General features: G+C 71.1%; 111 protein-coding genes and 3 pseudogenes (1 of these 114 only partly in view). 60 read left to right on the forward strand and 54 right to left on the reverse strand.

The window, feature by feature from the left end; all coding sequences use genetic code 11:
• Positions 1-8 precede the first annotated feature (8 nt).
• The 15 genes from ACH34S_RS34515 to ACH34S_RS34585 all read left to right on the forward strand — a co-directional run bounded on the left by ACH34S_RS34515 (position 9) and on the right by ACH34S_RS34585 (position 16606).
• Entirely contained in the window at positions 9-611 is a 603-nt protein-coding gene (locus ACH34S_RS34515; RefSeq protein ID WP_395957079.1) for a TetR/AcrR family transcriptional regulator, read from the forward strand.
• Between the two features lie 179 nt (positions 612-790).
• Positions 791-880 (forward strand): K(+)-transporting ATPase subunit F, encoded by a 90-nt coding sequence (gene kdpF / locus ACH34S_RS34520; RefSeq protein ID WP_395957080.1) that lies wholly within the window; start codon positions 791-793, stop codon positions 878-880.
• Positions 881-2542, forward strand: a complete 1662-nt coding sequence (gene kdpA / locus ACH34S_RS34525) for a potassium-transporting ATPase subunit KdpA (protein ID WP_395957081.1) — start codon at positions 881-883, stop codon at positions 2540-2542. It abuts the gene before it with no gap.
• The gene (gene kdpB / locus ACH34S_RS34530; RefSeq protein ID WP_395957082.1) at positions 2542-4596 is read left to right on the forward strand and encodes a potassium-transporting ATPase subunit KdpB; all 2055 of its coding nucleotides are present in this window, start codon (positions 2542-2544) and stop codon (positions 4594-4596) included. The genes kdpA and kdpB overlap by 1 nt, the downstream gene beginning before the upstream one ends.
• Positions 4596-5438, forward strand: a complete 843-nt coding sequence (locus tag ACH34S_RS34535) for a potassium-transporting ATPase subunit C (protein WP_395957083.1) — start codon at positions 4596-4598, stop codon at positions 5436-5438. Before kdpB ends, ACH34S_RS34535 begins: the two co-directional genes overlap by 1 nt.
• A 13-nt stretch (positions 5439-5451) precedes the next feature.
• Complete coding sequence (locus tag ACH34S_RS34540) at positions 5452-8007, forward strand: DUF4118 domain-containing protein (protein ID WP_395957084.1); 2556 nt, start codon at positions 5452-5454, stop codon at positions 8005-8007.
• Positions 8004-8669: a response regulator gene (locus tag ACH34S_RS34545; protein WP_395957085.1), complete on the forward strand. Its 666-nt coding sequence runs from the start codon at positions 8004-8006 to the stop codon at positions 8667-8669. Before ACH34S_RS34540 ends, ACH34S_RS34545 begins: the two co-directional genes overlap by 4 nt.
• Before the next feature lie 56 nt (positions 8670-8725).
• Complete coding sequence (locus ACH34S_RS34550) at positions 8726-9793, forward strand: S1C family serine protease (RefSeq protein WP_395957086.1); 1068 nt, start codon at positions 8726-8728, stop codon at positions 9791-9793.
• Positions 9794-9895: 102 nt separating this feature from the next.
• Entirely contained in the window at positions 9896-10564 is a 669-nt protein-coding gene (locus tag ACH34S_RS34555; protein WP_395957087.1) for a TetR/AcrR family transcriptional regulator, read from the forward strand.
• Positions 10561-11469 (forward strand): ATP-binding cassette domain-containing protein, encoded by a 909-nt coding sequence (locus ACH34S_RS34560; RefSeq protein ID WP_395957088.1) that lies wholly within the window; start codon positions 10561-10563, stop codon positions 11467-11469. Before ACH34S_RS34555 ends, ACH34S_RS34560 begins: the two co-directional genes overlap by 4 nt.
• Entirely contained in the window at positions 11466-13070 is a 1605-nt protein-coding gene (locus ACH34S_RS34565) for an ABC transporter permease (RefSeq protein ID WP_395957089.1), read from the forward strand. The genes ACH34S_RS34560 and ACH34S_RS34565 overlap by 4 nt, the downstream gene beginning before the upstream one ends.
• Before the next feature lie 60 nt (positions 13071-13130).
• Positions 13131-13733, forward strand: a complete 603-nt coding sequence (locus ACH34S_RS34570; protein WP_395957090.1) for a TIGR00730 family Rossman fold protein — start codon at positions 13131-13133, stop codon at positions 13731-13733.
• 3 nt (positions 13734-13736) lie between these two features.
• Positions 13737-14198: a CBS domain-containing protein gene (locus ACH34S_RS34575; RefSeq protein ID WP_395957091.1), complete on the forward strand. Its 462-nt coding sequence runs from the start codon at positions 13737-13739 to the stop codon at positions 14196-14198.
• Positions 14199-14241: 43 nt separating this feature from the next.
• Positions 14242-15081, forward strand: coding sequence for an inositol monophosphatase family protein (locus ACH34S_RS34580; RefSeq protein WP_395957092.1), 840 nt, complete (start codon positions 14242-14244; stop codon positions 15079-15081).
• 121 nt (positions 15082-15202) lie between these two features.
• Positions 15203-16606 (forward strand): alkaline phosphatase PhoX, encoded by a 1404-nt coding sequence (locus ACH34S_RS34585; protein ID WP_395957093.1) that lies wholly within the window; start codon positions 15203-15205, stop codon positions 16604-16606.
• Between the two features lie 10 nt (positions 16607-16616).
• Here the strand turns inward: ACH34S_RS34585 and ACH34S_RS34590 are convergent, their stop codons facing one another.
• Entirely contained in the window at positions 16617-16934 is a 318-nt protein-coding gene (locus ACH34S_RS34590; protein WP_395957094.1) for a hypothetical protein, read from the reverse strand.
• A 71-nt stretch (positions 16935-17005) separates the two neighbouring features.
• Between ACH34S_RS34590 and ACH34S_RS34595 the strand changes: the two genes are divergently transcribed.
• Genes ACH34S_RS34595 through ACH34S_RS34605 form a run of 3 tightly spaced genes read left to right on the forward strand, consistent with a single transcriptional unit; the run spans position 17006 to position 18455 of the window.
• Positions 17006-17440, forward strand: coding sequence for a hypothetical protein (locus ACH34S_RS34595; RefSeq protein WP_395957095.1), 435 nt, complete (start codon positions 17006-17008; stop codon positions 17438-17440).
• Positions 17437-17883: an SRPBCC family protein gene (locus ACH34S_RS34600; protein WP_395957096.1), complete on the forward strand. Its 447-nt coding sequence runs from the start codon at positions 17437-17439 to the stop codon at positions 17881-17883. The genes ACH34S_RS34595 and ACH34S_RS34600 overlap by 4 nt, the downstream gene beginning before the upstream one ends.
• Positions 17880-18455 (forward strand): DNA-3-methyladenine glycosylase I, encoded by a 576-nt coding sequence (locus ACH34S_RS34605; RefSeq protein WP_395957097.1) that lies wholly within the window; start codon positions 17880-17882, stop codon positions 18453-18455. The genes ACH34S_RS34600 and ACH34S_RS34605 overlap by 4 nt, the downstream gene beginning before the upstream one ends.
• Before the next feature lie 3 nt (positions 18456-18458).
• Here ACH34S_RS34605 and ACH34S_RS34610 read toward each other — a convergent pair whose 3' ends face one another.
• The 3 genes from ACH34S_RS34610 to ACH34S_RS34620 form a co-directional block, all read right to left on the reverse strand.
• Positions 18459-21047, reverse strand: a complete 2589-nt coding sequence (locus ACH34S_RS34610; protein WP_395957098.1) for an FtsX-like permease family protein — start codon at positions 21045-21047, stop codon at positions 18459-18461.
• 7 nt (positions 21048-21054) lie between these two features.
• The gene (locus tag ACH34S_RS34615) at positions 21055-21819 is read right to left on the reverse strand and encodes an ABC transporter ATP-binding protein (protein ID WP_395957099.1); all 765 of its coding nucleotides are present in this window, start codon (positions 21817-21819) and stop codon (positions 21055-21057) included.
• Positions 21820-21925: 106 nt separating this feature from the next.
• Entirely contained in the window at positions 21926-22711 is a 786-nt protein-coding gene (locus tag ACH34S_RS34620; RefSeq protein ID WP_395957100.1) for an enoyl-CoA hydratase-related protein, read from the reverse strand.
• Between the two features lie 179 nt (positions 22712-22890).
• On the opposite strand from ACH34S_RS34620, the gene ACH34S_RS34625 reads away from it, so the two are divergent.
• On the forward strand, positions 22891-23058 hold the full coding sequence (locus tag ACH34S_RS34625) for a DUF3117 domain-containing protein (RefSeq protein ID WP_089314488.1): 168 nt from the start codon (positions 22891-22893) through the stop codon (positions 23056-23058).
• Between the two features lie 128 nt (positions 23059-23186).
• Positions 23187-24653, forward strand: coding sequence for a leucyl aminopeptidase (locus ACH34S_RS34630; RefSeq protein WP_395957101.1), 1467 nt, complete (start codon positions 23187-23189; stop codon positions 24651-24653).
• A 37-nt stretch (positions 24654-24690) separates the two neighbouring features.
• Here ACH34S_RS34630 and ACH34S_RS34635 read toward each other — a convergent pair whose 3' ends face one another.
• Complete coding sequence (locus tag ACH34S_RS34635; RefSeq protein WP_395957102.1) at positions 24691-25302, reverse strand: hypothetical protein; 612 nt, start codon at positions 25300-25302, stop codon at positions 24691-24693.
• A gap of 3 nt (positions 25303-25305) precedes the next feature.
• Entirely contained in the window at positions 25306-25908 is a 603-nt protein-coding gene (locus ACH34S_RS34640; protein WP_395957103.1) for an O-methyltransferase, read from the reverse strand.
• Positions 25909-26159: 251 nt separating this feature from the next.
• Between ACH34S_RS34640 and sigE the strand changes: the two are divergent.
• The 5 genes and pseudogenes from sigE to ACH34S_RS34665 all read left to right on the forward strand — a co-directional run.
• Positions 26160-26768 (forward strand): annotated as a pseudogene (gene sigE / locus ACH34S_RS34645) (RNA polymerase sigma factor SigE); the annotation flags it as partial.
• A 233-nt stretch (positions 26769-27001) separates the two neighbouring features.
• On the forward strand, positions 27002-27655 hold the full coding sequence (locus tag ACH34S_RS34650) for an anti-sigma factor family protein (RefSeq protein WP_395957104.1): 654 nt from the start codon (positions 27002-27004) through the stop codon (positions 27653-27655).
• Complete coding sequence (locus ACH34S_RS34655) at positions 27652-28758, forward strand: sigma-E factor regulatory protein RseB domain-containing protein (RefSeq protein ID WP_395957105.1); 1107 nt, start codon at positions 27652-27654, stop codon at positions 28756-28758. The genes ACH34S_RS34650 and ACH34S_RS34655 overlap by 4 nt, the downstream gene beginning before the upstream one ends.
• Positions 28759-28869: 111 nt before the next feature.
• Complete coding sequence (locus tag ACH34S_RS34660; protein ID WP_395957106.1) at positions 28870-30651, forward strand: S1C family serine protease; 1782 nt, start codon at positions 28870-28872, stop codon at positions 30649-30651.
• A gap of 102 nt (positions 30652-30753) precedes the next feature.
• Positions 30754-31104 carry a sec-independent translocase gene (locus ACH34S_RS34665; RefSeq protein WP_395957107.1) on the forward strand — a complete coding sequence of 117 codons (351 nt, stop codon included), beginning with the start codon at positions 30754-30756 and terminating at the stop codon, positions 31102-31104.
• Between the two features lie 43 nt (positions 31105-31147).
• Here the strand turns inward: ACH34S_RS34665 and ACH34S_RS34670 are convergent, their stop codons facing one another.
• Entirely contained in the window at positions 31148-32284 is a 1137-nt protein-coding gene (locus ACH34S_RS34670; RefSeq protein WP_395957108.1) for an Mrp/NBP35 family ATP-binding protein, read from the reverse strand.
• 85 nt (positions 32285-32369) lie between these two features.
• On the opposite strand from ACH34S_RS34670, the gene ACH34S_RS34675 reads away from it, so the two are divergent.
• Positions 32370-32867, forward strand: a complete 498-nt coding sequence (locus ACH34S_RS34675; protein ID WP_395957109.1) for a MarR family winged helix-turn-helix transcriptional regulator — start codon at positions 32370-32372, stop codon at positions 32865-32867.
• On the opposite strand, the gene ACH34S_RS34680 is transcribed toward ACH34S_RS34675, so the two are convergent.
• Positions 32830-33324, reverse strand: a complete 495-nt coding sequence (locus ACH34S_RS34680; RefSeq protein WP_395957110.1) for a DUF1003 domain-containing protein — start codon at positions 33322-33324, stop codon at positions 32830-32832. The two genes, ACH34S_RS34675 and ACH34S_RS34680, sit on opposite strands and share 38 nt — an antisense overlap.
• Positions 33321-34628 (reverse strand): magnesium transporter MgtE N-terminal domain-containing protein, encoded by a 1308-nt coding sequence (locus ACH34S_RS34685; RefSeq protein ID WP_395957111.1) that lies wholly within the window; start codon positions 34626-34628, stop codon positions 33321-33323. Before ACH34S_RS34685 ends, ACH34S_RS34680 begins: the two co-directional genes overlap by 4 nt.
• A gap of 87 nt (positions 34629-34715) precedes the next feature.
• Between ACH34S_RS34685 and ACH34S_RS34690 the strand changes: the two genes are divergently transcribed.
• Positions 34716-35621, forward strand: a complete 906-nt coding sequence (locus ACH34S_RS34690; RefSeq protein WP_395957112.1) for an RNA polymerase sigma-70 factor — start codon at positions 34716-34718, stop codon at positions 35619-35621.
• 10 nt (positions 35622-35631) lie between these two features.
• Here ACH34S_RS34690 and ACH34S_RS34695 read toward each other — a convergent pair whose 3' ends face one another.
• A complete protein-coding gene (locus tag ACH34S_RS34695; RefSeq protein WP_395957113.1) occupies positions 35632-36147 on the reverse strand; it encodes a hypothetical protein in 516 nt (171 codons plus the stop codon).
• 39 nt (positions 36148-36186) lie between these two features.
• Between ACH34S_RS34695 and ACH34S_RS34700 the strand changes: the two genes are divergently transcribed.
• A complete protein-coding gene (locus tag ACH34S_RS34700) occupies positions 36187-37149 on the forward strand; it encodes an HpcH/HpaI aldolase/citrate lyase family protein (protein WP_395957114.1) in 963 nt (320 codons plus the stop codon).
• 51 nt (positions 37150-37200) lie between these two features.
• Positions 37201-38454: a lysostaphin resistance A-like protein gene (locus ACH34S_RS34705; protein ID WP_395957115.1), complete on the forward strand. Its 1254-nt coding sequence runs from the start codon at positions 37201-37203 to the stop codon at positions 38452-38454.
• 11 nt (positions 38455-38465) lie between these two features.
• On the opposite strand, the gene ACH34S_RS34710 is transcribed toward ACH34S_RS34705, so the two are convergent.
• A complete protein-coding gene (locus ACH34S_RS34710) occupies positions 38466-38855 on the reverse strand; it encodes an NUDIX hydrolase (protein WP_395957116.1) in 390 nt (129 codons plus the stop codon).
• Between the two features lie 83 nt (positions 38856-38938).
• Between ACH34S_RS34710 and ACH34S_RS34715 the strand changes: the two genes are divergently transcribed.
• The 4 genes from ACH34S_RS34715 to ACH34S_RS34730 are packed head-to-tail and all read left to right on the forward strand — an operon-like array spanning position 38939 to position 42119.
• Complete coding sequence (locus tag ACH34S_RS34715; protein WP_395957117.1) at positions 38939-39586, forward strand: DUF6758 family protein; 648 nt, start codon at positions 38939-38941, stop codon at positions 39584-39586.
• Positions 39587-39603: 17 nt separating this feature from the next.
• Positions 39604-40470: a PHP domain-containing protein gene (locus ACH34S_RS34720; RefSeq protein ID WP_395957118.1), complete on the forward strand. Its 867-nt coding sequence runs from the start codon at positions 39604-39606 to the stop codon at positions 40468-40470.
• Positions 40471-40479: 9 nt separating this feature from the next.
• Complete coding sequence (locus ACH34S_RS34725; RefSeq protein ID WP_395957119.1) at positions 40480-41187, forward strand: MBL fold metallo-hydrolase; 708 nt, start codon at positions 40480-40482, stop codon at positions 41185-41187.
• Between the two features lie 26 nt (positions 41188-41213).
• Positions 41214-42119, forward strand: a complete 906-nt coding sequence (locus ACH34S_RS34730) for a RecB family exonuclease (protein ID WP_395957218.1) — start codon at positions 41214-41216, stop codon at positions 42117-42119.
• Between the two features lie 4 nt (positions 42120-42123).
• Here the strand turns inward: ACH34S_RS34730 and ACH34S_RS34735 are convergent, their stop codons facing one another.
• From ACH34S_RS34735 to ACH34S_RS34750, 4 genes are all read right to left on the reverse strand, one after another.
• Positions 42124-43041 (reverse strand): oxygenase MpaB family protein, encoded by a 918-nt coding sequence (locus ACH34S_RS34735; protein WP_395957120.1) that lies wholly within the window; start codon positions 43039-43041, stop codon positions 42124-42126.
• Positions 43042-43119: 78 nt separating this feature from the next.
• Positions 43120-43860 carry a sporulation protein gene (locus tag ACH34S_RS34740; protein WP_395957121.1) on the reverse strand — a complete coding sequence of 247 codons (741 nt, stop codon included), beginning with the start codon at positions 43858-43860 and terminating at the stop codon, positions 43120-43122.
• Positions 43861-43971: 111 nt separating this feature from the next.
• Positions 43972-44793 (reverse strand): alpha/beta fold hydrolase, encoded by an 822-nt coding sequence (locus ACH34S_RS34745; RefSeq protein ID WP_395957122.1) that lies wholly within the window; start codon positions 44791-44793, stop codon positions 43972-43974.
• 246 nt (positions 44794-45039) lie between these two features.
• Positions 45040-45231, reverse strand: a complete 192-nt coding sequence (locus ACH34S_RS34750; protein ID WP_395957123.1) for a DUF1059 domain-containing protein — start codon at positions 45229-45231, stop codon at positions 45040-45042.
• Positions 45232-45398: 167 nt separating this feature from the next.
• On the opposite strand from ACH34S_RS34750, the gene ACH34S_RS34755 reads away from it, so the two are divergent.
• The gene (locus ACH34S_RS34755) at positions 45399-45899 is read left to right on the forward strand and encodes an Imm21 family immunity protein (protein WP_395957124.1); all 501 of its coding nucleotides are present in this window, start codon (positions 45399-45401) and stop codon (positions 45897-45899) included.
• On the opposite strand, the gene ACH34S_RS34760 is transcribed toward ACH34S_RS34755, so the two are convergent.
• The 8 genes from ACH34S_RS34760 to ACH34S_RS34795 form a co-directional block, all read right to left on the reverse strand.
• A complete protein-coding gene (locus ACH34S_RS34760) occupies positions 45888-47414 on the reverse strand; it encodes an MFS transporter (protein ID WP_395957125.1) in 1527 nt (508 codons plus the stop codon). The genes ACH34S_RS34755 and ACH34S_RS34760 overlap by 12 nt on opposite strands.
• Positions 47415-47640: 226 nt before the next feature.
• Positions 47641-48138 (reverse strand): carboxymuconolactone decarboxylase family protein, encoded by a 498-nt coding sequence (locus ACH34S_RS34765; RefSeq protein WP_395957126.1) that lies wholly within the window; start codon positions 48136-48138, stop codon positions 47641-47643.
• A 210-nt stretch (positions 48139-48348) separates the two neighbouring features.
• Positions 48349-49236, reverse strand: coding sequence for a sigma-70 family RNA polymerase sigma factor (locus ACH34S_RS34770; RefSeq protein WP_395957219.1), 888 nt, complete (start codon positions 49234-49236; stop codon positions 48349-48351).
• Between the two features lie 103 nt (positions 49237-49339).
• Entirely contained in the window at positions 49340-50362 is a 1023-nt protein-coding gene (locus tag ACH34S_RS34775; protein WP_395957127.1) for a histone-like nucleoid-structuring protein Lsr2, read from the reverse strand.
• Positions 50363-50451: 89 nt separating this feature from the next.
• Positions 50452-51141: a class I SAM-dependent methyltransferase gene (locus ACH34S_RS34780; protein WP_395957128.1), complete on the reverse strand. Its 690-nt coding sequence runs from the start codon at positions 51139-51141 to the stop codon at positions 50452-50454.
• A 42-nt stretch (positions 51142-51183) separates the two neighbouring features.
• A complete protein-coding gene (locus ACH34S_RS34785) occupies positions 51184-51618 on the reverse strand; it encodes a hypothetical protein (protein ID WP_395957129.1) in 435 nt (144 codons plus the stop codon).
• 82 nt (positions 51619-51700) lie between these two features.
• Positions 51701-52531, reverse strand: a complete 831-nt coding sequence (locus tag ACH34S_RS34790) for an SAM-dependent methyltransferase (RefSeq protein WP_395957130.1) — start codon at positions 52529-52531, stop codon at positions 51701-51703.
• Between the two features lie 93 nt (positions 52532-52624).
• Positions 52625-53650: a DUF5753 domain-containing protein gene (locus tag ACH34S_RS34795; protein ID WP_395957131.1), complete on the reverse strand. Its 1026-nt coding sequence runs from the start codon at positions 53648-53650 to the stop codon at positions 52625-52627.
• A gap of 494 nt (positions 53651-54144) precedes the next feature.
• On the opposite strand from ACH34S_RS34795, the gene ACH34S_RS34800 reads away from it, so the two are divergent.
• The gene (locus ACH34S_RS34800) at positions 54145-54732 is read left to right on the forward strand and encodes a hypothetical protein (protein WP_395957132.1); all 588 of its coding nucleotides are present in this window, start codon (positions 54145-54147) and stop codon (positions 54730-54732) included.
• A gap of 190 nt (positions 54733-54922) precedes the next feature.
• Here the strand turns inward: ACH34S_RS34800 and ACH34S_RS34805 are convergent, their stop codons facing one another.
• Positions 54923-55231 carry a hypothetical protein gene (locus tag ACH34S_RS34805; protein WP_395957133.1) on the reverse strand — a complete coding sequence of 103 codons (309 nt, stop codon included), beginning with the start codon at positions 55229-55231 and terminating at the stop codon, positions 54923-54925.
• A gap of 149 nt (positions 55232-55380) precedes the next feature.
• Between ACH34S_RS34805 and ACH34S_RS34810 the strand changes: the two genes are divergently transcribed.
• A complete protein-coding gene (locus ACH34S_RS34810; RefSeq protein WP_395957134.1) occupies positions 55381-55890 on the forward strand; it encodes a pyridoxamine 5'-phosphate oxidase family protein in 510 nt (169 codons plus the stop codon).
• A 134-nt stretch (positions 55891-56024) separates the two neighbouring features.
• Positions 56025-56090: pseudogene (locus tag ACH34S_RS34815) on the forward strand (hypothetical protein); the annotation flags it as partial.
• A gap of 219 nt (positions 56091-56309) precedes the next feature.
• Here the strand turns inward: ACH34S_RS34815 and ACH34S_RS34820 are convergent.
• Positions 56310-57845: a serine/threonine-protein kinase gene (locus ACH34S_RS34820; protein WP_395957135.1), complete on the reverse strand. Its 1536-nt coding sequence runs from the start codon at positions 57843-57845 to the stop codon at positions 56310-56312.
• A 156-nt stretch (positions 57846-58001) separates the two neighbouring features.
• On the opposite strand from ACH34S_RS34820, the gene ACH34S_RS34825 reads away from it, so the two are divergent.
• Positions 58002-58421: a hypothetical protein gene (locus ACH34S_RS34825; protein ID WP_395957136.1), complete on the forward strand. Its 420-nt coding sequence runs from the start codon at positions 58002-58004 to the stop codon at positions 58419-58421.
• A complete protein-coding gene (locus ACH34S_RS34830; RefSeq protein WP_395957137.1) occupies positions 58418-60889 on the forward strand; it encodes a tetratricopeptide repeat protein in 2472 nt (823 codons plus the stop codon). Before ACH34S_RS34825 ends, ACH34S_RS34830 begins: the two co-directional genes overlap by 4 nt.
• A 90-nt stretch (positions 60890-60979) precedes the next feature.
• On the opposite strand, the gene ACH34S_RS34835 is transcribed toward ACH34S_RS34830, so the two are convergent.
• Positions 60980-61309 (reverse strand): DUF397 domain-containing protein, encoded by a 330-nt coding sequence (locus tag ACH34S_RS34835; protein ID WP_395957138.1) that lies wholly within the window; start codon positions 61307-61309, stop codon positions 60980-60982.
• Between the two features lie 11 nt (positions 61310-61320).
• Positions 61321-62175 (reverse strand): helix-turn-helix domain-containing protein, encoded by an 855-nt coding sequence (locus tag ACH34S_RS34840; protein ID WP_395957139.1) that lies wholly within the window; start codon positions 62173-62175, stop codon positions 61321-61323.
• Positions 62176-62368: 193 nt separating this feature from the next.
• Here ACH34S_RS34840 and ACH34S_RS34845 point away from each other — a divergent pair, with 193 nt between their 5' ends.
• Positions 62369-62539: a hypothetical protein gene (locus ACH34S_RS34845; RefSeq protein WP_395957140.1), complete on the forward strand. Its 171-nt coding sequence runs from the start codon at positions 62369-62371 to the stop codon at positions 62537-62539.
• On the forward strand, positions 62536-63051 hold the full coding sequence (locus ACH34S_RS34850; RefSeq protein ID WP_395957141.1) for an ATP-binding protein: 516 nt from the start codon (positions 62536-62538) through the stop codon (positions 63049-63051). Before ACH34S_RS34845 ends, ACH34S_RS34850 begins: the two co-directional genes overlap by 4 nt.
• Before the next feature lie 183 nt (positions 63052-63234).
• Here the strand turns inward: ACH34S_RS34850 and ACH34S_RS34855 are convergent, their stop codons facing one another.
• Together ACH34S_RS34855 and ACH34S_RS34860 are read right to left on the reverse strand one after the other, a co-directional pair.
• A complete protein-coding gene (locus ACH34S_RS34855) occupies positions 63235-64068 on the reverse strand; it encodes a helix-turn-helix domain-containing protein (RefSeq protein WP_395957142.1) in 834 nt (277 codons plus the stop codon).
• Between the two features lie 115 nt (positions 64069-64183).
• Positions 64184-65062 (reverse strand): alpha/beta fold hydrolase, encoded by an 879-nt coding sequence (locus ACH34S_RS34860; RefSeq protein ID WP_395957143.1) that lies wholly within the window; start codon positions 65060-65062, stop codon positions 64184-64186.
• A gap of 69 nt (positions 65063-65131) precedes the next feature.
• On the opposite strand from ACH34S_RS34860, the gene ACH34S_RS34865 reads away from it, so the two are divergent.
• Entirely contained in the window at positions 65132-65812 is a 681-nt protein-coding gene (locus ACH34S_RS34865; protein WP_395957144.1) for a glycerophosphodiester phosphodiesterase, read from the forward strand.
• Positions 65813-65890: 78 nt separating this feature from the next.
• Here the strand turns inward: ACH34S_RS34865 and ACH34S_RS34870 are convergent, their stop codons facing one another.
• The 8 genes from ACH34S_RS34870 to ligD (ACH34S_RS34905) form a co-directional block, all read right to left on the reverse strand.
• Positions 65891-67378 carry a DEAD/DEAH box helicase gene (locus tag ACH34S_RS34870; protein ID WP_395957220.1) on the reverse strand — a complete coding sequence of 496 codons (1488 nt, stop codon included), beginning with the start codon at positions 67376-67378 and terminating at the stop codon, positions 65891-65893.
• A 524-nt stretch (positions 67379-67902) separates the two neighbouring features.
• On the reverse strand, positions 67903-68226 hold the full coding sequence (locus ACH34S_RS34875) for a GlsB/YeaQ/YmgE family stress response membrane protein (RefSeq protein ID WP_395957145.1): 324 nt from the start codon (positions 68224-68226) through the stop codon (positions 67903-67905).
• Positions 68227-68348: 122 nt separating this feature from the next.
• Positions 68349-68582 carry a DUF3107 domain-containing protein gene (locus tag ACH34S_RS34880; protein WP_395957146.1) on the reverse strand — a complete coding sequence of 78 codons (234 nt, stop codon included), beginning with the start codon at positions 68580-68582 and terminating at the stop codon, positions 68349-68351.
• Between the two features lie 160 nt (positions 68583-68742).
• Positions 68743-69372: a TetR/AcrR family transcriptional regulator gene (locus tag ACH34S_RS34885; RefSeq protein WP_395957147.1), complete on the reverse strand. Its 630-nt coding sequence runs from the start codon at positions 69370-69372 to the stop codon at positions 68743-68745.
• Between the two features lie 216 nt (positions 69373-69588).
• The gene (locus tag ACH34S_RS34890) at positions 69589-69804 is read right to left on the reverse strand and encodes a hypothetical protein (RefSeq protein ID WP_395957148.1); all 216 of its coding nucleotides are present in this window, start codon (positions 69802-69804) and stop codon (positions 69589-69591) included.
• 49 nt (positions 69805-69853) lie between these two features.
• Positions 69854-71176: a dihydrolipoyl dehydrogenase family protein gene (locus ACH34S_RS34895; protein ID WP_395957149.1), complete on the reverse strand. Its 1323-nt coding sequence runs from the start codon at positions 71174-71176 to the stop codon at positions 69854-69856.
• A 107-nt stretch (positions 71177-71283) separates the two neighbouring features.
• A complete protein-coding gene (gene ligD / locus ACH34S_RS34900) occupies positions 71284-72195 on the reverse strand; it encodes a non-homologous end-joining DNA ligase (RefSeq protein WP_395957150.1) in 912 nt (303 codons plus the stop codon).
• A 27-nt stretch (positions 72196-72222) separates the two neighbouring features.
• Positions 72223-73197: a non-homologous end-joining DNA ligase gene (gene ligD / locus ACH34S_RS34905; protein ID WP_395957151.1), complete on the reverse strand. Its 975-nt coding sequence runs from the start codon at positions 73195-73197 to the stop codon at positions 72223-72225.
• Between the two features lie 112 nt (positions 73198-73309).
• Here ligD (ACH34S_RS34905) and ACH34S_RS34910 point away from each other — a divergent pair, with 112 nt between their 5' ends.
• Positions 73310-74224, forward strand: coding sequence for a Ku protein (locus ACH34S_RS34910; protein ID WP_395957152.1), 915 nt, complete (start codon positions 73310-73312; stop codon positions 74222-74224).
• Between the two features lie 164 nt (positions 74225-74388).
• On the opposite strand, the gene ACH34S_RS34915 is transcribed toward ACH34S_RS34910, so the two are convergent.
• The 9 genes from ACH34S_RS34915 to ACH34S_RS34955 form a co-directional block, all read right to left on the reverse strand.
• Positions 74389-74907 (reverse strand): hypothetical protein, encoded by a 519-nt coding sequence (locus tag ACH34S_RS34915; protein ID WP_395957153.1) that lies wholly within the window; start codon positions 74905-74907, stop codon positions 74389-74391.
• Positions 74908-75062: 155 nt separating this feature from the next.
• Positions 75063-75365 (reverse strand): hypothetical protein, encoded by a 303-nt coding sequence (locus tag ACH34S_RS34920; protein WP_395957154.1) that lies wholly within the window; start codon positions 75363-75365, stop codon positions 75063-75065.
• Between the two features lie 134 nt (positions 75366-75499).
• A complete protein-coding gene (locus ACH34S_RS34925; protein WP_395957155.1) occupies positions 75500-76507 on the reverse strand; it encodes a sensor histidine kinase in 1008 nt (335 codons plus the stop codon).
• Positions 76504-77190 carry a response regulator transcription factor gene (locus ACH34S_RS34930; RefSeq protein ID WP_395957156.1) on the reverse strand — a complete coding sequence of 229 codons (687 nt, stop codon included), beginning with the start codon at positions 77188-77190 and terminating at the stop codon, positions 76504-76506. The genes ACH34S_RS34925 and ACH34S_RS34930 overlap by 4 nt, the downstream gene beginning before the upstream one ends.
• Positions 77191-77284: 94 nt before the next feature.
• On the reverse strand, positions 77285-78637 hold the full coding sequence (locus tag ACH34S_RS34935; RefSeq protein WP_395957157.1) for a cation:proton antiporter: 1353 nt from the start codon (positions 78635-78637) through the stop codon (positions 77285-77287).
• A complete protein-coding gene (locus tag ACH34S_RS34940) occupies positions 78609-79997 on the reverse strand; it encodes a cytochrome P450 (protein WP_395957158.1) in 1389 nt (462 codons plus the stop codon). Before ACH34S_RS34940 ends, ACH34S_RS34935 begins: the two co-directional genes overlap by 29 nt.
• Positions 79991-81082: an alpha-hydroxy acid oxidase gene (locus ACH34S_RS34945; RefSeq protein ID WP_395957159.1), complete on the reverse strand. Its 1092-nt coding sequence runs from the start codon at positions 81080-81082 to the stop codon at positions 79991-79993. Before ACH34S_RS34945 ends, ACH34S_RS34940 begins: the two co-directional genes overlap by 7 nt.
• Positions 81083-81084: 2 nt before the next feature.
• Positions 81085-82659, reverse strand: coding sequence for an NAD(P)-binding domain-containing protein (locus ACH34S_RS34950; RefSeq protein ID WP_395957160.1), 1575 nt, complete (start codon positions 82657-82659; stop codon positions 81085-81087).
• Between the two features lie 72 nt (positions 82660-82731).
• Positions 82732-84264 carry a class I adenylate-forming enzyme family protein gene (locus tag ACH34S_RS34955; RefSeq protein ID WP_395957161.1) on the reverse strand — a complete coding sequence of 511 codons (1533 nt, stop codon included), beginning with the start codon at positions 84262-84264 and terminating at the stop codon, positions 82732-82734.
• Positions 84265-84359: 95 nt separating this feature from the next.
• Here ACH34S_RS34955 and ACH34S_RS34960 point away from each other — a divergent pair, with 95 nt between their 5' ends.
• On the forward strand, positions 84360-85046 hold the full coding sequence (locus ACH34S_RS34960) for a sulfotransferase family protein (protein ID WP_395957162.1): 687 nt from the start codon (positions 84360-84362) through the stop codon (positions 85044-85046).
• Between the two features lie 152 nt (positions 85047-85198).
• Complete coding sequence (locus tag ACH34S_RS34965) at positions 85199-85885, forward strand: sulfotransferase family protein (protein ID WP_395957163.1); 687 nt, start codon at positions 85199-85201, stop codon at positions 85883-85885.
• A gap of 9 nt (positions 85886-85894) precedes the next feature.
• Here the strand turns inward: ACH34S_RS34965 and ACH34S_RS34970 are convergent, their stop codons facing one another.
• Together ACH34S_RS34970 and ACH34S_RS34975 are read right to left on the reverse strand one after the other, a co-directional pair.
• Positions 85895-87385, reverse strand: coding sequence for an APC family permease (locus ACH34S_RS34970; protein WP_395957164.1), 1491 nt, complete (start codon positions 87383-87385; stop codon positions 85895-85897).
• A gap of 98 nt (positions 87386-87483) precedes the next feature.
• Positions 87484-88590, reverse strand: coding sequence for an ABC transporter substrate-binding protein (locus ACH34S_RS34975; RefSeq protein WP_395957165.1), 1107 nt, complete (start codon positions 88588-88590; stop codon positions 87484-87486).
• A gap of 52 nt (positions 88591-88642) precedes the next feature.
• On the opposite strand from ACH34S_RS34975, the gene ACH34S_RS34980 reads away from it, so the two are divergent.
• The 7 genes from ACH34S_RS34980 to ACH34S_RS35010 all read left to right on the forward strand — a co-directional run bounded on the left by ACH34S_RS34980 (position 88643) and on the right by ACH34S_RS35010 (position 98198).
• Positions 88643-89092 (forward strand): MarR family winged helix-turn-helix transcriptional regulator, encoded by a 450-nt coding sequence (locus ACH34S_RS34980; RefSeq protein WP_395957166.1) that lies wholly within the window; start codon positions 88643-88645, stop codon positions 89090-89092.
• Positions 89093-89438: 346 nt separating this feature from the next.
• A complete protein-coding gene (locus ACH34S_RS34985; RefSeq protein ID WP_395957167.1) occupies positions 89439-89651 on the forward strand; it encodes a hypothetical protein in 213 nt (70 codons plus the stop codon).
• A 47-nt stretch (positions 89652-89698) separates the two neighbouring features.
• On the forward strand, positions 89699-90502 hold the full coding sequence (locus ACH34S_RS34990; RefSeq protein ID WP_395957168.1) for a hypothetical protein: 804 nt from the start codon (positions 89699-89701) through the stop codon (positions 90500-90502).
• Positions 90503-92220: 1718 nt separating this feature from the next.
• Positions 92221-95910, forward strand: a complete 3690-nt coding sequence (locus tag ACH34S_RS34995) for an RNase A-like domain-containing protein (protein WP_395957221.1) — start codon at positions 92221-92223, stop codon at positions 95908-95910.
• A 65-nt stretch (positions 95911-95975) separates the two neighbouring features.
• Positions 95976-96494, forward strand: coding sequence for a hypothetical protein (locus tag ACH34S_RS35000; RefSeq protein ID WP_395957169.1), 519 nt, complete (start codon positions 95976-95978; stop codon positions 96492-96494).
• A 229-nt stretch (positions 96495-96723) separates the two neighbouring features.
• Positions 96724-97329 (forward strand): hypothetical protein, encoded by a 606-nt coding sequence (locus ACH34S_RS35005; protein ID WP_395957170.1) that lies wholly within the window; start codon positions 96724-96726, stop codon positions 97327-97329.
• Between the two features lie 590 nt (positions 97330-97919).
• A complete protein-coding gene (locus tag ACH34S_RS35010; protein ID WP_395957171.1) occupies positions 97920-98198 on the forward strand; it encodes a hypothetical protein in 279 nt (92 codons plus the stop codon).
• 188 nt (positions 98199-98386) lie between these two features.
• Here the strand turns inward: ACH34S_RS35010 and ACH34S_RS35015 are convergent, their stop codons facing one another.
• A complete protein-coding gene (locus ACH34S_RS35015) occupies positions 98387-98725 on the reverse strand; it encodes a DUF1330 domain-containing protein (RefSeq protein ID WP_395957172.1) in 339 nt (112 codons plus the stop codon).
• A 257-nt stretch (positions 98726-98982) separates the two neighbouring features.
• On the opposite strand from ACH34S_RS35015, the pseudogene ACH34S_RS35020 reads away from it, so the two are divergent.
• Positions 98983-99090: pseudogene (locus tag ACH34S_RS35020) on the forward strand (LysR family transcriptional regulator); the annotation flags it as partial.
• A gap of 18 nt (positions 99091-99108) precedes the next feature.
• Positions 99109-99813 carry a LysR family substrate-binding domain-containing protein gene (locus ACH34S_RS35025; RefSeq protein WP_395957222.1) on the forward strand — a complete coding sequence of 235 codons (705 nt, stop codon included), beginning with the start codon at positions 99109-99111 and terminating at the stop codon, positions 99811-99813.
• A gap of 471 nt (positions 99814-100284) precedes the next feature.
• On the opposite strand, the gene ACH34S_RS35030 is transcribed toward ACH34S_RS35025, so the two are convergent.
• The 5 genes from ACH34S_RS35030 to moeZ form a co-directional block, all read right to left on the reverse strand.
• Positions 100285-101103 (reverse strand): ABC transporter permease, encoded by an 819-nt coding sequence (locus ACH34S_RS35030; RefSeq protein ID WP_395957173.1) that lies wholly within the window; start codon positions 101101-101103, stop codon positions 100285-100287.
• Positions 101100-102107, reverse strand: a complete 1008-nt coding sequence (locus ACH34S_RS35035) for an ATP-binding cassette domain-containing protein (RefSeq protein WP_395957174.1) — start codon at positions 102105-102107, stop codon at positions 101100-101102. The genes ACH34S_RS35030 and ACH34S_RS35035 overlap by 4 nt, the downstream gene beginning before the upstream one ends.
• A 237-nt stretch (positions 102108-102344) precedes the next feature.
• Entirely contained in the window at positions 102345-102596 is a 252-nt protein-coding gene (locus ACH34S_RS35040; RefSeq protein ID WP_395957175.1) for a DUF397 domain-containing protein, read from the reverse strand.
• Positions 102597-102785: 189 nt separating this feature from the next.
• Positions 102786-103181, reverse strand: coding sequence for a nuclear transport factor 2 family protein (locus ACH34S_RS35045; RefSeq protein ID WP_395957176.1), 396 nt, complete (start codon positions 103179-103181; stop codon positions 102786-102788).
• 60 nt (positions 103182-103241) lie between these two features.
• Complete coding sequence (gene moeZ, locus ACH34S_RS35050) at positions 103242-104423, reverse strand: adenylyltransferase/sulfurtransferase MoeZ (RefSeq protein WP_395957177.1); 1182 nt, start codon at positions 104421-104423, stop codon at positions 103242-103244.
• A 323-nt stretch (positions 104424-104746) separates the two neighbouring features.
• Between moeZ and ACH34S_RS35055 the strand changes: the two genes are divergently transcribed.
• The 6 genes from ACH34S_RS35055 to ACH34S_RS35080 all read left to right on the forward strand — a co-directional run.
• Positions 104747-105529, forward strand: coding sequence for a hypothetical protein (locus ACH34S_RS35055; protein ID WP_395957178.1), 783 nt, complete (start codon positions 104747-104749; stop codon positions 105527-105529).
• Between the two features lie 11 nt (positions 105530-105540).
• Positions 105541-107019: a S8 family serine peptidase gene (locus tag ACH34S_RS35060; RefSeq protein WP_395957179.1), complete on the forward strand. Its 1479-nt coding sequence runs from the start codon at positions 105541-105543 to the stop codon at positions 107017-107019.
• A gap of 18 nt (positions 107020-107037) precedes the next feature.
• On the forward strand, positions 107038-107352 hold the full coding sequence (locus tag ACH34S_RS35065) for an MGMT family protein (protein ID WP_395957180.1): 315 nt from the start codon (positions 107038-107040) through the stop codon (positions 107350-107352).
• Positions 107353-107433: 81 nt separating this feature from the next.
• Positions 107434-110607: an ATP-dependent helicase gene (locus tag ACH34S_RS35070; protein ID WP_395957181.1), complete on the forward strand. Its 3174-nt coding sequence runs from the start codon at positions 107434-107436 to the stop codon at positions 110605-110607.
• Between the two features lie 84 nt (positions 110608-110691).
• Entirely contained in the window at positions 110692-114084 is a 3393-nt protein-coding gene (locus ACH34S_RS35075; protein ID WP_395957182.1) for an ATP-dependent helicase, read from the forward strand.
• 80 nt (positions 114085-114164) lie between these two features.
• Positions 114165-114635, forward strand: partial view of a class I SAM-dependent methyltransferase gene (locus tag ACH34S_RS35080; protein ID WP_395957183.1) — the 5' portion only. 309 nt of this gene lie beyond the right edge of the window; only the first 471 of its 780 coding nucleotides appear in the window; its start codon is at positions 114165-114167; its stop codon lies off the right edge, out of view.

A 114635-nucleotide genomic window follows, 5' to 3' on the forward strand; every position in this document is an offset into this window, starting at 1 on the left:
AAGATGCAATGGCCGAAAGTCGTGGGCCGCGGGAGCGGATGGTGTTCAGCGCGGCGCAGCTCATCCGCCGCGACGGCGTCACGGCCACCGGGCTGCGGGAGGTCGCCGAGCACGCCGGGGCGCCGCGCGGTTCGCTGCAGCACTACTTCCCCGGCGGCAAGGAGCAGCTGGTCAACGAGGCCGTGGAGTGGGCGGGCCGGTACGCGAGCAGGCGCGTCGCGCGGTTCATGGCCGCGATGTCGCGCCCGACGCCGGGACGCCTGTTCGAGGCGATGGTCCGGCAGTGGATCGACGAATACCGCACGGCGGGCTTCGCTAAGGGCTGCCCGGTCGCGGCGGCGACGGTCGACTGCGCGGACACCATCGCCTCGACGCGGGCCGCGTCCGCCGCCGCGTTCGCCGACTGGCGGCGGCCGGTCGCGCGGGAGCTGGCCGCGATGGGCGTCCCGGCCCGGAAGGCGGACGCGCTCGCCACGCTGATGATCAGCTCGCTGGAGGGCGCGATCCTGATGGCGCGGGCGGAGCGGAACGTCCGGCCGCTGCGGACCGTGGCGCGCGAGCTCGGCCCCTACCTGGACTCCTGCGTGGAGAGGCCCGTCGAAGGGGACTGACGGCCGTCCGCGTATGGATCGCGTGAAGATGGCGGGGGCGGGCGTAGGGAACGCGTCAAGATCGGCGGAAAGCGTCCGAAACGGGTGTTTTCTTCGGGCATGGCAGACCTTGTTCTTATCCTGCTGACGCTCGCGGTCTTCGCGCTGCTCGGCCTCGTCGTGAAGGGGGCGGGACGGCTGTGAGTCCCGAGAACGCGATCGGGCTGGCCCTCGCCGCCGGGCTGGTCGTTTTCCTGGTCGTGGCGCTGATCCGCCCGGAGAAGTTCTAGATGGGGGCGACGGCGGCCGGGATCCTGTTCATCGGATCCCTCATCCTCGTGCTCGCGGCGGTCCACGTGCCGCTGGGCGACCACATGTACCGGACGTTCACCTCCCGCAGGCACTGGCGGGCGGAGCGGCTGATCTACCGGATCGTCGGCGTCGACCCGGACGCCGAGCAGGTCTGGAGCGTCTACGCGCGGAGCGTGCTGGCGTTCTCGGCCGTGTCCGTGCTGGCCCTCTACGGGCTCCAGCGGCTCCAGGGACACCTGATGCTCAGCCTCGGGTTCGGTGGCGTCGACCCTGACATCGCGTGGAACACGGCGATCAGCTTCGTCACCAACACCAACTGGCAGGCGTACTCCGGCGAGGCCACCATGGGCCACCTGGCGCAGATGGCCGGGCTCGCGGTGCAGAACTTCGTGTCGGCCGCGGTCGGGATCGCCGTCGCGATGGCGTTCGTGCGCGGCCTCGCAAGGCGGAAGACCGGCGAGCTCGGCAACTTCTGGGTGGACCTCACGCGCGCCGTGACGCGCGTCCTGCTGCCGATCGCCGCCGTCGCGGCGGTCGTGCTCGTCGCCGGGGGAGCGATCCAGAACTTCGCCGACCCGCACACCGTGACCACGCTGACCGGCGGAGAGCAGACGATCACCGGCGGGCCGGTGGCGTCCCAGGAGGCGATCAAGGAGCTCGGCACCAACGGCGGCGGGTTCTACAACGCCAACTCGGCGCACCCCTTCGAGAACCCGACCGCCTGGACGAACTGGATCGAGATCCTCCTCATCCTGCTGATCCCGTTCTCGCTGCCCCGGACGTTCGGCCGGATGGTCGGCGACAAGCGGCAGGGCGGCGCGATCGTCGCGGTGATGGGCGTGCTGGCGCTGCTGAGCGTCGTCGCGCTGAACACGGCGCAGCTCGCGCACCACGGAACCGTTCCCGAATCGGTGACGGCGGCGTCGGAGGGCACCGAGGCCCGGTTCGGGATCTCGAACTCGGCGACGTTCGCGGCGGCGACCACGCTGACCTCCACCGGGGCCGTCGACTCCTTCCACGACTCCTACACCAGCCTCGGCGGCGCGGTGACGATGCTGAACATGATGGTCGGGGAGGTCGCGCCCGGCGGCGTCGGGTCCGGCCTGTACGGGATGCTCATCCTGGCGATCATCACTGTGTTCGTCGCCGGGCTGATGGTCGGCCGGACGCCCGAGTACCTCGGCAAGCGGATCGGCGCCCGCGAGATCAAGCTCGCGTCGATGTACTTCCTGGTCACGCCCATGATCGTGCTGGTCGGCACCGGGATCGCGATGGCGTTCGAGACGCCGCGCGCGAGCATGCTGAACGCGGGCCCGCACGGCCTGTCGGAGGTGCTCTACGCGTTCACCTCGGCGGCCAACAACAACGGCTCGGCGTTCGCGGGCCTCACCGCCGCGACCACCTTCTACGACGTCGCGCTCGGCCTGGCCATGGCGTTCGGGCGCTTCCTGCCGATCGTGCTGGCCCTGGCGCTGGCCGGGTCGCTGGCGCGGCAGACGCCGGTGCCGGTGTCGGCGGGCACGCTGCCGACCCACCGTCCGCAGTTCGTCGGCCTGGTCGCCGGCGTGACGCTCATCCTCGTCGCCCTGACGTTCTTTCCCGCGCTCGCCCTCGGGCCGCTTCCAGAGGGGATCCACTGATGCTCGCAGGCATGCTGCTCGCCTCCGCGCCCGCCGCGCTGCGCAAGCTCGACCCGCGCGTCATGTGGCGCAACCCGGTGATGCTCGTGGTCGAGATCGGGGCGGTGTGGACGACCGCGATGGCCGTCCTCGACCCCTCGGTGTTCGCCGTGCTGATCACGGCCTGGCTCTGGCTCACCGTGATCTTCGCGAACCTGGCCGAGGCCGTCGCCGAGGGGCGCGGCAAGGCCCAGGCCGACACGCTCCGCAAGGCGAAGAAGGAGACCACGGCCCGGCGGCTCACCGGTTCCGGGGGAGAGGAGACCGTCGCGGCGGCCGAGCTGCGGCGCGGGGACCTCGTGGTCGTCGAGGCCGGGCAGATCATCCCCGGCGACGGGGACGTGATCGAGGGCATCGCCAGCGTGGACGAGTCGGCCATCACCGGCGAGTCGGCGCCGGTGATCCGCGAGTCCGGCGGCGACCGCAGCGCGGTGACCGGCGGGACGCGGGTGCTCTCCGACCGGATCGTCGTGAAGATCACGCAGCGGCCCGGCGAGTCGTTCGTGGACCGGATGATCGCGCTGGTGGAGGGCGCGTCCCGGCAGAAGACGCCGAACGAGATCGCGCTGAACATCCTGCTGGCCGCGCTGACGATCATCTTCCTGGTCGGGGTCGCGAGCATGCAGCCGCTCGCGATCTACTCCATGGCGAACGCGCCGGGCGCCGACGGCGGCTTCGCGCTCGACGAGCACGGCGTCACCGGGATCGTGCTGGTCTCGCTGGTGGTGTGCCTGATCCCGACGACGATCGGGGCGCTGCTGTCGGCGATCGGCATCGCGGGCATGGACCGGCTCGTCCAGCGCAACGTGCTGGCGATGTCCGGACGCGCCGTCGAGGCCGCCGGGGACGTCAACACCCTGCTGCTCGACAAGACCGGCACGATCACACTCGGCAACCGGCAGGCGTCGGAGTTCGTCCCGGTCGGCGGCACGACGGGCGCCGAGCTGGCCGACGCGGCGCAGCTGTCCTCGCTGGCCGACGAGACGCCCGAGGGGCGGTCCGTCGTCGTCCACGCCAAGGCCGCGTACGGGCTGCGCGAGCGGCACCCGGGCGAGCTGTCGCACGCGGAGTGGGTGCCGTTCACGGCGCAGACCCGGATGTCCGGCGTGGACGTCGACGGGCGGCGGCTCCGCAAGGGTGCGTCCGGCGCGGTCACCGGCTGGGTCCGCGACCAGGGCGGCGAGGTGCCGAACGCGCTCGCCGCAGTCGTGGACGGCATCTCCGCGTCCGGCGGGACTCCGCTGGTGGTCGCGGAGGCGCGCGACGGCAAAGCGCGCGTGCTCGGCGTCATCCACCTGAAGGACGTCGTCAAGGCGGGCATGCGCGAGCGGTTCGACCGGATGCGCGCCATGGGCATCAAAACGATCATGGTGACCGGTGACAACCGGCTCACCGCGCAGGCCATCGCCGACGAGGCGGGCGTGGACGACTTCATCGCCGAGGCGCGCCCCGAGGACAAGATGGCGTTCATCAAGTCCGAGCAGGAGGGCGGGCGGCTCGTCGCGATGACCGGCGACGGCACCAACGACGCGCCCGCGCTCGCGCAGGCCGACGTCGGCGTCGCGATGAACACCGGCACGTCCGCCGCCAAGGAGGCCGGGAACATGGTCGACCTGGACTCCGACCCGACCAAGCTCATCGAGATCGTGGAGATCGGCAAGCAGCTGCTCATCACGCGGGGCGCGCTGACGACGTTCTCCATCGCCAACGACGTCGCCAAGTACTTCGCCATCATCCCGGCGCTGTTCGTCGCGCTGTTCCCGGGCCTGGACGCGCTGAACGTGATGCGGCTGTCCAGCCCGGAGTCGGCGATCCTGTCGGCCGTCGTGTTCAACGCGCTGATCATCGTGGCGCTGATCCCGCTGGCGCTGCGCGGCGTCCGGTACCGGGCGGGCTCGGCGTCCCGGCTGCTGAACCGCAACCTGCTGGTCTACGGGCTCGGCGGGATCGTCGCCCCGTTCGCCGGGATCAAGCTCATCGACCTTCTCGTCCACTTCATACCGGGGATCAACTGATGAACGCGCTACCCGGCTGGCTCCGCCGGCATGTCGCCGCGCTCCGCGCGCTGCTCGTCTTCACCGCCGTCCTGGGCGTCCTGTACCCGCTGGCCATCACGGCCGCAGCGCAGGTGCCCGGCCTGAAGGACCACGCGGACGGCTCCCACGTCAGCGTCGACGGACGGCAGGTCGGCAGCGAGCTGATCGGCCAGCCGTTCACCGGCAAGGACGGGAACCCGCTCAGGCAGTACTTCCAGGGCCGCCCGTCCGCGGCGGGCGACGGCTACGACCCGACCGCCACCTCGGCGAGCAACCTCGGCCCCGAGGACATCATCGACAAGGGCGATGAGCAGAGCCTGCTCAGCATGGTCTGCACCCGCAGCAAGGAGATCGGGGAACTGAACGGAGTGGACGGCTCGCGCCCGTACTGCACCAAGGGCGGGGTCGGTGCCGTCCTGTCCGTCCAGCCCGGAAGGGTGATCAGCGTCAACGAGCCGTGCCCGGCGGCCGCGCCGTTCATCGCCGAGTACAAGGGCGTCAAGGTGGAATGCGCCCCAGCCGGCCTGGATCCCCGCGCCGGGAAGATCGTGCCGGTCCGGGGGAGCGCCCCTGCCGAGCCCGCCGTCCCGGCCGACGCGGTCACCGCGAGCGGCTCCGGACTCGACCCGCACATCTCCGTCGCCTACGCCGAACTACAGGCGAGGCGCGTCGCGGAGATGCGCGGCGTCCCGGTGCGGACGGTGCGGAAGCTCGTCGGCGGCGCGACGACCGGACGCGCGCTCGGGTTCATGGGACAGCCCGTGGTGAACGTCCTCCAGCTCAACATCGCCCTGGACAAGGCCGCCCCCTACCGGGGCTGAGAGGATGGAGCCCATGGCCAGGGGGCAGCTCCGCATCTACCTGGGCGCCGCACCAGGGGTCGGGAAGACCTACGCCATGCTGTCGGAGGCGCGGCGGCGGCAGGACCGCGGCACCGACGTCGTCGTCGGCTACGTCGAGACGCACGGACGCGCCCGCACCGCCGCGCTCCTCGACGGCCTGGAGGTCCTGCCGCGCGCGACCGTGACACATCGGGGCGCCGAGTTCACCGAGCTGGACGTGCCCGCCGTGCTGCGCCGCGCCCCCGAGGTCGTGCTGGTGGACGAGCTCGCCCACACCAACGTCCCCGGCTCCCGGCACGACAAGCGCTGGCGGGACGTCGAGGAGATCCTCGACGCCGGGATCGACGTGATCACGACCGTGAACGTCCAGCACCTGGAGTCGGTCAACGACGTCGTGGAGAACATCACCGGGGTGCCGCAGCGCGAGACCGTCCCGGACGAGGTGGTCCGCGGCGCCGGGCAGGTCGAGCTGGTCGACATGGCACCGGAGGCGCTGCGCCGCCGGATGGCGCACGGCAACGTCTACACGCCCGAGAGGATCGACGCGGCCCTGTCCAACTACTTCCGCGTCGGGAACCTCACGGCGCTGCGGGAGCTGGCGCTGCTGTGGCTCGCGGGCAAGGTGGACGAGCAGCTCGACCGGTACCGCGCCGACCACGGCATCGGCGGCACCTGGGAGGCGCGGGAGCGGATCGTCGTCGCGCTCACCGGCGGGCCCGAGGGAGAGACGCTGCTGCGCCGCGCGACCCGCATCGCCGCCCGCTCCAAGGGCGCCGACCTGCTCGCCGTGCACGTGGCGCGCGGCGACGGGCTGGGCGGCGGTGGCGCCCGGCCGCGCGAGCTGGCCCGGCAGCGGGAGATCGTGGAGGGGCTCGGCGGCACGTTCCACCAGGTCGTCGGGGACGACATCCCGCGCGCCCTGCTGGAGTTCGCGCGCGCCGTCAACGCGACGCAGCTCGTCCTCGGCATCTCCCGGCGGGGACGGCTCGCGCAGCTGCTCCGGCCGGGGATCGGCGTGACGACGACGGCGCTGTCCGGGACGATCGACGTCCACATGGTCACCCACGACCAGGCCAGGCAGGGCATCCGCGGGCCGGTCCGCGACCAGGGCCTGTCGGCCCGCCGCCGCGCCGCCGGGTTCCTGGCCGCCGCGGCCGGGCTGCCGCTGCTGACGTTCGGGCTGGCGGAGGCGCGGCCCGCGCTGTCGCTGCCGTCCGACATCCTGTTCTTCCTCGCCGCCGTCGTCGCGATCGCGCTGGTCGGCGGGATGTGGCCCGCGCTGTTCACCGCCGTCGCCGGGTTCCTGCTGCTCAACTGGTACTTCACCCCGCCGATCCACCGGTTCACCGTCGCCGAGCAGGAGAACCTCATCGCGCTCGCGGTGTTCGTGCTGGTCGGCGTCGGCGTCAGCATGGTCGTCGACCACGCGGCGCGGCGGTCGCGGGAGGCGGCGAAGCTCGGGAGCGAGGCCGGGCTGCTGTCCACGCTCGCCGGGAACGTGCTGCGCGGCGAGCGCGCCCTCGACACCCTGCTCGGACGGATGCGCGAGACGTTCGGCCTGACCTCCGTGACCCTGCTGGAGCGGCCGGTGCCCGCCACGCCCGACAGCCACGGCGACCCGGCCGACTGGCGGATCGTCGCGACGGTCGGCGGCCGCCCGTGCACCTCGCCGGGCGAGGGCGACACCGAGATCCCGGCGGGCGACGGCCTCACGCTGGCGATCCGCGGCCGTCCGCTCCCGGCGGGGGACCGGCGGGTGCTGGAGGCGTTCGCCGTCCAGGCCGCGGGCGCGCTGCGCCAGCAGCGGCTGGAGGCGGAGGCGGAACGGGCCCGGCCCCTGGAGGCGGCCGACAAGATGCGGACCGCGCTGCTCAACGCCGTCAGCCACGACCTGCGCACCCCGCTGGCCTCGGCGAAGGCCGCCGTCGACAGCCTCGGCACCAGCTCCGTCGACTGGACGCCCGAGGAGCGCGCCGAACTGCTCGACACCGCCGCCCAGTCCCTCGACCGGCTCGACCGGCTGGTCGCCAACCTCCTCGACATGAGCCGCCTGCAGGCCGGGGTCCTCGGCATCGCGGCGCAGCCCATCGCGCTGGAGGAGATCATGCCCCGCGCCCTGGACGACCTCGGCGGCTCCGGCGGGGACGTCACCGTCCGGCTCGACCCGCTGCTGCCGGAGGTGACCGCCGACCCGGCGCTGCTGGAACGCGTCCTGGTCAACCTGATCGCGAACGCGCTGCGGCACAGCCCGCCGGGCGAGCCCGTCCTGATCACCGCAGGCGCGATCAAGGACCGGGTGGAGCTGCGGATCGCCGACCGCGGCCCCGGCGTCCCGCCCGCCGACCGGGAACGGATCTTCCTGCCGTTCCAGCGGCTCGGCGACCGCGACAACCACACCGGCGTCGGGCTCGGCCTCGCGCTGGCGCGCGGGCTCACCGAGGCGATGGGCGGCGAGCTGGTCCCCGAGGACACCCCGGGCGGCGGCCTCACCATGATCGTCGCGCTGCCCGTCCACGAGCAGGGGCCCGTCCCCGAGGAGGCGGTATGACGCGCGTGCTGGTCGTCGACGACGAGCCTCAGCTCCTCCGCGCGCTCCGCATCAACCTGCGCGCCCGCGACTACGACGTGGACGTCGCCGCCGACGGCACGACCGCGCTCCGGCAGGCCGGTGCGTCGCCGCCGGACCTGGTCGTCCTCGACCTCGGGCTGCCCGACATCCCGGGCGTCGACGTCATCCACGGGCTGCGCGGCTGGACGCAGGTGCCGATCATCGTCCTGTCCGGCCGGGCCGGCAGCCAGGACAAGGTCGAGGCGCTGGAGGCGGGCGCGGACGACTACGTCACCAAGCCGTTCGACATCGAGGAGCTGGTCGCCCGCATCCGCGCCGTGTCCCGCCGCGTGTCGGTCACGGGCGAGGTGTCGCGGGTGGAGGTCGGTGAGCACACCGTCGACCTGGCGGGCAAGACGGTCAGCGGCGGCGTCCACCTGACCCCGACCGAATGGCATCTGCTGGAGCTCCTGATCCGCAATCCCGGCAAGCTCATCAGCCAGCAGCAGCTCCTCACGGCCGTCTGGGGGCCGTCCTACCGCCGCGAGACCCACTACCTGCGGCAATACATGGCGCAGCTCCGCCGCAAGCTCGAAACCGACCCCGCGCACCCGAAGCACCTGCTCACCGAACCCGGGATGGGCTACCGGTTCCAGCCCTGAACTCGCAGGCCTGATCTCCGGGAGGAGGGAAGGAACCGGGCCGGGAGGTGGGGAGCGTGGAAGGAAAAGCCAAGGTCAAGGCCTGCTTGGCGGCGGTCACGGCAGGGACGCTTGCGCTTGCCGGATGCAGTGGCGACGAGGGCGAGGGGAGCACGGCCGCGCGGACGTCCGCGCCGGTCAGCGCCGGTCCGGCGGCGGATCTCCAGCAGCAGTACGAGAAGGTCGTGGACGCCGTCCTGCCGTCCGTCGTGAAGATCACGACCGACAAGGGCGAGGGATCGGGGGTCGTCTACGACGGCCAGGGCCACATCGTCACGAACGCGCACGTCGTGGCCGGGGCGGACCGGATCCAGGCGACGGCGGCCAGCGGCGGCTCGCCGCTGAACGCGCAGCCCGTGGGCGCGTTCGCCGCCGACGACCTCGCCGTGGTCAAGGTGTCCGGCGGGTCGCTGCGCCCGGCGTCGTGGGGCGAGTCGGGCAAGGCGGAGGTCGGGCAGATCGTCCTGGCGATGGGCAACCCGCTGGGCCTGGCCGGCAGCGTCACGAACGGGATCGTGTCCGCGCTGCACCGGACGGTCTCGACCCGGGGCGAGGGCGCCTTCCAGGGCTCGACGATCGCCGACGCCATCCAGACCAGCGCGGCGATCAACCCGGGCAACAGCGGCGGCGCCCTGGTCACGCTGGACGGCCAGGTGATCGGCGTGCCGACGGCCGCCGCGTCGGACCCGTCCATCGGCGCCCCGGCGGCGGGGATCGGGTTCGCGACGCCGAGCGACACGGTGAAGCGGATCGTCCCGCAACTGATCCGGTCCGGGAAGGTGTCGGACTCGGGGCGGGCGGCGCTCGGCGTGACGGTCCGGACGATCGTCGACCCGCAGAGCGGCCAGAGGTCGGCGGTCGCGGTCGTGGAGGTCGAGCGGGGCGGCGGCGCCGCGAAGGCGGGGATCGAGCCGGGCGACCTGATCCTCTCGGTGAACGGCACCGCCACGCCCGACCAGACGGCGCTGTCGTCGGTGCTCGCCACGCTCAAGCCGGGCGGCATCGCGAACGTCGAGATCCAGAAGCCGGACGGGACGAAGAAGCGCGTCCAGGTGACGCTCAGCGAACTCCCCGGAGGCGGCTGACCAGCCTCGGCGACGGCCTGGAAACCGGCCTGGACGTCTCGCCTGTACAGAGGTACAGTGTACATCGGTACAGTTTGCTGAACGGATGTACAGGCGGTGAGGATGGCAGCCGGCGAACGGCCCGAGGACCTGACCGGACGGGCCCGCATCAGGGACGCCGCGCTCCTGGAGTTCGCGGAGCGCGGCGTGAAGGGCGCGACGATCCGCGGCATCGCGAAGGCCGCGGGCGTCTCGCCGGCCCTCGTGCAGCACCACTACGGGACCAAGGAAGCGCTGCGCGAGGCATGCGACGAGTACGTCGTCGCGGCCGTCCGCGAGATCAAGGACGAGTCGCTCCAGGGCGGGATGGCGAGCCCCGGCTTCATGGAGATCGCCATGCGGACGGCGCTGCCCATCCAGCGCTACATCGCCCGCGCGCTGACCGACGGCTCCCAGGCCGCGGCGACGCTGTTCGACGACGTCGTGGCCTACACCAAGGAGGTCCTTGAGGCCGGCAGGCCCGGGGTGGCCAAGCCCACCACCGACGACCTGCACGCCTACGCGGCCGTCATGACCGGGATGAGCCTCGGCACCTTCGTCCTGAACGACCACCTCTCAAGAGCCCTGGGCGCCGGCGTGCTGACGCAGGAGGGCTATCCCCGGATGGCGCTCGCCATGATCGACATCTACGACGACAGGCTCCTGTCGCCGGAGCTGGTCGCCCAGGCGCGCGCCGGCCTGAAGCACATGCTCGCCTCCGGCGGGCAGTCACCCCAAAAGGAGAAGCGGTGACCGAGAACACGCCCCCCGTCGAGATCCACGGCCTGGTCAAGACCTTCGGCCAGACCCGCGCGCTGGACGGCCTGGACCTGACCGTCCGGCCTGGCGAGGTGCACGGCTTCCTGGGCCCGAACGGCGCGGGCAAGTCGACCACGATCAGGGTCCTGCTCGGCCTGCTGCGCGCGGACTCGGGCACGGCCCGGCTGCTCGGCGGCGACCCCTGGCGGGACGCGACCGAGCTGCACCGCCGCCTCGCCTACGTCCCCGGCGACGTCACGCTGTGGCCGAACCTGTCCGGCGGCGAGGTCATCGACCTGCTCGGCCGGATGCGCGGCGGCATGAACCCGCGCCGCCGGGCCGAGCTGCTGGACCGTTTCGAGCTCGACCCGCGCAAGAAGGGCCGCGCCTACTCCAAGGGCAACCGGCAGAAGGTCGGGCTGATCGCGGCGCTGGCGTCCGACGCCGAGCTGCTGCTGCTGGACGAGCCCACCTCCGGCCTGGACCCGCTCATGGAGGAGGTCTTCCAGGAGTGCATCCGCGAGGAACGGCGCGACGGGCGGACCGTCCTGCTGTCCAGCCACATCCTGTCCGAGGTGGAGGCACTGTGCGACCGGGTGACGATCATCCGCAACGGCGCCGCCGTGGAGACCGGCACCCTGGACGAGCTGCGGCACCTGACCCGCACCTCGATCCACGCCGAGCTGGCGGCGCCCCCGGACGGCCTCCCGCTGCCCGGCGCCCACGACGTCCACATCGACGGCAACACCATCAAGTTCGAGGTCGACACCCCCCGGCTCGACGAGGCGCTGCGCCAGCTCACCCAGGTCGGCGTGCGGAGCCTGACGAGCCGCCCGCCGACGCTGGAAGAGCTTTTCCTGCGCCACTACAAGGACGAATTGGAAGAGGTCTCGAAATGAGCGCGCTCGTCGGAACCGGGGGGCTGGTCCGGCTGATCCTGCGCCGCGACCGGTTCCTCCTCCCCGCCTGGGTGATCGTGCTCGCCCTCATCCCGATGGGCTTCGTCGGCGCGACCGACAGCCTCTACCCGGAGGTCGCAGACCGGCTCCAGTACGCGCGGACCACCGGCACCAACCCGACGTTCCTCGCCCTCTACGGGCCGATGTACGACACCAGCCTCGGCAGCATCATCGCCCAGCGCTCCGGGTTCATCCCGGTCGTGGTCGCGATCATCAGCGCGCTGATGGTCGTCCGGCACACCCGCACCGAGGAGGAGGCCGGGCGCCGCGAGCTGCTCGGCGCCACCGTCACCGGGCGGGGCTCCGGCCTGGCCGCCGCGCTCATCGTGACGATGGCCGCGAACCTCGTCCTCGCGGTGCTGCTCGCCGCGGGCCTCGCCTCCCAGGGCCTGCCGTTCGCGGGGTCGCTGGCCCTCGGGCTCCAGCTCGCCGCGGCGGGCTGCCTGTTCGCGGCCGTCGCGGGCGTCACCGCGCAGCTCAGCGAGGGCGCGGGCGCCGCCCGCGGGATCGCGCTCGCCTCGCTCGGCGTCGCGTTCGCGGTCCGGATGGCCGCCGACGTCGGCGGCGCGGGCAACGGCCTGTCGTGGCTGGGCTGGGTGTCGCCGTTCGGCTGGATCAACCGGCTGCGCGCCTTCGGCGGGGAACGCTGGTGGACGCTCGCGCTGGTCGCGGTGCTCATCGCCGCCCTGGTCGCCGCCGCCGCGGCGCTCCAGGCCCGGCGCGACGTGGGCGCCGGAATCCTGCCCCCGAGCCTCGGGCCGTCCGCCGCCTCGGCGCGGCTGTCGGGGCCGTTCGGGCTCGGGTGGCGGCTGCAGAGCCGTCCCCTGTACGGGTGGCTCGCCGGGTTCGCCGCGCTCGGCGTCGTCTACGGCGCGCTCGCCAAGGGCATCCGGGACATGGTGGAGGACAACCCCGAGCTGGAGGAGATCTTCACCAAGATCGGCGGCCAGTCCGGGATCACGGACGCCTACTTCGCCTCGGTGATGAGCATGCTCGGCCTCATCGTCGCCGCCTACGCGGTGTCGGCCGCGCTGCGGCTGCGGACCGAGGAGTCCGGGCAGCGCGCCGAGCCGCTGCTCGCCACCGCGACCGGACGGCTGCGCTGGGCCTCGAGCCATCTGGTGTTCGCCCTGCTGGGGCCCGCCGTCGCGCTGGCCGTCGCGGGCGGCGCCGCCGGGCTGACGCACGGGCTGAACGCCGGTGACGTCGGCGGCGAGCTGCCCCGCGTGCTCGGCGCCGCGATGGCGCAGCTCCCGGCCGTGTGGCTGGTCGCGGCGATCGCGCTCGCGCTGTTCGGCCTGGCGCCCCGGCTCACCGCGGGCGGCGCCTGGGCGGCGGTCGGCCTGTTCGGGCTGCTCACCCTGTTCGGGGCGAGCCTCGACCTGGACCAGCGGGTGCTGGACGTCTCGCCCTTCGCCCACATCCCGAAGATCGGGCAGGACTTCGCCGTCATGCCGCTGGTCTGGCTGGCCGCCCTCGCCGCCGTCCTCGCCGCCCTCGGCCTGGCCGGGTTCCGCCGCAGGGACCTCGCGATGCACTGACCCGTCCGGCCCCCGCCCCGCGCCGGGCCCGGCGCGGGGCGGGCCCGTAGGATTGGGCCGGTGGAATCTCCGAAACCCCTCGCCGTCTGCGTGTTCTGCTCGTCCAGCGGGACGATCGACCGCGGCTACGTCGACCTCGCTGCGCAGGCCGGAACCGAGCTCGCCCGGCGCGGCCACAGCCTCGTCAGCGGCGGCGCCAAGGTCTCGTGCATGGGCGCCGTCGCCCGCGCCGCGCGGGCGGGCGGCGCCCGCACCGTCGGGGTGATCCCCGAGGGCCTGGTCAGCGTCGAGATCGCCGACGAGGACAACGACGAGCTGATCGTCACCCCCGACATGCGCACCCGCAAGGGCGAGATGGACCGCCGCAGCGACGCGTTCCTCATCCTGCCCGGCGGCATCGGCACCCTGGAGGAGCTGTTCGAGGTGTGGACGGCCCGCGTCCTCGCCATGCACGCCAAGCCCGTCGTGATCCTCGACCCGACCGGCGTCTACGACCCGCTCCGCGAGCTGATGCGCGGCCTCACCGAGCAGGGCTTCGCCCGCGCGCGGATCTGGGACGCCATCGGCTGGGCCGACTCCGTCCCCAAGGCGTTCGACCTGCTGGAACGCTCCCAGCCGCGCATCGAGTTCTCTCCCGACGACTACGCCGAAGCGGAGCTGTGACGCGTGCGCGCCCGTGAACTCGCCGCCGAGTACCCCACCGTCACGCCGTCCGACAGCGCGCTGGACGCGGCCCGCCTCCTCGCCGCGCAGGGTCTTCCCGGCCTCGTCGTCGTGGACGGGGAGGGCCGCGCCGTCGCGGTGATCCCGGGCTCGCGGCTGCTGCGCCAGATCGTCCCGGCGCACGTCCGCGAGGACCCGACCCTCGCCCGCGTCTACGACGAGCGGCACGCCGACCGGCTCTGCGCCGGGCTCGCCGACCGGACCGTCGCCGACCTGCTGGCGGACGAGCGCACCCCGCTCCCCGTCGTCGACCACAACGCCACCGTCATGGAGATCGCCAGCGTCATGGCGGGCGCGCGCAGCCCCGTCGTCGCGGTCACCGACGACGAGCGGCATCCGAAGGAGGGCGTGGTCCTCGGCGTCGTCACCGCCGCCCGCCTCCTGGAGCGCCTCCTGCCGACCTGACCAGCGCCCTGCCCGAACCACGTGCGTCACCCGAAGGAGCCGAATGTCCATCGACGTGCCCGCCTCGCGGGAGCTCGCCGCGATCGCCGAACTCGCCGCCCGCACGGCCGGCGGCCCGCTGCGGGCGGCGTTCCGCTCGCGCCCGGAGGTCGACGTCAAGACCGACTTCCACGACCCGGTCACCGAGCACGACCGCGCGTCGGAGGAGACGATCCGGGAGGTGCTCGCCGAGCACACGCCGGGCAGCGTCGTGGTGGGGGAGGAGGGCGGCGCGCGCGGCGACGCCGGCACCGCCGAGATCCGCTGGTACGTCGACCCCATCGACGGGACGGCCAACTTCGCGGTCGGGCTGCCGTTCTGGTGCGTGTCGATCGCCGCCGTCGCGGCGGACGAGCTGGTCGCGGGCGCGGTGTACGACCCCATGCGCGACGACATGTTCACCGCGACCCTCGACGGCGCCACCTGCAACGGCGAGCCGCTCCGCAGCCGCGGCGCGACCCGTGACGCGACCGCCGTGGCCGCCACGTCCTACCCCAGCCCGCACGACCTGAGCATCGGCGACCGCGACGAGACCCTGCGCCGCTTCGGCCTGATGGTGGACGCGTTCGCCACCGTCCGCAGGCCCGGCAGCGCCGCGCTCACCCTCGCCCACATCGCCGCGGGCTGGACGGACGTCGCCTACGACTCCTCCATCAACGCGTGGGACATCGCCGCCGCGATGCTCCTGGTCAGGCAGGCGGGCGGGACCTACCTGCCGCTCGGCGGACGCCCCGGCGGCCACGACTGGGACGCCCCCGGATACCTCGCCTGCGTCGGCGGATTCGACCTCCCCGGGTCGGTCATGACGGAGATCGCCGGGCTCGCCGGCGCGGGCGCGCACTAGCGCCGGCGCCCGGAAACTGAAGATTGTCCTGGGGGTTTGCCGTCCGTCCGGTGCTCGTTCATCGCCGGTTCAGGGGCGGCGACCAGGCTCCCGCGTGATCCCCTCACGTGAAGGAGTGCCCATGTCCGTGACCCGTCGCGGAGTCGTCAAGGGCGGCGCGGCCGGTGCGCTGTCCATCGCGCTCGCCGGAAGCCTGGACGGAATCTTCCAGACCTCCGCGGGCGCCGACACCGGAGAGGCGTTCGGCTACGGCCCGCTCGTCCCCGACCCCAAGGGCGTCCTCGACCTGCCCAAGGGTTTCTCGTACAAGACGCTGTCGGTGGAGGGCGAGCCCATCTCCGCCGGCGTCGTCGTCCCCGGCCACCACGACGGGACGGCCACGTTCCCCGCGCGCGGCGGCCACGACCACTTCCCGCACTGGACCGGCCGGGACGAGCGCCCCGACTGGCCCGGCTGGGGCGACCGCGAGCGCGGCAACGCCCACCGGGGCCACACGATCCTGGTGCGCAACCACGAGCAGAGCAACAACGGCACCCGCGCCGTCGCGCCGCCCGAGCTGACCTACGACCCGGCGGCCAACGGCGGCACCACCAACCTGCTCGTCGACCGGGACGGCGACCTGGTGTCGCAGTACGTCAGCCTCGCCGGGACGGCCGTGAACTGCGCGGGCGGCCGCACCCCCTGGGGGACGTGGCTGACCTGCGAGGAGACCGAGGGCTTCAAGGGCGAGACCAAGAGCCACGGCTGGGTCTTCGAGGTCGACCCGTACGGCAGGCGCACCAAGCCCGTCCCGCTGACCGGTCTCGGCCGGTTCGCGCACGAGGCCGTCGCCGTCGACCCGCACACCCTCACCGCCTACCTGACCGAGGACGCGTCCAAGCCGTTCGGCCTGTTCTACCGGTTCCGTCCCAAGGCCCACCGGGGCGGCTACCACGCCTACCTGAAGGGCGGGGAGCTGGAGGCGCTGAACGTGCCGGGCCTTCCCGACCTGTCGCTCGTCACCGAGCCCGGGACCAGGTTCCGCGCCCATTGGGTGGACGTGCCGGACCCGTCCGCGAAGCAGACCTCCGTCCGCAAGCAGTTCGAGTCGATCACGCGGAGCCAGAAGCTCGAAGGCGCCTGGTGGGGGCACGGCAAGGCGTACTTCGTCGCCAGCTTCTCCAGCAAGGAGGACGGCGCCGCCGGCGACCACGCGGGCCAGGTCTGGACCTACGACCCGCGCCGCAACGAGATCGAGCTCCAGCTGATCTTCAAGCCGGGCGGCCGGTTCGACGGCCCGGACAACATCACCGTCTCCCCGTACGGCGGCGGCGTGATCCTGGCCGAGGACGGCGACGGCGAGCAGTACCTCGTCGGCACCACGCGCAAGAACAGGCCGTTCGCGTTCGCCCGCAACGCCCTCAACGGCAGCGAGTTCGCCGGGGTCACCTTCTCCCCGGACGGCCGCATCCTGTTCGCCAGCCGCCAGTCCGACCCGGGCGCGACGTTCGCGATCACGGGCCCCTGGCACCGCCTGCGCGGCTAGGGCCGCGGGGTCAGGCGAGTCCGCGGCGGGCGACGGCGGGGGGCCGGGTCCCCTGGATGGAGGCGACCATGTCCAGGACCTGGCGGACGCCGTCCGCCTGCGGCTCGGGGACGCGGAAGAGCGCCGCGCCCAGCCACGCGTACACCGACACCGCGGCGAGCAGCGCCGGATCGGGCTCCCGCGCGTCCGTCTCAAGTGTGACGAGCACCATGTCCCCCGCGGCCGCGTGCCGCTCCACGCGGTCCGCCGGGGGCGCCGTGCCCGCATCCACGGCGCCGTCCGGCACGGGCGCGTCCATCGGCAGTACCATCCGCTCTCGCACTTCCATGCCTCAAAGCGTGGCACGATCTGAGACCGGGAAACGTCCTTCAGAGGGGGACGTGTGCAGATCGGAGCGAGATGGTAGTCGTGGTTCTCGTCCTGGCCGGCCTGGCCGTTCTGGGCGCCGTCGTCGTCCTCGCCATGGGCCGGGGCGGGGAACTGGCCGAGACCCATCCCGACTACCCGCGGCTCCCGTTCGGCGCCGACGGCCGCCCGATCACCGGCCCGGACGTCGCCCACATGCGGTTCCCGCGCACGTTCTGGGGCTACCAGCCGCAGGTGATGGACGAGGCGCTGCGCCGCGTCTCGCACGCGCTGTCCGAACGCGACGCCCGCGTGGCCGTCCTCGAACAGCAGCTCCACGACCTTCGCTACGGCGAGGGCTCGATCGGCGCCCTGCACGGCCTGGAGCAACTGGAGGAACCGGCCTCGAACGGCGGCCCGCCCTCGCTCCTCAAGGAGGAGACCGAGGAGGACGAGCGCGTCGGCGGCGCGCCGGAGGACCGCCAGTGAGCAGCGTCGCCGTCCACGCGGAGGCGGTCTCGGCCGCGCCCGCCGACCGGCTCTTCGACGTCCTGACCGACTGGCCGCGGCACGCGGAGTGGATGCCGTTCACCAGCGCGGAGGGCGGCCACAAGACCGGCGCCGACCTGAAGGCCTGGACGGGCATCGGCCCGATCGGGTTCCTCGACACCATGGTGATCACCGACTGGCGGCCGGGGCGGCGCGTCGCCGTCCGGCACACCGGGCGCGTGGTGCGCGGCGAGGCGTGGTTCAAGGTCGTGCCCGAGGGGTCGGGCAGCCGCATCGTGTGGGCCGAACGCGTCGACCTGCCCCTCGGCCCGCTGGGCCGCGCCGGATGGCTCGTCGTGGGCCCCGTCGTGAAGGCGTTCATGCGCCTGGGCCTCCGCCGCCTGGCCGCGCTGTCGGAGGCGTGCGGTAGAACGGGCGGGTGACCACCGCGATTCTGGGCGAGGACGGCCTGGCCCGCTGCCCATGGGGCCTGTCGGCGCCCGACTACGTCGCCTACCACGACGAGGAGTGGGGCCGTCCCGTCCGCGACGACCAGGGCCTTTACGAGAAGCTGTGCCTGGAGGCGTTCCAGTCCGGGCTGTCGTGGCTGACGATCCTCCGCAAGCGCGAGGCGTTCCGGGCCGCCTTCCACGGGTTCGATCCCGAGAAGGTCGCCGCGTTCGGCCCCGGCGACGTCGAGCGGCTGATGGCGGACGCCTCGATCGTCCGCAACCGGGCGAAGATCGAGGCGTCCATCGCCAACGCCCGCGCCGCGCTCGACATCCCCGGCGGCCTCGCCGCGACCGCCTGGCGCTACGCCGACCCCGACGCGCCCGCCTATGCCGACACGGACGACATGCCCGCGTCCACCGACGGCTCGAAGGCCCTGGCCAAGGAGCTGAAGAAACACGGCTTCCGCTTCCTCGGCCCCACCACCGTCTACGCCCTGATGCAGGCCTGCGGCCTCGTAGACGACCACCTGACGGGCTGCCACCGCCGAGGCGCCTACAAGTAGGAATCATTCCGCCTTGGCCGCCTCCAGGACGGGGACCCCTGCGGCGCGCCGGGCCGGGAGGGCGGACGTCGCCAGGGTGACGGCCGCCGCGCCCGCGATGACCGCGACGAACAGCCACCACGGCGGGCTCGGCGTCAGGAACGAGCTGCCCGTCCCGACGTGCATCAGGTAGCCGGTCCCGAGCGCCGTGCCGAGCCCGAGCAGCGTCCCGAGCAGGACGACCGTCGCGGCCTCCCACCGGACGACCGACCGGATCTGCGCCGCCGTCGCGCCCACGGCGCCGAGCAGCCCGAACTCGCGGGTCCGTTCGGCGACGCTCATCGACACGGTCGTGGCCATCCCGAACAGCGCCAGGACGAGCGCCATCCCGATGAACCCGTACACGACCTTCACGCCGCTGGTCATCGCCTTCGCGGCCGTCTTGACGTAGCCGGACTCGTCGAGCACCTGCGCGCCGGGCACGTCCGCGACCGCCCTGGTCAAGCCGTCCTCGGTGCCGCCGCGGACGAGAATGACCCGCGTCCCGGCGCCCGGGTCCAGCCGGTCCATGGTGGCCGTCGACACCAGCGCCTGGTCGGCGAACAGGTGCGACGGGTCGTGATACGCGCCCGCGACGGTCAGCGTGACCTTCCCCCGCACGCCCCGCACCACGATCCGCTGCCCCTTCTTCAGCCTGTTCGCCTCCATGACCGTGGACGTGACGCCGATCTCGCCGGCACGCAGCGGCCGCAGGCTCCCGCCGAGGTCGAGGACGGACGGCAGCGCCGCCTGGTCGGCCCCGGTCACGTCCAGGAACACCGGCTCCGGCGGCTCCCCGGGCTCCGGCGGCTTCGGCGGCGGGTCCACCAGCCGGACCGCGGTGCCGGTCAGCGCCGTCGCGTGGGACACGCCGGGCGCGGCGGCGGCCTTCGCGACCGTGTCGCCGGGCAGCGGCGCCTGCCCGGACGAGGTCTTCTCCGCCGCGGCGATCGCGTGCTCGGCCACCATCACCTCCTTCCCGGCCTCGTCGAAGCGGGCGTTCACCGACAGCACGAGCACCGCGGTCGAGGAGACGAGCGCGACGCCGAGCATCAGCGAGGACGCGGCCGACGACACCCGCCGCGGGCTGCGGGTGATGGTGGCGCGGGCGAGCCGCCCGGCCTCGCCGCTCACCGCGGTGCCGACGCGTCCGACCAGGCCGCCGAGCGGCCCGACGAAGAACGGGGCGAGGACGGCGAGCCCCGCCACCGCCGTCATCGACCCCATCAGGATCATGATGCAGACGCCGACCGTGCGCTCCATGCCCGGCGGCTCCTCGTACCTGATCGCGAACACCAGGCCGTAGAACCCGGCGGCGAGGGCGAGCACGGCGAGCGCGCCGAGGATCCGGGGCCAGCGCCGTCCGGCCGAGTCGGTGCTCGCGGCGCGCAGCGCCTGCATCGGCGTGATCCGGGACGCCTTGCGGGCGGCGCGCCAGGCGGCGAGCTGGGTGACGAGGATCCCGGCGAGGGCGGGCGCGCCCAGGGCGAGCCAGCCGAAGTCGGCGTCGGCGGCGGAGATGTCGAAGCCGTCCTTGGCGAACAGGTCGGTGAGCAGCCCCGACACCGGGTAGCCGACCAGCACCCCGCCGATGGACGCGACGATCCCGAGCGCGAGCGCCTCCAGCCGGATCAGCCGCTTGATCTGGCGGGGCGTGGCGCCGATCGCGCTGAGCAGCGCGAGCCGCCGGGTCCGCTGCCGCACCAGCGTGCCGAAGGTGTTGGCGACGACGAACAGCCCCACGAACACGGCGAGGGACGAGAGCATGCTCAGCGAGCCGCCGACCGAGACGCCCGCGGCGTCCAGGGTGGCCGACTGCGCACCCCGCACCTCGGCGGCGGTGCGGACGGTGACGTCCTCGCCGCGCAGGTCGCGGGCCAGATCGGCGCGGAGGGCCGACGCCTTGACGCCGGGCGCGGCCTTGACCCACACGCCCTGCCACGTCCCCGGCGGCAGCTCGGCCGCCGCGCGGACCGTCTCCGGCGGCGCCAGCAGCAGATCACCGCTCGCCACGGCGCTGCGGCCCTGCACGGTGACGATCCCGACGATCTTCAGCGCGCGGGTCTCCTCGGGCAGCGTCGTCCGCATCGAGTCGCCGACCTTGAGCTTCCCGGCGCGGGCGATGTGCCGGGTGACGGCGATCTCGCCGTCGGCGGCGGGCGCGCGCCCGTCCTCCAGGCGGTAGGGGTTGAGCCGGTTCTCCGGCGTCCAGGGCCGGAGCATCGTGGCCGCCCCGGCCGGCGGCAGGATGATCTTGCCGTCGGAGCCGGTGGCGGTGACCGGGACCATGGCGTCCCCGGCCGCCGCCGCCACGCCGGGACGTCCGGCGACCCGGTCCAGCGGGACCTGCCCGTCCGGGACGGTGTAGACGTCGCCGGGATCGGCCGTCCCGCCCAGCACCAGCACGTCGGCGCGGGCGTACTCGCTGGCGTCGGTGCCCGACACCGCCTCCTGCGCCCGGAACGTGAACTGCAGCGACCCGGCGATCAGCCCGATCGCGAACATCGCCGCCAGCAGTGTGGCGGTCAGCTGCTTCCAGCCGCCGGTGAACGAGCGGCGCGCGATGAGCCACATGGCGCGCTCAGCCCTCCATCCGCCGCATGGCGGCATGGACCTGGTCGATGGTGGGGGAGTGCAGCTCGTGGACGATCATCCCGTCGGCGAGGAACAGCACCCGGTCGGCGTGCGCGGCGGCCAGCGGATCGTGCGTGACCATGATCACGGTCTGCCGGTAGGCGTCCACGGCGGTGCGCAGGAACCCGAGCACCTCCGCGCCCGACCGCGAGTCGAGGTTGCCGGTGGGCTCGTCCGCGAACAGCACCTCGGGACGGGTCAGCAGCGCCCGCGCCACCGCGACGCGCTGCTGCTGCCCGCCCGACAGCTCGCCCGGCCGGTGCCTCAGCCGCTCGCGCAGGCCGAGCGCGTCCACGATCGTGTCGAACCACTGCCGGTCCGCGCGCCGGTTCCCGAGCCGCCCGGTGAGCCGGATGTTCTCCTCCGCCGTCAGCATCGGCAGCAGGTTGAACGACTGGAACACGAACCCGAGCCGGTCGCGGCGCAGCTTGGTGAGCGCGGTCCGGGACAGCTTGGTGATGTCGACGTCGCCGATCAGCACGGAGCCCGACGTCACCGCGTCCAGGCCGGCCATGCAGTGCAGGAACGTCGATTTCCCGGAGCCGGACGGCCCCATGATCGCGGTGAACCGGCCGCGCGGGAACGCCGCCGAGACGCCGCGCAGCGCGGCGACCGCGCCGTCGCCCGTCCCGTACGACTTCACCACGTCACGCGCCACCGCGACGTGGTCGTGGAGCTGCGCTGCCGGAGGTACGGCGGTTGTCTGGATCATGCCGTCCAGGAAACCGCCGGGACCCCCTCCGGCACATTGACGCACACTCCCGAGCCCGCACTGGGGATGGCCCCACCAACGCCCACGTGCAGGCCGGAGACCGGGGCTAGTGGCCCTCGAAGGTGGGCTGCTCCTTCTTCAGGAACGCCTCGGTCGCGTTGTGGTGATCACTGGTCTTCTCGCAGTTGTCCTGGAGCTCGGCCTCCCGCTCGAGCGCGGACGCCAGGTCGTGCGTCGCCGCGAAGTCGAGCGCCGTCTTGACCGCGCCGTAGGAGACCGTCGGGCCCGCGGCGAGGCGGCGGGCCAGCTCCACGGAGGCGGGGGCCAGCTCGTCCGCCGGGACGACCCGGTTCACCAGCCCCAGCTCCAGCGCCGCCTCGGCCTTGATCGGCTCGCCGAGCAGCAGCAGCTCCGCGGCCTTGGCGCGGCCGACGAGGCGCTGCAGCGTCCACGACATGCCGCTGTCGGGCGCCAGGCCGATCCCGGTGAAGGCGGTCGCGAACCGGGCCTTGTCGGACGCGACGATCAGGTCGCACGCGAACGCCAGCGACGCGCCCGCGCCCGCCGCCACCCCGTTCACCGCCGCGATCACCGGCTTCCGCATCCCCGCCAGCGCCAGCACGATCGGGTTGTAGTGCTTGCGGACGGTGTCGTCCAGCCCCCTGCCCGCGGCGAGGTTGTCGCCATGCTCACGTAGGTCCTGACCTGCGCAGAAGGCCCGGCCGGCGCCCGTCAGGATCACCGCGCGGGCGGCCGGGTCGGCGGCGGCGCGCACCACCGTCGCGCGCAGCAGCTCCTTCATCTCGACCGTCAGCGAGTTCATCCCGTCCGGCCGGTTCAGCGTGATCGTCCCAACGCCGTCCGTCAGGTCGTAAAGCACGGTCTCAGCCATGGTGGTCCCCTCTTTCCAGCCTTCACCCACCCTCCCATCTTCCGATCTGGAGGCTGATCGTTACCACTTCGCGCCCGGAAGACGAGATAATGGACCACTACTGATGACGCGGATGCGACACGCGGCCACGCGGCCAACGGTGTGCGAAGGCCGCGGCCCTACGCAGGAAGGGGATACGCATGGCGGCGATGAAGCCGCGGACGGGAGACGGTCCGCTCGAAGTGACCAAGGAGGGACGCGGAATCGTCATGCGAGTCCCACTCGAAGGCGGTGGACGTCTCGTGGTCGAGCTGTCCGCCGACGAGGCCAAGGAGCTCGGCGAGGCCATCAAGGGCGTCGTCGGCTGACGGCACGGCCGTTCCCGGCTTGTTGGTGACGGTCCCGGCGGGGGTTATCGCCGGGGCCCTTGCCATTCCCGCACCGAAGACACCCGACCGAAGACACCCGACCGAAGACACCTGGGGGAACCGCAGCCATGCCCATCGAGACCCGCATCCACGGCGCCGGGGGCACCGTGTCCCAGACCGCGGTGGACATCGATGCGGAGGTCGTGGCGGTGCCGGTCGGGTCGGGGCCCGCCGCCCCTGCCGCCGAGGTGGCGGAGTCGCTGCCGTTCACGCTGGACGAGCTGCTGGAACTCCACCGGGCCAAGGGCGAGCCCGGCGAGATCACCGCGACCCAGGTCCGGCTCGGCGACCGGATGCGGGAGCTGCTGCTGTACGGGGTGGGCGACGCGGCCCCGGCCGACCTGCGCAAGGCCGGCGCCGCACTGGCCCGCCGCGGCAGGGGCCGCACCGCGCTCGCCGCGGGCGTGCCCGCCGGTGACCTGGCCGCGTTCGTCGAGGGCGCGCTGCTCGCCGGCTACGAGTTCAAGATCGGCGCAGAGCCCGCGCCGGCGAAGAAGGCGCTCGGCACGCTCGCCGTCCTCACCGAGGCGGGCCCCGAGTCGGACGCGCCCGCCATCGAGCTCGGCACCGCCCGCGCCCGAGCCACCGCGCTGGCCCGTGACCTCGCGAACACCCCGTCCCGCGAGAAGGACCCGTCGTGGCTCGCCGCCCAGGCCGAGCGGGTCGCCGCCGACGCGGGCCTCACCGTCCGCGTCCGCGGCGAGAAAGAGCTGGTGGAAGAGGGCTTCGGCGGCCTCATCGCGGTCGGCGGCGGATCGTCGCGGCCGCCCCGGCTGATCGAGCTCTCCTACGTTCCCGAGGGGCCCGCCGAGCGGCACGTCGTCCTCGTCGGGAAGGGCATCACGTTCGACAGCGGGGGCCTGTCCCTCAAGCCGAACGAGGGCATGAAGACGATGAAGACCGACATGGCGGGCGGCGCGGCCGTCATCGCCGTGATGGGCGCGCTGCGCGGCCTCGGCGTCCGCGCCCGCGTCACCGGGCTGGTCGCGGCGGCGGAGAACATGCCGTCCGGGTCGTCCATGCGGCCCGGCGACGTGATCACCCACTACGGCGGGACGACGTCGGAGGTGCTGAACACCGACGCCGAGGGACGGCTCGTCCTCGCCGACGCGCTCGCCTACGCCGACGCGGAGCTGGCCCCCGACGTGGTCGTTGACGTCGCGACCCTGACCGGCGCGGCGAAGGTCGCGCTGGGCCTGCGGCACGCGGCGCTGTTCGCCACCGACGACGCCCTAGCCACCGCGCTCACCGAGGCCGGATCCACGGCGGGGGAGCGGGTGTGGCGGATGCCGCTCGTCGAGGACTACCGCGCCGCGATCGACTCCGACGTCGCCGACATCAACAACATCGGGCGCGGCGGCTACGGCGGCGGCGCCATCACGGCGGCGCTGTTCCTGCGCGAGTTCGCCGGCGACCGCCCCTGGGCGCACCTCGACATCGCCGGCCCGGGCCGCAGCACGTCCGACGACGCCGAACTCACCCGCGGCGCGACGGGCTACGGCACCCGCCTGCTCTTGACCTGGCTGACCGGCTAACCGTCCTCCAGCCCCCCACCCGCCACCATTCAAACGATCACTTCGTGCGGCGGTCGATCACCGGGACGCGGCGGTAGCGCCTCGCCTGCTTGACGATCTGCGGGAGCGTCGCGTCCCAGCCCGACTCCACGGCGAACGACCACGGGACGGCGGCGGCCGTGGACGGCACGTCCCGCAACGTCAGCGCCATCAGCCGCGGCCGCTCCGACGTCCGCGCCATCTCCGCCAGCTCGGGCGTCGGCAGGAACACCAGGTAGTCCTGCTCGCCCCGCCGGGTTCCGGCGGAGCCGCGCCGCAGCGCCGCGATCGCCGCCACGTCCGGCCAGGGCAGCGCGCGCCCGGCCCGGCGGGGCAGCGGCCAGCGCGCCGGGCGGCGCACCCCGGCGCCGTCGAACTCCAGGACGGGACGCCGCGCGAGCATCCCCCCGGCCGAGGCGAGCAGCCCCGCGCCGAACAGCCCGAGCCCCGCCACACCCAGGATCATGATCGTGATGCTGGCGAGCCCGGCGCCGCGCATCGCGCCGCCCGCGATGAACGCCACGGACGCGAGGAACATGATCAGGAACGCGATGACCCGCCACGTCCCGCGCCAGGTGACCCGCTGCCGCACGGCGAACACCTCGTCGGCGGCGGCCTTCTCCTCGCCCACCCGCTAGTCGCGTTTGACCGCGCAGAGCAGGCCGTCGCCGACCGGGACCAGCAGCGGGACGAGCCGGTCGTCCTCGCGGATCATGTGGTGCACCTCGCGGATCGCCTCGGTCTCCGGGTCGCGGCGGTCGGGGTCGGCGACCCAGCCGCCCCACAGCGCGTTGTCGAACGCGACGACGCCGCCGGGCCGCAGCAGCCGCAGCGCGCCGGTCAGGTACTCGGGGTACTCGCGCTTCTGCGCGTCGCAGAACACCATGTCGTAGGCGCCGTCGGTGAGCCGCGGCAGCACCTCCAGCGCGGGCCCGATGATCATCCGGGTGCGGAAGGAGGCGAGGCCCGCCTCCGCGTACGCCTGCTTCGCCAGCCGCTGGTGCTCGGGATCGATGTCCACGCTCGTCAGCACCGCGTCCTTGGGCATGCCGCGCATCAGCCAGATCCCGGACACGCCGCAGCCGGAGCCGATCTCCACGACCGTCCGCGCGCCGAGCAGGGTCGCGAGGAAACGCAGCGCCGCCCCGCCCGCCGGGCCGATCGGCGTCGCGCCGATCTCCTCACCGCGGCGCCTGGCGTCCGACAACGGCTCGTCTTCGGGGAGGAAACCCTCCACATAGGCAAGTTTGGCCTGGTCGGCGTCGATGGCTGCCTCCTCGCGGGACCCCCGCCTGGCTCATGCTGGGAAGACCATATCGCTGAGGGGGAACCAACTCGCGTTTCAGTGCGTTATGAACAGAGAAGGAACCCGTCATGCGCGGGTCGAACCCACGAGAACCCAGTCGGTCCAGCACCGCCCCAGCCCAGGCGAGACCGTGCCGTTCCAAGGCGAGTCCTTGGCCCACGAGAGAGGAACAGCCCGGCACCATGGGAGTCGCAGCACTCAGTTTCAGAAGCGCTGTGGGGGTGGGCCCCGGGCAGGGGCTCGGTAGCGTCGCGGGCACTCGCGAGAACGCCCCCGAGGCCGATTGGGCGCCGCCGTCCTGGGACGAGGTCGTCCGCGAGCACGGTACCCGCGTGTACCGGCTCGCCTACCGCCTGACCGGCAACCAGCACGACGCGGAAGACCTTACACAAGAGGTCTTCGTCCGCGTGTTCCGGTCCCTGTCGAACTACACGCCGGGGACGTTCGAAGGCTGGCTGCACCGGATCACCACGAACCTGTTCCTCGACATGGCCCGGCGCCGCCAGCGGATCCGCTTCGAAGGGCTCGCCGACGACGCCGCCGAACGCCTCCAGGGCCGTGAACCGACCCCGGCGCAGGCGTTCGACGACAGCAACTTCGACGCCGACGTCCAGGCCGCGCTCGACGCGCTGGCCCCCGAGTACCGCGCGGCCGTCGTGCTGTGCGACATCGAGGGCCTGTCGTACGAGGAGATCTCCGCGACGCTCGGCGTCAAGCTGGGCACCGTCCGCAGCCGCATCCACCGGGGGCGGGCGCAGCTGCGCACCGCGCTGGAACACCGCGCGCCGACGCGGCGCCGCCCCGGCACGCGCAACGAGTTCCAGCCCGCCGACGCCATGCTGATGGAGGCGTCCGAGCTGGACGGCACGGAGCTGGACGGCGAGCAAGACCTCGGGGCGACCGACGACGCCGGCGACGGCCTGCACGCGGCAGGCGGCCGGCCTCAGCCGGAGGGCGTGTAAAAGCTGTGCTCACCGCGCGGTGCGGGACCGCGCGGGTGACTGACCGGAAAGACGGAGGCCGCGTGAGTTGTCTGGGGGAGCGTCTGACCGCTCTGGTCGACGGCGAGCTGGGACATGAGGAGCGCGACCGCGCCCTCGCCCACCTCGCGTGCTGCGACCGGTGCAGGGACGAGGTCGCCTCGCTGCGCAAGCTCAAGGGCCGGCTGCGCGGGCTCGACGAGACCGGCGAGCTCCCGTCCCCCGACTTCCTGACCCGGCTCCGCACCCTGCCCGCGGCCGCCGGTTCCCCCGCGCCCCGCGACGACGCTCCGCCGAAGCCCGCCGGCCCGCTCTCCGGCCCGGCCGCAGACCCCCTCGCCGACCCGCTCGCCGCCGCCTCGGCGGTGCGGCACTCCGCGCGCCCGCTCCGGTCCGCGACCCGCCCCGCCAGGGTGTCCACCGCGCGCCCGCGCGACAACCGCCCCTCCGGACGCGTCGCGGCAGCAGCCGCGCTCGGCGTCCAGCCGCGGCGCCGCTACCTGGTCATGGGCGCCGCGACCCTGTTCCTCGGCCTCGGCGGCGTGTCGTACGCCGTCGGCGGCGGTGACGACGCGCCGACCATCACCCCGGCGTTCGACCGCTACGCCGTCCAGCACGCGCTGACCTCGGGGGACGCGCCGATGACCGACCCCCTGACCGACCCGGCGAACCAGGTCCAGGTCTCCCCGGGGCCGTGATCGCCAAGACCCTTACCCGCCCGGGACGGCGCAGGACCGTCCTGGCCTGGGGGCTGGCGGGCGCGCTCGCGCTGGCCGCGGCGCTCGCCGGTGACCCGGCCACGGGCCGTCGCGTCCGCAGCGACCCGGGCGCGGTGGGCCTGCTGCGCGCCGCCGGCGACGCCGCCCGCCGCGTCCCGTACGAGGGCAGGCGGTTCCTCACCACGTGGAACCGGGGCCGGTCCAGCACGTCCCGGATCACGGTGTCGCACACGCCGGGCGACGGCGTCCGCTACCGGGCCGGGACGGGCGCCGCGGACGGCTACCAGCCCGACTCCGGCCCCGACTCCGCCGACCCCACCGGTTTCACGCCGGTGACGCTCGACCTGCTGACCCGCAACTACTCGGTGGTCCGCGGCGCCGACTCGGCGGTCTGCGACCGTCCCGCCCGCGTCATCGAGGCCCGCCGCGACGACGGCAGCCCGGCCGGCCGGTTCTGGATCGACGCCGAGACCGGGCTGATGCTGCACCGCGAGCTGATCGACGCCACCGGCCGCCGCGTGGTCGCCGCCGGGTTCAGCGAGATCAGCTACACCGTCCCGGCGAAGCAGCCCGCGACCTACGCCATCGGCGCCGCGCCCCGCGGCGGGTCCGAGCGCTTCCCCGCCTCCGGCGGCCACGGCTCGGCCGTGTGGAGCGACCGGCTGGATCGTGCCGATCTCGCCGCGCTCCGCGACCGCGGCTGGCCCGTCCCCAAGGACCTGCCCGGGCGCCTCACCCTCCACGACGCGCGCCGCGACGGGGGCGGCGGCGCCGTCCACCTCAGCTACTCCGACGGCCTCGCCGCCGTCTCCGTGTTCGTGCAGCGCGGCACGATCGACGAGCGGACCCTGTCCGGCTGGCAGAAGACCGTCAAGCGGGGCCGGACGATCTTCCACCGGGAGTCGCTGCGCCGCTGGGCCGTGTCCGCGGGCGACGGCTACGTGTACACGGTGCTGACCGACGCCCCGCTCAGCACCGCCGACGCGGTCGCCGCGAGCCTGCCCCGCGACACCACCTCGATCTGGACCCGCGTCTCCCGCGGCGCGCAACGCCTCGCCGCCGTCGCCAACCCCTTCGACTGATCGCCCGAACCGGGATGATCAGCCGGCCCGGAGGTCTTATGCTCGCCACATGCCGAGCCGGGCACGATGAGCACCAGATGACGAGAACCATGCTCGGTAGGAGAGATGGGGATGACGGAAGACAACCGCGGGCCGGTCAGGGCGCCGTCGGACGACGAGGACGTCGTCCCCGGCCTGGAGCCTGAACGGCAGGAGGCGGCGGCTCCTCCCGAGACGGTGACCGACCAGGAGATCCCCCTGGAGCCGCCGGCGGACACGCCACCTGATCAGGAACCCGCGGCTCAGCAGGTCCCGTCGGACGCCTCCGACGACGACCCCGAGCCGGGCCGGGAGCCGGGCTCCGGCGACCGGCTCGTCGCGGGCGGTTTCGCGCCGCCCGACTCGCTCGGCGACCCGCCCGACACCAGCGAGGACGTACTGTCCCGCGGCAGCCCGTCCGACATGGGGCCGCAGGAGGTCCCGCTGCAGGACGCCCCGCCGCGCGACATGCCGCAGCCGCCGCCGCTCGTCGCGCTCGACAAGCCCATCGCGGACGCGCCGGACGGGCGGCCCGGGTTCGTCCCCTACGACCAGGACCCGAGGGCCGCGCACGGGCAGCCTCCGCACGGCGGCGGCTGGCCGCAGCAGTCCCACCAGGGCCCGCCGCCCCCGCCCGGGGCGGGCAGGCCGCCGATGGGCCCGCCGCCCGCACCGATGGGCCCGCCGCCCGGCGGCCCCCGCCCGATGGGCTTCGGGATGCCGCCCGGAGGCGGCCCGAACTGGGCGCCCGTCCCGGCGCTCTCGCCGTCCGCGCGCGGTGGCCCGGGCCTCGGCCTCTTCGCGATCGTCGCGCTGATCGTCGCGCTGGTCGCGGGCGCGGTCGGCGCCGGAGTCGGCGTGATCGCGACGGACGGCGACGACGGCGGCTCGGTGAGCCTCGGCGGCGGCAACGACAGCGACACCCCGGTCCAGGCCCGCCCGCCGGACTCCGTCGCGGGCGTGGCGCAGCGCGTGCTGCCCAGCGTCGTGATGATCCGCGCGCAGTCCTCGCAGGGCGAGGTCGGCGGTACCGGCTTCATCGTCAACGGCGGCTACGTCATCACCAACAACCATGTCGTGGCGGGCGCGGGCGGCCAGATCCAGATCGTCTTCAACGACAAGAAGGTGCTGCCCGCGACGGTCAAGGGCACCGACGCGAGCTCCGACGTCGCCGTCCTGAAGCCCGAGGGCCAGCACTCGCTGCCCGCGCTCACCGTCGGCGACTCCAGCAAGATCGCCGTCGGCGACCCGGTGATCGCGATCGGCTCGCCGCTCGGCCTGCAGGGCTCGGTGACCACCGGCATCGTCAGCTCGCTGAACCGCGCCGTTCCCACGCGGGGCGAGGGTGGCGGCGACGCGGCCTACCTCAACGCGATCCAGACCGACGCGGCGATCAACCCCGGCAACTCCGGCGGCCCGCTGGTGGACGCGAAGGGCCGCGTGATCGGCATCAACACCGCGATCGCGACGGTCGGCGGCGGGGGCCTCGGCGGCGAGCAGCAGGGCGGCAACATCGGTCTCGGCTTCGCGATCCCGATCAACCAGGGCAAGCGCGTCGCCGAGGAGATCATCCGGACCGGCAGCGTCCGCCAGGCCAAGCTCGGCGTGCTTCCCGACCCGCGCTACCAGGAGGGCGGCGCGCTGATCATGCCGCAGCCGGTCAACGGGCAGGACCCGGTGACCAAGGGCGGCCCGGCCGACAAGGCGGGCCTGAAGCCCGGCGACGTGATCACCAAGGTGGACGGCAAGCCGATCGAGGACGCCACCGACCTGATCGCGCAGATCCGCAGCCGCGCCCCCGGCGACAAGATCAAGGTCAGCTACCGCCGCGGCAGCCAGGAGAACACCGTCGAGGTGACGCTCGGCTCCGACTGATCACGGCAGGAATGTTCAAACTCGGTTCATCCGGACTGGGGATACGCTTGGGGGACCGGCCCGCCTAGGGCCGGTCCCCCTAAGCTGGCTAGTGGAGGACGGGTGTTCGACGTCGGACTCGGTGAGATGGCGGTACTCGTCGTCCTCGCCCTGGTCATCTTCGGAGACCGGCTGCCCCAGGTCGCCGGGCAGGCGGGCCGCATGCTGCGGCAGTTCCGCCAGATGGCCAACTCCGCCAAGGCGGACCTCCAGGAGGGCCTCGGGCCGGAGTTCAAGGACTTCGACATCGCCGACCTCAACCCGAAGACGTTCGTCCGCAAGCACCTGCTCGAAGACGACGACGACTACCTGAACGGCAAGAGCGGCCTCTTCGACGACGAACCGGCCATGGCCCCCGCGGGCGGCGAACTGGCCTTCGGCGAACGCCCCCCGTACGACAACGAGGCCACCTAGCCCAGGGGGGCCTACGGCCGCACGAGCCGTGGCCCCGGCTTGGTTACTTCCGCTTCGGGGCGATGCCCAGGGACATTCCGGCCAGGCCGCGGCTGCGGCCGGCGAGGGTGTCGGCGATGGTGCGGAGTTCCTTGGCGGCGCCCGCGTCCGGGTCGGACAGGACGAGGGGGACGCCGTTGTCGCCGCCTTCGCGCAGGCGCGGGTCGATCTGGACCTGGCCGAGCAGCGGGACGCGGGTGCCGAGCGTCTTGGTCAGGGCGTCCGCGACGGTCTGGCCGCCGCCCTCGCCGAAGATGTGCTGCCGCTCACCGCAGTGCGCGCACGACAGGTACGACATGTTCTCGATCACACCGACGACCTGCTGGTGGGTCTGCGCGGAGATCGCGCCGGCCCGCTCGGCGACCTCGGCGGCCGCCTGCTGCGGGGTGGTGACCACGAGGATCTCCGCGGACGGCAGCAGTTGCGCGACGGAGATCGCGATGTCGCCGGTGCCGGGCGGCAGGTCCATGAGGAGGAAGTCGAGGTCGCCCCAGTAGACGTCGGCGAGGAACTGCTGGAGCGCGCGGTGCAGCATCGGCCCGCGCCACACGACCGGCTGGTTCCCGGCGGTGAACATCCCGACGGAGATCACCTTCACGCCGTGCGCGGACGGCGGCATGATCATGTCCTGGACCTTGGTGGGGGAGCCTTCCACACCCAGCATCCGCGGCACCGAGTGGCCGTAGATGTCGGCGTCGACGACCCCGACCTTGCGGCCCTGCGCGGCGAGCGCGGCGGCCAGGTTCACCGTCACCGACGACTTGCCGACGCCGCCCTTGCCGCTCGCGACCGCGTACACCTTGGTCAGCGAGTTCGGCTTGGCGAACGGGATCTCCTTGGCGGGCTCGCCGCCGCGGAGCTTGGTCTGCAGGTCCTTGCGCTGCTCTTCGCTCATCACGTCGAGCTCGACCTCGACGGCGGTGACGCCGTCGAGCTTGGACACGGCCTCGCGGACGTTCCTGGTGATGGTGTCCTTCATGGGACACCCCGCGACGGTCAGGTACACGCCGACGCGGACGGCGCCGCCGGCGATGTCGACGCTCTTGACCATGTCGAGCTCGGTGATCGGCTTGCGGATCTCCGGATCGATCACCGTGGAGAGCGCCGCGGTAACCTGCTCGGTCGTCAACTGGGAGGCCATGCCCCCATCGTATGAACCGGATGCCGCTCCTCCTAATCAGGGTGTCCCACCCCACAGTGCGGGGCGCCGCCGTACGATCGGGTCCGTGACCAACGGCGCCCTCTCGGCCACCGAGCTGATCGTCTGGCGGACCATGCTCCGCGCCCAGGCGCGCATCTCCCGCGGGCTCCAGGCCGACCTGCTGGAGCGCCACGACCTCGCGCTCGGCTCCTACGAGGTGCTCATGCACCTCGGTGAGGCCCCGGCCGGGCGGCTCCGGATGAACGATCTCGCCGACCGGGTGCTGCTGTCGCGCAGCGGCCTGACCAGGCTCGTCGACCGGCTGCAGCGGGAGGGGCTCGTCGTCCGGCAGTCGTGCGCGAGCGACGCGCGCGGGCTGTTCGCCGTGCTGACCGCCGCCGGGCGGGTGCGGCTCGGCGAGGCGACCCCGACCTACCGGCAGGGCGTCCGCGACTACGTGCTCAGCAGGCTGGACGAGCCCGACCTGCGCACCCTCGGCGCCATCCTCGACAAGCTCGCCGACGAGAAGATCCCCGCGCAGCCGCTCAGCGGTGGCCGTCCTTGGCGTCCAGCTCCCGCATGATCTGCTGGAGCTCGGAGCGCAGGAAGTCGCGGGTGGCGACCTCGCTGAGCGCGACCCGCAGCCCGGCGATCTCCCGGGTCAGGTACTCGGTGTCGGCGATGCTCCGCTCGTTCCTGGAACGGTCCTGCTCGTACTGGACGCGGTCGCGGTCGTCCTGCCGGTTCTGCGCGAGCAGGATCAGCGGCGCCGCGTACGACGCCTGCAGCGACAGCATCAGGGTCAGGAAGATGAACGGGTACGGGTCGAACTTCAGGAACGACGGCGCCGCCAGGTTCCACACGATCCACACGGTGACGAACACCGTCATGTAGACGAGGAACCGGGCCGTCCCGAGGAACCTCGCGATCCGTTCCGACAGGCGCCCGAAGGACTCGGGGTCGTAGTGGACGCGCGGCACGAGCGTCCGGCGGATCTCCCGCGGCTGGTCCAGGCGAGCGGGCATCTGGCGTGTCGTCATTGCGTGTCCCCCCGGAGCGCCTCTTCTTCGGGATCCCGGTCGGCGGCCTCGTCCGCGCTCGCGTCCATCACGGTCTCGCGCCAGTCCTCGGGCAGCAGGTGGTCGAGGACGTCGTCGATGGTCACCGACCCCAGCAGGTGGCCGTTCTCGTCCACGACGGCGCCCGCGACGAGGTTGTAGGTGGCCAGGAACATCGCGACGGCCTCCAGCGACATGGTGGGCCGCAGCGTGTCGAGCTCGGCGTCCACGATGCCGCTGACCAGCGTCGGCGGTGGCTCGCGCAGCAGTTTCTGGAAGTGCACGGTGCCGAGGAACCTGCCGGTCGGCGTCGCGGTCGGCGGGCGGCACACGTACACCTGCGCGGCGAGGGCCGGGTTCAGGTCGGGGCGGCGGATCAGCGCGAGCGCCTCGGCGACGGTCGCGTCGGGCGCGACGACCACCGGCGCGGTCGTCATCAGCCCACCCGCCGACTGGTCCGGGTAGGTCAGCAGCCGCCGCAACGGCGCGGCCTCGTGCGGCTCCATCAGCATCAGCAGCTGCTCGCGCTGCTCGGTGGGCAGGTCGCCGAGCAGGTCGGCGGCGTCGTCGGGGCCCATCGCCTCCAGGACGTCGGCGGCCCGGTCCACGCCGAGCTTGCCGAGGATCTCGATCTGGTCGTCCTCCGGCAGCTCCTCCAGGATGTCGGCGAGCCGCTCGTCGTCGAGCGCGACCGCGACCTCCGCGCGCCGCTTCTCCGGCAGCTCGTGCATGATGTTGGCGAGGTCGGCGGGCTTCATCCGCTCGAACGCGGCGATCAGCCCGGCGGCGCCCTGCCCGTGCTCGACCGCGGCGAACCCCTCGACGTCGTCCCAGTTCACGACGAGGCTCTCCCCGCGTTTGCGGAGTCCACGCCCCGTCCTGCGGCGGACGGCGACCTTCCCGATCAGCCAGTCGCGGGTGCGGGTCGGCTCCATGGCGACGTCGACCACGGAGACGGACTCGCCGGTGTCGCGGAACCGGACCGTCCGGTCCAGCATCTGCCCGATGACGAGCGTCTCCGACTCGCGTTTCTGGAACCGGCGGACGTTCAGCCGCCCGTCGAAGATCACCGCGTCCGCCTCGAACACCGTCACCCGGGTGATCGGCAGGAACACGGTGCGGCGCGAGGCGACCTCCACCACCAGCCCCAGCACCCGCGGCGGCCGCGGCGCCAGGCGCAGCGCGACCACCACATCGCGGACGCGCCCGACCTGGTCACCGGCCGGGTCGAACACCGCGACGCCCGCGAGCCGGGCGATGAACACCCGTGTCGGAGCTCCGCTCATGGTCCGGACACTACCCATGATCGACCCGCTGATCCGGGACAAAGGGGGGTGATACGGGGCGCGGGACCCCATGAGAGGCTGTGCAGCGTGAGCGACGTCATGACCGAGCCGTTCGAGGAACACCGCAGCCTGCTGTTCGCGGTCGCGTACCGGATGCTGGGCACCGCCGCCGACGCGGAGGACGCCGTCCAGGACGCCTGGCTGCGCTGGTCGGCGGCCGACCGGTCGGCCGTCGCCGACCCGAAGGCCTACCTCGTCCGGATCACCACCAACGTCGCGCTCGACCGGCTCCGGTCGGCGCGCGCGCAGCGCGAGACCTATGTCGGGCCGTGGCTGCCCGAGCCGATGCTGACCTCGCCGGACGTCGCCGCCGAGGGCGCGGAGCTGGCGGAGTCGGTGTCGATGGCGATGCTCGTCGTCCTGGAGACGCTGAGCCCGCTGGAGCGGGCGGTCTTCGTCCTCAAGGAGGTCTTCGGCTACCCGTACGCCGAGATCGCGGAGGCGCTGGACCGCTCCGAGGTGTCGGTGCGGCAGCTCGGCACCCGCGCCCGCAAGCACGTGGAGGCGCGCCGCCCGCGCTTCGAGACCGGCGGCGCGGAGCGGCGCGCCGCGACCGAGCGGTTCATGGAGGCGGTGCTGGGCGGCGACATCAACCGGCTCATGGAGGTCCTCGCCCCGGACGTGACGCTCTGGACGGACGGCGGCGGCAAGGTCAGGGCCCCGCTGCGCGTCATCCACGGCGACCAGAAGGTGGCCCGCTGGCTCAGCGCCATCACCGGGCGGCCGTACGCGGGCGTCGAGCCGGAGGACATGCGGATCAGGAGCGCCGACCTCAACGGCGAGCCCGCCCTCATCGTGGAGGGCCCGGGCGGCCGGCCGATCGGCACGGTCAGCGTGGACCTGGACGAGAACGGCCACATCCGGGCCGTGCACCTCGTCGCCAACCCCGACAAGCTGGCCTCGATCGCAAGCGGCCGCCATCTGCCGATGTAGGCCCCCGGGGTCAGCGGTCGACGTGGCGGCGCTTGCCGCCGAACAGCCGCGGCGGCGTGCCCGCCGTCGTCGCGGGCGTCGGGACGGGACGCACGGTCGCGTACTCCTCCGCCGCCTCCGCGACCTCCTCGGCGGGGGTGAGCCGGACGATCCACGACTCGGTCGCCCACCGCTCCACCTGGCCCTCGTGGGACCCGGCGTTCAGCCGGTCCTTGGCCATCGGCGGCGTGACGGCGTCCCACAGCTCCGACCCGGGCTCGACCAGCTCGGCGTCGGCGGCGAACGTGACCAGCCGCCCGCCCTTGTCCTTGCTGCGCACGATCACGGTGACCCGCTGCCGGGCCTGCGCGGCCTCCGGCAGGCCGGGCAGCGGCTGCTCGCCCTCCCCGCCGGTCAGCACGTACGCCGACCCCTCGTGCCACAGATGCCAGGCGGCCCTCGGCTGCGGAAGGCCGGGCAGATCCAGCCACAGCAGCCCCGACTTCTTGGCCGCCTCCTCCACCAGCGCCGCGTTCAGCTCACCCATGTCACGAGGGTCTCATATCGCCCGGATAGCATCCGGGCCATGCGCGCCCGACGAACGACCCTTTCCGTCCCCGGCAGTAATCCCCGTTTCATCGAGAAGGCGCAGGGCCTCCCGGCAGACGAGGTCCTCCTCGATCTGGAGGACGCCGTCGCGCCGTCCGCCAAGGAGGAGGCCCGCAAACTCGTCATCGCCGCCCTGAACGAGGGCGACTGGACCGGCAAGACGCGGGTCGTGCGGATCAACGACCTCGGCACCCGGTGGGCGTACCGGGACGTGATCGAGGTCGTGGAGGGCGCGGGCGCCAACCTCGACGCGATCATGCTGCCGAAGGCGCAGGACGCCGGGCACGTCCAGTGGCTCGACCGGCTCCTCACCCAGATCGAGCTGGCCATGGGCCTGCCCGCGGGCCGCATCGGCATCGAGGCCCAGATCGAGGACGCCCGCGCCATGGTCAACGCCGACGCCATCGCCGCGTCCTCGCCCCGGCTGGAGTCGCTCGTGCTCGGGCCGGGCGACCTGATGGCGTCCCTCAACATGAAGACCCTCGTCGTCGGCGAGCAGCCGCCCGGCTACACCGAGGGCGACGCCTACCACCACATCCTGATGCGGATCCTGATCGCCGCCCGCGCCCACGGCCTCCAGGCCATCGACGGCCCGTACTTCAACATCAAGGACGTGGACGCGTTCACGCGGGTCGCCGAGCGCGCCGCCGCGCTCGGCTTCGACGGCAAATGGGTGCTGCACCCGGCGCAGATCGAGGCGGGGAACGCGGTGTTCTCCCCGTCCCAGGACGACTACGACCGCGCCGAGCGGATCCTCGACGCCTACGACCACTCCGTGACCGTCGAGGGGCGCGGCGCCGCCCGGCTCGGCGACGAGATGATCGACGAGGCGTCCCGGAAGATGGCGCTCGTCGTCGCCGCGAAGGGCCGCGCGGCCGGGATGACCCGATCGCGGAGCGTGGGCGACGCGGCGCTTGGAGATGCCTCACCGGGGAACTGACACCCCGTACGATTCGTCCCACGTAGGCGAGGCATTACGGGAGGGTCGCACGTGTCAGAACAAGGGGACGCCGATGGCTGGGCCCCGCTCGACCCCGACCTGCCCGACGGCCGTCCACCGGAGCCGAGCTCCGGGCAGCCGCAGTCCCCGCCTCAGCCGCAGCCGGTCGGATTGAGCAAGGAGTACGGCCCGCCCCAGTACCCGCAGGCGCCTTACGCTCCCGGCCCCTATGAGCACGCGTACGGCGCACCATACGGCGCGTACGGCGCGCCGCCCGTGAAGCGGCCCTGGACGGTCGAGGCGCCGAAGGGGTCCCCGTTCCACCGGCTGGCCCGCACCGAGATGCACCGGTGGTGGCGCCCGCTTGTGGGGACGCTGGCGATCGTGGCCGCCGGTACGGGCCTGGCCCTCGGGCTCATGATCGTCGGGATGATCATCCGGGTGGCGGCGACCGGGGAGCTGCCCGAGGCGTCCGGTTCGGACAGCGAACTGATCTTCGGGAACGAGACGGCCGACCTCGCGTTCAACCTGGCGGCGCTCGCGGTGTTCCTGCCGGTGGCGCTGTTCGCGGCGTGGGGGATCCAGCGGCGGCGTCCCGGCACGCTGTCGTCGGTCGCCGGGCGCCTTCGCTGGCGCTGGATGCTGGCGTGCTGCGGCCTCGCGATCCTGTTCTGCGTCGTGTCCTACGGGACGTCGATCCTGGCGGGCGTCTCCATGGACGACCAGTCGAGCGGCGACGAGCACTGGGTCGGCTGGGACGACTTCATCATCCCGGCGATCGCGATCGTGCTGCTGGTGCCGTTCCAGTCGGCGGCGGAGGAGTACGTGTTCCGCGGCTGGATGCTCCAGGCCGTGGGCGCCTGCACGCTGGAGAACGCCAAGCGGCGCGCCGGGCGCGCGCTCAGCGTCCTGTTCCGCACGCCGTGGCCCGCGATCGTCGTCGGCTCGGCGCTGTTCACGTCCGGGCACGGCTACACGAGCTGGGGCATCCTCGACATCTTCGCCTTCGGCGCGATCGCCGCCTGGCTCGCGGTGCGGACGGGCGGCCTGGAGGCGAGCATCGCGCTGCACGTGTTCAACAACCTGATGGCGTTCCTGTTCTCCGCGGCCATCGGCGAGCTGGACATCGAGCAGGGCAGCGTGCCGTGGCAGGTCGTCGTGGCCGACGTCGTCCCGATGGCGCTGTACGCGGCGGCCGTCGTCTGGCTGGCGCGGCGGATGCGGGTCCAGACCGTCACGGCCGGCCCGGAGGACGAGGACGACGTCCCCGTCACCGGCACGCCCCAGCCGACCTCCGTCTCATAGCAACCCGGGTCTCATAGCAGCCCCCACAGGACGAGCGCGTCCAGCAGCCCGTCCGTGACGGGGAGGTCTCGCAGCTCCTCCGGCGGGATCCACCGCACCTCGGACGCGTCGTCCCCGGCCCGGAGGATCCCTCCGATGACCGCCGCCGCGTAGTCGTGGATCTCGTAGACGACGCCCTCCGGCCCCGGCCGCTCCACCGACCCGACCTTCCCGCGGGCGACGACGTCCAGGCCGGTCTCCTCCTTCAGCTCCCGCGCGACCGCCGCCGGATCGTCCTCGCCCGGCTCGACGCGCCCGCCCGGGATGGACCACAGGCCCTCGCCCGGCGGGCGCCCCCGCCTCACCATGAGCAGCCGGCCGTCCCCGTCCCGGACGATCCCGCCGACGCAACGCACGCGCATGCCCCCATATTGCCGCGCCTTGCCCGGCCGCCGACCCGGCCGAACTTGACGAACCGGGACGTCGCCGCGCAGGGTGGGTAGGCATGAGGGCGGAGCCCACCTGCCCGCGGTGTGCGGGTCCCGTGCACCCGCCGGGACTCTGGTCGAGCGACTGGATCTGCGGGGTGCACGGCGCCGTCCTGCCGAGGCAGCCGTCCAAGCGACCCGGCCCGGACGGGCTGGCCGCCGTCCTGCTCGACGCGAAGGTCCCCGTCTGGACGCCCTGGCCCCTTCCGCTGGGCTGGCTCGTCACGGGCTTCGCCACGGTCGGGGACGACCGCACGGGCGCGCGGGCGACGGCCGTCGCCGCCTCCGGGCCGGGCCTGGTCAGCGGCCCCGCCGACCTGGTGCTGATCGCCGAGGAGCCCGGCGTCGGCCTCGGCGCCCACTACGCGGGCCTGGACGGCGCCGACCCCGGCGAGGTGTTCGACGGCAGCCCCCCGCCCGTGCGGATCGACATCAGCGGCCCGGCGGCCACCTGCGGCCACACGGTGCCGATGTGGTCGGTCGGCGAGCGGCCCGACCGCGCCGTCTACGTCGGCGAGGCGATGGGCGACTGGCTGTGGGCGGCGCTCTGGCCCGCCGACGCCGGCGTCCTGCTGCTGGAGCGCCAGAACCTCCTCGACCTGCGCGAGCCCGGCATGGACCTCGACCTCCCCTACGGCGCGCACAGCCCCCGCCTCGACGACTGACGCGAGACCATCACACGATGCGCATCGATCTGCACAGCCACAGCACCGCCTCCGACGGGACCCGGCCGCCCGCGGAGGTCGTCCGGCGGGCGCGGGAGCGGGGGGTGGACGTCCTCGCGCTCACCGACCACGACACCGTCGCGGGCTGGGACGAGGCCGCCGCCGCGCTGCCGGACGGCCTGACCCTCGTCCCCGGCATCGAGCTGTCGTGCAACCAGGACGGCCGCAGCCTCCACCTCCTCGGCTACCTGTTCGACCCCGGCGAGCCCGTCCTCGCGGCCGAACTCGCGCGCATCCGCGGCGACCGCCTGCTCAGAGCCCAGGGCATGGTCGGCAAGCTCCGCGATCTCGGCGTGGACATCACCTGGGACATGGTCCGCGCACTGGCGAAGGGTGAGGCGGTCGGACGCCCGCACGTCGCGCGGGCCATGGTCGACGCGGGCGCGATCGAGGACTACGAAGAGGCGTTCACGACGCGATGGATCGCGCAGGACGGCCGCGCCTACGTCGAACGCTACGCGCTGGACCCGGTGCGGGCGATCGAGCTCGTCCGCGCGGCCGGGGGAGTGTGCGTCCTCGCGCATCCGCGGGCGCGCCGCGGCGGCTACGTCTTCTCCGACGCGGTGATCGAGCGGCTCGCCGCCGCCGGGCTCGCCGGGATCGAGATCGACCATCCCGACCAGGTTCCGGAGGACCGCGCCCGGCTGCGCGAGCTCGCCGCCGCGCTGGGCCTCGCCGCGACCGGTTCCAGCGACGATCACGGCGCCCCGACCGGTGACCGGCTCGGCGCCGAGACGACCGATCCGGAGGCGTTCGGGCAGCTCGTCGCGGGTGCGTCCGGCGGCGACCCGCGTGTGCAAGATCAGGGTCGCGAATCACGGTAGGGTGCCCTCGTGGACGCGCGCATCGAACAGGTTGTGACGTCGGGGAAGCTGACCCTGGACGACACCGAGTACGACGTCGAGAACAACACCTACATCGTCGGTAACGACGACGAGGTCATCGTGATCGACCCGGCGTACGACGCCGAGGCCATCCTCGCCGAGGTCGGCGACCGCGAGGTCATGGCCGTCCTGCTCACCGACGGCAACGAGCACCACCTCAACGCGGTGCTCGAAGTCGCCGCCGCCGGCGAGGAAGACGAGGAGAACTGGGCACCCATCGCCCTGCACCGCGCCGACCGGCTGCTGTGGCGCGACTTCTTCTCCCGCCTCGCCAAAGAGGAGGAGGACGAGGACGACGCCAAGGCGCTCCGGTCCGTCGAACCCGACATCTGGCTGGAGGACGGCGGCATCTTCGAGATCGCCGACGCGCAGCTGGAGATCGTGCACACGCCCGGCCACACGCCCGGCAGCGTCTGCGTGATCAGCGAGCAGCTCGGTTCGCTGTTCTCCGGCGACACGCTGCACCGCGGCCGTCCCGGCTCCATCGGCGGCGTCTACGAAGACCTGCGCAAGCAGCTCAACTCGATCGGCGCGCTGCTGACCCCGCTGCCGAAAGACCTGCAGGTCCTGCCCGGCCAGGGCGAGGAGACCACGGTCGGCGAGGAAGACTCCCGCTGGGAGACGTGGGGCGCGCTGGCGCAGGAGTCCGACGACTGACGGTGGAGCAGCTCGGCTTAGAGGGCATGCCCCGGCGGCTGTACGCGTGTACGCCGTCCCGGTTGAACGCGTGGCTCGACTGCCCGCGGCGCTACCGGATGACGTACCTGGATCGCCCCATGCCGTCGAAGGGTCCGCGCTGGGCGCACAACAGCGTGGGCTCCAGCGTCCACAACGCGCTCGCGGGCTGGTGGCGGCTGCCCGTGCACGAGCGCACCCCCGAGGCGGCCGGGACGCTGCTCGTCCGGGGCTGGCTGACGGACGGTTTCCGCGACGAGGCCCAGTCCGCCGAATGGCGTGACCGGGCCCGCGACATGACCGAACGCTACGTCGCGGGCCTCGACCCGTACGACGAGCCGCTCGGCGTGGAGCGCACCGTCGCGACCCGCACCGACCGCATTGCCGTGTCTGGCCGCATCGACCGGCTGGACGCCCGCGACACCGAGCTCGTCGTCGTCGACTACAAGACGGGACGGCACGTCCTCACCGCCGACGACGCCCGCGGTTCGCTGGCCCTCGCGATCTACGCGGTCGCCGCGTCCCGCGTGCTGCGCCGTCCCTGCCACCGCGTCGAGCTGCACCATCTGCCGTCCGGCGAGGTCGCGGCGTGGGACCACACCGACGAGTCGCTGGCCCGGCACATCCGCCGCGCCGAGTCGATCGCCATGGAGGCGGCAGAGGCGGACGAGGCGTACCGCGCTCGTCCGGGGGGTGTGGGGGGTCGTCCCCCCACAGAGGACCGCGCGAGGGTCCCGAAGCCGCGTCCCGGCGACGCCGCGGCCGACGTCGACCACGCCCCGCACGACGATCTGTTCCCGCCCCGTCCGAGCAACCTGTGCTCGTGGTGCGACTTCGCCCGCCACTGCCCGGAAGGCCAGGAAGCGGCCCCGCGCAAGGAGCCCTGGGCCGCCCTCCCGGTAGACGTCCCTTAGCCGTTCAGGGGGCCGTGGCTATGGCCTTCTGGGTGCTGGACGGCCAGCGGCGCGGGTCGCGGAGCCCGTAGAGGCCCTTGCCGACGTCGTAGCCGTCCGCCGCCAGGCGCTGCCTGGCACGTTCCAGCATGCCGCGGGTGTTCTTGGCGAAGGCGTAGTCGTGCAGCCGCTCCGGCATCGAGTTCATCGCCAGCCGGAACGACCTGAGCGCCGCCGTCACCGCGGGTTGCGGCACCTCGGGCAGCGCCCCGTACATCCTGCGGGCCCAGCCGGGCAGCGTGTAGTAGCAGAGCGCGCCGAACGGGAAGTAGCCGGGCTTTCCGGGCGCGAGGAACTTCAGGTTCTCCGGCATGGCCGGCCACATCAGGAACCGGACGGTGGCCGCGGCCTCGTCCGTCACCCGGAGCCGGGGCAGCATCTCCGCGAAGTACGCCTCCATCTCGGCGACGCTGCCGGGCACGTCCTCGGCGTGCAGCCCGACGAACGTCGCGGACCGGCGCTGCTCGTCCAGGTACCTGTCGGCCATGGCGCCGGTGAGCGGCAGCCCGGCGCGGCGCGCGACCTCCAGGTAGGAGTACACCTCGGCGCAGTGCACCCACAGCAGCAGCTCGGGCTGGTCGAGCCGCTCCTTCTTGCCGGTGTCGTGGTTGAGGATGCGCAGGCTCCGGTGGATCTCCCGGACGCGGAACGCCGCCTTCTCGATCTCCTCGGGGCTGCCGAACGTGCCGAGCCCGACGAAGTCGGCGGTGCGCTGGAGCCGTCCGAACGGGTCCTCCTGGAAGTTGGAGTTCTGCCAGACGCCCCACATGGCCATGGGGTGCAGCGCCTGCAGCATGAGGCTCCGGACTCCGCCGACCCACATGGACCGGTCGATGTGGACGCGCCAGGTGACGCTCTCGGGGGGCTGGACGGTCGCGGGCATTCACACCTCCATGAGACAAGCTCAAGTAAGTGTGTCATTACTCCCGATTGGCCGCGACACCACCCCGCCTTTGCGGACTCAGTTCTGCCAGAGGGAGCGGCAGTGCTCGTCCAGCCAGGAGGTGCACGCATCGAGCGTCAGGCCCGTGTAGTCGAACGGGTAGGGGCCGTGCGGGCCGGTGATCAGGTCCAGGGAGTCGGGGCGGGCGATGAACACCGTCTCCAGCCGCGCGGCGGGACCGCGCCCGTAGTCCGCCGGGAAGAAGAACTCCAGCTCCTGCCAGAACTTCGAGGTCTGGTTCCGCCCGCCGTTGACCCGGCCCGTCTTGACCTCGGCCTCGTCGAACCGGAACCCGAGCGACTCGTACGCGCCGAAGAACAGGTCCTGGGCGGGCAGCGCGTGCACGGCGATCTCGTCGAAGTCGCCCCGGTCGACCGCGTTGCCGATCTCGAGGATGGTCCGGACGGCGGCCCGCGTCCCGCGCATCCTGCGGCCCAGCGCGTGCGTGATCGGCATCTCCCACGGGACGTCGATCGCGATCCGGTGCTCCTCGACCTCCTCGGCCGCCAGCTCGAACGCCGGAAGGGCCTGGGACGCGACCACCCCCGGGTTGTCCCAGCTCTTCTCGGTCGGCTCCGCCGCCTCGACCCGGGTGACGAGCTGGACGGCGATCCGCTCCACCCGGACGCCGGCTCCGCCGCCCTTGAGCGCCACCCGGGCGCGCACGGTTCCACCGGGCCTGACCTCGTCCGATTCCAGGATCGTGGTGACTTCCGGCGCGTTGATGCCGAGCGAGCTGAGGAACGTGCGGAACGCCATGTGCGCCTACCTTCGGAACGGTCCCAAGCGGACGCCCCAGAGTAGGGTCTGAGGCGTCCGCGGAGCCGCTTCCCACGGCGAAAGCGCCACTTCCGGCCACGGCCGGGAAGGTCAGCCGATGGCGTCCAGCACCTCGCGGAACCGGACGGCGAACGCGGCGGGGTCCTCGGTGAACCCGATGTGCCCGCCGGGGAACAGCACGGGCTCGACGCCGAGCGCGCCCGCGAGCGCCCTGGACGCGCGGTCGCACAGCTCCCCGCCCGAGTTCGCGCCGATGCCGACCACGACCTGCGTCGCCACCGACTTCAGCGCGACGGTATCGGGCTTCCAGTGCGTTGTGCCGCGCAGCTCGTGCTCGAACCAGCGCCTCTCGTCGGCGAGCTGCCGCGGGTCACGGTCCCCGCCGAACATGTGCTCCAGCGCGCCCGGCGGCAGCTGGATGTTCGCCTGGTCCATGAACTTCCCCCACGCGCCGAGGACGTCGCCGTCGAGGTAGGTGGCGATCATGTCCTCGGTGCCCTTGTGGAGCTCGTCGCGGTCGTCCAGCAGCTCGACCAGCGGCGGCTCGTGCGCGACGACCGCCCGGACGCGCTCCGGATGGGCCTGCGCGAGCGCCAGCACGGAGCACGCCCCGCCGCTGGAGCCCAGCGCCACGGCGGCCGGTCCGAGGTCCACGTGCTCGATGAGCGCCGCCAGATCGCGGGCGCGCAGCGGGGGCGTCGAGTCCTGCGCGGGGTCGTCGACCGGGCTCCGGCCGATGCCCCGGGGATCCGTCGTGAGGACGGTGTGGTCGGCGGCGAGCAGCTCGGCCAGCGGCTCGAACGCCTCGGCGTCCATGGGCGCGCCGACGAGCACCACGAGCGGCCCGATGCCGCGCACCTCGTAATGCAACTGCGCGTCGGGGACCCGCAGCGTGGACGGAACAGCCGTCATCAATCCTCCAGGCGAGAGAGCGGTTCATGGGTTCGAGGTACAGACCCGCGAACCCGCCCGAACTCATCGCCGGACGGCGGCCCGGTCATCGGCGGCCGGTCAGCGCATGCCGACGGCCGGTCAGTGCATGCCGGCGGCCGGTCAGTGCATGGCGGCGGCCGGTCAGTGCATGGCGGCGGCCGGTCAGTGCATGGCGGCGGCCGGTCAGTGCATGGCGGCGGCCGGTCAGTGCATGGCGGCGGCCGGTCAGTGCATGGCGGGCTGCTCGTCCTTGAGCATGCCGCGGATCTCCTCCCGGAACTCCGGCGTGTCGTCGTGCCCGTGCACCGAAGCCGCGTGCTCGGCGGCGGCGCGGACGACCTCGTCCTCCTCGCCGCTGATCGTGAGCGTGCAGTTCATCTCGCTGGGCGTCTCCCGGCAGTCGGCCACCTTCCGCATGGCATTCTCCCCTCCCGGCCGGCCCGCGGGGGAGTGCGACTCCGCGGCGCCGACCGCTCTCGCAACTCCTTCTCATCGTCGCATAGGCCCAGGTCAGAAGGAAGTTGTGGGGAAATGTCGGTGCGGGGGCGTAGGGTGGCGCGGCTGGGGTGAGGGGAGGCGGATCGGTGGACTGGATCGAGACCGGCGGGGGGCCGCTGCTGCTGGCGCCCGCCTCCCAGCTCGAGCACTGGGCCGGCGGCCCGGACGACGATGACGGCCCCGTCGAGACCTGGGGCGACTACGGCCGCGCCTGCTCGGTCGAGGGCTACATCGGGCTCGTCAAGGTCGGTGCCCTGGACGGTCTCGTCCTCGGCGACGAGCCCGCCACCACCACCTACCTCCCAGAGGAACGCCTCCTCGTCCGCTGGGCGGCGGCCGACTCCGCGGCCGAACTCGTCGCCGCCGCCAAGAGGGGCGTCCACACCGCCCCCTGGGAGGAGCACCTGGTCTGGGACGTGGCGGGCCCTGTCGTCCTGTTCGACTCCGCCTGGCCCGGCACTGCCCTCGAACCCCGCAACCACCTGGTGATCGACCTTCCCCCGTCCCGCTACGACGTCCGCGCGGCCTACGTGGAGGAGGAGAAGACCTTCATGATCCTCGTTCAGCTCGACCCCTCAGACCCCTGACGCACGCGGCCGGGTCGAGACGGCCGGGGTGACGGCGTCGTCCATCGCCCGGTACCCGTCCGGGCCGGGGTGGAGGTGGTCCCCGGGCGGCTCGGTGACGGGGCCGGGGGTGGGGTTTGTGCGGCGGGGTAGCAGGGCGGTGGTGAGCAGGCTCGCGGCCAGGGCCACTGCGGCGGCGGTGAGCATGCCGGTGCGGTAGCCGCCGGTGAGTGCCACGGCCGCGACGCGTTCGCCGCCGGCCAGGGACGCCGTGGTGCGGGCGGTGGAGATCGCGACGACGGCGGCCAGGCCGAGCGAGCCGCCGACCTGCTGGGCGGTGTTGAACAGCCCGGAGGCGAGACCGGCCTGTTCGGGGCGGGCGGCGGAGGTCGCGCCGACCGTGGTGGTGACGAACGCCAGCCCCGCGCCGACTCCGATCACCAGCGTCGGGCCGAGCACGTCGGTGAGGAAACCGCCGCCGGCGGACATGCGGGAGAACCAGGCCAGCCCGGCGGCGGTGATTGCGAGCCCGGCCGCCATGGTCGCGCGCAGCCCCAGGCGGGCGATGAGCGCGCCCGCCGCGCCTGCGGTGACGGCGATCGCCAGCGCCAGCGGCAGCTGCGCCATCCCGGCCCGGACGGGGCCGAAGCCGAGGACCTGCTGCATGTAGAAGGTCAGGTAGAAGAACAGCGGCGCCATCGCCATCAGGGTCAGCAGCGCGACCACGTTGGAGCCGCGCAGCACCGGCTGCCGGAAGATCTTCAAGGGCACGAGGGGGTGCGCCGCCCGCGCCTCGATGAGGAAGAACAGCCCGATCAGCGCCACGGCCAGCGCACCCAGGCCGAGCGTGCGCGGGGACGTCCATCCGGCGTCGCCGGCCTCGACCAGGGTGTAGACGAGCAGTGCCAGCCCCGCGGTGGCGGTCAGCGCGCCGGGCAGATCGAACCCCCGCGCGGTGCGGTCGGACGCCTCGGGCAGCAACCGCGGTGCCAGCGCGAGCGCGGCCAGCCCGATCGGGACGTTCACCCACAGCGTGGCCTCCCAGCCCAGCCACTGGGTCAGCATGCCGCCCAGGATCGACCCGGCCGCGCCGCCCGCGCCCGCCACCGCCCCGAAGACCCCCATCGCCCTGTTGCGTTCGGGACCGGCCGGGAAGACCGTCATGACCAGCGACAACGCCGCCGGGGACACCAGGGCGGCGCCGATGCCCTGGGCGGCGCGGGCGGCCACCAGCATCCCGGCGCTCGTCGCTAGGCCGCCGGCCAGGGACGCGGCCGCGAACAGCGCCATGCCGAACATGAACATGCGGCGCCGGCCGGCCAGGTCGGCGGCGCGGCCGCCGAGCAGCAGCAGCCCGCCGAAGGTGAGGGTGTAGGCGTTGGCGACCCAGGACAGATCGTCGGGGGCGATGTTCAGGTCGGTGCCGATCGACGGCATCGCCACGCCGACGATCGAGGCGTCCAGCACCAGGACGAACTGGGTGGCGGCGAGCAGCGCGAGCGCGAACCCCCGCCTGGAGGCATACGTCATGATCATTTCTTTCCTTGAGGGTCCCGCCGGAACGGGGATCGTGTCGGCGCGGCTTGGGCACGCGCACCGATCCCGGGTGGGCGGCGAGAGGGAAGGGCGACGGCGCAGAACCGTCGGGGGCTGTCAGGCCGCTTTAGAGGAGGGGAAGGGTCGTCGTATCTCGGAGGTGGGTTCCGGGGCGAACCACGGGACGTCCGCCCCGGAACCCGGTTTTTGGGGAGTTGTTCAAGGGCTAGCTAGCCGTGGCGGCGCGCCACTGCTCGGCCGGGGAGACGCCCGGCAGCGGCTTGCCGATCAGCGCGAGCGGGATGAAGAAGCCGACCTGCCCGATCGCCATGGCGAGCGTGGCCAGCGCCGCCTCGTCGTAGTGCTCGGCAGCCCGCTCGTACAGCTCGTCGGGGACGCGCTCGCCCTGCGGGGCGGGCGTGAGCACGGCCTCCACCAGCTCCAGCGCGACCCGCTCGGCGCCGGTGAAGCAGGGCGCGTCCTTCCAGGACGCCACAGCGGTGATCTTCTCCTCCGGCACGTCCGCACGGCGCAGGTTGCCGGTGTGCAGCACCGTCAGGTAGGTGTTCCCGACCAGCTGTCCCGCACGCAGGTGGACCAGGCCGATGGTGCTCCGCGCGACCAGCCCGTTCCCGGCGATCTTGAACAGGGCGGCGCTGGCGGCGCCGAGCTCGGGGACGAGCTGCTGCGGGTCGCCGAACCGGGAGGTGAGGGTGTCGTTCATGGGATGTCCTTTCAGCGAGGCGGGCCGTCCACGCCCGCCTGATCTGCTCGTTCACCGCACTGACGACCCCGCATCGGCGGAGGTGACCGCTGAACCGGATTTCTCCGGAGCCTTTTCGGCACGTCGCGGGCGCGTGCCCCCGGGCTCCATATGCGCAGCGGCCCCCTTCCGGTGACCGGGGTCATCGGGAGGGGGCCGCGTACGGGACGGTCAGTCCGTGGTGGAGGCCAGGTCGAGGCGGGCGAGCCGTTCGGGGTCGGCCAGGATGTCGATGCCGGCGATCCGGCCCCCGGCGACGGTGAAGCTCATGACCGAGATCGGCGTCCCGTCGACGGTGTTGACCAGTCCGGCCAGGCCGTTGATCAGCGCGGGGTGCGTGGTGGCGGTCGTGGCCATCCGCTGGAAGGTGGCGGCCTGCCCGGCCACCGCGTCCGCGCCGCGCAGGACCCGCAGGCCTCCGGCGAGGACCCCGCCGTCCGCGCGCAGGACCACGTCCGGGTCCAGCAGGCTGAGCAGGGCGTCGAAGTCGCCACCGCGCGCGGCGGACAGGAAGGCGTCCACCACCCGGCGCTGCCCGGCCGGGTCCGGGTCCGGCGGCGGGGCAGCGCCCCGAACCCGCTGCCGCGCCCGGCTGGCGAGCTTCTTGGCCGTCGCGGGCGTCCGGTCGACGATCGGCGCGATCTCCTCGAACGGCAACCCGAACATGTCGTGCAGCACGAACGCCAGCCGCTCCGCCGGGCTGAGCGACTCCAGCACCACCAGCAGCGCCAGCCCGACCGAATCGGCCAGCAGCGCCTGCTGCTCGGGGTCGCTCGCGTCCTCCCGTCCGACCACCGGATCGGGCAGCCGCGCCTCCAGCGACTCCTCACCGCGCCGCTTGCGCGCACGGAGGATGTCCAGGCACACCCGTCCGACGACGGTGGTCAGCCAGCCGCCGAGATTGTCGATCTCACGATCGTCGGACCGGGCCAGCCGCAGCCAGGCCTCCTGGATCGCGTCATCGGCTTCGGACAGCGAACCAAGCATCCGGTACGCGACCGCCCTCAGATGAGGCCGGTACTCCTCGAAGCGGACGGCAAGGAACTCGGACGAATTCACGGTCACACACCCCTTCCACGGACGTTATCGCCCCATGACGCCCCGGCTTCCAGGAAGGTGACCGAGTGGCAAGGGGATCCGCTCGGGAGAAGACCGCCGCGAACTAGTGGCTGGCCTCGTACATGGCGATGATCGCGGCGGGGAGCGGCCCTGAGTCGTTGACCTTCATGCCCCGGACCTTGGCCCAGGCGCGGATGGCTTCGAGACGCTCGTCGCGTTCCGGTGGCCGTTCCGCTGCGGCGGCATGGCGTCGTTCGGCCTCCGCCTCCTGGTCTGGCCAGAACCTCGCCACGTACAGCTCGATGCCCTCGGCGCGTTCCCACTCCTCGTCGCCGGGCGCGATGTCCCGGGCGTACAGGTCCTTCTCGATGGCGGGCATGACGCTGCGGCGGTAGCCGAGCAGGTGGACGTGGTACCAGCCGGGCGGCAGCTCGAACACGTCCGGTTCGGCCCCTGTGGCGATGCCCTCCATCCCGATCGACCCGCGGGTCACCAGGAAGCTCAGCCGAGCCTGCACCTCCGGCTCGTCCCCGGCGTCGGTCACGTCGGGAGGCGGAGCGTCGCTCCACAGCTCGAACCGCATACCGGGTTCCGGGAGCTGGCACATGGGGCGGATCTCCACCCCGCCGCGCGTCGCGGAGAACCAGCCATCGGAGATTTCGGGCTCGGGGGTGTCGCCTCCGTCGTCGTAGAAGGCGAATACGCCGTAGCCGGTCATCGCCACCCGCTGCGTGGCCGCGACGAGGCCACTCGCGTTGTCCACGGTCTCCGGCCACAGCTGGACGGTGTAGTTCTCCAGCCCGCCGAAGTCGCCGCCTCTGGCGGCCAGCTCGCGATGACGTCCGGCGACGCGTACGTGATACCGGCCGGGGCGCACGGTGAACACGTTCCGGACGAGCCCCCGCCGCCCGTTGAACGCAAGCTTCCCGGTGGGGACGGTGATGGTGTGGGTCTCCTCGGTCTCCGGCAGGTCATCGTCCGGCGGCGGGGGCGGCTCGCCGTCCCACAGCTCGAACCTGACGATCTGCTCCCTGACCCACTGGGCGACCCGGATGAAGATCGCCTCGCCGGTCGCCGTCGCCCAGCCGGACGACACCGGCGGTATCGCCGCCGCCTCATCGGCCATGATCCCGAGAACGGGCCCGTGTGGCTGGGCGCTGTGCCAGGTCGACGAGATGCGCGTGCTCGTAGGCCGCGCTCCGTCCCGGGTTCCGCTCATTGGACCACCCGGCTCGGCGATCCCGGCTCGGCGGCCCGCGGCTCGGCGACGCCCGCGATGAAGTTGGGGCCGACCGGCTGCACGTCGCCCGTCCAGCCCCACCCCGCCAGATCCCGGACGAGCTGGTCGGCCTCATGGAACACCTTGACGATCCGGTGCTCGCTGCCGTCGTCCAGCCGGCGCCGTACCGCGGGGACCTCGTCCCCGGCCAGAACCTCCTCGATCGCGGCTTCGCCCGGCCCGTTGTCGATGAAGACGGCCTTGCCGCCGGGGGCTAGAGCGTCCGCCACGATCTGCCAGAAGCGGGGCGAAAGGCTCGGTGGGACGTGCGAGAGCCAGAAGGCGAAGAAGACCGTGTCGTACGTCCGCGCCGGGCGCCAGTCGAACAGATCGGCACAAACGAACTCGACCTGCGCGGGCGCGACCCGCTCCCGGGCGATGGCGATCGTCTCGGGAGCCGCATCGACGGCGGTCAGGGAACGCGCCCGAGGAGCCAGAAGGGTCGTCCACTGCCCGGTGCCGCAGGCGAGCTCCAGGACGTCCCCGACGATCGGAAACTCGTTGAACACCGGCAGCAGGAGTCGCATGTCATCGCTCCGCTCGGCGTACTCCCGGTCGTACTCCGGCGCACGTGCCCGGTAGTAGGCGATCTGTTCCCGTAACGCTCTCTCGACGTCCAGTCCCATGCTCGCCACCGTAACGCAACCGCTCCTCGCCGGGCGATCGGCTCAAGGGGCACACGGACCATTCAGAGTGGAGACATCTGCGCCGGGATAGTCGTCGTACTCATCGACCTTCAATGCGACCGGGAACAGTAAAAAGAGGGCCAGGCAAAGCGCGCATACGCTGACCAGCCTGGTCCACGCGGACGACTTCGGTGCGCCGACCAGCACGGTAATGGCCAAGACCAGTGCCAGCGACAGTGTAATCAGCACGAACACTGGGACAATGAAGGGGAATCCTTTCGTCCATTGCGCTGACGACGGATCCATTTCACATGCTCGCCTTGTGGCGGCGGTCGCCCGATCGTCGAGGACGCCCATCTGCCAGAAAATCAAGGTGCCCAAAGCGCTAAGGGCCGCCGCTGCTAAGGAAAGCCCTCTCCAGACCCGGCGTCGAGAGGGTGCGACTTTCCCAGGCGGGCCGTCGATATCTGATTCCATGCCGACACGGTAGCCCCATCACCATGAGCCGGCCCTGACGATTGCCCGGCGCGGCTCCGGGGGAGTCGCGCCCCGGTACGGATTACCCGCCCTTGCGTGCGATTCCCGCCAGGGGCTGGATGGCGGGCGGGGGTTCGACCGGGGTGACTTCAGGACGCCAATCCAGGCAGGGGACGATTCCTGGGGGAAGGAGATCCAGGCCGTCGAAGAGCCGGCGGATCTGGTCTTCCGAGCGGAGTTTGTAAGGAACCGAGCCGCCCTCGTCGTAGGTGCGTTGCGCCTCGGCGAATTCGGCGGAGATGGTGTTGGCGCCGTCGCCGATGGCCAGGTGGCTGCCCGGCGCCAGGCCGTCCATCAGGTGCGCCACGGTGGCGGCGGCCTGCTCGTCGTCCTCGACGTGGCCGAGGACGCCCATGAAGGTCAGGCCGACGGGTTTGGACAGGTCAAGCGTCCGTGCCGCACCTTCCAGGATCGCCTGCGGGTCGCGCATGTCGGCTTCGACGTACTCGGTGGTGCCTTCGGGGGTGCTGGTGAGGAGTACGTGCGCGTGCAGAAGCACGAGGGGGTCGTTGTCGACGTAGACGACGCGGGCGTCCGGCGCGATGCGCTGGGCGACCTCATGGGTGTTGTCGACGGTGGGCAGGCCGGTGCCCACGTCCAGGAACTGGCGGATGCCCGCGTCCTCGGCCAGGAAGCGGATGGAACGTTTGAGGAAGTGGCGGGTGAGGCGCGCGATCGCGATGATGCCCGGGAACGTCTCCACGTATTGATCGCCCGCCGCGCGGTCGACCGGGAAATTGTCCTTGCCGCCGAGCCAGTAGTTCCAGATTCGCGCCGAATGCGGTATGGATCTGTCTATACCGGCGGCGTGCTCCTGTTCGGCGATGTTGAAGAATTCGTCGTCGCTGCTCATCCTGGTCTCCACCGGGGCGTCTGGACGGTACCCACCCATACTGGGTATGCGGGAAGGTGCAGGCAACCCCTGCCGCCCCGGTGGACAAGAATGTTACTTGGTCTCCGTTTCAAGACTGCGCAGGAGCGCCTCGGACGGCCCGGGCTTCAGCGCGGCGAGACCGAGTTTTTGGAACGCGTGCAGGTAGTGCCCGACGTCTTTCTCGTCTGACGGGTAGAGGGCGCCGCCGGCATGATCCAGATACACGAGATCCTGGAGTTGGAGCGACTCGAACCGCAAGATCGTAATGGGCCCGTCGGCCGAATCGTGCGCCGGATGGGACACGGGAATGATCTGGATGCACACATGCCGTTCCAGCTTCAGAAGGTGACGGACCTGTGCTCGCATCGTCGCCGCGCTCACCAGGCCGGACCGCAGCGCGCCCTCGTTGAGAACGGCCCACATGCGCGGCCGCCCCTTGCGGCGGTTGAGGTGCCGCTGCCGGTGCATCCTCAGCTGGACGCGGCGCGCGAGCCGCTCCTGCGATTCGTGCCCGTACCGCTGCTGGAAGATCTCGGCCGCGTATTCGGGTGTCTGGAGCAGGCCAGGGATATCGAAATGGCTGTAGCAGAAGATGAGATCGGACAGCGGTTCATGATTGAGATACCGTTCAAGCCCCGCGGGGACGATATCGGAATAGTCGCTCCACCAGACCTGCGCGCCGCCCGCCGGCATGGCGGGCTCGCCCGCGTCGGCGGCCGTTTTCGCCGGAATGCGCGGCGCCGGTGATTTCGCCGCCGCGCGAAAGGCGGCCGCCGCCGTCTCGTGCTTGAGCTTCCATTCGTCGAGGTTTCCGACTCGCGAAGGGTCGATGTTCCGCTCCGCGGCCGCCGCACGGAAAACATGGAGGAGAAGGGCGACCTGGTCCCAGGTGGGGAGTTGCTTTCGTTTGCCCTTGAGGGTCGACCATGCGGCCGTCCTGCTCAGATTGGTGATCCCGGGCCCGCCGGGACCCGCCTTTTTCGCGGTCGCGTTCAAACGCTTTTCGAGCTCGCTGAAGGTGGCGATCCCCGATCTGCCGTAGGCGTCGAACAGATTTCGTGAGAACTCGTCGACGATGCGCTGCTGTTCGTCTGTCACCGTGTCTCCTTGCCGCGAGTTCGGGCCAAGGTTGCGCGCAACGATACAGCGTAGCCGGGTGCCGGGCACCAACTGTGTATTAGTACACACAACAGACATCTGGTGCCGGCTCACGGTCCGCGAGCCCGCACGCCCCCCGGCAGCCGGGCGGCTGGTGACCGAAGTCTGGACCGTTTCAAGATCGCGTTCGTATTTGTCCGCACTTGTGAGTCTCGCCCGCCTGGACGGCAATGCGCCGCCAGAATCTCGATCAACCCTCCAGCCGCCCGTAAGGGGATGTCTCCGCCGATGCTGCGTTCGTTACCGATCCCGTTGTTCGACGAAGCCGACGCATTCTGGCGTGACGTCGCATGCGCGTTGTTCGTGGTCTGGGCCGCCCGGACCGGCAGAGGGCTGCGTCCTGTCCCCGTCACGCAACTCAGTGCTCACGAACTCGAAGAGTTCTGGGCCGATGACCACCTCGACCCTCCTCCCGGAACCGGAAGTCAGCAACCATGCACAAACCTCTCGTCGCCGTCGACATCGTTGCTTTCGGCGACCTGCGCCGCGACCTCGACCTCCAAGTCAGGCTGCGGACGAGCATGTACCGAGGAGTGGCGCAGGCCTTTACGATCACGGGCCTCTCCCTGGCGGACTGCCACTATGAGGATCGCGGCGACGGTGCCCTCATCGTCGCTCCCGGCGAGGTCGATCCCTGCCGGTTCCTGGACCCCTTCGGCCACCACCTCACCGCAGTCCTGCGGCGCGAGAACCGCTATCTCGACACGGCTCACCGCCTCCGCCTCCGCGCCGCCGTCCACTACGGACACGCCGAGCACGACGAGCGCGGCATCGTCGGCCGCGCACCGGTAGAGCTGTTCCGCCACCTGGAGGCCCCCGCCTTCAAACGGGTCATGGCCGACACACCGGACGCCGACCTGGGCCTGATCGTCAGCGGCTCGCTCTTCGACGACGCCAGCCACCGCGGCGGCCTCATCGACCGCGACGCCTACCGCCCCATCCGCGTCCTGGTAAAGGAAACCCGGACGAATGCCTGGATCTGGCTGCCGCCGCGCCCTCCTCACCACCCCACCAAGCCGTGACGAGCCCGCCGTGCGATCGCCACCCGTTGACGGCCAGGTGCGGCGAGGCAAGCTGGTGCAGCGGCAGACGCGGAACAATCGGAGTACGCGGGCGCGTCGCCCGGCCGGCCCTCGCGGGAGGCGCAGTGAACGCTAGGCGGCGTCAGGCGGCTGCGGCCGCAGCGGGTGTGAAAGGTTCGTCGAGCATGGGTCAGCGGACCTCGACGAAGGTGTTGGTGACCCTGTCCTGGGGGCAGTAGGTGCCGGACGTTTCGCCGACCGGCTTCCAAGGCCCGTGGCCGATGATGGTCCCCACACCCGGAATGTGGTGGGTGTAGAAGCAGACGATCCGGTGCTCTCCAGTGCCGCCAAGGCAGGAGCTGAACGCAGTGCTGAAGTCGCGGCCGACGCTGCACTGCGACGGGACGGCCGCGGCAGGCCCCGCCATCGCCGGGACGGCCGTCAGCGCGCCGAGTGCGACGACCGAGGCTGCGGCGGCGTTGCGCGAGAAGAACTTCACAGGTCCTCCCTGAGGTGCGTGAGTGGTCGCTCGCTCACCATTCGCCCGAGACGGCTCTGCGGATGCCGACTCGTTCAATCGGTTCGGTGCTCTCGTCACCGCGCAGCCTTACCGTGTGTCTAGGTGTTCCGAGAATAAAAGGAGCGGTCATGACGGAGCCGGAGCCGGTCGCCGAGCCATTGTCCAGCCCCAGCGGCAGTCCTCTGACGTCCCTCACCTGGGCGGACGCTCGGACACGGTTAGCCGAAAGCGATGACTACCTGGTGGCGACGTCCGGCCCTAATGGGCGCGTGCACGTCGTGCCGGTGCTGGCCGTCTGGCTGGAGGGCGCCGTTTGCTTCAACACGCACCGAGAGGCGCGCAAAGCTCGCTACCTCGAACACAACGGCAGGTGCGCCGTCACCGTCCCGGCCAGCGACGTCGACCTGGTAGTCGAGGGAACCGCGCACATCGTCCGGGACGCCGACCGGCTGCAACGCGTCGCGGACCTGTTCCCGACCAAGTATCCGTGGTGGCATCCATTCGTCCAGGACGGTGAGTTCTACGACCCCGACGACACCGAGCTGGCCAATCCCAGGTACGTCTTCGCGGTCGAGCCGACGGTGGTCTTCGCCTTCGGCAAGGAGAAGGGATTCAGCGCAACCCGCTGGCGCTTCTAGGGCACGTCCGAAGTGACCCGCCCACATGACCAGCTGGTCCCTGGAGTTCGATGGCGGCCTGACCTCGATCCCGCACTTCCGCCCCGCCCCGCCTGGTCGATCTGGACTACGACTTCGACCACCTCGCCACCTACATGACCAGGCACCACCTGACCAACGTCCAGCCGGTGTGGCGGGCGTTGCAGCACGTCTTCCACGTCCGCGACCCGTTCCCGAGCGGCGGCGTGGTGGAAGACCCGGCCACGGACGCTGCGGCGGCCTGCCATGAGACGGCGACGGCGGCGGTGAAGCATCGGTGGGTCAGCGGGAAACGCGTACTGCGGGGCCCTCGCCCGGTCGGCATTCGCGGGCGGAGTAGGGAACGAAGAGCCCTCTCCAGACCCAACGAGTTCTCGATCTCACAGAAGAGTCCCGGGCATTCATTCGACTACGAATCCGGTGCAGTCGATGTAGGCGGCGCTCCCGTCGGGCCGGACGTGGTAGACGACCACGATCCAGTGTCCGGGCGCGGGGCTCAACTTCCAGGCGGGGCCGTTCATGTACCGGAAATCAGCCGGGTACTCGAGCGTCTTCCTCCAGGTGTCGTCCGGGATGAGGAAGGGCTTGGACAACTGCCCCAGCGGGACCGATGACCCCAAACCCGCAGGCCAGACGCCCGCCGCAAGATAGTAGGAAGCAGGGGGCGGCCCGGCCCGCTCGATCATGAACTCGATCTTCACCGAGCCGCGACTCTTCGCCTTGGCGGGGGCCTCCACACGGAAGTCGCGCGGGGGGTCGTCGACCGGGGCCTGGGCTTCCTGGCACGACTTCTTGGCCGGATCCCAGTAGAAGTAGTCCGGGTTACCGGGCAGCCGGATGTTGACGGTCGCCGGCACGCCGCCCTTCACGGTCTTGGGGGTGCTCGACGCCGAACCCGGACCGCCGGACGTCCGCCCCTCGCCGCCGGTCAGCAGGTTGACGACCAGCGCCCCGGCCAGGACGACCGCCAGCCCGCCGAGGCCGACGAAGACAGGGCGGGGGCTGCGGGAGTTGGACGGCGTGGGAATGGTGGCGGGGGTGCGCTGGGGAGCGAGCCCGGCCGCGATGGCCTCGGCGAGGCTGCGCGGTGCGGGCGGGGTGGAGCGGGCCAGGCGCTGGTACCAGGGGTCCTCCTCGACCGGTGGCCCTGCGGTCAACCGGACCAGCCGGTCAGGGGTGATCCGCGCCGCCGGGTCCTTCTCGGCGCACATCTCGACCAGATCGGCGAGTTCGACCGGCACCCCGTCCAGGTCGATCATCCCGCTCAGCGTCCGGTGGAGTACCGCCTGCAGCGGCCCGCCCCCGAACGGAGGCCGTCCCGTCGCGGCGTAGGCGATCGTCCCGGCCAGCGAGAACACGTCGGACGCCGGGACCGGCGCGGCCTCCTGGATTACCTCCGGCGCCAGGAACCCGGGCGTCCCGACGAGGCCACCGGTCCGGGTGATCTGGGTCTGGCCGTCGCCCCTGGCGATGCCGAAGTCGATGAACCGGGGCCCGTCCGGGGCGAGGATGACGTTGCCCGGCTTGAGATCCCGATGCTGGACGCCCTGGGCGTGCAGCTCGGCCAGCCCTTGGGCCAGCGCGCCCAGCAGCCGCATGCAGGTCTCTGCCGGGAGCGGCCCCGACTGTTCGACGGCCTGCTTGAGCGTGGGTCCTGGCACGTATTCGGTGGCCAGCCAGACGGGCGAGACGTCGAGACCGGCGCCGACCAGCCGCGCGGCGAACGGGCTGTCGACCCGCTCGACCGTCCGCACCTCGCGCCGGAACCGGGCGTGGATGTCGGGGCTGTCGAGCCCTTCGAGGACGACCTTGACCGCGACCAGCCGATCGTCCCGGCCGAGGCCCAGGTACACCTGGCCCATCCCGCCGGCACCGAGCCTGGCCAACAGCCGATGGCCGCCTATTTCTGTGGGATCGGTGTCAATCAGCGGTTTCATGGCGATCAAGGATCTTAGCCGCGATCAACGAGCCGATGTCCGTTCCTCTGGACGATTACGGCCAGGTGCGACGAAGCATCGGTGAGTCAGCGGGAAACGCGTAACAATCGGTGTAACGCGGGCGCGCCGCCCGCGTCGGCATTTGCAGGAGACGTGGTGAACGCTAGACGTCGGCAGGGGGCAGCGGCCGCAGCGGGTGTGGTGGTCGGCGCGGTGGTGAACGTGGTCACGGGCATGCTGACCCAGCAGTGGGACGTGGCTTGGATGGCGGCGACGGTGGCGTTCGTCATGGTCGGCGCTGGCCTGCTGGCATGGCTGACGTACCGCGCGACACCAGACCCGGACCCGGTACGCTCGGGCCGAGTGTCGGCGTCCGGCGACGGCGCAATAGCCGCAGGCGGCTCCGTGAAGGGTTCCTCGACCAAGGTGACAAGGCCGCCCGCAGGCACCCCGCCCTCACCAGGCCCAGACACCGATCAGGGAGTCAGCGCATCGGGCCTCGGCGCGATCGCCGCAGGGGACGACGTAGACGACTCCCACACCCAGGTCACAGGCGACGGCCCGGCAACCTCTTGAGGCGCGAACGAGGCGGCCGCACTCCAGGCGAGCCGGGACGAGACGACGAGCAGCGCGACCAGCATCTCGAAGCCTCCGGTGTCGGGGCCAAGGCTGCCGGACGCGACATCATCGACTCGCCCACGCACGTGGGCGATGTGTACCAGGCGGCGCCGTTGCCGCGGCCTGAAGAGGTGGAGCCGCCACCGTGGACGCCGCCGACGCTGCCGCTGCGCACGACGATGTTCGTCGGACGTGATGAGGAACTGGCCGAACTGGACGCCGTGCTTGCGAACCCGGGTGGGGTGGTGGTGCAGGCGGTGCACGGGCTGGGCGGCGTGGGCAAGAGCACCCTGGCCGCCCAGTGGGTGCACCGGCACGCCGACGCGCACGTCCTGACGTGGTGGATCACCGCCGACTCCACAGCGAACGTCACCGCCGGGCTGGCCGACCTGGCCGGGATGCTGGTGCCAGAGATGGCCCGCAGCGCACCGGCGGCGGTCGCACCGGAGGACCGGGCGGCCTGGGCGAGGCGGTGGCTGGCCGCGCACACCGGCTGGCTGGTGGTGCTCGACAACGTCAACGATCCCGCTCATGTGACCGAGCTGCTGACCAGCGCACCAGACGGCCGGTTCTTGATCACCACCCGCTTGCGGGAAGGGTGGGATGACCTCGTCCCGGCGTTGATCGAGCTGGACGTGCTCAGCCCGTCCGAGGCACAGGAAATGCTCGCCCGCATCGTCACCAACGGCCGCCCTGTCACCGAGTTGGACGGTGCCGCAGAGCTTTGCGCTGAGCTGGGCCATCTGCCACTGGCCATCAAGCAGGCCGGCGCCTACATGCGCCAGACGCACTTGTCCCCGGACACCTATCTGCGGCTACTGCGCGCCGACCCGGCCGCCCTCTACGACCAGACCGCTCGTGGCGCTGACCCGCAACGCACCATCGCCCGGATCTGGCGCCTCACCCTGGACCACCTGGTCACAACCACGCCGTTCGCCGGTGACCTGCTGCGCATCCTGGCGTGGTGGGCACCCGACGACATCCCACGCAGCCTGCTCGACCCGCTGGACGACCCGGTCCCGATCGCCACCGCACTCGGCGACCTGGCGGCCTACAACATGATCACGCTGGGCGTCGACACGATCGCCGTGCATCGCCTGGTGCAGGCCGTCGCCCGCACCCCCGACCCTCGCCCGGCCGAGAACGACGGCGACCCCCACCGCCGCCCCGACGACATCGACCAAGGCCGCACTGAGGCCACCGCCCTGCTCAACGTGGCCTGTCCCACCACGGTCGACCCGGCTCAATGGCCGGTATGGCAGACCTTGCTTCCCCACATCACCGCACTGGCCGACCACACCAACCCCGAGACCGACACGAGCGACACTGCACGTCTGCTCAATTGGACAGCGTCCTTCCTGGATGCGCAGGGAGTCTTAGATCGTGCTATCGCCTACTTCCAGCGCACTGTGACCGAGCGGCAGCGGACGTTGAGTGAGGATCACCCTGACACACTGGCCTCTCGCAACAACCTCGCTTCCACCTACCAAGCAGCTGGTGATTTGGAGCGGGCGATTCCGCTGCATGAGCAGACGCTGGTCGATCGGACGCGGGTGTTGGGTGAGGATCACCCTGACACGCTGGTCTCTCGTAACAACCTGGCAGTCGCCTACCTGGAGGCTGGTGATCTGGAGCGGGCGATTCCGCTGTACGAGCAGACGCTGGTCGATCGGACGCGGGTGTTGGGTGAGGATCACCCTGACACGCTGGCCTCTCGTAACAACTTGGCGGGCGTTTATCGGGCGGCTGGTGATCTGGAGCGGGCGATTCCGCTGCATGAGCAGACGCTGGTGGATGGGATGCGGGTGTTGGGTGAGGATCACCCGTCCACGCTGACATTTCGCAATAACCTGGCAGTCGCCTACCTGGAGGCTGGTGATCTGGAGCGGGCGATTTCGCTGCATGAGCAGACGCTGGTCGATCGGACGCGGGTGTTGGGTGAGGATCACCCTGACACCCTGGCCTCTCGTAACAACCTGGCAGTCGCCTACCTGGAGGCTGGTGATCTGGAGCGGGCGACTTCGCTGCATGAGCAGACGCTGGTGGATGGGATGCGGGTGTTGGGTGAGGATCACCCGTCCACGCTGACATTTCGCAATAACCTCGCCCGCGCCTACCGGGCGGCTGGTGATCTGGAGCGGGCAATTCCGCTGTACGAGCAGACGCTGGTCGATCGGACGCGGGTGTTGGGTGAGGATCACCCTGACACGCTGGTCTCTCGTAACAACCTGGCGGTCGCCTACGAAGCGGCTGGTGATCTGGAGCGGGCGTTCTCGTTGTACCTGCAGGCGCTGGTCGATCGGACGCGGGTGTTGGGTGAGGATCATCCCGACACGTTGAGCTCGCGCGATAGTCTCGCCCGCATTTACCGGGCGGCTGGTGATTTGGGTCAGGCGATCCCGTTTGTTCGAGGTGACACTTTCTGAGGGAGAGCGGTGCTGAACGACGAACATCCGCTCACCAAAGCGTTGGTTGAAAACTGGACGCCGCGCGGCAGTGAGCGTTGTCCGGAATATCTAACGGCGGCGGTCTAGTTGGCCGGTCTTCACCGTGGTGAGGAAAGCGGCCCAAGCTTCGGCCCCGAAGCCGAGCACCGGCCCGTCCGGGTCCTTGGAGTCCCGTGCCCACACCACCGCCTCGTCCGCCGCCACCTCAACGCACTCGCCACCGTTGCCAGTGCTGTGACTGGTCTTGCGCCAGCCACCGACCTCAACGCACTCGCCGCCGTTGCCGATGCTGCGGCTGCTCTTACGCCACGCACCGACCTCGACACATGAACCGTTGTTGGCGCTGCTGCGGGCCTTGCGCCAGGTGATCTGGGAGAGGTCCATGATGGAGACCTCCACTTCCTGTTGTGTCACGCCTGCTGCCGAGCTACCTGAGCGATCAACGTACGTGTCTCGTCGGGGCCGAGCGCCCTCGCTCGAAGTTGATTGAAGAGTTGGACGTAGTCGTCCACCTCTTCTGATTCCTCAAGGTAAATGCACCCGTTTCGGTAATCAACGTACACGACGTCCGGATCGCGGCGGTCAGGAAAGCTGAGGATCTCGAAAGCGCCGTGCATGGACGGGTGTGCGCCGCTGACCAGCGGAAGCACCTGGATGGTCATCCCGGGCATCCGTGAGAGGGACGTGAGGTGGTCGAGCTGCTCCCGCATGACGGCCTGGCCGCCAACCTCCCTACGTAGAGCCGCTTCGTTCTGGATGATCCACAGCTTCGGGCGATCCGGGCCTTCGAGTACCTTCTGCCGCCGCATGCGGACTTCGAGCATGCGCTCGCCGTCGTCGGGTGAGACGTTGTCGTCCGCGAGCAACACGGCGCGGGCGTACGCTTCCGTCTGTAGGAGGCCGAAGATCGCCTCTGATTGGTAGGAGCGTATCTCGGAGACTTCTTCTTCGAGACCGACGTAGACCTCGAACCAGGCTGGGATCGCGTCCCCATACTTCTGCCACCAGCCGCGCTGGCGGCTCTGACGGGCGAGGGTGACCAGGACCTCCGTGCGTTCGTCGTCCAGGTCGTAGAACTTGCAGAGCGCCATGATGTCGGCGACCTTCGGGGCGTGGATGGCCGCCTCGATGCGGCTGACCGTGGCGGGCGCGATGTCCGCGAAGCGGGCCGCCTCTTCGCGGGTCCTTCCTGATTCCTTGCGCAGCCGTCGCATTTCGGACGCGAGACGCCGCCTGCGGACCGTGGGGCTTGTCCGACTCGCCACGTTCGTACCTCCTGTTGGTATATGCCCACCGCGCGGACCATGATTCTTTGAGCGAGTTCACTTCTTTGGGTTTACAAAGTCATCCCGTCCGCTGCATGCTCAGACCCTAGCGAGCAATTACGCACGGTGTATGGGTGATCACGAAAGTAGTTGTGGATTCGTGGTGCCCGCGTGCCTGGAGAAGGGGCGTCCGATGTTGTCGACGGATCAGCGGCCGCACGAGGTGCGGTTCAGCCTCCTGGCTGATCTGTATTACAAGCTGGGAGAACGCGAGCGGTGCACGTCCATGCTCGTCCGCCCGACGGAGGGGGAGAGCGTGCTGTGGGCGCCGGCGCTGGTGGCGCGGACGGCGGGTGTGCGGTGAAGCGGCATCATCTGGGGACGTGCGTTATCCCGTCCACGCCGCAGAACGTGGTGAACGGGCGACGTTGGCTGCTGGGGCGCCTGGAGCCGATTCTCGGTGAGAAGCACAGTGCGTGCGACGACAGCGTCCTGCTGCTTTCGGAGACGCTCACCAACGCGATCGTGCACGGGTCGGGGGCGACCGTGGAGGTGGACGCGTACGTGGACACCGCCAACATCCGCATCGAGGTGACGGACGAGGGCGGCGCCACCGTCCCGCAGCGGCGGCACGACCCGGACGGCATTCACGGGCGCGGCCTGCCGATCCTGGCGATGCTCACCAAGTCGTGGGCATTCGAGCAGCTCGACGACGGGCGCCTGCGGGTGTGGTTCGAGGTGCCGCACACCGCCGTTCCCGATCAGCGGAACGGCGAGCGTGTCAGGGAGCCGGGCGGTACTCCCTCGCGGGAGGACGGTACCCGTGGCTCGTGTGCCCTCTTGGTGAACGACTTCGGCCATTCCACTGATCGGTGACCGGGCGGCCGTCCACGGGGCGAGCAGAGTCCTTCGGCGGTCTGGAGCCTGGGGTGGGGGTCCATGGGCGGACCCGGTGCTTCGGGGCTGGACCGTCGAGGGAGTGGCGGGGGTGCTTTGGCGGCTCGAAAAGGCGGAGCGTGAAACCGGGGCGGGCTTGGCGGTGCAGGACGGAAAGGGGAGCTAGCGGAGGGCCCTGCGGTGGGTTTCCAGGAGCGTGCGGGAGTCTTCGGGAGTCAGGGCGACTTCTTCGAGTTTTTTCCAGGTGTCCCAGAGGTCGACCGGGGACGCGTCGATGCCGAGGGCGGTGTAGACGATCGAGATCCGGTCGGTGACGTCGGGGAACTCGAACACGTCGAAAGAGCCGTGCAGGCCCGCGTGGACGCCTTTGGAGGTCGGGATGACGCGGACCGTCGACCGGCCGTCCTCGGAAAGATCGAGCAGGTGCGTGAACTGGGCGCGGATGATGTCGGCTGGGCCGTTGTGGCGTTCCAGCATGTAGCCGTCCAGGATCACGTCCAGGGTTCGGGGACGGCCGCCGGGGCGGTGCTGCTGGCGGCTGCGGAGCAGGTCGAGTTCCTGGTCCACGTCCAGCCTGGGGAGGTGGTACCCGTAGACCAGGCGCGCGTACGCCTCGCAGCGGACGAGTTCCGGCATGCGCGCGATGCCGAAGGTGTGGACGAGCGACGACTCCGACTCGATCGTGTAGATGTCGCGGACGAGGGCCTTCAGCCGGCCGACATGGCGGGCCAGCCAGGGCGGGCCGTCGGGGCGGGACGCCAGGTCGACCAGGACGTCGCGGATCTTGCGCGGGACGCCGTAGGCGTCCAGGATCTCGGCGATCTCGGCGGGAGTGACCTGGCCGAAACCCGTCTCGACGCGGGCGAGCCAGTCGGCGTTGCGGCCGAGGTGGGACGCCGCGTCGAGGTAGGACAGTTCAAGGAGTTCCCGGATCTTCCTCAGGTGCTGGCCCAGGCTCCGGGCATTGATGTTGGGGGCTCGGTAATCCACCGGCATGCACCAAGCCTAGGCCGAATCCGGCTCCAGCGCGCAATCTTGATGTAGCCGACCGTGGTTTCTCCTGGAAGGGTGGGGTCATTACAGAGAGTGGCCGGGTGTTTGTCCTGCTTTATTACCGGCCGGGATTTTCTGCCTGGTTCCAGAAGGTGGTCAGGGCCGTCGCGGTGGTTTCGGGTGCGTCCCAAGCGGGGGAATGGGCCGCGCCGGGAATGACGACCTTGGACGCGTTCAGCCGCTCGGCCATCGCCGCCTGCACGGCCGGTTCCCAGACGTCGTCGTCCTCGCCGTAGAGGACGAGGGTGCGCAGGCTCGTGTCGGCGCAGTGCTTGGCCAGGTTCTCGACTTGGTCGGGGGCGGTGAGGATCCCGTCGGCCATGCAGGCGAGGCCCGTCTCGGAGTTGCCGAGCGTGCGCGCCTTGATGAAGGCGATGATCTCCTGTTCGAGGCCGCGTTTGGTGTAGTCGGGCTCCAGGGCCATCTCCCAGATCGCCTGCATGCCGAGCTGCGGGACGAAGTCGCGCAGCGCCTGCGCCTTGTCCGCGGCCTGACCGGTGACGGCGCACGGGCCGGAGCTCATCAGGGTGAGCGACGCCGGACGGACCCGGTCGGCGAGCACCGTCTCCTGGCTCACCAGCCCGCCGAACGAGTGCCCGACCAGGTGGACGGGGTCGGGACCGAGCGTTTCGAGGAGGGCGGTGAGGTCTTCGCCCAGCGCGGCCCTGGAGTAGGCGGACTCGTCGTCCGGGCCGATGGACTCGTACTGGCCGCGCATGTCGATCGACACGACGCGGCGGCCGGACGCGGCAAGGGTCTGCAGGACCCCGAGGAAGTCCTCCTTGCTGCCGGTGAGGCCCGGCACGAGGAGGGCGGGACGGCGTTCCGGCACACCGGATCCCGGCAACGCCTCCAGGGCGGCGAACGGGCCGCGGGACGTCTCGATGGTCGTCCGGCGAACGCCGGGGGGCAGCTTCAGGAACCGGGGCGTACTCACAGGTGACCACCATAGTCAATGCGCCAGAGCGACGGCCTGCTGGAAATCTTCCGGTGATAGCGTCGCAGGGTGCGTCCGAAGCCTGCCGTCTCCGCGCATCGCCGCGACGAAGCGGGCCTCGCGGGTCTCAACGAGGCCGTCGAGTCCGGCGCCGAGTACGTGGAGATCGACATCCGGCGGACGGGGGACGGGCGGCTCGTCGTCCACCATGACCCCGATGTCGCCGGTCTGCCGCTGAACCGGATCAGCTACGAGCGGGCGCAGGAGCTGTCTCCTCGCCCGATCCCGCTGGTCGGCGAGGCCATGGACATCATGGGCGGGCGCGCGCAGGGCCATCTGGACCTGAAAGAGCGCGGCTGCGAGCACGAGACCGTGGCGCTGGCCGTGGAGGCGTTCGGGCGGGACGGCTTCGTCGTCACCACCCGCGAGGTGCTCTCGCTCGTGGAGATCAAGAAGAGCTTCCCGGGCGTCCGGACGGCGCTGTCGGTGGGCCGCAACCTGTGGGAACGCGGCGTCGCACACGACTTCGCGCCGCTGCGGCTCATCCGGAAGGCGGGCGCCGACATGGTCGCCGTCAACTACCGGCTGGCCCGCGTGGGAGTGCTGCGGCAGTGCGGCCGCGCAGGGATCCCCGCCATGGTGTGGACGGTCAACGCCGAACCCGTCATGCAGCGTTTCCTGCGCGATCCGCGGGTCGCCGTGCTGGTGACCGACCATCCCTCCATTGCGCTCAAGCTGCGGGACGGCTGAGGCACGGGGCCTCGGCAAGAACAGCGGGCAAGAGAAAACCGCGAGACTGAGCGGTAGTCTCGCGGTCGGCTCCGTCGGTCAGGCGGTCTGCTGGGACTCCGCCGTGTCGGCCGCCTGGGCGGCGGCCGGCTTGCCCGCGCGGGTACGGCGCCGCGGGCCGCGGCTGCGCTTGCGCTCGGTGGCCACGGCGTCGACGACGTTGTCGTCCGCCTTGGGTGCCTCCGGTGACGCGGACGCGGTCGCCTCCACCGGCTGGCCGGCGCGGGTCCGGGCCCGGTTGCGCTTGCGGCGGCGAGGCCGCGGACGCTCCCGCTCCCGGTCGTGGTCACGGTCGGCGCGGACATTGCTGCGGACCTTGCCGGTCTCGCCGATGTCCTCCAGCTCCTCGGCGTCCAGCCCGGCGCGCCCGTTCCGCAGCTCCGCGGGCAGCCGCCCCTTCGTGCCCTCGGGGATGCCGAGCGTCGCGAAGAAGTGCGGGGACGTGGAGTAGGTCTCCTCCGGCTCCGCGAACGGCAGCCCGAGGGTCCCGTTGATCAGCTTCCAGCGGGTGAGGTCGGACCAGTCGACGAACGTGACGGAGACGCCCTCCTTGCCCGCGCGGCCGGTCCGGCCGATGCGGTGCACGTAGGTGTCGGCGCTGTCGGGGCACTCGTAGTTGACGACATGGGTGACGTCGTCGACGTCGAGACCGCGGGCGGCCACGTCGGTGGCGACCAGCACGCCGATTTTGCCGTTGCGGAACGCGCGAAGCGCCCGCTCGCGCTGGCTCTGCCCGAGGTCGCCGTGCACGGCGGCGGCGTCGAAGCCGCGCTGTGCGAGGTCGGCGGCCACCCGGTCGCAGGCCCGCTTCGTCTGGCAGAAGACCATGGTCAGACCACGGCTCTCGGCCTGCAGAAGGCGGGCCAGCATCTCCGGCTTGTCCATCTGGTGGGCCTGGAAGACATGCTGGACGACCTGCGGCGTCGCGTCCGACTCGGTGTGCGACTCGGCCCGGACGTTGGTCGGGCGGGTCAGGTACCGGCGCGACAGCGCGACGATCTCGCCCGGCATGGTCGCGGAGAACAGCATCGTCTGCCGCTGTGCCGGGATGCGCTCGATGATGCGCTCGATGTCCGGCAGGAAGCCGAGGTCGAGCATGCGGTCGGCCTCGTCGAGCACCAGGATCCCGACCTCGGAGAGGTCGAGGTGCTTCTGCTTGACGAGGTCGAGCAGCCGGCCGGGCGTGCCGACGACGACGTCGACGCCCTCACGGAGCGCGGAGATCTGCGGCTCGTACGCGCGGCCGCCGTAGACGGACAGCACGCGGGAGCCGAGCTTGCCGCCGGCGACCAGGAGGTCGTCGGTGACCTGGAGGGCCAGCTCGCGGGTCGGCGCGACGACGAGAGCGCGCGGGGCGCGCCCGCCGTGCTCGATGCGCTGCAGCAGCGCGGCGCCGAACGCGAGGGTCTTGCCGGTGCCCGTGCGGGCCTGGCCGATGATGTCGTGCCCGCCCAGCGCGATCGGCAGGGCGAGCTCCTGGATGGGGAACGCTTGGACGATGCCCTCTGCTTCAAGGGCATCTGCTATCTCGGGTACGACCCCGAGTTCACGAAAGGTAGTCAGGGCTTTCAGCCTCCAATATGCGGGGTCTCTACTCCCGGGTGCGGCGCGGCCCACCGGAGGGCGGCGCCGTCTCGGGCGTGCCCGCCGATCGCTCTTCTTCCGGCCGCGCGCTCGCGCGGGAGGGACCAGCCGTTGCTCAAAATGTTCCGGCGACCGCAGTCAGGGGTCGAAAGCAGTCACTCGCTGTGGCTGCGTGCGGTCACACTCCGCGACGCAGTGTACCGACCGTTGATTGCATACACCAATAGCCGATCACCATGTCCAACGTTTGCATGGTTTGATCTATTCCGCGGCTTGCCCGCCAGGCCATATGCGGCGCCGGGGATACGTGGTGCGGGGCGGTCGGCAGCGCCTGCGGGACGGCCACTTCCGGACATCGGAGCACTCCGGAGCACACTGGAGCATTCCGGGGACGGAGAGGCCCCCGCGGCAGCGCGTGCGGGGGCCTCTGGCTGGGACCGATGGACCGATGTGGATCCGGTCAGCGGTCAGTAGGTGCGGCGGCGGGGCCGCCAGCCGTGGCGGCGCGCCAGCGGGCCGCGGCGGCGGCCGGAGCCGATGCCGCGCGTGTTCGCCTGCGCGAGCGCGGCCACGCCGAGCGCGGCGATCAGGATCGCGAACACGAAGGCGATGAAGGCGCCCGCGCCGAGCGCGTCCGCGATGACGCCGCCGACGACGGCGCCCGCGATACCGACGAGCACCGTGAGCAGGATCCCGATCGGGTTGCGTCCGGGGACGAGCAGCCGTGCCAAGGCTCCGATGACGGCACCGACGACGATGAACCAGAGGATCGTCGTGAGCATGTCGATCATCCATTCCTCTTCCGTGGGCCGATGGCCCGTGGTCGAAGATCGATGTGCCCCGCGTGCCAGCGTCAAACAAAATGCAGGTCAAGCCCCGGCCGGGTGGCGCGGATCGCGCGTCGGGGGGTCGCTCAGGTGTACTGGGTGCCGAAGCCGACGCTGCGCTGCTCGTCCTCGACGATCTCCAGGTAGCCGACCCGTGCGCCGGGGACGAGGATCCGTCCGGCGCGGCGGTCCTGGAGGACGAGCACCCCGTGCGGATCGGAGAGCGCGTCGGCCAGCGCGGCCTGCACCTCGTCGGCCGACTGCCGGGTGTCGACCACGAGTTCCTTCGGAACGTTCTGCACGCCGATGCGAACCTGCACGCGATGCTCCCGTCGTTCGATCACGTCCCGCCGACCGCCGGCGGGCCCGTCTTGATCTCGATGTTCGCACGCGGGCGGGCCGGCGCGCCGTCCCGGGGGTTCGGCCCAGCGTGAAACCGGCCCTCGCGCGGGCGGCCCGGCCTGTCCGAGGCGGCCGGGGTTACGGGGTGTCGCCCGCGCGGGGGAAGCCGGAGATGCCGCGCCAGGCCAGCCGGGCGATGATCTTCTCGGCGGTGTCCTTGGGGATGGGGCGGTGCTGGGACAGCCAGTAGCGGGCGCTGACCTCCGCCATGCCGACCAGGCCCATGCCGAGCAGGTGCGCCTCGTCGCTCGGGGCGTCGGTGTCTTCGGCGATGACCTGGGCGATCATCTCGGCGCACTGCTGGTTGGCGCGGTCGACGCGGGCCCGGACGGGTGCGACGTTGCGCAGGTCGGACTCGAAGACCAGCCGGTACGCCTCGCCCTCACCGGCGACGAAGTCGTAGAAGGCGCGGATGCTCGCCTGGACGCGGAGCTTGTTGTCGGTGGTGGCCTCCAGCGCCTCGCGGACGATCTTCACCAGGGCCTCGGCGTGCTCGTCCAGCAGGGCCAGGTACAGCTCCAGCTTGCCCGGGAAGTGCTGGTAGAGCACGGGCTTGCTGACGCCGGCGCGCTCGGCGATCTCGTCCATCGCCGCGGCGTGGTACCCCTGCGCGACGAACACCTCCTGGGCCGCGCCCAGCAGTTGCCTGCGGCGCGCCAGCCGCGGCAGCCTCGTGCCGCGGGGGCGTGCGTCCGGGGTCGCGGTCACCACACTCTCCGATCACCGATGTGTATGCGGCGGATGGGAGGCGTCCGCCACGTGGGAACTGTCCCTCATCCTACGCGTGAGTAACTCCGCCGGTCACGAGCTGAGCCCGCCGACGTTCTTTCACGCAGGTCAGTGTATTTCCGGCGAAGGGGCGGAGGCAGCCCCACCCCGATCTTCGGGCAACTTTGTGGCCCGTTCCGCCGGACGCCCCGGCCGCTAGCGGTAGTCGTCCTCGTCGAGCCGGACCTCGCGGCGCTGTTCGGCCGCGTCCGCCTCGTTGACCTCGTCCGGGACCTGCGCGAACCACTCGCGCGGGCCCGCCTCGTCGTCGAGCGCGGCGCGCTGTTCGGCGGCGTCCGCCTCGTTGGCCTCCCGGGCCGTGTCGGCGGCGTTCTCGGGCGGTGGTTGTTCCAGGTCGTCGGTCTCGCTCATCTGCGGGTCCTCCTCACGCGTGGGCTCACGCGTCGATGTGGGGGCTGCCTCACACGTGCCCGGCCAGTTCCCTGAGTGGCGCCTCCACGGACTCTCCGTAGGTCGGGAACGCGTGGACGACGTCGGCGAGCAGGCTCAGCGGCGTCTCCGCGCGGATGGCCAGCGCGATCTCGCTCATCCACTCCTCGGCGCCCAGCCCGGCCGCGGCGGCGCCGATCAGCAGCCCGCGAGAGCGGTCGGCGTACAGCTCCACCCGGCCGCGTTCGTCGGCCTCGACCGCCGCCCGCGCCGTCGCGGCGAGGTCGTACCCGGCGGTGCGGAGGTCTATGCCGAGTTCCGCCGCCCGCGTCGGCGTGACGCCCACGGAGTAGACGGTGGGCGTGGTGTAGACGACGCGGGGAATGGCGCGGTAGTCGGCCTCGCGGCGCTGCCCGAGGATGTTGGAGAGTGCCACGCGCGCCTGGTAGCGGGCCGCGTGGGTGGTGCGCGCGACGCCGGTGACGTCACCTGCCGCCCACACAGCCCCCGTGTCGGAGGTGACCTGGCATGTGTTGTCGACGGGGAGGCCCTGGCCGGGTGTGAGGTTGATGCCGAGTTCTTCCAGGCCCAGGCCCTCCGTGCGGGGACGGCGCCCGGCGGCGACGAGGATGCGGTCGGCGTCGAGCGTGCCGCCGTCCGACAGCCACAGCCGCAGGCCGGTGTCCTTGCGCTCGACGTTGGCGAGCGCGGCACCGAGCCGCAGGTCGACGCCCATCCGGCGGAGCGCGTCGGCGAGCACCTCGCCCGCGAACGGCGCCTCGGCGGTCAGCAGCCGCCCGGACGCCTCGATCAGCGCCACCTGCGACCCGAACGCCGCGTACACCTGCGCCATCTCGCAGCCGACCGGGCCGCCGCCGAGGATCACCAGCCGGCGCGGCAGGTCGGGGACGGACAGCGCCTCGTCGCTCGTCCACACCGGGACGTCGGCCAGGCCGTCGATCGGCGGGATCACCGGTTCGCTGCCCGTGCAGACGATGAGGTCGCCAAATCCGTGGACGGTACCGTCCACCTCGATGCGGCCCGGTTCCAGGACGCGGCCCCGGCCGCGCAGGACGGTCACGCCCGCCTCGGCCATCCGGGCGACGGCGGGGTCGTCGCCGCGGTGGCCGGTCAGCTCGTCGCGGCGGGCGACGGCGATCTCCCAGGTCTCGCCGCGCCGCGCCGACATCAGCAGCGACTTGGACGGCACGCACGCGAAGTACGGCGACTCCCCGCCGACGAGGCGGTTCTCGGCGAGCGCGACGTCCCGTCCCGCGCGGGCGAGACCGGACGCCACCAGTTCGCCCGCCGTTCCCCCGCCCAGCACCACGGCGTCATAGTGGTTCTGCGACAATTTCTTTTCCTTCCGGCCACGTGGTGTCCCCCTGACATGGTGGCGGACCGCGGCGGCGGAGAGTGCTGCTTCGACCACTTAGGGCGCTCGGCAAGGGCCAAAGGTTCTCAGGGGAGCGCTTGCCGGTCCTTGAGAAGCGGCTCCAGCAGGTCGCCGTGTTCTTCGATGCGGTCGAGCATCTCGGCGGGGGAGAAGGTCAGGCCGGCGGCGTTGTCGCAGGCGTCCAGCTCGTCCCAGGTCACGGGCGTCGAGACGGTCGGGCCGCGGCTCACCGCGCGCAGCGAGTAGGGCGCGACGGTCGTCTTGGCCGGGTTGTTCTGGCTCCAGTCGACGAAGATCTTGCCCTTGCGGAGCTTCTTGTCCATCTTCGCGACGACGAGGCGGGGATGCTCGTCGGCGAGACGCTGCGCGGCGGCCTTCGCGTATTCCGATGTTCGTTCTGCCTTCGACGGCTCCTTGACCGGCACGTACAGGTGCAGGCCCTTCTTGCCGCTCGTCTTCGGGTAGGAGTCCAGGCCGTCCTCGGCGAGCACGTCGCGGAGCAGGTGCGCCACCTCGCACGCCTCCACGATCGTGGCCGGGGCGCCCGGGTCGAGGTCGAAGACGACCAGGTCGGGGTTGTGCACCTTGTCGCGCGGGCCGAGCTTCCACTGCGGGACGTGCAGTTCGAGCGCGGCCAGGTTGGCGCACCACACGAGGGTGGGCAGGTCGTCCACGACGACGAAGTCGAGCGTGTCGCGGCCCGTGGAACTGCCGGGGGTCGGGATGGTCGCCGTCCGCACCCAGTCCGGGGTGTGGGACGGGGCGTTCTTCTCGAAGAACTTGGTGCCGTCGACGCCGTCCGGCCAGCGGATGCGGGTGGCGGCGCGGTCCCTCAGGTGCGGCAGCATCACCGGGGCTATGCGGGCGTAGTAGTCGATGACCTCGCCCTTGGAGAACTCCGGATAGAGGTGCTTGTCGAGGTTGGACAGGGACAGTTTGCGTCCGTCCACCTCTACGGGTGTCCGCTTGGCGTTCATGGGCGCGCCCCAGGCCGCGCCTCCCGGTCACTGTTCACTGGTGACCTCCAGAGGGTCCTTGTCGTCGCGGAGGCCGCGCCAGGACGGGAAGCGCAGGCGGCCGTCGCGCGTCCGGGCGCTGTAGGCGACCTCGCCGACGAGCCGCGGTTCGACCCACTGGGCGTCGCGGGTCAACTCGCGCGGGACGGCCTCGTCGTAGGGGCTGGTCGCGCGGCGCAGCGGCCAGAGGGTCTCGTACAGCTCGTCCAGGGCACGGTCGGAGAAGCCGGTGCCGACGTGCCCGACGAAGCCCAGCGCCCCTTTGACGTCGTACTCGCCGAGCAGCAGCGAGCCGACGCCGCCCTCGCGCCGGCCCTTGCCGGGCTTCCAGCCGCAGACGATGACCTCGCGGGTCATGAAGTTCTTCACCTTGCGCCAGAAGTCGACGCGGCGGCCGGGACGGTACGGGGAGGTCAGGCGCTTGGCGAGCACGCCCTCAAGGTGCTGCTCGCGGGTGAAGGCGAGCAGCTCGGTCACCTGGTCGGTGTCGGAGCCGTGCAGGTACGGGGGCACTTCGACCGGACCGGTTCCGGCGAGGTCCAGGTCGGCGAGCAGGGTGCGGCGCTGCGCGTACGGCATGTCGTAGAGGACGTGCCCGTCCAGGTACAGGACGTCGAACACGACGTACCTGACGGGGACCTCGCGGATCAGTCTCGGGTCGGGGTGGGTCACGTGCATCCGGCGCTGGAGGCGTTCGAAGCTGGGGCGGCCGGCCTCGAAGGCGACGACCTCACCGTCCAGGATCACGTCGTGGTCGGGCAGGAGATCGGTGAGCGCGGACAGCTCCGGGTAGCGGCCGGTGACATCGCCGCCGCGCCGGCCGCCCGCCCGGACGCCGTCGGCGGAGACGTGCGAGAGCACGCGGACGCCGTCCCACTTCAGCTCCAGACCCCATTTCTCGCCGTCGGAGGGGAGGTCCCCGGTGGCGGCCATCATCGGCTCAACGGGCCACGGCATGGTCATACCGGCGTCTTACCCGGTCCCGCCGCACGGAAAAGGATCAAGGGCACGCTGTAGCGCAAATCGAACGCGATTGCGACGCTAGGGGCCTGAACGCACTGGGTAAGGACTGGTCATGCGCAGTATCTGGAAGGGCGCCATCTCGTTCGGGCTGGTGACGATACCGGTGAAGCTGTATTCGGCGACCGAGCAGAGGGACGTCAGCTTCCACCAGGTGCACAGGGAGGACGGGGCGCGCATCAAGTACAAGCGGGTCTGCACGGCCGACGGCGAGGAGGTCTCCTACTCCGACATCGCGAAGGGGTACGAGCTGCCGAGCGGGGAGATGGTCGTGCTCACCGACGAGGACTTCGCCGAGCTGCCGCTGTCGTCCAGCCGCCGGATCGACGTCCTGCAGTTCGTGGAGCAGGAGGAGGTCGACCCGATCTACTTCGCGAAGTCCTACTACCTGGAGCCCGACGCGCAGGGGGCCAAGCCGTACGTGCTGCTGCGGGACGCGCTGGAGAGCTCGGGGCAGGTCGCCATCGTCAAGATCGCGATCCGGCAGCGGGAGTCGCTGGCGACGCTGCGGGTGCGGCAGGGCGTGTTCGTGCTGGAGACCATGCTCTGGCCGGACGAGGTCCGCACCCCCGACTTCGCGTTCCTGGACGAGGACATCGAGGTCCGCAAGCAGGAGCTGTCGATGGCGACCTCGCTGATCGAGTCGATGGAGGGCGAGTTCGACCCGTCGGAGTACAAGGACGCCTACCGGGAGGCGCTCCAGGCGGTGATCGACGCCAAGGTCGAGGGCCGGGAGGTGACCCGCCCGGCCGAGGAGGCCGCGGAGGAGCCCGCGGCCGACCTGCTCAGCGCGCTGCGCGCCAGCGTCGAGGCGGCGAAGAAGAGCCGCGGCGAGAAGGCAGGGAAGGCCGCGTCGTCGCGGTCGTCGGAGAAGAAGCCCGCGGCGCGGAAGTCGTCGTCCTCGAAGCCGGGGAGCGGGTCGGGGACGAAGAAGGAGCCCGCGAAGGGACGCGGCCGCAAGTCGGCCTGACCCCGCCACAGGCTCGGCCTTGCGGCCGCGAGTCCGGAGTGACCCGCCGCTTGGCCAGGTCGGCGGCGGGTCGGTTCACGCGGCTGGAACAGCGTGAACGTTTTCATCCTCGGCAGGCCCGCGAGGCCAGGTCATGGTGGACAGGCCGGATGAAAATGTTCAGGTCAGAACGGGACCGTGGTGCAGACGTTCCGCGCGCCCGCGCCGCCCGTGGCGGGGTCGGTGGGCAGGGCATGGATGATCACCGAACCGGCCGCCTTCTCGGCGACCCGCCACGGCACGACGTCGCCGGAGTGACCGGTGCCGTCCTTCGCGACCGTGACGTCGAGCCAGATCTCCATGTGCTCCATCGGCAGGTCGTGCGAGCCGTCGGGGTTCATGTAGTGCGGCCCGGCGTCCTCGCCCTTGGGCCCGCACGGGTTGACGTGCACGTGGACGCCGAACTTCTTGCCGGCGGCGTCCGCGGGGAATCCGGTCGCCCGCAGGAGCACGCTCGTCGAGTCCGTGTCGCGGACGACGGTGATCTTGGTCTTGACGTCCTTGAACGCCTGGTCGTAGACGTAGGACGGGCCGTCGACCTCGATCCTGTCCTGGCCGGCGGTCGCCAGGGCGGGGTAGGCGAACGTGACGAGCGCGGCGCCTGCCGCCGCCAGCGGGACGGCGGCGCGGACGGATGGTCGCATGACGATCCTCTCCGGGTTGCGGGAGCTTGCGTGAGCGCCGCGGGCACCGTCTTTTCGGCTCGGTGCCCGCTGGCCGGTGGCTCACGATCATGCCCATCCGGTGGGGAATGTCACCCCGCCGGTCTGCGGGAGGCCGCCTCCGTGCGACGAGCGGATCAGTTGTCGCGGCGGGCGGTGAGGACCCGGGCGAGCGCCGCCGCGGCCGCGGCGGGGTCGGCGCAGGGGGCGATCCGCTCGCCCCAGCCGTAGAAGTAGGCCCAGCCGCCGCCGGTCTGCTCCCGGGTGGCGATGACGCTCTCGTTCAGGGCCGGGGTCCGCGGGTCGGCGACGAGCGCGGAGGGCCGGCGGTCGTGCGGTGCGGCGACCTCGACCGTCCAGCCGCGCGAGCGCAGCTCGGCGGTGAGGTGCTCCAGATGCCCGAGCGCCTCCTCCGCTTCGGTGATCATCTGCACGGACATGACTGCCTCCAGGGGAAATGCACGAACGAGAATTGCGCGAACTGCGCGGGGGGTGAGCATTTTCATCCGGCCTGGCCGCAACGACCTGACCTCGCGTGCCCGCCGAGGATGAAAAGTGCTCAGTGGAATTGAATTCAGTGTCCCGGTGGGTGGGGGAGATCACAAGCGGTTTGCACATTTCCGCGCGGGGCCGCCGGGAGGTGGACGGTGAACACCGCACCGGCCCCCGGACGCCCGTCCGCGCTGATGGTGCCGCCGTGTCCGGTCACGACCTCGCGGGCGAGGGCGAGACCGAGGCCGAAACCGGCCGGGCCGGTGGACCAGCCGGGCGAGCCGGACGAGCCGGGCGAGAGACGGCGGAACAGGCGGGCTGCGGTCCGCGGGTCGAAGCCGTCGCCGTCGTCGTGGACGGTGAGCCGCACCGCCTCCGGCGTGCCCGTCACGGTCAACAGGATGCGGCCGCCCGGTGGCGTGTGCCGGAGTGCGTTGTCGAGCAGCGCGGACAGCACCCGCCGGAGAGCCGGTTCCGACCCGTGGACGACGACGCCCCGGCTCCCCGTCCGGTCGACGTCGATCGTCACGCCGCGCTCGCGGGCGCGGGGGGACTCGGCCGCCGCCAGGTCGGTGGCGAGGGCACCGAGGTCGACCGGGGCGAGCGCGGCGGGACGGCGGCCGAGCCGGGCCGAGACCAGCACGTCCTCGACGATCTCGCCGAGCTGGCGGGTGCCGGTGACGAGCCGGTCCACGTCCGCGGTGGCGTCCGCGCCGGTGCGCAGGTGGCGCGCGGCGAGCTGGGCGCGGGTGTGCAGGCGGGTCAGCGGGGCGCGCAGCTCGTGGCCGACGTCGGCGGCGAACCGGCGGCGGCGGGCGAGGGCGTCCTCAAGCGGCGCGAGCGTCCGGCGGGCGACGGCGTGACCGGTCAGCAGCGCGACGGGCACGCCCGCGGCCTCCGCCATGGCGAGTTTCCGCCGGAGTTCGCGGCGGGCGGCGGCGTCGCAGCGGCCCGCCGCCCGGCGGTAGCCGAGCGCGCCGAGCGCGCCGAGCGGCAGGACGAGGGCCGCCGCGATCTGGAGGGTGATGCGGCGGCGGGCCCGGGCCAGCAGCCGCCGGTCCGGATCGAGGACGTCGCGTCGCCCGCTCACAGCTCGCCTATGCGGTATCCGACGCCCCGCACCGTGCGGACGACGTCCGCGCCGAGTTTGACGCGCAGGTAGTAGACGTAGGTGTCGACGATCGACTCGGTCCTGGCCTCGTCGAACACGCGCTGCCGCAGCGAGGCGCGGGTGTGCACCTGGGCGGGCCGGGTCGCCAGCGCCATCAGCAGCCGCGCCTCCCGTCCCGACAGCTCCACGTGCTCGCCGGTCGGCAGGCTGACGAGCCGGGACCGCGGGTCGAGCCGGCCCGCGCCGAGCGGCAGCACCTGCGCGCGGTCGAGATGGCGGCGGTGCAGCGCCCGGACCCGGGCGAGCAGCTCGTCGATCTCGAACGGCTTCACGAGGTAGTCCTCGGCGCCCGCGTCCAGCCCGGCGACCCGGTCGGCGAGCGACCCGTAGGCGGTCAGCACGAGCGCGGGCGCGGTGATGCCGCGGCCGCGCAGCCGGCGCAGCAGCTCGACGCCGTCGAGCACGGGCAGCCCGCGGTCGATGATCAGCGCGTCGTAGTCCCGGCTCAGCCCGAGATGTAATCCGCGCTGGCCGTCGGCCGCGAGGTCGACCGCGTACTCCTGCTCGGCGAACAGACCGGCGAGCATCCGGGCGAGCTCGCGGTCGTCCTCGACGATCAACAGCCGGCGTGGCGGGTCGCCGGGGCCCGTTGGATCGGCCACGGTCCAACGCTCCCACCGCTCCCGCCGGGCCACCAGAGCCCGGACAGTATTGGACAATTTTCTTTAAATTTGAACCGAAGCGGCGCGAAACTCGTCACGCGGCCTGCACGGCGGGCTCCTTCTCCCCCGGCTCCTCCGGGACGACGAGGTCGCGTTCCAGCCGCTCCGGCAGCGCCAGCCGGTAGAGCGGGACGGCCCCCGCCGTCGTGATCACGGCGACGAGCACCAGCATCGCGAACAGCTCCCGGGTGATCATGCCCTGGGCCAGCCCGATGTTGATGAAGATGAGGATCATCAGCCCGCGCGCGTTCATCAGCCCGCCGACCGCGCAGGAGTCGCGCCAGCCGAACCCGAGCCCGCGCATCGCGAACGCGCAGCCGAAGTACTTCCCGCAGAACCCCGCCGCCATGATCGCGAGGAAGGCGAGCACCATCGTGGCGCCGGTGATCCCGCCGAGCTCGGTGTTCAGGCCGGAGAAGGCGAAGAACACCGGCAGCAGCAGCGTCGACACGACGCCCATCATCCGCGCGTGCAGCGCCTCCCGGAACGCCCGGTCGCGCGGCATCGCGAGCCCGGCGATGAACCCGCCGAACACCGAGTACACGCCGATCCAGTCGGTGGCCCAGCCCGCCGTCAGCGCCACGATGACGACGACGTACAGCCCGGTCGCGGAGAGCGTGCCCGTCCGGGCGACCTCGCGGCCGAGCGGGCGCAGCGCGCGGGCGACGACCAGCAGCATCACCGCCGCGAACACGCCCGCGAGCCCGATGGTGCGCAGCGCCGAGCCCGAGCCGGTGCCGAGATGCCAAGCCGACAGGACGGCGAGCAGGCACCACGCCGCCGCGTCGTCGATGGACGCGGCCAGCAGCGACAGCCGCCCGAGCTGCGAGTTCTCCAGGCCGCGCTCGTAGAGGATCCGGGCCAGCATCGGGAACGCGGTCAGCGACAGCGCGCCGCCGACGAACAGCGCGAACTGCCAGCGTCCGACGTCGTCGCGGGAGAGCGTGCTCCACAGCAGCGCGCCGACGGCGAAGCCGAGCACGATCGACGGCAGGATCCCCGACAGGGCCAGCAGCGACGCGCGCCTCCCCTCGCCCGGCGTCCGGGCGCCGTGGTCCAGGCCCGCGCCGACGAGGAACATGTAGAGGGTCAGGCCGATGGTGCTCACGATGTAGAGGGTCGGGACGACCTCGTCCGGGAACACCTTCTCCTGCGCGTCCGGCCACACCGCCCCGAACAGCGTCGGGCCGAGCAGGACACCCGCGACCATCTCGCCGAGCACCCGCGGCTGGCCGACCGTCCGCGCCAGGCGCCCGCACACGGCCGCGGCGATCAGGATGACGACGAGCGCGGGCAGCACCTTGAGGGTCAGCGCGAGGTTGGGATCGACGGGCGCCGCCGCGAGGGCGCCGAGTGCTTCAGCGGGTGCCGCTGCGTGAAGAGGCATGGCTGGTCTCCAGTTGTGCGAAATGGCGTTCGCAGAGCCGCTGCCGCCGCGCGTCCCACACCATGTAGGTGCCGAAGACGAGCTGGACGAGGCTGCGCCAGACGTCTTCGGCGCGGTCCCGGATCCACATGAACAGCAGCACGGCGCGGTGCGTCCGGGCCCGGCGGGTCGGGCGGGCGTGGCGGGGGACGAGCAGGCACGGCCCCCGGTTGGGCATCGATCTGGTGTGCGCGGCGGTCGAGGCGAGCGCGTACCGGCGCAGCACCTCCCGCGCCGCGACCCGCATCGTGAGCGGCGCGAGCCGCCAGGCCGGGCAGGGCCGGTTGGCTGCGATGCCGAACGGGATGTGGTTCACGTCCTTGGCGGCGGGCCCGTCGCGGAACCGGTCCGGGTCGAAGCGGCCGGGGTCGGTGAACCCGGTGCGGTGGAACTCGGGATAGCCGAAGCACAGCACCGAGCCCTCGGGGATGGACGTCCCGTCGCCGAGGTCGATGTCGCCGGTGGTGATGCGGTGCGCGACGCCGAACAGCGGGTAGAGCCGCATCGTCTCCTGCAGCACCGCGTCGAAGGCGCGGTCGTCGCCGGTGAGCGCGACCGCCGCCGCGTCCGGGTGCCGCGCGAGGACCATCAGCAGATGCGCCATCGCTTCCGACATCTGCACGACGGCCGTGTTGAAGAACGTTCCTTGCAGGTAGTAGGCGCGTTCTTCGTCGGACAGGCCGCCGGGCAGGGGGTGGCGGACGTCGTCCAGCCGCCCGGCGAGGTAGCGGGTCAGCCGGTGGCGGCGGCCCATGTGGCGGAGCCCGCAGCACTTCAGCGCGGTGACGACGTCGTCGGCGTTCCCCACGATCAGGTCGCGCGCCGCGCGCGGGCAGGGCTCGCCGAACACCAGCTCGTAGTAGAACTCGGCCCAGACCGGCATCATCAGGTCGCGCAGCCGCACCAGCCGCGCTGAGTCTCCGCGCGGAGCCTGCTCGCGCAGGACGCGGGTGACGCAGCGGTGCGCGAGGTCTTCCGCCTCCGCGCGCGGGACGGCGAGGTACCGGCGCGTCGTCCGGGCGACCTCGTCGTAGCGCTCGCCCGCCTCCAGATGCTCCTGGTGGACGTGGGCGCCCGGCGACAGCCAGTACCAGAACAGGTCCGACAGTACGGCGCCCTTGCTCCGGCCGCCCGCCGCCGGGTGCCCGTACACCTCCCTGAAGCGTTCCACGCCGATCAGGTCGCCGGGGACGGCGATGCCCTCGTCGCCGTTGATGCGGGCGAACAGCCGCCCGCGCAGCGCCACGACCCGGCCGGGCAGCCACCACGGCAGGCTCAGCACGACGGCCACCGTCGCCGCCGCGACCAGCGCCGTCACCATGACGGCCTCGGCCGCCGCACCATGCCGGGCTCCAGGTCGTGGACGGCGGCGACACCGCACAGCGCCAGCGCCTCCTCGACCTCCGCCCGCAGAAGTTCGAGGACGCGGACGGCACCCCTCGAACCGTCCGCGCCCAAGCCCCAGACCACCGGACGTCCGATCGCGACCGCGGCGGCGCCGAGCGCCAGCGCCTTCAGCACATCGGTGCCGCGCCGGACGCCACCGTCCAGCAGCACCGGCGCCGCGCCGCCCACGGCGGCCACGATCTCCGGCAGGACGTCGACGGTGGCCGGGATCGTGTCGAGCTGCCGACCGCCGTGATTGGAGACGATCAGCGCCGACACGCCATGGTCGAGCGCCGTCCGCGCGTCGGACGGGTGCAGCACGCCCTTCAGCACGATCGGCAATGTCGTGATCTCGGTGAGCCGCGCGATGTGGGCCCAGGTGATCGCGGGGGAGAACTCGATCGGGCGGACGCGGTCGCCGTCGCGCATGTTCTCGCAGCACAGGCCGTCGGGGAGGTCGTGGAAGCCGTTGCGCTCGTCGCGCCGGCGCGTCCCGAAGACCGGCGAGTCGACGGTGACGACCAGGGCCCCGCACCCGGCCGCCTCCGCGCGCCGCACCAGCGTCTCGGTGAACGCCATGTCCGGCTGGACGAACAGCTGGAACCACAGCCGGGCCCCGGGCACGGCGGCGGCGATGTCCCCGACGGCCACCGTCGAGGCCATGCTCACCATCATGATCGTCTCGGCGGCGGCCGCCGCCCGCGCCGTGGCGCGCTCGCCCTCCGGATCGGCGAGCCGGTGGAACGCGGTCGGCGCCACCAGCACCGGCATGGACGCGCTCCCGCCCGGCAGCGTGACGCCCAGCTCCGGCTTCTCCGCACCGCGCAGGACGCGGGGGAGCAGCGCGAGCCGTCCGAACGCGGCCTCGTTGGCGCGCAGCGTGACCTCGTCGCCCGCGCCGCCCGCGAAGTAGTCGTAGTGCACCGGGTCGAGGCGCTCGCGGGCCGCGGCCTCGTACTCCCGCAGGCTCGCCGGCGTCGGCGGCCCCGCGCTGCCCGGCCGGGGGCTTGACGGTGGCATGGTCAGACCGGGGTGGACGCGGTCTGCCGGGCGAAGAACGCCCGCAGCGGCTCGGCGTGGACGTCCTCGGACGTCCACTCGTTCTCCAGGTTCTCGGTGACGTGGTGGACGGCCGTCACCGCCCCGTCCCGGTGATGCCGGACGATCGGGTGCAGGTAGTGGCCCTCGTGCGCGTTGCCGGCGTCGCTCTGGGAGATCCGCGCGACCGAGACGTCGAACGGGTCGATCTTGTCGTGGTCGGGCCCGTAGTCCAGCGTGATCGTGAAGAACCCGCCGGGCCCGGCGGCGGAGACGGGCGCGTCCCGGTAGTCGGCCGGCACCTCCTCCAGGTAGCGGGCGCCGCCGTCGCCGTCCAGGACGATCATGTCCGCGAGCGTCCCGAACTGCTGCCACAGCGCCGAGCTGCGGTTGACGCGGGCCAGCACCGCCGCCGCGAGCTCCTTCGGGTCGGTGCCGAGCGCCTGGCCCGGCCACTGCGCGCCGTGGTAGCGGTGCTCCATGATGCGGTGCAGCGCGCGGGTGCCGTACCGGAAGCCGTGGATGAAGCCGCTGGTCCCGTGCTTGAAGTCGCGCGACTGCGTCAGCGTCCCGGCGAAGAACAGGCCGGGGACGTTCACCGACTCGTAGGCGGGCGTGAGCGCCGGGAACCGGCCGTTGATCGTCAGCTCGGGGCGGCAGCCGTCGCCGAACACGGAGGCGTCGACGCGGAAGCCGGTGCAGACGATCACGCGGTCGTAGGGGATGTCCTTGGTGACCTCGTCCACGCGGGTGAACGCGACCGTGACCAGGTAGCCGCCGTCCGGCCGCCGCTCGATGCGGCGGATCTCGCCGTCCAGGATCGCGTTCTGCGACTTCAGCTGGTAGGTGTCGAGGAAGTTGTTGTTGACGGCGCGCAGGTGCCCGACGAAATGCGTCCGCCACGCCAGCCGGAGGGAACGCGGCCCGGCGACGTGGATCACCGCGGCCGTCTCGATCAGGTTCTCCGCCGTCTCGAACGCCGAGTTGCCCTTGCCGAGGATCAGCACCCGCTTGTTCGTGTACTCGGCCGGGTCGGTGGGATGGTCGCCGTAGAGGTCGGCGGTCTCGATGCCCGGGATCGGCGGGACGTTCGCCCTGGTGAACCCCGCCGCGATGATCAGCCGTGCCGCCGTCCGGGTCTCGCCCTTGTGGTCGACGACCTGGAAGCGGCCCTGATCGTCGCGCGTGATGCTCGTGGCCCGGGTGTTGTAGGCGATGTCGAGATCCCAGCGCTCGGCGAAGTCGGCGAGGTAGCGGACCATGTCGTCGGCGGCGGGGAAATAGCGGTCGCTGTAGCGGGTGAACAGGAGTTCGGGGTCGTCGGAGAGGAGCGAGTTCCAGTCCATCCGGAGGTTGAGCTCGGGATCGCCGGTCCCGGTGTGCTTCTTGTTGGTCGAGATGAGCTGGCGGTGGCGGGGGAACGTCCGGAAGAACATTCCGGGCGCGGGGCCCGCTTCCAGGATCAGATGGCTACGGCCGGCCTTCTTGAGGAGGTAGCCCAGCTGCAGGCCGGCCGGTCCGGCACCGATGACCAGGTAGTCCAGGGTTTGGTTCGCCACGACACCCTCCACCACGACGACGATGTGATTGAACGGTCAACCCAAGTGAAGGCGCCGAATCTCAGAGGTTGATCAGAAGCGCGGCTCGACGACCTTCAGCAGCGCACGCTTGTCGGGCTTGCCGCTCGCGTCGGCGGGCACGGCGGGCACGACACGGATCGTCTGCGGGACGCTGTCCTCGCCCAGCTCGTCCTGGACGGCCGCGGACATCTCCTTGAGCGCGGCACCGTCCGGACGGTGCCCGGCCGCCGGGACGACGAACGCGTGGACGGCCTCGCCCGTCCGCTCGTCGGGTGCCCCCACCACGTACGCCTCGGCGACGTCCGGATGCCCGGCCAGCACCCGCTCGATCGGCCCCGCGTACACGACCATCGCGTTGACCATGACGGCGTCGCGGGAGCGGCCGTCGAGGTGGAGGTACCCGTCCCGGTCGAGATGGCCGAGATCGCGGGTGCGCACCCAGCCGCCGGTCCGCAGCGTGGCGTCGTTCTCCGCCGGATCGCCCCAGTAGCCGGACATCGTGTACGGGCTGCGGACGTAGATCTCGCCATTCCCTTCCTGGCCGATCTCTCCGCCGGCGTCGTCCCGGACGCTGATCTCGACGCGCGGGTGCGGACGTCCGACCGAGTCCAGGCGGCCCGCGGCGATGTCGGCGGGCGTCAGCATCGAGACCGAGCCCGCCTCCGTCTGCCCGTACCCGTTGTAGACGACCGGCCCGAGCAGCTCCACCGCCTCCGCCAGCCGGTTCGGGCCGAGCGGCGACCCCGACACCATCAGCGCGCGGAGGCTCCCCACGTCGACCGTGTCCCTGCGCAGCACGTCGAGCATCTGCCCCAGGCGCGGGACGGTCACGATCGACCCGGTGATCCCGTAGCGCTCGATCGCGTACGGGAACAGGGGACGGCCGTCGTCCGCGGGGATCACGGCGGTGCCGCCGCCCAGCAGGCACGGCGCGACGAACTCGAACACCACCATGCTGGCGAGCGTCCCGAACAGCAGGTACCGCTCGAACGCGGCGGCGAACCCGGCGGCGACCGGCCCCCAGGAGCGCGGCTGCCACGCCCAGTGCTCGCTCAGCGCCCGGTAGGTGACCGCGCAGCCCTTCGGCCGTCCGGTGCTGCCGCTGGTGAACGCCAGCAGGGCCACGTCGCCGGGACGGGCCGTGACGTCGAGCGTCGCGCTCTCCGGGCCGTCCAGGAGGTTGCGCGCTTCGAGGGCGCCCGTCCCGCCGAGCGACAGCACCGGGATCGGACCGGCGGCTTCGAGCAGGTCGGGCGACGCGGTCTGCGGATCGACGAGGAGGGCGCCGACGTCCATCCCGAGGACGTGCGCGAGCTGCCCGGCGGGATACCCGGGCCGGACGCCGACGACGCGGCAGCCGACCACGTGCGCGGCGATGTGCGCGGCGAACGCCTCCGGCGTGACGGACGTGCGGACCGCGAGACCGTCGCCCGGCCCGAGCCCCGCGTCCCGGAGCGCGGCCGCCAGCCTGCCGATGAGCCGCAGCGACTCCTCCCGGGAGACGACCCGGCCGGCATGCTCGAACGCCGCCGTGCCGGGCGACTCGCGCAGCGCGTCAAGAAGGGATCCCGGAAAGAGACTCATTGCCCGACTCCTCGATTCCGCCCACAATGCGGTCGTCCATCGATCGTGAACGTAGGCCGCGAGGATCAGAGGCCGATCAGAAGGGCGGAGCCGGCATGAAGGTGATCGGCGCGGGATTCGGCAGGACGGGCACCGCCTCCCTGAAGGCGGCCCTGGAACGGCTCGGCTTAGGCCCCTGCTACCACATGTCGGCCGTCATCGCGGAGCCGCGCCGCGTCCGGCAGTGGCTCGACATCGGCGAGGGCCGCGCGCCCGATTGGGATGACGTCTTCGCCGGATACCGGTCGGCGCTGGACTGGCCCGCGGCGTCCTACTGGCGGGAACTCGCCGATCACTATCCGGACGCGAAGGTGGTCCTGACCGTCCGCGACCCGGAGCGGTGGTACGACAGCGTCGCGTCGACCATCTTCGCCCGCGCCCTCGCGGAACGGCGGCTGCCGCTGCGCCGGAGGATCGTCCGGTGGCTGGTGAAGCGGCGGTCGCCGGACTTCGCGCTCTACCCCCGCATGGCCCGCGCGACGGTCATGGACCGGGTGTTCGGCGGGCGCATCGACGATCGCGACCACGTCCTCGACGTCTTCGACCGGCACATCGCCGAGGTGAAGGCCACGATCCCGGCCGGACGGCTGTTGGTGTTCGACGTAGCGGCGGGCTGGGAGCCGCTGTGCGCGTTCCTCGGCGTCCCCGTACCGGACGAGCCGTTCCCGCAGTCGAACGAGCGCGCCGCCTGGCACGGCAAACGCCCGCGCCGCCTGGCCCGCCTGATCCTCCGCGGCCGCTGACTCCCGTTCTGGACGGCGTGTCCAGAAGTGGTCGGATGTAGATCATTGCCGTATTCTTCGCGTCTATCGACAATTCTGTGCGATCACCGCGAATGGGCCGGTGCGGATCACAGACGGACAGACGGACAGACGGACAGCGGAACGGAGTCGCGATGAAGGTGCTGGGAGCGGGCTTCGGACGGACCGGCACGGCCTCCCTGCAGACCGCGCTGGAGCAGCTCGGCTTCGGCCCCTGCTACCACATGTGGGGCGTCATCTCGGAGCCGCACCGCATCCGGCACTGGCTCGACACAGAGGACGGCAAGGACCCCGACTGGGACGAGGTCTTCGCCGGATACGCGTCGGCGGTGGACTGGCCCGCGGCGTCCTACTGGCGGGAACTCGCCGATCACTATCCGGACGCGAAGGTGGTCCTGACCGTCCGCGACCCCGCACGGTGGTACGACAGCATCTCGTCCACGATCTTCGACCACATCCAGAAGGAGCGCCGGCCGTCGCCGCGGCAGCGGATCCTCCGGTGGCTGGTGGCGCGGCGGTCACCGGACCTCGCGCGCCTCAACCCCCTCGTCGAGTCGACGATCGTGGACCGCGCGTTCGGCGGGCGCATCGAGGATCGCGACCACGTCCTGGCCGCCTTCGACCGGCACGTCGCCGAGGTGAAGGCCGCGATCCCCGCCGAGCGGCTGCTGGTGTTCGACGTCGCGGAGGGGTGGGAGCCGCTGTGCGCGTTCCTCGGCGTCCCCGTCCCGGCCGGGCCGTTCCCGCGCTCCAACGATCGCGCCGAGTTCCACAGCCACCTGTCCGGCCGGCTCCGCGAAGTCATCCTGCACGGCAGCTGACCGGAGGAGTCACCCGTCGCCGTCCTTGGCGGGAGGACCGTCCGCGTGATCGCCGTCCGCGCCGTCGCCCGCGATGCCCGACAGCGCCGGACGGCGGTGCATGGCCAGCAGCACGATCAGCACGACGACGCCGATGCCGAGCCAGATGAACCCGAGCTCCTGCGCGGCGACGTCCGCGTTGTAGACGACGTAGCCGAGGAAACAGAACCCGACCACCGGCACGATCAGATGCGCCCACCAGTTCCGGCTCTTCGACCGCACCACATAGTGGACGACGACCGACACGTGCAGCGTCAGGAAGGCCGTCATCGCGCCGAAGTTGACCAGCGAGCTGAGCAGCGTGATGCCGTCGTCCCGCTGCTCCATGTAGAGGCCGAGCGCCAGCGAGATGACGGCGACCAGCAGCGTCGCGTTCACCGGCACCTGCCGCTTGACGTCGACCTTGGCGAGGAAACCGGGCAGCTGCCGGTCCCGCGCCATGGCGAACAGCAGCCGGGACGTCGCGGCCTGCGCGACCAGCGAGTTGGCGAATCCCCACGCGATCGCGGTCGCCGCGGCGGTGAGCTTGGCGAGCCAGACCCCGCCCGCGACGTCGGCGGCGTCATAGAACGCGGTGCCTCCGGGGTCGCCGTCCGAGATCAGCTTGTCCGGGTTCTCGACCAGCAGCGACGCCACCCAGGTCTGGACGATGAACAGCACGCCGACCAGCAGCAGCGCGGCGACCATGGACCGTCCGATGGCGCGGGCGGACTCGCGGTTCTCCTCCGCGAGCGTCGAGATGCCGTCGAACCCGAGGAAGCTCAGGACCGCGATCGACACGGCGCCGAACACCAGGCTCCACGAGAACGTCTCGTCGTTGAAGATCGGCGTGAGGCTGCCGCCGTCGTGCCCCTTGCCCTGGGCCAGCGCCACGGCGCCGACCACCAGGAAGATCGCCAGGACGATCAGCTCGGCGACCAGCATGATGCGGGTGATCCGCGCGGTCATCTCGATGCCGAAGAAGTTGACCGCCGTGTTGAGGACGACGAACCCGACGAGCCAGAGCCACACCGGGACGTCCGGCACCAGCGAGTTCATCGCCACGCCCGCGATCAGGTACAGCAGCGCCGGGACCAGCACGTAGTCGAGGAAGATCATCCATCCGGCGAGGAATCCGACCGGCTGCGTGATGCCGCGTCCGGCATAGGTGTAGACGGAGCCCGCCATCGGGAACGCCCGCGCCATCTGCCAGTAGGACGCCGCGGTGAACAGCATGACCAGCATGCCGACCGCGTACGCGAGCGCGACCATGCCGCCCGAGCCCTGGAAGACGGACCCGAAGATCCCGAACGGGGCGATGGGGACCATGAAGACCAGGCCGTAGAACACCAGGTCCCGGAACCCGAGCGACCGCCGGAGCTCCTGCTTGTACCCGTAGCGCTCGATGCCTGCCGAACCCTCAGCGCCCTGTGGGCCTCCCGGCCCTTCGGAGCCTTCTGGCCGCGCTTCCTCGACGGTCACGGTGTCCTCCTTCGCCGCGAGGATCACCGGGCCCCGCGGTTCCAGCGCGCAGCCTAAGGACATTCCTTTCAAATGAAAAGCTTTTACACGAAAAGACCTCAGAACCGGGTGAGCACGGTGAGGTCGAGGCCGTCCGCCCTGGCCAGGAAGCCGCCCACCTGCGGCGGCCCCAGCGGCGCGCACGCCCAGCTCCGCGAATCTCCGGCCCCCGCGAGGAGCCGCCCGGCCGCCGCTTCGGCCCGCCCCGCGCTCAGCATCCCCGCGACGGCGAGCGCCACCAGCAGGTGGACGCCGTCGTAGCACCCCTCCGCATAGGCATCGAGCACGGGACCCTTCGGCCCGAACGCCGCCCGATGCCGCTCGGCCAGGGCGATCCGCCGCTCGTCCCCCTGCCCGGCGAACGACCGCATCGCCGAATACAGCTCACCAGTCTCGTCCCCACCCCCGGCAAGCAGCACGTTCTCCTCCAGCGCCCCCGACAGCCGCACCACCCGCGAGGACAGCCGCGACGAAGAGAACACCCGGTTGAAGACGGCGAGATCCCGTCCAACCAAACTAAGAAGCACGGCCTCGGCGCCCGCCCGGCCCAACTCCTCCACAAGCCGCTCGAACCCGGCCTCCCCGTCCGCCCACGGAAACGGCACGAGCCGCTCGTGCACAACCTCCGCACCCAGCGCCCGCACCACCCGAGACGCCGCCCGATGCACCGACCGAGGCCAGATGTAGTCGTTCCCCACCAGCGCCCACCGCCGCAACCGCAGCCGCTCGCTCAACCACCGAACGGCCGGCCCCAATTGCCGCTCCGGCTCGTCCCCGAGCAGCACGACACCCTCCCCGCGCACCCCTCCTTCATGCGGCGGCGTGAACACATAGGGGACCCGCCCGGCCAGCGCCGAATCCAGCGCCCGATGCACATCACTCGTGTGGAACCCGACGAAGGCGTCCACCAGCCCCGCGTCCGCGAGCAGCCGCGCCTCCGCCGCCACCGTTCCCGGCGCGCGACCGGCGTCCACCGGCACCAGCTCAACGCCCCGCCCCGCCGCGTTGACCTCGGACGCCGCCAGCCACGCGGCACTCAGCCCCGACGGCCCGGTCAACCCGAGCGGCCCCGACAACGGCAGCAGAAGCCCCAGCCGCAGCACCGCGGCATCGGGCCCTGAGACCAGCAGTTCCATGCTGTCCCGCACCACCACCGAACCGTTCATGACCAGGCAAGTATGCTCGCGGCAGGGGCGGCCGGGCGAGGGAGGGCACAACGTGGACGACACGGCTCTGGACCGGACGGCGAACACCGAACTCGTGGACCTCCTCACCCGCACCCAACGGGCCCTGGCCCGCGACCTGGGCGCCTTCCTCGATGAGGAGAACACGTCCGTCGAACAATGGCGCGTATTGCGCGCCCTGGCCGACGCCGACGACATCTCGATGGGCGAACTAGCGGTCATCGTCGAAATCCCGCACCCCACCCTGACCCGCATAGTCGACTCCCTGGCCGACGCGGCCTACCTGTACCGCTCCCAGTCCCCCCGCGACCGCCGCCGAGTCTCCGTCCACGTCTCAGACCGCGGCCGCACCAAACTGGCCCGCCTCGAATCCCTGGCCCGCACCCACGAACAAACCCTCACGACCAAATACGGCCAGGAAACGATCCGGGACTTGACAATTCTCCTCACTCGCCTATGGGCCACCCGCGTCACCACTGCCTGACCCCGCGGGGCGCTCAGGCCCTTGTGCGCGTCGTCCGGTCAGCTCCCTGACCCCACTGTGAATTCAAAGCGCTACTGATCGTGGCGATGTCTGATGGCGGATTAGTAGAAGACGCTCGTCCGTGGTTTCTTGGCTACACGGGATTGGTGTGATCTAGATCACATTGGCAGAGATCGGCCTCGTCTCTTTCCCTCTCCTGATCTCCGGGTTACGTTAAGGCGGCTTTAACTGCCCTTTACATCGAGGGGTTCATATGGGTCGCGATGCGGTAGGCCGTTGTGCCTCGATTCTTCGGTCGTTGTTGTGGCGGCGCCCGGGATGGACTGTTCGTCTCGCGGTCTTGACAATGGTCACCGGATTGGTGCAGGTGCCATTGGCGGCGGTGACCCAGGAAACCGCAGTTCACGCCGATGAACCGCCGAAGACGGTGAAGGCGGCAGTGTCCGAGGAGAGAGCCGTCGCCGCGGCGCGGCAGTCCGGTGACCCGGTGGAGATCACCTCCCAGCGCGGGGAGGACCGCACGGTGCGGGCGTTGCCGAACGGGCCGGCCCGTCGCTGAGCGTGCTGAAGGACCCCGGCCGGGGCGTCCGGGCGGGCGGGCTGCCCGTGACGGTGCTGCCGCCACCGGAGAAGCGCACGGCCGGGGCGGCCACGGCCGCGGCCGCGGAGCGGGTGCGTGTGCGGATTCTTGACCGGCAGGAGGCGCGCGGCCTGGGCATGAACGGGCTGGCGTTCACCGTGGCACGCACCGATGCCGCCGAGGCGGGACAGGTGCGGCTGCGGCTGGACTACTCCCAGTTCGCCCAGGCGTTCGGTGGCGCGTACGGTCCGCGCCTGCGGCTGATGCAGATGCCATCGTGCGCCCTGACGACCCCCAGCGACCCCAAGTGCCGCACGGGCGTACCGGTGAAGGCCGTCAACGACGCGGTCGCCAGGACACTGACCGCCGATGTCGAGGCGGCGCCCGCGTCCCCGGCGCCCGCGTCTTCGGCCGTCGCGGGGACGGGGCAGAACGCGACTCTCCTCGTCGCCGCAGCCGATTCCGGCAGCTCGCAAGGCGACTACAAGGCCACCTCACTGGAGCCGTCGGCGACGTGGAAGGCCGGCGGAAGCAGCGGCGATTTCACGTGGACCTATCCGATGCGAGTACCACCCGTACCGAGCGGGTTGACACCGAACGTCGAGATCTCCTATTCGTCGGCCAGTGTTGATGGGCGTACGGCCAATGCCAACGGGCAGCCGTCCTGGGTCGGAGAGGGTTTCGACCTGTGCCGGGCTACATCGAACGGCGCTACAAGCCCTGCGCGGACGACGGCGCGCCCAAGGACGAGTGGGGAAACTCGCCCGGTGACCAATGCTGGGCATATGACAACGCGACCGTCACCTGGAACGGCAAGGGCGGGGAGCTGATCAAGGCGTCCGACGGCACCTGGCGGACGAAGAACGACGACGGCACCAAGTACGAGAAGCTCACCAGTTCGTCCACCGGCAACGGTGATGACAACGGCGAGTACTGGAAGGTCACCACGACCGACGGCACGCAGTACTTCTTCGGCCTCAACCGGCTGCCGGGCTGGACGGAGGGCAAACCGGAGACCGGTTCGACGTGGACCAAGCCGGTATTCGGCAATGACTCGGGTGAGTTCTGCCACGGATCGTCGTTCGCCCAGTCCTGGTGCCAGCAGGCCTATCGCTGGAATCTCGACTACGTCGTCGACCCTGCGGGCAACGCCATCAACTACACCTACGGCAAGGAGATCAACCACTACGGCCGCAACCTCAAGGCCGCGGACGAGACCCCCTATGTCCGCGGCGGCTACCTCAAGACGATCTCCTACGGCCTTCGCAAGGACGCGTTGTTCGCCAAGCCGCCCGCCCAGGTCACCTTCACCACCTCAGAACGCTGCATCCCCGACGCGACCTTCGACTGCGACCCGTCCAAGATCGGCACCAATCCGGACCGCTGGTGGGACGTCCCCTGGGACCTGAATTGCAATTCCGGCCAGGAATGCAAGGACGGCCACGGCGCTCTGGCCCCGTCATTCTGGTCGCGCAAACGCCTCACGAAGATCACCACGCAGATCCTCAAACCGGACGGAATCGAATACCGTCCGGTGGACTCGTGGTCGATGAACCACACCTGGGGGCTGGCCGACGTCGAACGTGACCTGCTGCTGCACGACATCCAGCACACCGGCCACGCCGCCGACGGCACCACCGCGACCCTGCCGAAGGTCACCTTCCAACCCGTGCAGCTGCCCAACCGGCTGGACGAGGTCGGCGACGACATCCTGCCTTACATCCGCTTTCGGCTCGGCGCGATCTACGACGAGTCCGGCGGGCAGATCGACATCGCCTACTCCGACACCGACTGCTCGCTGTCGAACAAACCCACACCGGAAACCAACACGACCCGATGCATGCCGGTCATCTGGACGCCGCCCGGCCGCGAAGACCCGATCACCGACTGGTTCCACAAATATGTGGTGACCTCGGTGATCCAGACCGACCGCACGGGGCTGTCCCCGGACATGGCCACCAAATACCAATACCTGGGCGGCGCGGCCTGGCACTTCGACGACGATGACGGGCTGACCAAGGAAAAGGACAAGACCTGGTCGCAGTGGCGCGGCTATGGCCACGTCCGCACGTTCACCGGCTCGTTCGACAACCCGTCCACCCAGTCCGACGCCTATTACCTGCGTGGTATGCACGGCGACCGCCTGAACAAGGACGGCGGCACCAAGACGGTGACCGTGTCCGACGGTGAGGGCGGAACCCACACCGACCACGCCGCTTTTGCCGGTTTCACGCTCAGAACGGAGCAGTACACCGAGCCGGGCGGCAGTATCCACGCCAAGACGGTCGACACGCCCTGGCGCGTGCAGACCGCCTCCCGGACCCGCTCGTGGGGAACGACCACCGCGAACGTGACCGCGGTCAAGTCCACCGGAACGTGGACGGCCAAGGACGGCGGCGGTTGGCTCCAGACCCGCACCGAGAACACTCACGCCGGCCTCGGCACGGGCGTCGGCAGGATCATCTCGGTCAACGACCTGGGCGACACCGGCACCAGCAGCGACGACAAATGCACCCGCACCAGCTACGCCGACAACGCCGGTGCCTGGATGGTGAACTTCCCGTCCCGGGTGGAGACGGTCTCGGTCGCCTGCACCGTCACGCCCGACCGGCCCGCCCAGGTCGTCTCCGACGTCCGGACCCGCTACGACGGCGGCGCTCAGGGCGCCGCGCCCACGGCCGGGAATCCCACCAAGATCGAGAGGCTCGCCTCCTACAACGGGACGTCACCGGTCTATGTCACCAAGACGCAGACCACGTATGACGCCTTCGGGCGCCCCACCCAGGTCACCGACGCCGCGAACCAGACGACCACGACGGCCTACACCGACACGCATGGTCTGAACACCGGGACGACGTTCATTTCCCCGCCCGCCAGCCCCGGCAATTCGTCCACGGCGCTGACGACCGTCCAGTACGTCGACCCCGCCTGGGGTCTCCCGGTCAGGAAGGTCGACCAGTCCAACCTGGGCCTGCGCACCGACCTGGCCTACGATCCGCTTGGCCGGCTGACCAAGGTGTGGCTGCCCAATAGGTCCAAGGCCAACAACCAGGACCCCAACCACGAGTTCGAGTACCGCGTGACCGAGGGGCAGATCGTCGCGGTCACCACCAAGGGTCTCAACGTCACGGGCGGGCAGCGGCTCGAGCAGGTCGAGCTGCTGGACGGGTGGCTGCGCCCGCGGCAGGTCCAGACACCCGGCCAGACCGGCCGGCTGATCAGTGACACCTTCTACGATGCCCGCGGCCAGGTCATCAAGACCTACGCCCCGTACGCGGCAGAGGGTGCGCCCGCGCCCAGCCTGTTCGGCGTCGGCACGCCCGGCGCGGTCGAGACCCAGACCCGCACCGAGTACGACGGGCTAGGGCGCAAGACCGTCGAGAAGCTGGCCCAGGGCAACGGTTCCCAGCCCGACCAGGAACTGTGGCGTACCACCTACGCCTACGGCGGTGGCAACCGCGTCTCGGTCACCCCACCTTCGGGCGGCACCCCCACCACCCAGATCAGCAACGCCCGCGGCCAGGTCGTCGAGCGGCGCCAGTACAAGGCCGCCACCCCCACCACCCAGATCAGCAACGCCCGCGGCCAGGTCGTCGAGCGGCGCCAGTACAAGGCCGCCACCCCCACCGGCGACTACGACGCCACCACCTACACCTACGCCCCGTCCGAGGAACTCGCCTCGGTGACCGACCCGTCCGGCAACGTCTTCACCACCACCTACGACCTGCGCGGACGCAAGACCCAGACCACCGACCCGGACAAGGGCACCACCACTTTCACCTACGACGACCTGGACCGGGTCACCTCCACCACCGACGCCCGCGGCAAGAAGGTCTTCACCAACTACGACGGCCTAGGCCGCGAGACCGCCACCCGCGACGGCGCGGCAGACGGGCCGTTGCTGACCTCGTTCACCTACGACACGGTCCTGCGCGGCAAGGGCAAGCTGACCAGCGCCACTCGCCACACGCCCGACGGCGACTACGTCAGCACCGTCCGCAACTACGACTCGCTCGGCCGCGCCGACGGAACCGCCCTAACCATTCCCGCCTCGCAAGGCCCGCTCGCAGGCCGCTACCTGTTCGGGACCAGCTTCGGCCTGGACGGGACCGTCCGGTCGCAGGCGCACCCCGCCGCCGGCGGCCTGCCCGGCGAGGCCGCTCTGTACGACTACGACGACCTTCTCCGCCCGAGAAGCCTCACCACCGGCGAAGCGACCTATGTCGGCGCCGTCGGCTACACCAAGACCAACAAGCCCAACATGGTCGAGTTCGGTGGGACGATCGGCAAACGTGCCTGGCAAACCTTCAGCTACCAGTACGGCACCCAGCGCCTGGACGCCGCCAAGACCTTCCGCGAGGGCATCAGCGGCAACGACCGTAGTGCCACCTTCCACTACACCGACTCCGGCGGCATCACCTCCATTACCGACGTCTCCCGCGACGGCGTCGACAACCAGTGCTTCACCTACGACTATCTGCAACGTCTGATCCAGGCTTGGTCCCAGGCCACCGGCGAGTGCGCGTCCGAACCCACTACCGCCCTCATCGGTGGTCCCGCTCCCTACTGGCAGAGTTTCACCTACGACAAGGCAGGCAACCGCACGGGCGAGACCCGTCACGGCCTCGGCGGCGCCGCCGACACCGTCCGCACCTACACCTACGTTCCCGCAGGCCAGGGCAACCGTCTCAACCAGGTCACCCAGACCGGCCCCACCGGAAACCGCACTGACACCTACACCTACGACGCCACCGGCAACACCACCGCCGTCCAAACCGCAGATGGCGGCCCCTCCACCGGTACGCAGACCTTCAACTGGGACACCGAAGGCGAACTGGCCAAGGTGACCGAGAACGGCACCGACGTCACCTTCGTCTACGACCCCGACGGCGACCGCCTGATCCGCAAGGACCCCGCCGGCACGACCCTGTACCTACCCGACGGAACCGAGCTGCGCGCCCTCAACGGCGCCAGCGCCGCGACGGGCACGCGCTACTACACCTTCGCAGGCAAGACGGTGGCGATGCGCACCTCCGACGGCACCGTCACCTACCTCACCGATGACCACCAAGGCACCTCTCAAATCGCCATCAACTCCGTCAGCCAGCAGTCCACCGTCCGCCGATTCACTCCCTTCGGCTCGATCCGCGGCCTGGACGACGACGCCACCTGGCCGAATGACAAGGGCTTCGTAGGCGGCACCCAGGACCCGACCGGCCTCACGCATCTGGGCGCCCGCGAATACGATCCCGACACAGGCCGATTCATCTCCGTCGACCCGCTCATGGACCAGGCCGACCCGCAGCAGATGAACGGCTACACCTACGCCAACAACGACCCCGCCACCTACTCCGACCCGTCCGGGGCACTTCGCGACGGAGGAACCCAATGCGGCGTCATTCGTGAGAACCCATGTCAGGGCGGCGGCGGTGGTGGCGGTCGTGGGCGTGGCGGCGGAGGGTCGAATGCAGGCCCGAGCCGGAGCGTCCACTACCCGGAAGGGATGAGGCTGCCACCGGCCTCGATGCCGAGAAGGCAGCGGCAAATAGTCTTGAGAAGCGTCATCACCCAGATGATGATGTCGGGAAGAAATGCCGCAGAGCTGGCTCGGTACAATCAAGCTCAGGAAGCGTTCTGCGCAGAATTCCCGGCAGATAGTGTCTGCAAGAACCTGCCCGATCCCAACGCGCCGGGCGGGTATCTGAAGACGACTAAAATCGGCCAGCAGGCCGATAGGTGTGGAGAGGGCAGCACTGGCGCGTGTATCGGCACGATCATATCGATCGCCAACATCATCTTCACGATCTGGCCGGGGCGGATCAAGGGACCGCTGACGCGAACAAAAGGTCCGCGTACGGAGGCCCATGAATATGGGCGATGGGACGGTCACACACTTCGCAAACATGTCGGTAAGACGGAAGCCCAACTGAGGGCGAGGGCGCTTGCAGAACCGGGTCTCAGATATGTATCGACCTATAATTCGGCGAGGGACGCAGAGTTTGCAATCTGGATCGCGTTGCAGGTAGACCGCAAAAAAGTGGATGAACTTCTCACCAGACCGTTCGGGAACACCATTACGATTCGCGGTCCGATAGAGAGCGGAGCCGGCAAGATTCTGGATACGAAGACCAATAAGTGGCTGACTCCCGATTACGCTAGGGTCGACCTGATGAGGGTGCCCAATTCGACACTCGGCTACAAGGTCATCACCTCTTACCCTGCGCGCAATGTGCGGTGAGAAAAGAAACCTTGTCCCAGGGCGACTTGGTAGAGCGGTCTGTGGCTCATGATATTATGCAAATCGTGAGTCCCGTAGAACGAATTCGAGAACTGCTCGCCCCCTTGAGCGGCGATGAAGATTCATACCTCCGTGTTCAGGTGGGTGACGACCCCGAACGTTCTCCTGCTGAACTCCTGTACGGCGTTGTGTTCGACCCCTCGTTCAACCGAGGAAGCCAGCAATACCTGCGACCCAGGACCGTGGAGGAATTTGCTAGGGCATTGCAACCCGTGCAGGTGACCGAGTCGCAAATGTCCTCGTTTCTGGCTTACCTGTGTACCAGGGAGTTGTCTTATCATGCGAAATGCGGCCCATGGGGCCTGGAAGCCGCCCGAACGGTAGTAGGGAGCGTTATTGATCAGCTGCTGCCCGGGGTTCAATGGTGGAGCAATGTAGAGTATTCAGCGCAGGCTTGGGAAGAGGGTGACTTTCTCTATGAGAGTTTCCTTCGGGCCCCGGTCACCGGGCACGTGTTTGATTGTGCTGTCGTCGGTATCGGCAGCGAGGCGACGGTGGTCTTCCTCTCCTATGCCAACGACTGAAGCTCTGCAGCTGATGGCGAGGCCGCGATATGAGAGGCGGCTACAAGGTCCTCACCCGAATAGGGATCGATGGCATCCGGGACGCCGCACGCCTGATTGATCGATACGCCGAAGGCGGTTACGGCGGCCTGAACTTGCGATTCAAGGACCCGGGCGTCAAGAGCCCCGATTTCCTGGGGACTGTCCGGGGCTGCGCTACCTGGAAGTCAATGGACGCATCCGTGACGACTTGGCGTCCTTCCGCCTCCCGGACCTGCGCGAGTTGGCCCTCCTGACCCGGAGCCCACGGGCGATTCCCGGCTTTGCAGCGAAAAGGCTGCTTGGGCTCGGTATTCACGACCGTCCTGGCAAGGAGTACATCGCGGAACTGCAGAAACTGCGCGAATTGCAGATCGGGCTATGGAAAGGGGTAGACCTTTCTTTCCTCGGCGCGTCTGCGCCGCCGCTTCGGGTGCTGCGTCTGGAAGGGAAAAAGCAGCTCGCCGCCTTGGACGGTATCGAAGGCTGCCAAGATCTGACGGAACTGCAAGTTCGCCACGCTCAGGTTGAGAGCTTTGCGCCCCTGCAGAGCCTCGCCTCCCTGCGAACGCTGCGCATCTTGCCGGGCTACCAGCCCAAGATGCGTACTCGCCTCGACCTTTCAGCTCTCACCGGCATGAAGAACCTGGAGGTGCTCGCGATCGTGTACACGGGGGAAGTCGTCTCGCTCCAGCCTCTGCGCGCCCTCCCGGCCCTGCACGATGTGCGTTTGGGTGGAGTCGACGTCCTCGACGGCGACCTGTCCCCGCTTGACGACCTGCCCACCGACGCGACGGTGGTCGGCCCAGCCGACTGAACACTGCACAGATGGGGACGGAAGCGGCACCCGGGGGAGGGGGCTGTGGCGGACGGCGACGAGGCCGGTCGGGATGAGAGTGCCGTTCGGCTCCAGATGGAGCAGCCCGTCCGCGACGGCTTTGTGTTGCGCCAGGGCGAGTGTGGGCGAAAACGAGCGGCCGGCAACTCGACCGTCTCGTCGGCCTACCTCCAGGCGGTCGTGGTCGAGAGCCCGAACGCGGCGCCGAGCTTGGCGAACTTCTTGCCCATGCGCAGCTACACCAGCCCCATCAGCGTCTGTGTGCCGGGTGGGAGAGCCTGGCCTTTGCTGCCGTTCCCCGCACGGTGCCATCGGATCACCCCGTGGTCCCAACACAAGAGATGCCCCCGGTGGATCGCTTGGATTCGCTATTGGGATTCGAGAAACCCACCTTCGTGAGAATTCGGGGGATCAGAAATGGAACTTAAAGCAGGTCTGTCAATCATCGGCTCTGCCGAAGCGGAGAAGGTCGTTCAAGCGACCACCAAGAATGCCCACTTTATGTCCTGTGCACAGTCGAACGGTCGAGCCGAACAGATTTTATCGCCGCTGCCCGGGAATCGCTTCCTTTGGATCCTTCGCTGGGTGTATCCAACAAACGGGATGAAAACAAATGGGATGCTCTGGCCGATTCTTTCTGGGAAGGGAGCCATATCACGAAGTCGGACCACGTCGCCATCCTGCGGCTTGGCCCGACGAAGATGGCGAAGGAAAACCCAATCGAGTATGAAACCGCGATAGACGTTCTAAAACAGGTGGCGCGGCTTTCTATGGACATAGTTGCAAGTGTCGGAGCACTGGCCGTGGTTATATTTATGTTTGCAAGGACGATTAGACCGATGCTCTGAAGCTGAACCGTACTCGGGTCATCTTGGCGGTAAGTTGAGTGAGCTACGCGTCTTACTGGACAGTGACTCTTTGCGGTCGTACGGTACTACCGCTCGCAAACCGTACACAGAGAGTGCAAATGCGTTGTCATCCACACGTCTATCCGGCTGTTCGAGAGCCAATGTGATCGAGTCCTATTTTCGAGTTGTCAGAGGCGAGTTCGCCGTGGCTGGGCCCGCCGGTCAGTCGATGCCTTCGATGATGCGGAAGTCGCGCTCCAAGCCGTCGGGGAGGCCACCAGCGCCTCCTGGTAGACCTCGCTCTCGTATGCCGCGACGGCCTGTTCAAAGCTGTCGAACTCGATCAGAACGACGCGTTGCGTGATTCCGGCCTCCTGGGCGACGATTCGACCGCCACGCGACGGGAGTAGGGACAGGACGCGCCCGCCCTCAGCCTGGACGGCCAGACCGGCCAGCTTGTCGTTGGCAGACAGCCTCTCCGGGTCCGAAATGGCGGGGTAGACACTGACCCAATAGCCCTTAGCCATGGAAACCTCCTGTATTCGGCCGGACACGTCCGACTTCGAATTGACACTCAGATCGATCGATCCCGGCGACGGGTACTGCGATCAGTTGAATCGTCATATACGCAGGTTAGGGCTTATGTGCGGTCAAGGGAAAGACCGATACGGGATAGACTCGGAACGGATCGTTATCGATCGGCAGGGAGGCACACGTGGCGCCGGATACGGTGAGCCTGCGGTACTTCCTGGTGCTGGCGCAGGAGTAGGACTTCACCCGCGCGGCCGCACGGATCGGTATCGCACAGCCCGCACTCAGCGCCCCGATACGCCGATTGGAGGCGGAACTCGGTACAGCCCTGCTGGTCCGCAACACGCGTAGCGTCGAATTGACCACGGCCGGTGCGGCTTTGGCGGAGTCCGCGCCGCCCGCGCTGGCGGCACTGGACCGGGCATGGGACACCGCCCGGAGCGCGGCCGGTGAACTGGGCACGCTGCGCATCGGATACAGCCTCAGCACCGGGGCCGAGACGGTACCGGCCCTCGTGGACCGGCTGATTCGCGGCAACAGCGGACTCGAGGTCGGCGCGGTCCCGATGGCGACACCGGAGATCTCCCCTGCGGTCGCCGACGGCCGCATCGATGCCGGGATCACCCGCGGTGAACAGCCGGGCCGTGGCGTGCGCCGGTTCCTGCTGCGGTGTGAGCGCGTCGGGGTCCAGTTGGCGCAGCACCATCCGCTGGCCGAACACCCGGAGATCGAGATCGCCGACGCGGCCGCGTATCCGCTGCGACTCCCGGACCGTGCGGCCAACCCCGTGATCCACGATCAGCTGTCCGCACTGTTCCGAGACACCCGACCACACCCCCGATTCCACACACCCACAGTCTCCTACGACATGTCTCAGCGCGACCTGCGCGACGGGATCACCCTCGCCCCGATCGGAGAAGCCGCGGCCACGGCACAACCGGCCGGTCTCACCTGGCGACCGCTGCGGGACGCGCCCAGCCTGACGATCCACCTGGTCCTCCCACGCGAGCAGTCGCCACTACACCGCCGCATCCGTGCCGTCGCCAAAACCCTGGCGCACGAGCTGCACTGGCTGCCGGACTGACGCGCACTAGGTCAAGCGAGACGGACGCCTGCGGTGGCGAGGCCGAAGATCTTGCGCCCGGCGGACTTCGCGGTGATGACGGTGACGGCGGTCTCGCTGAATGTCCGACACGACCTCGCTACGCCGGCGGATCAGCATCCGATGATGGCCCCGGGTCCTGCCCGAGTCGTCCACCGCGGCGACGTCCTCGCCCAGCCCGAGATCTCGGCGGATTCCCTGCCTTCGCCGACACCGAACCGGACAAGCACGAGTAACCGGCGGGAACGCCCGCCGTCAACGGCGTCCATGTGCCCTTCTTCGGTTCCTCGGTCTCGTCCACGACAGGTCGTCGGTCCGCGCGTGAAGTGCGGTCGTAAGGGTGTCCAGGTCAGCGTCAGCGTCCTCCACGATTCAGCGGCGAGCGGCGCTGAGCCTGGACACCCACCTCACCCGGCAGGTCCGTCGTGCGGCCTCCCGGCCCCATCGGCTACCTCAGGACGACTTCTGGTAGACGCGGAAGGCGCGCGTGGACACCAGGCCCATCACGACGGCCGCCGCTGCCAGCAACCCCAAGTGCACCCAGACCGTGCTCCAGTCGATGTGGTCGAGCATCGCCTCCCGGGACGCGGTGACCGCCCATTGCATGGGGTTGTAGTCGGCGACGCGGCCGACCCAGGCGGGTGCGAGGCCGAGGTCCATCACGGCCGAGCTGAGGAACATCAGCGGCAGCGTCGTGAACTGGGAGATCGCGATGAGTGTTGCCTGCTGGCGGGTCAGCAGGGCGACGGCGTCGGACAGTGCCGAGAAGATCAGGGTGAGCAGCGACGCGGCGAGGAGCGTGACGGCGACACCGGCGACACCTCCGGGGAAGCGGGCACTGGCGATCAGGGCGATGGCCACGATGACCAGGCTCTGGATGAGCGTCTGGATTGCCTGGTAGGACAGGGTCGCGATCACCATGGCGGCCCGGCTGGCGGGCGAGGTGAGCATCCGGTCCATCACGCCGCGGTCGATGTCCTGGAGGTAGGTCGTTCCCGACCATGTGCTCGCCAGCAGCGCGGTCGTCATCACCACGCCCGGGGTGAGGAACTGCAGGAAGCCGCCGTCCGCGTGGGTGAACCCGGGCAGGTTCACGACCGAGCGGAAGAGCTGACCGAACAGCAGCAGCCAGATCACCGGCTGGACGAGGCCGATGACCAGGAAGGTCGGCATCCGCTTGAGCCCGCGCAGCAGCCGGCCGGTCAGGAGCGCGGAGTGGGTGATCACGGTCAGCGGAGTCGAAGTGGCCAGACGTGCGGGCGCGGTGGTCACTTCGCCACCTCCAAGGACTTCGGAGCCGCGGCGGCGTCGAAGCTGTGGCCGGTGTGGCGAAGGTAGACGTCGTCCAGCGAAGGCCTGGCGAGCGTCGCCGAGCTCACCGCGATGCCCGCTTCCTCCAGCGCGGCCAGCACTGGTGGCAACGCCCGGGCACCGTCGCCGGTACGGCCGCGGACGGTGCTCCCGTCCACGGTGATCTCCCGCAGCCCGGGCACCGCCCGCAGCACCGCAAGCGCTCTGTCGTCGGCGTGGGCGAGTTCCACGTGCACCGCATCGCCGCGCAGCCCGCTCTTGAGCTCGTCCGGGGTGCCCGCGGCGACCACCGTGCCGTGATCGACGATCGCGAGCCGGTCGGCGAGGTGGTCGGCCTCCTCCAGGTAGTGCGTCGTCAGGAGCACCGTCATCTCCTCCTCGGCCATCCGCGCGATCTCGGCCCACAACTCGCTGCGGGCTTGCGGGTCGAGCCCCGTCGTCGGCTCGTCGAGGAAGAGCACCCGGGGGTGGTGCATCAAGCCGACAGCGACGTCGAGCTTGCGCGCCATGCCGCCGGAGTACGTCCGCACCAGCCGGTCCGCGGCATCGGTCAGGCCGAACCTATCGGCCAACTCGCGGGCTCGCGCCACGGCTTCCCGGCGGGACATCCCGTGCAGGCGCCCGGCCAGTAGCAGGTTCTCGGTTGCGGTGGCCATCGGGTCGGTGCCGGGCTTCTGGGACACGTACCCGATCGCCTGGCGCACCCGCTCGGGCCGCGTCCGCACGTCGATCCCGGCCACGCGCGCCGATCCGGAGTCGGCGGCCGAGAGCGTCGAAAGGATCTTCACCGTGGTCGACTTGCCGGCCCCGTTCGGGCCGAGCAGCCCGAAGATGCTCCCCTTCGCCGCGGAAAAGCTCAGCCCCCGCAGCGCGTGGAGCGGTGCTTTGCCCCGGCCCGTCGACGGATAGGTCTTGACAAGATCGACGGCCTCCACGGCCGGATCTACTTCGTGGGCAGCACCCATCGTCACACCCCTTGTCAGGATCTGGTGTGACTTCCACCTTCCTGGCGTCACCGGACGCTAGGAGGCTGAATGGCGAGGGCGGACCCTACGGTGAAAAGTCGCCACAGACGCTAGCACACGCGACCAGTTCCGACGCCGACACCGACCAGGAGTCCCGCCGCCCTGAACCCCGACGGCAGCTGCCCCTTGGAAGCGGCTGAAGTACTAGAGACGTGGGCGGGCGCTTGTTGTCTGGGTCTACCTGGTGAAGAAGTCGAATTCGTTGTTGCGGACGCCTGCGAGGAAGGCTTCCCGTTCTGCGCGGGTGTAGAGGATTACTTCGGCGTCGGGACGGTGGCTGTGGCGGACGGCCACGCGTTCGGTACCGTCCGCGAGGGGGGCTGCCTCTACGCAGTTGCCACCGCCGTTGTCGCTGAACGTGCTGATGTGCCAGGCAACGTGTTCCCGCTCGTGCGGGCTCAGAGGCTCGCGCGCCTTTCTCTTGCTCATTGCAACTCCTCCGCCAGGGACGAGATCAACTGGGCCGACTCGTTTGGGTCGATCGTCAGTGCCTGCAGCCGATCGAATGTCTCGGCTAGGCGCGCGCAGTTGGGGATTCGATGTAGACGCTGCCCTGCGGAGTCTCGGCGTGGGCGATCAGCAGGAATGGAGGTCCTGTTCGGAGTTGGGCTGGGTTTGCTAGTGGAGGGCGAACACCGTGGTTAGTGCCTCGGGGTCGTAGCCGTCTACGTGGAACCAGGCTTCGGCGATCTTGCCCTCGGTGATTCGGTAGATCGCGATTTCGTTGCCTGCTACGTGGGTCTCGCCTCGGCTGGCTGACCAGCGGATCTTGGCTACCACGTGCTCGTCTGTTGTTAGGAAACCCGTGGGTTTGAGGGTGAAGGTTCCGTTGGTTGCTTGGTGGAGGTCTTCCAGCAACTTCAGGACGGTTTCTCGGCCCTCGTGGGTGCCCGAGTAGTCCTCGTCGCCTGGTTCGTGCCAGCGGACGTCTGGGGTGAGGAGGGCGCGGAGGGCTTTCGTGTCGTTGGTGCCGCGGGCTGTGTAGAAAGCGCGGACTATGTCGTCGTTGGCCACGTTGTCCCCAGGGTGTGGGAAGGCCCCGAACCCGGTGCGGGTTCGGGGCCTTGGGTGGGCTTAGTAGGTGGGCTGGGACGGGTCTATCTGGTTTACCCAGGCCAGGACGCCGCCGCCTACGTGGACGGCGTCTGAGAAGCCCGCGTTCTTGACCACGGCCAGGGCCTCGGCGGAGCGGACGCCCGACTTGCAGTGCAGGACGATCTTCTTGTCCTGCGGGAGGCGCTCCAGGGCCGAGCCGTTCAGGAACTCGCCCTTCGGGATGAGCGTCGCGCCGGGGATCGAGACGATCTCGTACTCGTTCGGCTCGCGGACGTCCACCAGGAAGATGTCGTCGTTGCGGTCCTGCATGGCCTTGAGGTCGATGACGGTGATCGTGGAGTCCTGCGCGGCCTCGGCGGCCTCGTCGGAGACGGCGCCGCAGAACGCCTCGTAGTCTTCGAGCAGCTCGGTCTGGGTGGGGTTCTTGCCGCACAGGGGGCATTCCGGGTCCTTGCGGACCTTGACCGAGCGGTACGTCATCTCCAGCGCGTCGTAGATCATCAGGCGGCCGACGAGCGGCTCGCCGATGCCCGCGAGGAGCTTGATGGCCTCGTTCACCTGGATCGAGCCGATCGACGCGCAAAGGACGCCCAGGACGCCGCCCTCGGCGCAGGACGGGACCATGCCCGGCGGCGGCGGCTCCGGGTAGAGGCAGCGGTAGCACGGGCCGTGCTCGGCCCAGAACACGGAGGCCTGGCCGTCGAAGCGGTAAATCGAACCCCAGACGTAGGGCTTGCTCAGGAGGACGGCGGCGTCGTTCACCATGTAGCGGGTGGCGAAGTTGTCGGTGCCGTCCACGATCAGGTCGTAGCCGGAGAAGATGTCCATGATGTTGTCGCGGTCGAGCGCGGTGTTGTGCACGACCACGTCGATCAGCGGGTTGATCTCACGGACGGTCTCGGCGGCCGACTCCACCTTCGGCTTGCCCAGCGAGGACTGCCGGTGGATGATCTGGCGCTGCAGGTTGGACTCGTCCACGACGTCGAAGTCGATGACGCCGAGCGTTCCCACACCGGCGGCGGCGAGGTAGAGGAGGGCGGGGGAGCCGAGCCCGCCCGCGCCCACGACCAGGACCTTGGCGTTCTTGAGGCGCTTCTGCCCGGCCATGCCCACATCGGGGATGATCAGGTGCCGCGAGTAGCGGTTGACCTCGTCGCGGGTGAGCTCCGCTGCGGGCTCGACCAAAGGTGGCAACGACACGGTGGGTGCTCCTGTGCTGACGCGTGTTAGGGGCGGGGACGTCTTCGTCCTCTCACCGCACAACCTTGCCATGCGCTGCGGCATTCCCGGGCTATCGGCGCCCTGGACGGCCTCCTCACCGCAATGTCAGGGCGTAATGTCGTGAAGCAACGATAATCTTGGCTGTTGTGGCGTTCCTGCCCCCCTCCCAGCAGCCGCCCCCGCCGCGGCCCCCGCACCAGCCCGGCATGCCCGCCGGTGGTCCGTCCGGCATGCCCGGTGGGCGGCCCGGTCCGCCTCCTGGGATGTACGGGGGGCCCGGTCGTCCGCCCGGTGTGCCGTTCATGGGGCCGCCGGGGCCTCCGCCCGGGACGCCGCCGGTCACGGTGCTCGGGCTGCGTGGACGGCAGTGGATGATCGTCGCGCTCGCCGTCGCCTGCTGCTACCTGGTCGCCACCGGCATCTCGTTCACCGGCGCGTGGGCGACCCTCACCCGCGAACCCACCAACGCCGAGCTGCAACTGGCCTCGAACAAGGAGGTCGCGCGACGGTGGCAGGCGTGGCCGGCGGGACGCATCTTCCCCGAACAGATCAGTTACCGCCCCGAAACGGGCCACAGCGAATACGCGACCCGGACGGGCATCGTCCCCGACACCGCCTGCGCGCAGGCCGTCGACGAGGCGATCGCGGCGACGCTCGCCCGGCACGGCTGCCTGGCCGTCCTGCGCGCGACGTACGTCGATCAGCTGGAGGGCATCGTCGTCACGGTCGGTGTGGTGGCGTTCCCCGACCCGTGGAAGGCCGACAGGGCGTACAAGGAACTGCCCGGCGCGCAGGGGGCGGACGGGCGCGGCTTGGTGAGCCCGGCGCTGCATGCGGCGCCCTTCCCCGGGACGGCGTCCGCCCGGTTCAACGACGCGGCCCGGCAGGACCGAACCGTCGATCGTGGTGGGCCGTACGTCGTGCTGACGGCGTCCGGGCAGGCCGACGGGCGTCCCGCGGCGGCGATCAAGAAGGCGCGGCCGGGCGAGCCGTTCGTCGTCGCGCCGCAGATCGGGCACGCGATCGCGCGGTCGCTGGCCGCGAAGTCCCTGCCGGACTGCGACGAACCCGAGTGGGAATGCTGACGGGAGCACGGATGCCAGGGCGCCAGGCGGGCGCGACGCGGCGGCTCCGACCGCCGTCTGCACGGCGGCGGACGGTGGCCGCGGTGTTCGCGACGGCGGTGGCCGGGACGTGGCTGATGCCCGTCCCCGCGCACGCCGACGCCGTCCGCGAGATGCAGAAGCCGATCCTGAACCTGCTCGGCATGAACGCCGCGTGGCGGATCACCAAGGGCAAGGGCGTGACGGTCGCGGTCGTCGACTCCGGCGTCGACGCGCGCCAGGCCGACATCGCCGGCTCGGTCACCACCGGGCCCAACATGCTCGCCGAGGTCGACGCAGGCACCAAGCCGATCCGGCGGCACGGCACCGGCATGGCGGCGCTGATCGCGGGGCACGGGCACGGCCGCGGGGGCGGCTCCGGCATCATCGGGATCGCGCCGGAGTCGCGCATCCTCGCGATCCGGGCGATCGCCGAGAAGCAGGACCCCGGCTACCCCCGCTTCCGGCGGTCCGAGCGGGCCGCGCTCGCCGTGGCGCGCGGCATCCGCTACGCCGCCGACCACGGCGCCGACGTGATCAACCTCTCGCTCGGCAAGGAAGGCGCGATCCCGGACGAGCGCGCCGCCATCGGGCACGCCATCGACAAGGGCGTCGTGGTGGTCGCCGCGGCCGGCAACGAGGGCGACGACCCGGACCTTCTCGACGACGACGGGTACGCGCCGTACTCCTATCCCGCGTCCTACCCGGGCGTTATCGCGGTCGCCGCGACGGAGCCCGGACACGCCCGCGCGCGGTTCTCCAACCGCAACTTTTCGGTGCTGCTGTCCGCGCCCGGCGTGGACATTCCCGTAGCGGGCCCCGGCGGGCAGTACTTCATCAGCGCCGGGACCAGCGACTCCAGCGCGCTCGTGTCCGGGATCGCCGCGCTGATCCGCGCGAAGCACCCGAAGATGGCGCCGGCGCTGGTCTCGCAGGCGCTGATCCAGAGCGTCCGGCACACGCCGTCCGGCGGCTACGACGCCGAGACCGGGTTCGGCGAGGTCCACGCGTCCCGCGCGCTGTCGGCCGCCGACGCGCTGGCCTCGTCGGGCGGGCCGGGGCAGGGCGCAGGCAAGTCCTCCGCCCGGCGGTTCGGGGCGGAGGAGGAACCCGGGCCGGTGGAGGTCATCGACCGGCCCGGCTGGGTCTCGCCGCTGATCATCGGGCTGGTGCTCGCCGGGGTCGGCGGGACGGTCGCGGCGGGCGCGATCGGGGTCACCTTCCGGCGGCGTCATCCCCGTACCCGGCCCGCCGGTGATCCTCCGCCCGGCCCGGGTCCGGGACCGGGGTCAGGTTTCGGCTCGCCTGTTGGTGCTGGTCCGCGGCCGTTTTCGGCTCTGGGGCAGGCGCAGGCCGGGCCGCCGCCGCATGGGCCGGGTGGGCCGCCGATGGGTGGGGCGCCGTCCGGGCCGCCGACGTCCAGGCCGTACGGGCCGCCGCCTGGGGCGTTGCCGCCCCTGCCGCCTGCCTGAGACCGCGAGAATCGCCGGATGTGGTCTGAACCCGATGAGTACGCCGAGGCCGTCCTGGACGCGGTGGAGCGGATCCCGCCGGGACGCGTCCTCGCCTACGGCGATGTCGCCGAGCTGGTCGGACGGGGCGGGCCCCGGCAGGTCGGGCGGGTGATGTCGCTGTACGGGGGCGCCGTGCCGTGGTGGCGGGTGATCCGCGCGGACGGCAGCCCGCCGAGCGGCCACGAGATCGAGGCGCACGAGCAGTACCGCGCGGAGGGCACGCCGCTGCGCCCGGACGGCCGCCGCGTCGACATGTCCCGCGCCCGCTGGACGGGGGCGGAGCCGTCCTGACAACCGTGCCGCGGGGTTTCTTGGGCGACATGGGTGCGTTGTGGTCAGAACCGTCCCGGTGATCTGTTCCAATGAACTGTTGTGCCGTCTGCTTCCTACCGTCTCGTGCGCCGCGCGGGTCCCGCGCGGGCCGTCCCGCCCCTGCTCGATGAGCAGCAGCGACGGGTCGTGGAGCATGCGGGCGGGCCGATGCTCGTGCTGGCGGGGCCGGGCACCGGGAAGACGACCACGATCGTCGAGGCCGTCGTCGATCGCATCGAGAACCGCGGTGTGGACCCGGAGCGCGTCCTCGTCCTGACGTTCAGCCGCAAGGCGGCGGGGGAGCTGCGGCAGCGGATCACCGGCAGGCTCCAGCGGACGACGCGCACGCCGCTGGCGCTCACCTTCCACAGCTACGCCTACGCGCTGCTCCGCCGGGACGCCGTGCTGGAGGAGGGGCAGGCGCCTCGGCTGCTCTCCGGGCCCGAGCAGCTTCTGGAGGTTCGGCGGTTCCTGGAGGGTGAGCTGGCGGACGGTGCCCATGACTGGCCGGAACGGTTGAGGGCCGCTCTGGCAACGCGTGGATTCGCCGAAGAGCTGCGTGACTTCGCCTTGCGCGCGGTAGAGCGGGACGTCTTCGGTGAAGACCTCGTTGCGCTCGGGCGTATGCGCGGGCGTGACGACTGGCCCGCCATCGGCGCGTTCATGGAGCGGTACGCGGACCGGTTCGCGCTGGACCCCGTCCCTACCTATGACTACGGCGAGCTGATTCAGATGGCCGCGCGCATGCTCGCCGACGAAGAAGTACGAATCCGGGAGCAGGACGCCTACGACATCGTGTTCGTGGACGAATATCAGGACACCGACCCCGCGCAGGAATCCCTTCTGCATTACCTCGCTGGCGATGGTCGCGACCTCATCGTCGTCGGCGACCCCGATCAGTCCATTTATGGGTTCCGCGGCGCTGATGTGCGAGGGATCCAGGAGTTCCCCAACCGGTTCCGGACGCTGGACGGCGAGCCCGCGTCCGTCGTGGCGCTGCAGACGTGCCGCCGGATGGGGCCCGAGATCCTGGCGGCGTCGCGGCGGATCGCGCGGCGCCTGCCCGCCGGGGCGGCGGGGGCCGCCGAGCACCGTGCGCTGCGTCCGCTGGAGGAGCTGGAAGACGGCGAGGTGCGCGCCGTGATCGCCGACTCCGAGAGCCAGGAGTCGGCGCTCGTCGCCGACGAGCTGCGCCGCGCGCATCTCCTGGACGGCGTTCCATGGTCGCGGATGGCGGTTCTTGTGCGCAGCGCCGTCCGGCAGGTTCCGGTGCTGCGGCGGGCGCTGGCCCAGGCCGGGGTGCCGGTGGTGGTGGCGGGTGACGAAGTCCCGCTGATGGGCGAGCCCGCCGTTCGTCCATTCCTTGTCTTGCTCAGGGCGGCGTTGAAGAAGGGCTTCCTGGACGACGTCGTCGCAGAAGACCTGCTGACCGGGCCGCTAGGCGGGGCCGACGCGCTGGCCATGCGTCGCCTCAAGCGGGCGCTGCGTGACCTGGAGGAACTGTCGGGTGGGCAGCGTCCGCTGGGAGAACTTCTGGTCGCGGCGGTGAACGACCCGCGCGAGCTCGTTCTCGTCCACGAAAGGGTGCGGGCACCGGCCGAACGGGTCGCGCACCTCATCGACGTGGCGCGGCGCAGCGTCCACGACGGCGGCAGTGCCGAGGACGTGCTGTGGGCCGTGTGGCAGGAGAGCGGGCAGGCGGACGTCCTGCTGGAGCAGAGCGTCAAGGGCGGCGTGCGCGGTGCGGCGGCCGATCGCGATCTCGATGCCGTCGTGGCGCTGTTCGACCATGCGGCGCGGTTCGTCGACCGGCTTCCCCAGGCGGGGCCGGAATTGTTCGTCGACAACATCGCGTCCCAGGAAATCGCCGGCGACACCCTTGCCGAACAGGCACCGGAAGGCGAAGCCGTCCGGATTCTCACTGCGCACCGCTCCAAGGGGCTGGAGTGGGACGTGGTCGTGGTGGCCGGTGTCCAGGAGGGCGTCTGGCCCGACGTGCGCCTCCGTGGGTCGCTGCTCGGCATTGAGGAACTGGTGGAGCACGCGGCTGGGGCCGAGCCAGAAGGAGATGCTGCGGCCGGAGCGTCCATGGCGGCCAAAATGCTGGACGAAGAGCGGCGGCTGTTCTACGTCGCCGTAACGCGAGCTCGGAAACGGCTCGTCGTGACCGCCGTCGGTGGGGACGACACAGAGGAACGGCCGTCACGCTTCCTGAACGAACTCCTCCCAGGGGCCATCGAACAGTCGCAACTGGACGAGAAGACCCGGTGGCTTTCGCTGTCCGCGCTGGTCGCCGACCTCCGTTCCGTGGTCGCGGACCCGTCCCGTCCCGAACCGCTGCGGCGCGCAGCCGCCGGACACCTGGCACGCCTGGCGCGCGCGGGCGTGCGAGGCGCGAAACCGGAGAACTGGTACGCCATCACCGCGCTCTCCGACTCCGGGCCCGCGTTCGCCGAGGACGAGCCCATCACCATCTCCCCGTCCCAGGTCGAGGCGTTCACGACGTGCGGGCTGCGCTGGCTGCTCGCGTCCGCCGTGGGCGCGCAGGAGGGCGGGCCGAACGAGTACAGCACCATGGGCAAGGTCATCCACGCGGTCGCCGAACTCGCGGGCGCGGACGACGGCATCAGCGAGGTCCACGTCGCCGAACGGCTCGACGAGATCTGGAACGACCTCGAATTCCGCAGCGACTGGTACTCCGAGAAGCAGCGCGAGCAGGCGGGCCGGATGGTCGACAAGTTCCTCGCCTGGCACCGCGACAACCCCAACGAGGTCGTCGCGCTGGAGGAGTCGTTCAAGGTCGACCTCGGCCGCGTCGTCATCAAGGGCCGCATCGACCGCGCCGAGCGTGACGAGGACGGCCGCGCCGTCATCATCGACATCAAGACGTCCTCGACCGCCGTCCCCAAGGACGACCTGGCCCGCCACCCGCAGCTCGGCGTCTACCAGTACGCGGTGATGCTCGGCGCGTTCGAGCGGCACGGGCTGATCGAGCCCGGCGGCGCCAAGCTCGTGCAGGTCGGCAAGGCCGCGTTCACCGCGAAGGCGCGCGAGCAGGCGCAGCCGCCGCCGTCCGAGGACGACGACCCCGAATGGCCCAAGAAGCTCGTCGAGATCGTCGCCAGCGGAATGGCGGGTGACGTCTTCCAGGCGCGGGCCAACGACAAGTGTCGGACGTGTCCCGTACGCTCCTGCTGCCCGGTCCACGACGAAGGCGGCCAGGTCGGCGACTAGGGGCGGTGCGTGTTCTGTACGCTCCTGCTGACCCGTCCGCCCTGACGAGGGCGGGCAACGGATTCGTAGCTCGGGGGGAGTGGGGTGATCACGCCGGGAGAGCTGGCCCGGCTGCTGGAGATCCCGGCGCCGACCGAGGAGCAGGCCCGGGTGATCGAGGCGCCGATGGCGCCGATGGCGGTGATCGCGGGCGCCGGGTCCGGCAAGAGCGAGACGATGGCCGCGCGCGTGGTGTGGCTGGTCGCGAACGGGTTCGTCCGGCCCGAGCGCGTGCTCGGCCTCACGTTCACCCGGAAGGCCGCGGCCGAGCTGGGCGTCCGCGTCCGGAAGCGGCTCGACAAGCTGCGCGAGGTGCTGCCCGGCGACGAGCTCGACCGGCTCGGCGGCGAGGCGCTGTTCGACGGCGAGCCGATGGTGTCGACGTACCACTCCTACGCGGCCCGGCTCTTCGGCGACCACGCGCTGCGCGAGGCGCTCGAACCGACGATGCGGCTGATCTCGCCCGCCGTCGCCTGGCAGATCTGCTCGCGCGCCGTCGACTCCTACCACGGGCCGATGGACCAGATCGAATGGCAGCCCGACACCGTGACGAAGGCCGTCATGGAACTCGCCGGAGACCTGTCCGAGCACCTGCGGACGGCCGACGACGTCCGCAAGGTCGGGGCCTGGCTGGACGAACGCCTCGCCGCGGTGAAGAAACCGCTCAAGGCGCAGCGCGACGTCCTCGCCAAGCACGCCGTCCGCGAGCAGCTGATGCCGCTGATCGAGGCGTACGGGCGCGCCAAGGCCGACCGGGAGGTCATCGACCACGGCGACCAGATGGCCCTGGCCGCGCGGATCGCCTACAAGCATCCCGAGGTCGGGATGATCGAGCGGTCGCGGTTCTCGGTCGTCCTGCTCGACGAGTACCAGGACACCTCGCAGGCGCAGCTCGTCCTGCTGAAGTCGCTGTTCACGGGCGGGCATCCGGTGACGGCCGTGGGCGACCCGTGCCAGTCCATCTACGGGTGGCGCGGCGCGAGCGCGGGGAACCTGCTGCGGTTCGCCTACGACTTTCCGTTGCAGGACGCGGTCGGCGGGGGGCGGCCGGTGCCCGCGCCGGTCGTCCAGCTCAGCCGGTCGTTCCGGAACGGCGAGCAGATCCTGGAGGCGGCCGCCCGGATCCAGGAGGAGCTGCGGGCGGAGACGAAGGCCGTGCCCCGGCTCGTTCCGGGCGCGGGACGGGAGGGGCGCGGGCGCGTCGAATGCGCGCTGTTCGAAACCGTCGAGGACGAGGCCGAACGCATCGCCGCCCGCATCGCGGGCCTGATGGCCGCCGACCCCGAAACGGCCCCGGACGGCGGCCCGCCCGCCGGCGGTGACGGACTGGAGTACTCCGACATCGCCGTCCTCGCGCGGAAGCGGTCGCAGTTCCCGCTGATCAGGCGGGCGCTGGAGGCGCGCGGCATCCCGGTCGAGGTCGTCGGGCTCGGCGGGCTCCTCACCGTCCCCGAGGTGCAGGACGTCGTCGCGACGATGCGGGTCATGCACGACCCGGCGGCGGGCGCGTCCCTCGCCCGGCTGCTCACCGGCCCGCGCTGGCGCCTCGGCCCGCGCGACCTCGTCGCCCTCGGACGCCGGGCCCGCACCCTCGCCCTGGACGGCGCCCGCGACATCACCCCACCGGAAAAGGAACAGCCCGAGGAGCCCCCGCCGGATGGGTCCCTGCCGGACAACTCCCCGCCGGACGACTCCGGAGACGACCCGCTGCGGCAGCTCGTCAGCGAGCTGAACCAGGAGACCGGCAGCCTGGTCGACGCGCTCGACGACCTCGGCCCGCCGGACGCCTACTCGCCGGAAGGGTACGGCCGCCTCCGCCGCCTCCGCGACGAGCTGCGGACGCTCCGCGGGCAGGTCGGCCTCCCGCTGCCTGACCTGGTCAACGAGGTGGAGCGGGCGCTCGGCCTCGACATCGAGGTCGCCGCCCGCTCCGGGCTCGACCCGGTCACCGCCCGCGCCGACCTCGACGCCTTCATCGACGCCGCCGCAACCTTCGCGGGCGACGCCGAAGATCCGACGCTCGGCGCGTTCCTCGCCTACCTCAAGGCCGCCGAGACGGAGGAGTTCGGGCTGGAGGCCGGGCGGGTCGGCGAGACCAACAGCGTCAAGCTGCTCACCGTCCACGCGTCCAAGGGGCTGGAATGGCCGGTGGTCGTCGTTCCGGGGCTGTCGTCCGTCCCGCAGAAGAACGGTGCCCCGGCGAAAGGATCGATCTTCCCGTCGCCGCCGCAGAACGCCACCCGCTGGACGGCGAACCCGCGCGTCCTGCCGTTCATGCTGCGCGGCGACCGCGCCGACCTGCCGCCGCTGAACGGCCTGGAAAAGGACGACCTCGCCGCCTTCGACGACGCCTGCGCCGAGCGCGACCTGCGCGAGGAACGGCGGCTCGCGTACGTGGCGGTGACGCGCGCGTCCAGCCTGCTCATCGCGACGGGCTACTGGTGGGGGTCGTCGGGGCGTCCGCTGGGTGCGTCGCCGTTCCTGGAGGAGATCCGCGCGGTCTGCATGGCGGGCGCCGGGTCCGTCGTCGTGTGGGCCGATCCGCCGGAGGAGGGGGCCGCGAACCCGCTGCTCGCCGACCCCGACGAGGCCGACTGGCCCGTCGCGCCCGGCGACCGCGGCGGCTCCGACGTCACGGCCCGCGAACGGTACGAGGCCGTGGTCGAGGCCGCCCGCATGGTCGAGGACGAGATGTCCGGGCGGACGCGGCACTGGGCCGGGCACGACGGGCTGTCCGACGCCGACCGGGGCCGCATGACCGCGTGGGCGCGCGACGTCGAGCTGCTGCTCGCCGAGCGCGACCGGGGGCGCGGCGGCGACGGGCTCCTCGTCGAGCTGCCCGCGCACCTGTCGGTGTCGTCGCTGGTGTCGCTGGCCCGCGACCCGGCCGCGCTCGCCCGGCAGATCCGCCGCCCGATGCCGCGCCCGCCCGCCCCCTACGTGCGGCGCGGCACCGCGTTCCACGCCTGGCTGGAGAGCCGCTGGGGGCAGCAGCGCCTCCTCGACCCGGACGAGCTGCCCGGCGCGGCCGACGAGGGCGCCGCCGACGACGCGCAGCTCGCGCGGCTCCGCGACCGGTTCGAGGAGTCCGAGTGGGCGGCGCGGGAGCCGCTCGACATCGAGGTGCCGTTCGAGACCATCATCGGCGACCGGCTGATCCGCGGCCGGATGGACGCCGTGTTCCGCTCGCGGACGGGCGACGGCGGGTACGAGGTCGTCGACTGGAAGACCGGCTCGCCGCCGTCGGGGGAGGAGGCCCGGTTCGCGTCGGTGCAGCTCGCCGCGTACCGGATGGCGTGGGCGGAACTCGCCGGGGTGGACGTGGCACAGGTCAGCGCGGCCTTCCACTACGTGGCCGCCAACGTCACCGTCCGCCCGGCCGACCTGCTGGACGCGGCGGGGCTCGCCGCGCTGCTGGAGTCCGTGCCCGCGGCCTGACGCGTCGGCGTGTCTCGCCGGCCCTCTGTTCACCGTGGGCGCTTTCGGGGATGATCCGGACAACCATCCGAGGAGGCGACGTGACGGTGACGCATGATGACAGGGTCGTACGGGAGTTCTCCAAGCAGGCCGCGGGATTCGCCGACCCCGCGCTGAACACCGCGTTCACCCGCCATCTGGACCGGCTCGTCCGGTTCATGGAACCGGAGCTCGACCTCGAGGACGTCGTGCTCGAGGCCGCCGCCGGGACCGGGCTCGTCTCCCGGGCGATCGCGCCCCGCGTCCGCCACGTGACGGCGCTCGACCTCACCCCGGCGATGCTCGCCGAGGGCAAGCGCGACGCCGACCACGCGGGCCTCACGAACGTCACCTTCACGCGCGGCGACGCCGCCGCGCTGCCCTACGTCGACCGGTCGTTCACGCTCGTCGTCACCCGATTCGCACTGCACCAGGTCGCCGACCCGGCGGCCGTCATGGGGGAGCTGGTCCGGGTCAGCAGGCCGGGCGCGGCGCTGATCATCGCCGATCTCGTCCGGCCGGACGGGCTGGAC

This window comes from Actinomadura sp. 3N508, from assembly GCF_044326375.1.
GTDB lineage: Bacteria > Actinomycetota > Actinomycetes > Streptosporangiales > Streptosporangiaceae > Spirillospora.

Bases quoted from the DNA above. Each gene is read 5' to 3' on its own strand.
- ACH34S_RS34515 (WP_395957079.1), top strand. From the start codon at position 9: ATGGCCGAAAGTCGTGGGCCGCGGGAGCGGATGGTGTTCAGCGCGGCG.
- kdpA (WP_395957081.1), top strand. From the start codon at position 881: ATGGGGGCGACGGCGGCCGGGATCCTGTTCATCGGATCCCTCATCCTC.
- kdpB (WP_395957082.1), top strand. From the start codon at position 2,542: ATGCTCGCAGGCATGCTGCTCGCCTCCGCGCCCGCCGCGCTGCGCAAG.
- ACH34S_RS34535 (WP_395957083.1), top strand. From the start codon at position 4,596: ATGAACGCGCTACCCGGCTGGCTCCGCCGGCATGTCGCCGCGCTCCGC.
- ACH34S_RS34540 (WP_395957084.1), top strand. From the start codon at position 5,452: ATGGCCAGGGGGCAGCTCCGCATCTACCTGGGCGCCGCACCAGGGGTC.
- ACH34S_RS34545 (WP_395957085.1), top strand. From the start codon at position 8,004: ATGACGCGCGTGCTGGTCGTCGACGACGAGCCTCAGCTCCTCCGCGCG.
- ACH34S_RS34555 (WP_395957087.1), top strand. From the start codon at position 9,896: ATGGCAGCCGGCGAACGGCCCGAGGACCTGACCGGACGGGCCCGCATC.
- ACH34S_RS34565 (WP_395957089.1), top strand. From the start codon at position 11,466: ATGAGCGCGCTCGTCGGAACCGGGGGGCTGGTCCGGCTGATCCTGCGC.
- ACH34S_RS34580 (WP_395957092.1), top strand. From the start codon at position 14,242: ATGTCCATCGACGTGCCCGCCTCGCGGGAGCTCGCCGCGATCGCCGAA.
- ACH34S_RS34585 (WP_395957093.1), top strand. From the start codon at position 15,203: ATGTCCGTGACCCGTCGCGGAGTCGTCAAGGGCGGCGCGGCCGGTGCG.
- ACH34S_RS34590 (WP_395957094.1), bottom strand. From the start codon at position 16,934: ATGGAAGTGCGAGAGCGGATGGTACTGCCGATGGACGCGCCCGTGCCG.
- ACH34S_RS34595 (WP_395957095.1), top strand. From the start codon at position 17,006: ATGGTAGTCGTGGTTCTCGTCCTGGCCGGCCTGGCCGTTCTGGGCGCC.
- ACH34S_RS34610 (WP_395957098.1), bottom strand. From the start codon at position 21,047: ATGTGGCTCATCGCGCGCCGCTCGTTCACCGGCGGCTGGAAGCAGCTG.
- ACH34S_RS34615 (WP_395957099.1), bottom strand. From the start codon at position 21,819: ATGATCCAGACAACCGCCGTACCTCCGGCAGCGCAGCTCCACGACCAC.
- ACH34S_RS34620 (WP_395957100.1), bottom strand. From the start codon at position 22,711: ATGGCTGAGACCGTGCTTTACGACCTGACGGACGGCGTTGGGACGATC.
- ACH34S_RS34625 (WP_089314488.1), top strand. From the start codon at position 22,891: ATGGCGGCGATGAAGCCGCGGACGGGAGACGGTCCGCTCGAAGTGACC.
- ACH34S_RS34630 (WP_395957101.1), top strand. From the start codon at position 23,187: ATGCCCATCGAGACCCGCATCCACGGCGCCGGGGGCACCGTGTCCCAG.
- ACH34S_RS34660 (WP_395957106.1), top strand. From the start codon at position 28,870: ATGACGGAAGACAACCGCGGGCCGGTCAGGGCGCCGTCGGACGACGAG.
- ACH34S_RS34670 (WP_395957108.1), bottom strand. From the start codon at position 32,284: ATGGCCTCCCAGTTGACGACCGAGCAGGTTACCGCGGCGCTCTCCACG.
- ACH34S_RS34680 (WP_395957110.1), bottom strand. From the start codon at position 33,324: ATGACGACACGCCAGATGCCCGCTCGCCTGGACCAGCCGCGGGAGATC.
- ACH34S_RS34685 (WP_395957111.1), bottom strand. From the start codon at position 34,628: ATGAGCGGAGCTCCGACACGGGTGTTCATCGCCCGGCTCGCGGGCGTC.
- ACH34S_RS34695 (WP_395957113.1), bottom strand. From the start codon at position 36,147: ATGGGTGAGCTGAACGCGGCGCTGGTGGAGGAGGCGGCCAAGAAGTCG.
- ACH34S_RS34700 (WP_395957114.1), top strand. From the start codon at position 36,187: ATGCGCGCCCGACGAACGACCCTTTCCGTCCCCGGCAGTAATCCCCGT.
- ACH34S_RS34710 (WP_395957116.1), bottom strand. From the start codon at position 38,855: ATGCGCGTGCGTTGCGTCGGCGGGATCGTCCGGGACGGGGACGGCCGG.
- ACH34S_RS34715 (WP_395957117.1), top strand. From the start codon at position 38,939: ATGAGGGCGGAGCCCACCTGCCCGCGGTGTGCGGGTCCCGTGCACCCG.
- ACH34S_RS34720 (WP_395957118.1), top strand. From the start codon at position 39,604: ATGCGCATCGATCTGCACAGCCACAGCACCGCCTCCGACGGGACCCGG.
- ACH34S_RS34730 (WP_395957218.1), top strand. From the start codon at position 41,214: ATGCCCCGGCGGCTGTACGCGTGTACGCCGTCCCGGTTGAACGCGTGG.
- ACH34S_RS34735 (WP_395957120.1), bottom strand. From the start codon at position 43,041: ATGCCCGCGACCGTCCAGCCCCCCGAGAGCGTCACCTGGCGCGTCCAC.
- ACH34S_RS34740 (WP_395957121.1), bottom strand. From the start codon at position 43,860: ATGGCGTTCCGCACGTTCCTCAGCTCGCTCGGCATCAACGCGCCGGAA.
- ACH34S_RS34745 (WP_395957122.1), bottom strand. From the start codon at position 44,793: ATGACGGCTGTTCCGTCCACGCTGCGGGTCCCCGACGCGCAGTTGCAT.
- ACH34S_RS34750 (WP_395957123.1), bottom strand. From the start codon at position 45,231: ATGCGGAAGGTGGCCGACTGCCGGGAGACGCCCAGCGAGATGAACTGC.
- ACH34S_RS34760 (WP_395957125.1), bottom strand. From the start codon at position 47,414: ATGATCATGACGTATGCCTCCAGGCGGGGGTTCGCGCTCGCGCTGCTC.
- ACH34S_RS34765 (WP_395957126.1), bottom strand. From the start codon at position 48,138: ATGAACGACACCCTCACCTCCCGGTTCGGCGACCCGCAGCAGCTCGTC.
- ACH34S_RS34775 (WP_395957127.1), bottom strand. From the start codon at position 50,362: ATGGCCGATGAGGCGGCGGCGATACCGCCGGTGTCGTCCGGCTGGGCG.
- ACH34S_RS34780 (WP_395957128.1), bottom strand. From the start codon at position 51,141: ATGGGACTGGACGTCGAGAGAGCGTTACGGGAACAGATCGCCTACTAC.
- ACH34S_RS34785 (WP_395957129.1), bottom strand. From the start codon at position 51,618: ATGGAATCAGATATCGACGGCCCGCCTGGGAAAGTCGCACCCTCTCGA.
- ACH34S_RS34790 (WP_395957130.1), bottom strand. From the start codon at position 52,531: ATGAGCAGCGACGACGAATTCTTCAACATCGCCGAACAGGAGCACGCC.
- ACH34S_RS34800 (WP_395957132.1), top strand. From the start codon at position 54,145: ATGCACAAACCTCTCGTCGCCGTCGACATCGTTGCTTTCGGCGACCTG.
- ACH34S_RS34810 (WP_395957134.1), top strand. From the start codon at position 55,381: ATGACGGAGCCGGAGCCGGTCGCCGAGCCATTGTCCAGCCCCAGCGGC.
- ACH34S_RS34820 (WP_395957135.1), bottom strand. From the start codon at position 57,845: ATGAAACCGCTGATTGACACCGATCCCACAGAAATAGGCGGCCATCGG.
- ACH34S_RS34845 (WP_395957140.1), top strand. From the start codon at position 62,369: ATGTTGTCGACGGATCAGCGGCCGCACGAGGTGCGGTTCAGCCTCCTG.
- ACH34S_RS34855 (WP_395957142.1), bottom strand. From the start codon at position 64,068: ATGCCGGTGGATTACCGAGCCCCCAACATCAATGCCCGGAGCCTGGGC.
- ACH34S_RS34875 (WP_395957145.1), bottom strand. From the start codon at position 68,226: ATGATCGACATGCTCACGACGATCCTCTGGTTCATCGTCGTCGGTGCC.
- ACH34S_RS34890 (WP_395957148.1), bottom strand. From the start codon at position 69,804: ATGAGCGAGACCGACGACCTGGAACAACCACCGCCCGAGAACGCCGCC.
- ligD (WP_395957150.1), bottom strand. From the start codon at position 72,195: ATGAACGCCAAGCGGACACCCGTAGAGGTGGACGGACGCAAACTGTCC.
- ligD (WP_395957151.1), bottom strand. From the start codon at position 73,197: ATGACCATGCCGTGGCCCGTTGAGCCGATGATGGCCGCCACCGGGGAC.
- ACH34S_RS34910 (WP_395957152.1), top strand. From the start codon at position 73,310: ATGCGCAGTATCTGGAAGGGCGCCATCTCGTTCGGGCTGGTGACGATA.
- ACH34S_RS34915 (WP_395957153.1), bottom strand. From the start codon at position 74,907: ATGCGACCATCCGTCCGCGCCGCCGTCCCGCTGGCGGCGGCAGGCGCC.
- ACH34S_RS34920 (WP_395957154.1), bottom strand. From the start codon at position 75,365: ATGTCCGTGCAGATGATCACCGAAGCGGAGGAGGCGCTCGGGCATCTG.
- ACH34S_RS34935 (WP_395957157.1), bottom strand. From the start codon at position 78,637: ATGCCTCTTCACGCAGCGGCACCCGCTGAAGCACTCGGCGCCCTCGCG.
- ACH34S_RS34940 (WP_395957158.1), bottom strand. From the start codon at position 79,997: ATGGTGACGGCGCTGGTCGCGGCGGCGACGGTGGCCGTCGTGCTGAGC.
- ACH34S_RS34945 (WP_395957159.1), bottom strand. From the start codon at position 81,082: ATGCCACCGTCAAGCCCCCGGCCGGGCAGCGCGGGGCCGCCGACGCCG.
- ACH34S_RS34955 (WP_395957161.1), bottom strand. From the start codon at position 84,264: ATGAGTCTCTTTCCGGGATCCCTTCTTGACGCGCTGCGCGAGTCGCCC.
- ACH34S_RS34960 (WP_395957162.1), top strand. From the start codon at position 84,360: ATGAAGGTGATCGGCGCGGGATTCGGCAGGACGGGCACCGCCTCCCTG.
- ACH34S_RS34965 (WP_395957163.1), top strand. From the start codon at position 85,199: ATGAAGGTGCTGGGAGCGGGCTTCGGACGGACCGGCACGGCCTCCCTG.
- ACH34S_RS34975 (WP_395957165.1), bottom strand. From the start codon at position 88,590: ATGAACGGTTCGGTGGTGGTGCGGGACAGCATGGAACTGCTGGTCTCA.
- ACH34S_RS34985 (WP_395957167.1), top strand. From the start codon at position 89,439: ATGGTCACCGGATTGGTGCAGGTGCCATTGGCGGCGGTGACCCAGGAA.
- ACH34S_RS34995 (WP_395957221.1), top strand. From the start codon at position 92,221: ATGGTGAACTTCCCGTCCCGGGTGGAGACGGTCTCGGTCGCCTGCACC.
- ACH34S_RS35015 (WP_395957172.1), bottom strand. From the start codon at position 98,725: ATGGCTAAGGGCTATTGGGTCAGTGTCTACCCCGCCATTTCGGACCCG.
- ACH34S_RS35035 (WP_395957174.1), bottom strand. From the start codon at position 102,107: ATGGGTGCTGCCCACGAAGTAGATCCGGCCGTGGAGGCCGTCGATCTT.
- ACH34S_RS35040 (WP_395957175.1), bottom strand. From the start codon at position 102,596: ATGAGCAAGAGAAAGGCGCGCGAGCCTCTGAGCCCGCACGAGCGGGAA.
- ACH34S_RS35055 (WP_395957178.1), top strand. From the start codon at position 104,747: ATGGGGCCGCCGGGGCCTCCGCCCGGGACGCCGCCGGTCACGGTGCTC.
- ACH34S_RS35060 (WP_395957179.1), top strand. From the start codon at position 105,541: ATGCCAGGGCGCCAGGCGGGCGCGACGCGGCGGCTCCGACCGCCGTCT.
- ACH34S_RS35065 (WP_395957180.1), top strand. From the start codon at position 107,038: ATGTGGTCTGAACCCGATGAGTACGCCGAGGCCGTCCTGGACGCGGTG.